Origin of the sequence: Amycolatopsis sp. NPDC051371 (genome assembly GCF_040682155.1) — a bacterium.
GTDB lineage: Bacteria > Actinomycetota > Actinomycetes > Mycobacteriales > Pseudonocardiaceae > Amycolatopsis.
On sequence record NZ_JBFBAG010000009.1, the window covers coordinates 56720 to 169630 of the forward strand.

At 70.6% G+C, this 112911-nt stretch carries 112 protein-coding genes (2 of these 112 only partly in view); 49 read left to right on the forward strand and 63 right to left on the reverse strand.

Annotated features, from left to right (window positions below; translation table 11 throughout):
* Both AB0M59_RS13755 and AB0M59_RS13760 read left to right on the forward strand, forming a co-directional pair.
* Positions 1-1188, forward strand: the 3' portion of a protein-coding gene (locus AB0M59_RS13755) for an ankyrin repeat domain-containing protein (RefSeq protein WP_364613711.1). 141 nt of this gene lie to the left of the window's left edge; the window shows 1188 of its 1329 coding nt (coding positions 142-1329); the start codon falls outside the window, past its left edge; it ends in the stop codon at positions 1186-1188.
* Positions 1189-1258: 70 nt separating this feature from the next.
* On the forward strand, positions 1259-2122 hold the full coding sequence (locus tag AB0M59_RS13760) for a nuclear transport factor 2 family protein (RefSeq protein WP_364613714.1): 864 nt from the start codon (positions 1259-1261) through the stop codon (positions 2120-2122).
* Here AB0M59_RS13760 and AB0M59_RS13765 read toward each other — a convergent pair.
* The 4 genes from AB0M59_RS13765 to AB0M59_RS13780 form a co-directional block, all read right to left on the reverse strand.
* Positions 2119-2385, reverse strand: a complete 267-nt coding sequence (locus AB0M59_RS13765) for a DUF397 domain-containing protein (protein ID WP_364613717.1) — start codon at positions 2383-2385, stop codon at positions 2119-2121. The genes AB0M59_RS13760 and AB0M59_RS13765 overlap by 4 nt on opposite strands.
* A gap of 81 nt (positions 2386-2466) precedes the next feature.
* Complete coding sequence (gene ilvC, locus AB0M59_RS13770; protein ID WP_364613720.1) at positions 2467-3480, reverse strand: ketol-acid reductoisomerase; 1014 nt, start codon at positions 3478-3480, stop codon at positions 2467-2469.
* A gap of 36 nt (positions 3481-3516) precedes the next feature.
* The gene (ilvN, locus tag AB0M59_RS13775) at positions 3517-4023 is read right to left on the reverse strand and encodes an acetolactate synthase small subunit (RefSeq protein WP_364613723.1); all 507 of its coding nucleotides are present in this window, start codon (positions 4021-4023) and stop codon (positions 3517-3519) included.
* A gap of 1 nt (position 4024) precedes the next feature.
* Entirely contained in the window at positions 4025-5908 is a 1884-nt protein-coding gene (locus AB0M59_RS13780; protein ID WP_364613726.1) for an acetolactate synthase large subunit, read from the reverse strand.
* A gap of 335 nt (positions 5909-6243) precedes the next feature.
* Between AB0M59_RS13780 and AB0M59_RS13785 the strand changes: the two genes are divergently transcribed.
* The gene (locus tag AB0M59_RS13785) at positions 6244-6693 is read left to right on the forward strand and encodes a PH domain-containing protein (RefSeq protein WP_364613729.1); all 450 of its coding nucleotides are present in this window, start codon (positions 6244-6246) and stop codon (positions 6691-6693) included.
* Positions 6694-6740: 47 nt separating this feature from the next.
* Complete coding sequence (ilvD, locus tag AB0M59_RS13790) at positions 6741-8585, forward strand: dihydroxy-acid dehydratase (protein ID WP_364613732.1); 1845 nt, start codon at positions 6741-6743, stop codon at positions 8583-8585.
* A 210-nt stretch (positions 8586-8795) separates the two neighbouring features.
* Here the strand turns inward: ilvD and AB0M59_RS13795 are convergent, their stop codons facing one another.
* Together AB0M59_RS13795 and AB0M59_RS13800 are read right to left on the reverse strand one after the other, a co-directional pair.
* Complete coding sequence (locus AB0M59_RS13795; RefSeq protein WP_364613734.1) at positions 8796-9371, reverse strand: DoxX family membrane protein; 576 nt, start codon at positions 9369-9371, stop codon at positions 8796-8798.
* Positions 9372-9408: 37 nt separating this feature from the next.
* The gene (locus AB0M59_RS13800; RefSeq protein WP_364613737.1) at positions 9409-10317 is read right to left on the reverse strand and encodes a 2-hydroxyacid dehydrogenase; all 909 of its coding nucleotides are present in this window, start codon (positions 10315-10317) and stop codon (positions 9409-9411) included.
* A gap of 65 nt (positions 10318-10382) precedes the next feature.
* Here AB0M59_RS13800 and AB0M59_RS13805 point away from each other — a divergent pair, with 65 nt between their 5' ends.
* From AB0M59_RS13805 to AB0M59_RS13815, 3 genes are all read left to right on the forward strand, one after another.
* Positions 10383-11591 carry a PQQ-dependent sugar dehydrogenase gene (locus AB0M59_RS13805; RefSeq protein ID WP_364613740.1) on the forward strand — a complete coding sequence of 403 codons (1209 nt, stop codon included), beginning with the start codon at positions 10383-10385 and terminating at the stop codon, positions 11589-11591.
* Between the two features lie 306 nt (positions 11592-11897).
* Complete coding sequence (locus tag AB0M59_RS13810; protein ID WP_364613743.1) at positions 11898-15881, forward strand: hypothetical protein; 3984 nt, start codon at positions 11898-11900, stop codon at positions 15879-15881.
* A 100-nt stretch (positions 15882-15981) separates the two neighbouring features.
* Complete coding sequence (locus AB0M59_RS13815; protein ID WP_364613746.1) at positions 15982-16431, forward strand: hypothetical protein; 450 nt, start codon at positions 15982-15984, stop codon at positions 16429-16431.
* A gap of 1 nt (position 16432) precedes the next feature.
* On the opposite strand, the gene AB0M59_RS13820 is transcribed toward AB0M59_RS13815, so the two are convergent.
* The 8 genes from AB0M59_RS13820 to gatC form a co-directional block, all read right to left on the reverse strand.
* Complete coding sequence (locus AB0M59_RS13820; RefSeq protein WP_364613749.1) at positions 16433-17575, reverse strand: Gfo/Idh/MocA family oxidoreductase; 1143 nt, start codon at positions 17573-17575, stop codon at positions 16433-16435.
* Positions 17572-18321, reverse strand: a complete 750-nt coding sequence (locus AB0M59_RS13825) for a cupin (protein ID WP_364613751.1) — start codon at positions 18319-18321, stop codon at positions 17572-17574. The genes AB0M59_RS13820 and AB0M59_RS13825 overlap by 4 nt, the downstream gene beginning before the upstream one ends.
* On the reverse strand, positions 18318-19238 hold the full coding sequence (locus AB0M59_RS13830; protein ID WP_364613754.1) for a PmoA family protein: 921 nt from the start codon (positions 19236-19238) through the stop codon (positions 18318-18320). The genes AB0M59_RS13825 and AB0M59_RS13830 overlap by 4 nt, the downstream gene beginning before the upstream one ends.
* Complete coding sequence (locus AB0M59_RS13835) at positions 19235-20353, reverse strand: Gfo/Idh/MocA family oxidoreductase (protein ID WP_364614211.1); 1119 nt, start codon at positions 20351-20353, stop codon at positions 19235-19237. Before AB0M59_RS13835 ends, AB0M59_RS13830 begins: the two co-directional genes overlap by 4 nt.
* 399 nt (positions 20354-20752) lie before the next feature.
* Positions 20753-21289: a hypothetical protein gene (locus AB0M59_RS13840; RefSeq protein WP_364613757.1), complete on the reverse strand. Its 537-nt coding sequence runs from the start codon at positions 21287-21289 to the stop codon at positions 20753-20755.
* Positions 21290-21296: 7 nt separating this feature from the next.
* Positions 21297-22802 (reverse strand): Asp-tRNA(Asn)/Glu-tRNA(Gln) amidotransferase subunit GatB, encoded by a 1506-nt coding sequence (gatB, locus tag AB0M59_RS13845; protein ID WP_364613760.1) that lies wholly within the window; start codon positions 22800-22802, stop codon positions 21297-21299.
* Positions 22799-24316, reverse strand: coding sequence for an Asp-tRNA(Asn)/Glu-tRNA(Gln) amidotransferase subunit GatA (gatA, locus tag AB0M59_RS13850; RefSeq protein ID WP_364613763.1), 1518 nt, complete (start codon positions 24314-24316; stop codon positions 22799-22801). The genes gatB and gatA overlap by 4 nt, the downstream gene beginning before the upstream one ends.
* Entirely contained in the window at positions 24313-24612 is a 300-nt protein-coding gene (gene gatC, locus AB0M59_RS13855; RefSeq protein WP_360468589.1) for an Asp-tRNA(Asn)/Glu-tRNA(Gln) amidotransferase subunit GatC, read from the reverse strand. The genes gatA and gatC overlap by 4 nt, the downstream gene beginning before the upstream one ends.
* Before the next feature lie 236 nt (positions 24613-24848).
* Between gatC and AB0M59_RS13860 the strand changes: the two genes are divergently transcribed.
* Positions 24849-25502, forward strand: a complete 654-nt coding sequence (locus AB0M59_RS13860; protein WP_364613766.1) for an amino acid-binding protein — start codon at positions 24849-24851, stop codon at positions 25500-25502.
* A gap of 65 nt (positions 25503-25567) precedes the next feature.
* Here the strand turns inward: AB0M59_RS13860 and AB0M59_RS13865 are convergent, their stop codons facing one another.
* From AB0M59_RS13865 to AB0M59_RS13880, 4 genes are all read right to left on the reverse strand, one after another.
* The gene (locus tag AB0M59_RS13865; protein WP_364613769.1) at positions 25568-26062 is read right to left on the reverse strand and encodes a GNAT family N-acetyltransferase; all 495 of its coding nucleotides are present in this window, start codon (positions 26060-26062) and stop codon (positions 25568-25570) included.
* Positions 26055-28235, reverse strand: coding sequence for an NAD-dependent DNA ligase LigA (ligA, locus tag AB0M59_RS13870; RefSeq protein WP_364613772.1), 2181 nt, complete (start codon positions 28233-28235; stop codon positions 26055-26057). The genes AB0M59_RS13865 and ligA overlap by 8 nt, the downstream gene beginning before the upstream one ends.
* A gap of 11 nt (positions 28236-28246) precedes the next feature.
* On the reverse strand, positions 28247-28951 hold the full coding sequence (locus tag AB0M59_RS13875) for a hypothetical protein (RefSeq protein WP_364613775.1): 705 nt from the start codon (positions 28949-28951) through the stop codon (positions 28247-28249).
* A gap of 84 nt (positions 28952-29035) precedes the next feature.
* Complete coding sequence (locus AB0M59_RS13880; protein WP_364613778.1) at positions 29036-30073, reverse strand: methionine synthase; 1038 nt, start codon at positions 30071-30073, stop codon at positions 29036-29038.
* Positions 30074-30207: 134 nt separating this feature from the next.
* On the opposite strand from AB0M59_RS13880, the gene AB0M59_RS13885 reads away from it, so the two are divergent.
* The 5 genes from AB0M59_RS13885 (at position 30208) to AB0M59_RS13905 (ending at position 34635) form a co-directional block, all read left to right on the forward strand.
* Complete coding sequence (locus AB0M59_RS13885; protein WP_364613781.1) at positions 30208-31032, forward strand: phospholipid scramblase-related protein; 825 nt, start codon at positions 30208-30210, stop codon at positions 31030-31032.
* 105 nt (positions 31033-31137) lie between these two features.
* On the forward strand, positions 31138-32181 hold the full coding sequence (locus AB0M59_RS13890) for an MBL fold metallo-hydrolase (protein WP_364613784.1): 1044 nt from the start codon (positions 31138-31140) through the stop codon (positions 32179-32181).
* A 78-nt stretch (positions 32182-32259) separates the two neighbouring features.
* Positions 32260-32661 (forward strand): GNAT family N-acetyltransferase, encoded by a 402-nt coding sequence (locus tag AB0M59_RS13895; protein ID WP_364613787.1) that lies wholly within the window; start codon positions 32260-32262, stop codon positions 32659-32661.
* A 10-nt stretch (positions 32662-32671) separates the two neighbouring features.
* Entirely contained in the window at positions 32672-33124 is a 453-nt protein-coding gene (locus AB0M59_RS13900; RefSeq protein WP_364613790.1) for a GNAT family N-acetyltransferase, read from the forward strand.
* Between the two features lie 305 nt (positions 33125-33429).
* Positions 33430-34635 carry a DUF222 domain-containing protein gene (locus tag AB0M59_RS13905; protein ID WP_364613793.1) on the forward strand — a complete coding sequence of 402 codons (1206 nt, stop codon included), beginning with the start codon at positions 33430-33432 and terminating at the stop codon, positions 34633-34635.
* A gap of 7 nt (positions 34636-34642) precedes the next feature.
* Here AB0M59_RS13905 and mnmA read toward each other — a convergent pair whose 3' ends face one another.
* From mnmA to AB0M59_RS13930, 5 genes are all read right to left on the reverse strand, one after another.
* Positions 34643-35734, reverse strand: coding sequence for a tRNA 2-thiouridine(34) synthase MnmA (gene mnmA / locus AB0M59_RS13910; protein WP_364613796.1), 1092 nt, complete (start codon positions 35732-35734; stop codon positions 34643-34645).
* A gap of 4 nt (positions 35735-35738) precedes the next feature.
* Entirely contained in the window at positions 35739-36935 is a 1197-nt protein-coding gene (locus tag AB0M59_RS13915; protein WP_364613799.1) for a cysteine desulfurase family protein, read from the reverse strand.
* A 63-nt stretch (positions 36936-36998) separates the two neighbouring features.
* Positions 36999-38366, reverse strand: a complete 1368-nt coding sequence (locus AB0M59_RS13920; RefSeq protein WP_364613802.1) for an MFS transporter — start codon at positions 38364-38366, stop codon at positions 36999-37001.
* Positions 38367-38410: 44 nt separating this feature from the next.
* A complete protein-coding gene (locus AB0M59_RS13925; protein WP_364613805.1) occupies positions 38411-38890 on the reverse strand; it encodes a LuxR C-terminal-related transcriptional regulator in 480 nt (159 codons plus the stop codon).
* 270 nt (positions 38891-39160) lie between these two features.
* Complete coding sequence (locus AB0M59_RS13930; protein ID WP_364613808.1) at positions 39161-39697, reverse strand: hypothetical protein; 537 nt, start codon at positions 39695-39697, stop codon at positions 39161-39163.
* A gap of 128 nt (positions 39698-39825) precedes the next feature.
* On the opposite strand from AB0M59_RS13930, the gene AB0M59_RS13935 reads away from it, so the two are divergent.
* On the forward strand, positions 39826-40728 hold the full coding sequence (locus AB0M59_RS13935) for an NADP-dependent oxidoreductase (protein ID WP_364613811.1): 903 nt from the start codon (positions 39826-39828) through the stop codon (positions 40726-40728).
* A 202-nt stretch (positions 40729-40930) separates the two neighbouring features.
* On the opposite strand, the gene AB0M59_RS13940 is transcribed toward AB0M59_RS13935, so the two are convergent.
* From AB0M59_RS13940 to AB0M59_RS13955, 4 genes are all read right to left on the reverse strand, one after another.
* Complete coding sequence (locus AB0M59_RS13940; RefSeq protein ID WP_364613814.1) at positions 40931-41815, reverse strand: lysophospholipid acyltransferase family protein; 885 nt, start codon at positions 41813-41815, stop codon at positions 40931-40933.
* A complete protein-coding gene (locus AB0M59_RS13945) occupies positions 41812-42594 on the reverse strand; it encodes a GNAT family N-acyltransferase (protein ID WP_364613816.1) in 783 nt (260 codons plus the stop codon). The genes AB0M59_RS13940 and AB0M59_RS13945 overlap by 4 nt, the downstream gene beginning before the upstream one ends.
* Positions 42595-42752: 158 nt before the next feature.
* The gene (locus AB0M59_RS13950) at positions 42753-43712 is read right to left on the reverse strand and encodes an electron transfer flavoprotein subunit alpha/FixB family protein (protein WP_364613819.1); all 960 of its coding nucleotides are present in this window, start codon (positions 43710-43712) and stop codon (positions 42753-42755) included.
* Between the two features lie 29 nt (positions 43713-43741).
* A complete protein-coding gene (locus AB0M59_RS13955) occupies positions 43742-44527 on the reverse strand; it encodes an electron transfer flavoprotein subunit beta/FixA family protein (protein ID WP_364613822.1) in 786 nt (261 codons plus the stop codon).
* A 243-nt stretch (positions 44528-44770) separates the two neighbouring features.
* Here AB0M59_RS13955 and AB0M59_RS13960 point away from each other — a divergent pair, with 243 nt between their 5' ends.
* Entirely contained in the window at positions 44771-45616 is an 846-nt protein-coding gene (locus tag AB0M59_RS13960) for a DegV family protein (protein WP_364613825.1), read from the forward strand.
* Here AB0M59_RS13960 and AB0M59_RS13965 read toward each other — a convergent pair.
* The gene (locus tag AB0M59_RS13965; protein WP_364613827.1) at positions 45594-46019 is read right to left on the reverse strand and encodes a hypothetical protein; all 426 of its coding nucleotides are present in this window, start codon (positions 46017-46019) and stop codon (positions 45594-45596) included. The genes AB0M59_RS13960 and AB0M59_RS13965 overlap by 23 nt on opposite strands.
* A gap of 53 nt (positions 46020-46072) precedes the next feature.
* Between AB0M59_RS13965 and AB0M59_RS13970 the strand changes: the two genes are divergently transcribed.
* From AB0M59_RS13970 to AB0M59_RS13980, 3 genes are read left to right on the forward strand one after another with little or no spacing between them, the layout of a single operon-like run.
* Positions 46073-46846 (forward strand): class I SAM-dependent methyltransferase, encoded by a 774-nt coding sequence (locus AB0M59_RS13970; RefSeq protein WP_364613830.1) that lies wholly within the window; start codon positions 46073-46075, stop codon positions 46844-46846.
* Positions 46843-48348 (forward strand): glycoside hydrolase family 57 protein, encoded by a 1506-nt coding sequence (locus AB0M59_RS13975; RefSeq protein ID WP_364613833.1) that lies wholly within the window; start codon positions 46843-46845, stop codon positions 48346-48348. The genes AB0M59_RS13970 and AB0M59_RS13975 overlap by 4 nt, the downstream gene beginning before the upstream one ends.
* Before the next feature lie 9 nt (positions 48349-48357).
* Entirely contained in the window at positions 48358-48846 is a 489-nt protein-coding gene (locus AB0M59_RS13980) for a glutathione peroxidase (protein WP_364613836.1), read from the forward strand.
* Positions 48847-48888: 42 nt separating this feature from the next.
* Here the strand turns inward: AB0M59_RS13980 and AB0M59_RS13985 are convergent, their stop codons facing one another.
* Positions 48889-50118 carry a YbiU family protein gene (locus tag AB0M59_RS13985; protein WP_364613839.1) on the reverse strand — a complete coding sequence of 410 codons (1230 nt, stop codon included), beginning with the start codon at positions 50116-50118 and terminating at the stop codon, positions 48889-48891.
* Positions 50119-50206: 88 nt separating this feature from the next.
* Here AB0M59_RS13985 and AB0M59_RS13990 point away from each other — a divergent pair, with 88 nt between their 5' ends.
* A complete protein-coding gene (locus AB0M59_RS13990; RefSeq protein ID WP_364613842.1) occupies positions 50207-51322 on the forward strand; it encodes an ROK family transcriptional regulator in 1116 nt (371 codons plus the stop codon).
* 52 nt (positions 51323-51374) lie between these two features.
* Here AB0M59_RS13990 and AB0M59_RS13995 read toward each other — a convergent pair whose 3' ends face one another.
* Positions 51375-53138 carry a sugar-binding domain-containing protein gene (locus tag AB0M59_RS13995; RefSeq protein WP_364613845.1) on the reverse strand — a complete coding sequence of 588 codons (1764 nt, stop codon included), beginning with the start codon at positions 53136-53138 and terminating at the stop codon, positions 51375-51377.
* A 125-nt stretch (positions 53139-53263) separates the two neighbouring features.
* On the opposite strand from AB0M59_RS13995, the gene AB0M59_RS14000 reads away from it, so the two are divergent.
* Complete coding sequence (locus AB0M59_RS14000; RefSeq protein ID WP_364613848.1) at positions 53264-54541, forward strand: glycosyltransferase family 4 protein; 1278 nt, start codon at positions 53264-53266, stop codon at positions 54539-54541.
* A gap of 103 nt (positions 54542-54644) precedes the next feature.
* On the opposite strand, the gene AB0M59_RS14005 is transcribed toward AB0M59_RS14000, so the two are convergent.
* From AB0M59_RS14005 to AB0M59_RS14015, 3 genes are all read right to left on the reverse strand, one after another.
* Entirely contained in the window at positions 54645-54773 is a 129-nt protein-coding gene (locus AB0M59_RS14005) for a hypothetical protein (protein WP_364613851.1), read from the reverse strand.
* A gap of 117 nt (positions 54774-54890) precedes the next feature.
* Complete coding sequence (locus AB0M59_RS14010; protein ID WP_364613854.1) at positions 54891-55670, reverse strand: methyltransferase domain-containing protein; 780 nt, start codon at positions 55668-55670, stop codon at positions 54891-54893.
* A gap of 57 nt (positions 55671-55727) precedes the next feature.
* Positions 55728-56186: a nuclear transport factor 2 family protein gene (locus AB0M59_RS14015; protein ID WP_364613857.1), complete on the reverse strand. Its 459-nt coding sequence runs from the start codon at positions 56184-56186 to the stop codon at positions 55728-55730.
* An 89-nt stretch (positions 56187-56275) separates the two neighbouring features.
* Between AB0M59_RS14015 and AB0M59_RS14020 the strand changes: the two genes are divergently transcribed.
* Positions 56276-56809, forward strand: coding sequence for a helix-turn-helix domain-containing protein (locus AB0M59_RS14020; protein WP_364613860.1), 534 nt, complete (start codon positions 56276-56278; stop codon positions 56807-56809).
* Here the strand turns inward: AB0M59_RS14020 and AB0M59_RS14025 are convergent.
* Positions 56800-57657, reverse strand: a complete 858-nt coding sequence (locus AB0M59_RS14025) for a hypothetical protein (RefSeq protein WP_364613863.1) — start codon at positions 57655-57657, stop codon at positions 56800-56802. The two genes, AB0M59_RS14020 and AB0M59_RS14025, sit on opposite strands and share 10 nt — an antisense overlap.
* Positions 57658-57667: 10 nt before the next feature.
* A complete protein-coding gene (locus tag AB0M59_RS14030; RefSeq protein WP_364613866.1) occupies positions 57668-58123 on the reverse strand; it encodes a SigE family RNA polymerase sigma factor in 456 nt (151 codons plus the stop codon).
* 178 nt (positions 58124-58301) lie between these two features.
* Here AB0M59_RS14030 and AB0M59_RS14035 point away from each other — a divergent pair, with 178 nt between their 5' ends.
* The gene (locus AB0M59_RS14035; protein ID WP_364613869.1) at positions 58302-61880 is read left to right on the forward strand and encodes a S8 family serine peptidase; all 3579 of its coding nucleotides are present in this window, start codon (positions 58302-58304) and stop codon (positions 61878-61880) included.
* A gap of 117 nt (positions 61881-61997) precedes the next feature.
* On the opposite strand, the gene aceB is transcribed toward AB0M59_RS14035, so the two are convergent.
* A complete protein-coding gene (aceB, locus tag AB0M59_RS14040) occupies positions 61998-63605 on the reverse strand; it encodes a malate synthase A (protein ID WP_364613872.1) in 1608 nt (535 codons plus the stop codon).
* Positions 63606-63698: 93 nt separating this feature from the next.
* The gene (gene aceA / locus AB0M59_RS14045) at positions 63699-64979 is read right to left on the reverse strand and encodes an isocitrate lyase (protein ID WP_364613874.1); all 1281 of its coding nucleotides are present in this window, start codon (positions 64977-64979) and stop codon (positions 63699-63701) included.
* A gap of 228 nt (positions 64980-65207) precedes the next feature.
* Here aceA and AB0M59_RS14050 point away from each other — a divergent pair, with 228 nt between their 5' ends.
* Positions 65208-66632 (forward strand): short-chain fatty acyl-CoA regulator family protein, encoded by a 1425-nt coding sequence (locus AB0M59_RS14050; RefSeq protein ID WP_364613877.1) that lies wholly within the window; start codon positions 65208-65210, stop codon positions 66630-66632.
* Here the strand turns inward: AB0M59_RS14050 and AB0M59_RS14055 are convergent, their stop codons facing one another.
* The gene (locus AB0M59_RS14055; RefSeq protein ID WP_364613880.1) at positions 66633-67628 is read right to left on the reverse strand and encodes a hypothetical protein; all 996 of its coding nucleotides are present in this window, start codon (positions 67626-67628) and stop codon (positions 66633-66635) included.
* Entirely contained in the window at positions 67625-68119 is a 495-nt protein-coding gene (locus AB0M59_RS14060) for a SigE family RNA polymerase sigma factor (protein ID WP_364613883.1), read from the reverse strand. The genes AB0M59_RS14055 and AB0M59_RS14060 overlap by 4 nt, the downstream gene beginning before the upstream one ends.
* An 86-nt stretch (positions 68120-68205) precedes the next feature.
* Between AB0M59_RS14060 and ilvA the strand changes: the two genes are divergently transcribed.
* Positions 68206-69462 carry a threonine ammonia-lyase IlvA gene (ilvA, locus tag AB0M59_RS14065; RefSeq protein WP_364613886.1) on the forward strand — a complete coding sequence of 419 codons (1257 nt, stop codon included), beginning with the start codon at positions 68206-68208 and terminating at the stop codon, positions 69460-69462.
* A 20-nt stretch (positions 69463-69482) separates the two neighbouring features.
* Complete coding sequence (locus AB0M59_RS14070) at positions 69483-70052, forward strand: NADAR family protein (RefSeq protein ID WP_364613889.1); 570 nt, start codon at positions 69483-69485, stop codon at positions 70050-70052.
* Between the two features lies 1 nt (position 70053).
* Here the strand turns inward: AB0M59_RS14070 and AB0M59_RS14075 are convergent, their stop codons facing one another.
* Both AB0M59_RS14075 and AB0M59_RS14080 read right to left on the reverse strand, forming a co-directional pair.
* Entirely contained in the window at positions 70054-71454 is a 1401-nt protein-coding gene (locus tag AB0M59_RS14075; protein WP_364613892.1) for an alpha/beta fold hydrolase, read from the reverse strand.
* A gap of 549 nt (positions 71455-72003) precedes the next feature.
* A complete protein-coding gene (locus tag AB0M59_RS14080; RefSeq protein ID WP_364613894.1) occupies positions 72004-72735 on the reverse strand; it encodes an FCD domain-containing protein in 732 nt (243 codons plus the stop codon).
* Positions 72736-72810: 75 nt separating this feature from the next.
* On the opposite strand from AB0M59_RS14080, the gene AB0M59_RS14085 reads away from it, so the two are divergent.
* Both AB0M59_RS14085 and AB0M59_RS14090 read left to right on the forward strand, forming a co-directional pair.
* Positions 72811-73686 carry a carbon-nitrogen hydrolase family protein gene (locus AB0M59_RS14085; protein ID WP_364613897.1) on the forward strand — a complete coding sequence of 292 codons (876 nt, stop codon included), beginning with the start codon at positions 72811-72813 and terminating at the stop codon, positions 73684-73686.
* Entirely contained in the window at positions 73683-75008 is a 1326-nt protein-coding gene (locus AB0M59_RS14090; RefSeq protein ID WP_364613900.1) for an APC family permease, read from the forward strand. The genes AB0M59_RS14085 and AB0M59_RS14090 overlap by 4 nt, the downstream gene beginning before the upstream one ends.
* A 1-nt stretch (position 75009) precedes the next feature.
* On the opposite strand, the gene AB0M59_RS14095 is transcribed toward AB0M59_RS14090, so the two are convergent.
* Both AB0M59_RS14095 and AB0M59_RS14100 read right to left on the reverse strand, forming a co-directional pair.
* Entirely contained in the window at positions 75010-75387 is a 378-nt protein-coding gene (locus AB0M59_RS14095; protein WP_364613902.1) for a hypothetical protein, read from the reverse strand.
* Between the two features lie 44 nt (positions 75388-75431).
* Positions 75432-76184, reverse strand: a complete 753-nt coding sequence (locus AB0M59_RS14100) for an acyltransferase (RefSeq protein ID WP_364368553.1) — start codon at positions 76182-76184, stop codon at positions 75432-75434.
* Positions 76185-76236: 52 nt separating this feature from the next.
* Between AB0M59_RS14100 and AB0M59_RS14105 the strand changes: the two genes are divergently transcribed.
* The 6 genes from AB0M59_RS14105 (at position 76237) to AB0M59_RS14130 (ending at position 81063) form a co-directional block, all read left to right on the forward strand.
* Positions 76237-77199: a nucleoside hydrolase gene (locus AB0M59_RS14105; protein ID WP_364613905.1), complete on the forward strand. Its 963-nt coding sequence runs from the start codon at positions 76237-76239 to the stop codon at positions 77197-77199.
* A gap of 23 nt (positions 77200-77222) precedes the next feature.
* Positions 77223-78359 carry a C40 family peptidase gene (locus tag AB0M59_RS14110; RefSeq protein WP_364614214.1) on the forward strand — a complete coding sequence of 379 codons (1137 nt, stop codon included), beginning with the start codon at positions 77223-77225 and terminating at the stop codon, positions 78357-78359.
* 100 nt (positions 78360-78459) lie between these two features.
* Positions 78460-78867: a YciI family protein gene (locus AB0M59_RS14115; RefSeq protein ID WP_364613908.1), complete on the forward strand. Its 408-nt coding sequence runs from the start codon at positions 78460-78462 to the stop codon at positions 78865-78867.
* Between the two features lie 87 nt (positions 78868-78954).
* On the forward strand, positions 78955-79452 hold the full coding sequence (locus AB0M59_RS14120; protein WP_364613911.1) for a pyridoxamine 5'-phosphate oxidase family protein: 498 nt from the start codon (positions 78955-78957) through the stop codon (positions 79450-79452).
* Between the two features lie 13 nt (positions 79453-79465).
* On the forward strand, positions 79466-79915 hold the full coding sequence (locus tag AB0M59_RS14125; RefSeq protein WP_364613914.1) for a VOC family protein: 450 nt from the start codon (positions 79466-79468) through the stop codon (positions 79913-79915).
* A gap of 2 nt (positions 79916-79917) precedes the next feature.
* Entirely contained in the window at positions 79918-81063 is a 1146-nt protein-coding gene (locus AB0M59_RS14130) for a DUF6596 domain-containing protein (protein ID WP_364614217.1), read from the forward strand.
* Positions 81064-81502: 439 nt separating this feature from the next.
* Here AB0M59_RS14130 and AB0M59_RS14135 read toward each other — a convergent pair whose 3' ends face one another.
* Entirely contained in the window at positions 81503-82324 is an 822-nt protein-coding gene (locus AB0M59_RS14135; RefSeq protein WP_364613917.1) for a hydrolase, read from the reverse strand.
* Between the two features lie 69 nt (positions 82325-82393).
* On the opposite strand from AB0M59_RS14135, the gene AB0M59_RS14140 reads away from it, so the two are divergent.
* Positions 82394-82933 carry a hypothetical protein gene (locus AB0M59_RS14140; protein ID WP_364613920.1) on the forward strand — a complete coding sequence of 180 codons (540 nt, stop codon included), beginning with the start codon at positions 82394-82396 and terminating at the stop codon, positions 82931-82933.
* A 7-nt stretch (positions 82934-82940) separates the two neighbouring features.
* Here AB0M59_RS14140 and AB0M59_RS14145 read toward each other — a convergent pair whose 3' ends face one another.
* The gene (locus AB0M59_RS14145) at positions 82941-83309 is read right to left on the reverse strand and encodes a VOC family protein (RefSeq protein ID WP_364613923.1); all 369 of its coding nucleotides are present in this window, start codon (positions 83307-83309) and stop codon (positions 82941-82943) included.
* 60 nt (positions 83310-83369) lie between these two features.
* On the opposite strand from AB0M59_RS14145, the gene AB0M59_RS14150 reads away from it, so the two are divergent.
* Positions 83370-83999 carry a winged helix-turn-helix transcriptional regulator gene (locus AB0M59_RS14150; RefSeq protein WP_364613926.1) on the forward strand — a complete coding sequence of 210 codons (630 nt, stop codon included), beginning with the start codon at positions 83370-83372 and terminating at the stop codon, positions 83997-83999.
* 1 nt (position 84000) lies between these two features.
* Here the strand turns inward: AB0M59_RS14150 and AB0M59_RS14155 are convergent, their stop codons facing one another.
* Entirely contained in the window at positions 84001-84849 is an 849-nt protein-coding gene (locus AB0M59_RS14155) for an NAD(P)H-binding protein (protein ID WP_364613929.1), read from the reverse strand.
* Between the two features lie 78 nt (positions 84850-84927).
* Here AB0M59_RS14155 and AB0M59_RS14160 point away from each other — a divergent pair, with 78 nt between their 5' ends.
* Positions 84928-85722 carry a helix-turn-helix transcriptional regulator gene (locus AB0M59_RS14160; RefSeq protein ID WP_364613932.1) on the forward strand — a complete coding sequence of 265 codons (795 nt, stop codon included), beginning with the start codon at positions 84928-84930 and terminating at the stop codon, positions 85720-85722.
* Here the strand turns inward: AB0M59_RS14160 and AB0M59_RS14165 are convergent.
* Entirely contained in the window at positions 85712-86863 is a 1152-nt protein-coding gene (locus tag AB0M59_RS14165; RefSeq protein WP_364613935.1) for an MFS transporter, read from the reverse strand. The two genes, AB0M59_RS14160 and AB0M59_RS14165, sit on opposite strands and share 11 nt — an antisense overlap.
* Positions 86864-86885: 22 nt before the next feature.
* On the opposite strand from AB0M59_RS14165, the gene AB0M59_RS14170 reads away from it, so the two are divergent.
* The 4 genes from AB0M59_RS14170 (at position 86886) to AB0M59_RS14185 (ending at position 89776) form a co-directional block, all read left to right on the forward strand.
* Positions 86886-87281, forward strand: coding sequence for an MmcQ/YjbR family DNA-binding protein (locus tag AB0M59_RS14170; protein ID WP_364613938.1), 396 nt, complete (start codon positions 86886-86888; stop codon positions 87279-87281).
* A 66-nt stretch (positions 87282-87347) separates the two neighbouring features.
* On the forward strand, positions 87348-87743 hold the full coding sequence (locus AB0M59_RS14175) for a YciI family protein (RefSeq protein ID WP_364613941.1): 396 nt from the start codon (positions 87348-87350) through the stop codon (positions 87741-87743).
* Entirely contained in the window at positions 87743-88963 is a 1221-nt protein-coding gene (locus AB0M59_RS14180) for a sigma-70 family RNA polymerase sigma factor (RefSeq protein WP_364613944.1), read from the forward strand. The genes AB0M59_RS14175 and AB0M59_RS14180 overlap by 1 nt, the downstream gene beginning before the upstream one ends.
* Before the next feature lie 42 nt (positions 88964-89005).
* Complete coding sequence (locus AB0M59_RS14185) at positions 89006-89776, forward strand: maleylpyruvate isomerase family mycothiol-dependent enzyme (RefSeq protein ID WP_364613947.1); 771 nt, start codon at positions 89006-89008, stop codon at positions 89774-89776.
* Between the two features lie 61 nt (positions 89777-89837).
* Here AB0M59_RS14185 and AB0M59_RS14190 read toward each other — a convergent pair whose 3' ends face one another.
* Entirely contained in the window at positions 89838-90107 is a 270-nt protein-coding gene (locus tag AB0M59_RS14190) for an antibiotic biosynthesis monooxygenase (RefSeq protein WP_364613950.1), read from the reverse strand.
* Between the two features lie 55 nt (positions 90108-90162).
* Between AB0M59_RS14190 and AB0M59_RS14195 the strand changes: the two genes are divergently transcribed.
* Genes AB0M59_RS14195 through AB0M59_RS14205 form a run of 3 tightly spaced genes read left to right on the forward strand, consistent with a single transcriptional unit; the run spans position 90163 to position 92664 of the window.
* The gene (locus tag AB0M59_RS14195; RefSeq protein WP_364613953.1) at positions 90163-90591 is read left to right on the forward strand and encodes a MarR family transcriptional regulator; all 429 of its coding nucleotides are present in this window, start codon (positions 90163-90165) and stop codon (positions 90589-90591) included.
* A gap of 41 nt (positions 90592-90632) precedes the next feature.
* Positions 90633-91208, forward strand: coding sequence for a PadR family transcriptional regulator (locus AB0M59_RS14200; protein ID WP_364613955.1), 576 nt, complete (start codon positions 90633-90635; stop codon positions 91206-91208).
* A gap of 10 nt (positions 91209-91218) precedes the next feature.
* Complete coding sequence (locus tag AB0M59_RS14205; protein WP_364613958.1) at positions 91219-92664, forward strand: FAD-dependent monooxygenase; 1446 nt, start codon at positions 91219-91221, stop codon at positions 92662-92664.
* A 565-nt stretch (positions 92665-93229) separates the two neighbouring features.
* Here the strand turns inward: AB0M59_RS14205 and AB0M59_RS14210 are convergent.
* Complete coding sequence (locus tag AB0M59_RS14210) at positions 93230-93748, reverse strand: GNAT family N-acetyltransferase (protein ID WP_364613961.1); 519 nt, start codon at positions 93746-93748, stop codon at positions 93230-93232.
* 146 nt (positions 93749-93894) lie between these two features.
* Between AB0M59_RS14210 and AB0M59_RS14215 the strand changes: the two genes are divergently transcribed.
* Positions 93895-94860 carry a chitinase gene (locus AB0M59_RS14215; RefSeq protein ID WP_364613964.1) on the forward strand — a complete coding sequence of 322 codons (966 nt, stop codon included), beginning with the start codon at positions 93895-93897 and terminating at the stop codon, positions 94858-94860.
* 1 nt (position 94861) lies between these two features.
* Here the strand turns inward: AB0M59_RS14215 and AB0M59_RS14220 are convergent, their stop codons facing one another.
* The 7 genes from AB0M59_RS14220 to AB0M59_RS14250 form a co-directional block, all read right to left on the reverse strand.
* Positions 94862-95707: a LysR family transcriptional regulator gene (locus AB0M59_RS14220; protein ID WP_364614220.1), complete on the reverse strand. Its 846-nt coding sequence runs from the start codon at positions 95705-95707 to the stop codon at positions 94862-94864.
* 1 nt (position 95708) lies between these two features.
* Complete coding sequence (locus AB0M59_RS14225; RefSeq protein ID WP_364613967.1) at positions 95709-96089, reverse strand: DUF427 domain-containing protein; 381 nt, start codon at positions 96087-96089, stop codon at positions 95709-95711.
* Positions 96090-96154: 65 nt separating this feature from the next.
* A complete protein-coding gene (locus AB0M59_RS14230; protein ID WP_364613969.1) occupies positions 96155-96919 on the reverse strand; it encodes an HAD family acid phosphatase in 765 nt (254 codons plus the stop codon).
* Between the two features lie 80 nt (positions 96920-96999).
* Positions 97000-98160, reverse strand: coding sequence for a class I SAM-dependent methyltransferase (locus AB0M59_RS14235; protein WP_364613972.1), 1161 nt, complete (start codon positions 98158-98160; stop codon positions 97000-97002).
* 1 nt (position 98161) lies between these two features.
* On the reverse strand, positions 98162-99127 hold the full coding sequence (locus AB0M59_RS14240; RefSeq protein WP_364613975.1) for a class I SAM-dependent methyltransferase: 966 nt from the start codon (positions 99125-99127) through the stop codon (positions 98162-98164).
* A gap of 4 nt (positions 99128-99131) precedes the next feature.
* Complete coding sequence (locus AB0M59_RS14245; RefSeq protein ID WP_364613978.1) at positions 99132-99911, reverse strand: enoyl-CoA hydratase-related protein; 780 nt, start codon at positions 99909-99911, stop codon at positions 99132-99134.
* Positions 99912-99967: 56 nt separating this feature from the next.
* Complete coding sequence (locus tag AB0M59_RS14250; RefSeq protein WP_364613981.1) at positions 99968-100789, reverse strand: ABC transporter ATP-binding protein; 822 nt, start codon at positions 100787-100789, stop codon at positions 99968-99970.
* Positions 100790-101115: 326 nt separating this feature from the next.
* On the opposite strand from AB0M59_RS14250, the gene AB0M59_RS14255 reads away from it, so the two are divergent.
* A complete protein-coding gene (locus AB0M59_RS14255) occupies positions 101116-101661 on the forward strand; it encodes a cysteine dioxygenase family protein (protein WP_364613984.1) in 546 nt (181 codons plus the stop codon).
* On the forward strand, positions 101658-102053 hold the full coding sequence (locus tag AB0M59_RS14260) for a rhodanese-like domain-containing protein (RefSeq protein WP_364613987.1): 396 nt from the start codon (positions 101658-101660) through the stop codon (positions 102051-102053). The genes AB0M59_RS14255 and AB0M59_RS14260 overlap by 4 nt, the downstream gene beginning before the upstream one ends.
* On the opposite strand, the gene AB0M59_RS14265 is transcribed toward AB0M59_RS14260, so the two are convergent.
* A complete protein-coding gene (locus tag AB0M59_RS14265) occupies positions 102050-103036 on the reverse strand; it encodes an LLM class F420-dependent oxidoreductase (RefSeq protein WP_364613990.1) in 987 nt (328 codons plus the stop codon). The two genes, AB0M59_RS14260 and AB0M59_RS14265, sit on opposite strands and share 4 nt — an antisense overlap.
* Before the next feature lie 73 nt (positions 103037-103109).
* On the reverse strand, positions 103110-105635 hold the full coding sequence (glgP, locus tag AB0M59_RS14270) for an alpha-glucan family phosphorylase (RefSeq protein ID WP_364613993.1): 2526 nt from the start codon (positions 105633-105635) through the stop codon (positions 103110-103112).
* Positions 105636-105768: 133 nt separating this feature from the next.
* Here glgP and AB0M59_RS14275 point away from each other — a divergent pair, with 133 nt between their 5' ends.
* Positions 105769-107196, forward strand: coding sequence for a neutral zinc metallopeptidase (locus AB0M59_RS14275; RefSeq protein ID WP_364614222.1), 1428 nt, complete (start codon positions 105769-105771; stop codon positions 107194-107196).
* Positions 107197-107245: 49 nt separating this feature from the next.
* Here the strand turns inward: AB0M59_RS14275 and AB0M59_RS14280 are convergent, their stop codons facing one another.
* Entirely contained in the window at positions 107246-108226 is a 981-nt protein-coding gene (locus AB0M59_RS14280) for a tetratricopeptide repeat protein (RefSeq protein WP_364613996.1), read from the reverse strand.
* 92 nt (positions 108227-108318) lie between these two features.
* Between AB0M59_RS14280 and AB0M59_RS14285 the strand changes: the two genes are divergently transcribed.
* Positions 108319-108726, forward strand: a complete 408-nt coding sequence (locus tag AB0M59_RS14285) for a hypothetical protein (RefSeq protein ID WP_364613999.1) — start codon at positions 108319-108321, stop codon at positions 108724-108726.
* A gap of 159 nt (positions 108727-108885) precedes the next feature.
* Here the strand turns inward: AB0M59_RS14285 and AB0M59_RS14290 are convergent, their stop codons facing one another.
* Positions 108886-109188: a thiamine-binding protein gene (locus AB0M59_RS14290; RefSeq protein WP_364614002.1), complete on the reverse strand. Its 303-nt coding sequence runs from the start codon at positions 109186-109188 to the stop codon at positions 108886-108888.
* Positions 109189-109265: 77 nt separating this feature from the next.
* Between AB0M59_RS14290 and AB0M59_RS14295 the strand changes: the two genes are divergently transcribed.
* On the forward strand, positions 109266-109766 hold the full coding sequence (locus AB0M59_RS14295; protein ID WP_284743139.1) for a MarR family transcriptional regulator: 501 nt from the start codon (positions 109266-109268) through the stop codon (positions 109764-109766).
* A 58-nt stretch (positions 109767-109824) separates the two neighbouring features.
* Here the strand turns inward: AB0M59_RS14295 and AB0M59_RS14300 are convergent, their stop codons facing one another.
* The 3 genes from AB0M59_RS14300 to AB0M59_RS14310 all read right to left on the reverse strand — a co-directional run.
* Entirely contained in the window at positions 109825-110190 is a 366-nt protein-coding gene (locus tag AB0M59_RS14300) for a DUF3817 domain-containing protein (RefSeq protein ID WP_364614005.1), read from the reverse strand.
* A 213-nt stretch (positions 110191-110403) separates the two neighbouring features.
* The gene (locus tag AB0M59_RS14305) at positions 110404-112791 is read right to left on the reverse strand and encodes a GH92 family glycosyl hydrolase (RefSeq protein ID WP_364614008.1); all 2388 of its coding nucleotides are present in this window, start codon (positions 112789-112791) and stop codon (positions 110404-110406) included.
* Between the two features lie 100 nt (positions 112792-112891).
* Positions 112892-112911 carry the end of a hypothetical protein gene (locus AB0M59_RS14310; RefSeq protein WP_364614011.1) on the reverse strand. Its footprint extends 412 nt past the window's final position, so 20 of the gene's 432 nt are visible here — the last part of the coding sequence; the start codon falls outside the window, past its right edge — the gene reads right to left on this strand; it ends in the stop codon at positions 112892-112894.

The following is a 112911-nucleotide window of genomic DNA, read 5'->3' on the forward strand; positions in this document are numbered from 1 at the left end:
CAGGCGTACGTCCGGCGCGTCACGGAACACGGCGAAACCCTGCAGCACCCGTACCACCAGGACGTCCACTACTACGCCGAACGCGCGCTCGGCCTGCTCGCCTCGGCCGAGGACGAGACGCCCGGCGCACGAGAACCCTTCGAGCGCTGGGATCAGCCGTTAACCCGGGACGGCGCGCTCGTGGTCGTCGCCCGCGAGCACGGTTTCGTTTCCTGGCGCGCACTCCGCGACCACGTCAAGTCCCTTGTGGACAGTGGGGAACCCTTCGCGCGGGCGTACCGCGCGGTCGAAGCGCGAGACATCGAAGCCCTGAAAACGCTCCTCGGCGAGTTCCCCGGCCTGGTCACCGCCCGCGGCACCAACGGCAACGACCTGCTCGGCATGGCCGGCGCCACCCACGACGAGCGGCTGACCCGCGTCCTCCTCGACCACGGCGCCGACCCGGCACGCGGCAACGTCCACGGCTGGACACCGCTGCACCAAGCCGCCTACAGCAATCTCCCGCTTCTGCTCGACATGCTGCTCGACGCGGGCGCCCCGGTCGCCGTCTCCGCTCGCGGTGACGGCGGCACTCCCCTGGTCGTCGCGCTGTTCTGGGGTCACCGCGAGGCCGCGGAGAAGCTGGCGCCGCACAGCCGGGCACCCGGCAACCTGCGCGTCGCGGCCGGACTGGGCGACGCGGACCTCCTCGGCGAACTCCTGCGACCGGGGCACCCCGCGGCTGGCGCACACCGGGACTTCTACCGCCCGCACAGCGGTTTCCCGGCCTGGCACCCCACCGGCGACCCCGCCGAGGCCAAGAACGAAGCCCTCTCCTGGGCGGCGCGCAACGACCGCACGCAGGCTCTGCGCACACTCGTCGAGCGGGGCGCCGACGTGAACGCCGACGTCTACCGCGGCACGGCCTTGACGTGGGCGGCGGCGACCGGGCGGGTCGCCGCGATCCGCACGCTCCTCGACCTCGGCGCCGACGTGAACCACGTCGGCACCTTCGGCGGCCCGAACCACGGCGAAGGCGTCACGGCCCTGCACCTCGCCGGGCAGTCCGGGCACCTGGAAGCGATCCGGGTCCTCGTCGAGAACGGCGCCGACCTCGGCGCACGCGACGGAATCTGGAGCAGCACCCCGGAGAACTGGGCCGACGTGTGCGAACAGCCGGCCGCCCGGGACCTCCTCCGCTCCCTGTAGACAACCGGAGTCTGTAGTCCGTATCTTCATAGACGGACTACAGACTCCGTTTTGCCACTGGGAGGAATTCATGAACTCACCCCGCGACGTCTTCGACGCCCTGTCCGACGGCATCAGCGAAGGACGGTTCGGCGAGCTTTCCGCGCTCTACGCCGAGGACACCGTCGTCGAACACCCCCAAGCCGTGCCGCGGCCGACGCGCTTGACCGGCCGCGACGCGCTCCACGAGCGGTTCACCGGCGTCCTCGCCGGAGCCGTGCGGCTCAAGCGCAAGAACGTGGTCGTCCACGAGACGACGGATCCCGAGGTGATCGTCGCCGAATACGACTACGACGCCGAGTCGGTCGAGACCGGCCGGACGACCACGACGGCCAACATCCAGGTGCTGCGCATCCGCGACGGCCTGATCGTCCATTCCCGCGACTACCACGACTACCTGCGGCTCGCCGCGATCCGCGACGGCGTCGACCAGCTGGCCAAGGCGTGCGAGCAGGCGCCCCCGCGCGATCTGTCCCCGGTAACGCCGGAAAGCTCGGGCACGGTGCTCGAGCGGCTCGTGCACGGCGTGGCGGGCGGACGCTGGGACGAGCTTCCGGACCTGTACGCCGAGGAAACGCACGTCACGCACCCGTTCCTGCCAGGCTCGAGCGTGATCCGCACGCGCGACGAGGTGCGGACACACTTCGCGGCGGGAAAGGCGTTGAATCCCGGCTTCTCGGTGGCGGACCTGGTCACCTACCAGGGCACCGATCCGGAAGTCCTGATCGGCGAGTTCGCCTACCAGGGCGAATACGGCGGCAAGCCGGTGCGGATCGCCAACATCTTCTCGATGCGCGTGCGTGAGGGTCTGGTCATCGAGTCCCGCGACTACGGGGACCACCTCGGCGTCGCGGGCGACACCGGGCAAATCCCCGCGCTGGCCGCGAAGCTTTAGGCCTCGGCGAGGTCGTCGGGCAGGTCGAACTCGCCGTCGCGGACGCCCTTGAGGAACGCGTCCCATTCGGACGGGGTGAAGACGAGGACCACGCCCGCGGGGTCGGTCGACTTCCGCATCGCGGTGTAGGTGACGCCGTCCGTGTGCGGGATATGCGCGTATTCGACGACCTCGTCGAGCGTGACGCCCGCCGGCTCGGCCCGGACCCATTCCGCCTTCGACAGGTCCAGGTGGTGCCGGATGTGCGCCTTGTCATCGCTCATGCGGCCAGCGTAACCAAGCGCCGGAAGCACTGAAGGGGACGCCCACTCCGGGCGTCCCCTTCAGCGTTGTAGCGGGAAAGATCAGGCGGTCTCGGTGATCGGCCGGTCCACCCACGACATCAGGTCGCGCAGCTTCTTGCCGGTCGCCTCGATCGGGTGCTGGTTGCCCTGCTCCTCGAGCTTGGTGAAGTTCGGCCGGCCGGCCTCGTCCTCGGCGACCCACTCACGCGCGAACGTGCCGTCCTGGATCTCGCCGAGGATCTTCTTCATCTCTTCCTTGACCGCCGGCGAGATGACGCGCGGGCCGCGGGTCAGGTCGCCGTACTCGGCGGTGTCGGAGATCGAGTAGCGCTGGCGCGCGATGCCGCCCTCGTACATGAGGTCGACGATCAGCTTCAGCTCGTGCAGCACCTCGAAGTAGGCGATCTCCGGGGCGTAGCCGGCCTCGGTGAGCACCTCGAAACCGGTCTGCACCAGCGCGGACGCGCCGCCGCAGAGCACGGCCTGCTCGCCGAAGAGGTCGGTCTCGGTCTCCTCGGTGAACGTCGTCTTGATGACGCCGGCGCGGGCGCCACCGATGGCGGCCGCGTAGGAGAGGGCGAGCGCCTGGGCGCCGCCGGTGGCGTCCTGCTCGACCGCGATGAGCGCCGGGACGCCCTTGCCGTCGACGAACTGGCGGCGCACGAGGTGACCCGGGCCCTTGGGGGCGACCATGGCGACGTCCACGTTGGACGGCGGCTTGATCAGGTCGTAGCGGATGTTGAAGCCGTGCCCGAAGAAGATCGCGTCGCCGTCCTTGAGGTTCGGCGCGATGTCCTGCTCGTAGATGAAGCGCTGCTTCGTGTCCGGAGCCAGGATCATGATCAGGTCGGCTTCGGCCGACGCCTCGGCCGGGGTGAGCACGCGCAGGCCCTGCTCCTCGGCCTTCGCCCGCGACTTGGACCCCTCGGGCAGGCCGATGCGGACGTCGACGCCGGAGTCGCGCAGGCTCAGCGAGTGGGCGTGGCCCTGGCTGCCGTAGCCGATGACAGCGACCTTGCGCCCCTGGATGATCGAGAGGTCGGCGTCGTCGTCGTAGAAGATTTCCACTGCCATGGGGGTTACTGCTTCCTTTCCTGACTTACAAAGTTTTCAACGCGCGGAGGTGGCGGTGATCGAACGGGCACCGCGTCCGACCGCGACCATGCCGGACTGCACGAGCTCGCGGATGCCATAGGGCTCCAGCATCCGCAGCAGCGCGCCGATCTTGTCCGACGTCCCGGTCGCCTCGACGGTGAGCGCCTCCGGGGACACGTCCACCACCTTGGCACGGAAGAGCTGGACGGTTTCGAGGACCTGGCTGCGCACGGTGTTGTCGGCGCGGACCTTGACCAGCAGCAGTTCGCGCTGCACGGCGGTCGACTGCTCCAGCTCGACGATCTTGATCACGTTGACCAGCTTGTTGAGCTGTTTGGTCACCTGTTCGAGCGGTAGCTCTTCGACGGCGACCACGATCGTCATGCGGGACACCTCGGGGTTCTCCGTGGGCCCGACGGCGAGGGACTCGATGTTGAAACCGCGCCGGGAGAACAGGCCCGAGACGCGCGCGAGCACACCCGGCTTGTTCTCGACCAGGACACTCAGCGTGTGGACGGTCATCTCAGTGCTCGCCACCTTCCGCGGCGGCTTCCGTGGTCTCCACCGAAACCTCGTCGTCGTCGAACAGCGGCCGGATGCCCCGGACCGCCATGATCTCGTCGTTGCCGGTGCCGGCCGCGACCATCGGCCACACCTGCGCATCCTTCCCCACGACGAAGTCGATCACGACGGGGCGGTCGTTGATCTCCATCGCGCGGCGGATGGTGGCGTCGACGTCTTCCTTCGTTTCGCACCGCAGGCCCGCGCAACCCAGGGCCTCGGCCAGCAGCACGAAGTCCGGGATGCGGTGCTTGTGCGTGCCGAGGTCGGTGTTGGAGTAGCGCTCCGAGTAGAAGAGGTTCTGCCACTGCCGGACCATGCCCAGGTTGCCGTTGTTGATGACGGCGACCTTGATCGGCGCGCCCTCGATGGCGCAGGTGGCCAGCTCCTGGTTGGTCATCTGGAAGCAGCCGTCGCCGTCGATCGCCCACACCTGCGTGCCCGGGACGCCGAACTGCGCGCCCATCGCGGCGGGCACCGCGTACCCCATGGTGCCGAGGCCGCCGGAGTTGATCCAGGTGCGCGGGTTCTCGTACTTGACGAACTGCGCGGCCCACATCTGGTGCTGGCCGACGCCGGCGGCGTACACCGCGTCCGGGCCGACGAGCTGCCCGATCCGCTCGATGACGTACTGGGGCGACAGCGAACCGTCGTCGGGCCACTCGTAGCCGGCCGGGTAGCTCTTGCGCCAGTCGTCGAGCAGCGTCCACCAGTCGGCGAGGTCGGGCTTGCCGCCGTGCTCGAACTCCGTCGTCACCGCGGCGATCAGCTCGCCGATGATCTCCTTACAGTCGCCCACGATCGGGACGTCGGCCTTGCGGTTCTTGGAGATCTCGGCCGGGTCGATGTCGGCGTGCACGATCGCGGCGTCCGGCGCGAACGACTCCAGCTGGCCGGTGACCCGGTCGTCGAACCGGGCGCCGAGCGCGATCAGGAGGTCGGACCGCTGCATCGCGGCGACGGCGGCGACCGTGCCGTGCATGCCCGGCATGCCGAGGTGCTGCGGGTGCGAGTCGGGGAACGCGCCGCGCGCCATCAGCGTCGTGACGACCGGGATGCCGGTCTGCTCGGCAAGCTGCTTCAGCTGCTCGTGCGCGTCCGCCTTGATCACGCCACCGCCGACGTACAGCACCGGGCGGCGCGACTTCGCGATGAGCTTCGCGGCTTCGCGGACCTGCTTGCCGTGCGGGCGCAGCGTGGGGCGGTAGCCCGGCAGCCGCAGCTCCGTCGGCCAGGAGAACGAGGTCATCTCCTGCAGCACGTCCTTGGGGATGTCCACCAGGACCGGGCCGGGCCGGCCCGTCGACGCCAGGTGGAACGCCTCGGCGATGGTCCGCGGGATCTCCGCGGGGTCCGTGACGAGGAAGTTGTGCTTGGTGATCGGCATGGTGATGCCGCAGATGTCGGCTTCCTGGAACGCGTCGGTGCCGATCAGCGCCCGGGACTGCTGCCCGGTGATGGCGACGACCGGGACGGAGTCCATGTTCGCGTCGGCGAGCGGGGTGACCAGGTTGGTCGCGCCCGGGCCCGAGGTCGCCATGCAGACACCGACCTTGCCGGTGGCCTGCGCGTAGCCGGTGGCGGCGTGGCCCGCGCCCTGCTCGTGGCGGACCAGGATGTGGCGGACCTTCGTCGAGTCCAGCAGCGGGTCGTAGGCGGGCAGGATGGTGCCGCCCGGAATGCCGAAGACCACCTCGGCGCCGACCGCCTCGAGCGAGCGCACGAGGGACTGCGCGCCGGTGACGCGCACCGGGGTTCCCGCCGGTGGCGCCGGCTTCGGACGTGCTCCGGGCGTTCCGGGCGTCGGCCCGGGTTTCGCGTCGCTGCGCGACGTGGCACTGGTCATCGGTTCTGCCTCGTGGGTCTCGGTGTCACTCGTTCGGGTCGGTTTTGTGCGGTGGGGCGGGGAATCTCTTCCCGTGGGCAACAAAAAACCCTCGCCGACCGTAAGGTCGCACGAGGGTTCGCGCGTCGACGCAGCGGAAAGACTTCCCTAAGCGTCGACGCGCTTGGGAAGTACGAGGCCGGTCAGCGGTGTCACGACGCTGACGCTAGTCCGAAGGTCTCTCGAGTGTCAACTCTGCGGGATGACGTGTCCGCATCGTGGACACCCGCGAGGTGCATGTCACCCGCGTCCGACCCGGGTCCGGGCCGGTCCGCGGGGCGGTGCACCATTTCGGGGTGGCCGATAAAGAGCAGGACGAAGGCCGGAAGGCCATCTTCCGGATCCCCCGCACGTCGTTCATGGCGATCGCCCTCCTGACGATCTGCGTGACGCCGATCGCGCTCGGGGAGATCCCGTACCTGCAGTGGCTCTACATCTTCCCGATCGCGCTCGCGGTGTTCGTGATCCGGACCCGCACGATCGCGACGCGCGAAGGGCTGGCGACGCGCACGATGTTCGGCCACCGCGACGTGCCGTGGTCGGCGCTCAAGGGACTGGCGATCACCAAGAAGTCGCGCGTGCAGGCGGTCCTCAAGGACGACACGAAGCTGCCGCTGCCGACCGTCCGCACCCGGCACTTGCCGGTGCTGTCGCTGGTCAGCGAGGGTCTCGTCGCCGATCCGAGCGGGCAGCTGGCCGCCGAGGACATCAAGCCCGGCAAGCCCGGTGCTCCCGCGAGCGAGTAAATTGGTTCTACCAGTTTCGCCGGCCAGACTTTGACCTGGGAGTTCCCGTGCCGCCTCTCCGTTCCCGGACCACCACCCACGGCCGCAACGCGGCGGGCGCGCGCTCGCTCTGGCGCGCCACCGGCATGACCGACAGCGACTTCGGCAAGCCGATCGTGGCGATCGCCAACTCCTACACCCAGTTCGTGCCCGGCCACGTGCACCTCAAGGACCTCGGCGAGATCGTCGCCGGCGCGATCAAGGAAGCCGGCGGCGTCGCACGCGAGTTCCACACGATCGCCGTCGACGACGGCATCGCCATGGGCCACTCGGGCATGCTCTACTCGCTGCCCTCGCGCGAGATCATCGCCGACTCCGTCGAGTACATGGTCAACGCGCACCAGGCCGACGCGCTCGTGTGCATCTCCAACTGCGACAAGATCACCCCGGGCATGCTCAACGCCGCCATGCGGCTCAACATCCCGGTCGTGTTCGTCTCCGGCGGGCCGATGGAGGCCGGCAAGGCCGTCGTCGTGGGCGGCGTCGCGCAGGCGCCGACCGACCTGATCACCGCGATCGCCGCGTCGGCCAGCCCCGACGTCGACGAGGACGGGCTGGACATCGTCGAGCGCTCGGCCTGCCCGACCTGCGGCTCGTGCTCCGGCATGTTCACCGCGAACTCGATGAACTGCCTCACCGAGGCGCTGGGTCTCTCCCTGCCGGGCAACGGTTCCACGCTGGCGACGCACGCCGCGCGCCGAGCGCTGTTCGAGGAGGCCGGGCGCACGGTCGTCGAGCTGTGCAAGCGCTGGTACGAAAACGACGACGACTCGGCGCTGCCGCGCTCGATCGCGTCGAAGGCGGCGTTCGAGAACGCGATGGCCCTCGACATGGCGATGGGCGGCTCGACGAACACCGTGCTGCACATCCTCGCCGCCGCCCAGGAGGGCGAGGTCGACTTCACGATCGCCGACATCGACGCGATCGGCCGCCGCGTGCCGTGCCTGTCGAAGGTGGCGCCGAACTCGGACTACCACATGGAGGACGTCCACCGCGCCGGCGGAATCCCGGCGATCCTCGGCGAGCTGTACCGCGGCGGGCTGCTGAACACCGACGTCCGGTCGGTGCACTCCCCCGACATCGAGTCGTGGCTGGGCGCGTGGGACATCCGCGCGGCTTCGCCTTCTCCGGTGGCTGTCGAGCTGTTCCACGCGGCGCCGGGCGGAGTCCGCACGACGCAGGCGTTCTCGACGGAGAACCGCTGGTCGTCGCTCGACACCGACGCGGCGGGCGGCTGCATCCGCGACGTCGAGCACGCGTACACGAAGGACGGCGGCCTGGCGATCCTGCGCGGCAACCTCGCCGAGAACGGCGCGGTGATCAAGGCCGCGGGCATCGACGAGGACCTGTGGCACTTCGAGGGCCCGGCGCGGGTGCTGGAGAGCCAGGAGGAGGCCGTGTCGGCGATCCTCAAGAAGGAGATCCAGCCGGGCGAGGTGCTGGTGATCCGCTACGAGGGCCCGGCGGGCGGGCCCGGCATGCAGGAAATGCTGCACCCGACGGCGTTCCTCAAGGGGTCGGGTCTGGGCAAGAAGTGCGCGTTGATCACGGACGGCCGCTTCTCGGGCGGTTCGTCGGGGATTTCGGTGGGCCACATCTCGCCGGAGGCGGCGGCGGGCGGCCTGATCGCCCTGGTGGAGAACGGCGACCGCATTCTCCTGGACATCCACGAGCGCCGGCTGGAGCTGCTGGTGGACCCGGAGGTGCTGGCCGAGCGGCGCTCGAAGATGGAGGCGTCGGAGCGGCCGTGGCAGCCGAAGGACCGCCAGCGCCCGGTGACGGCCGCGCTGCGCGCGTACGCCCGGATGGCGACGTCGGCGGACACCGGCGCGGTCCGCGACGTGAACAAGTAAGCCTGGCTCGACCCGCGAAGGCCGTCCCGTTCCCGGGGCGGCCTTCCGGTTTTTTTGGGGCAGCGCAGACCGCCGCCCGCGAGGGGGACCCCCGGTTTCGACGTTACCGAAGGCCCCCGACACTTCCGGGCCTCGCGCGGGAGTTGTCCACAGGTTCGCCGCGCGACCCCGAGTTGTCCCCAGGCTCAGGCCGGAGTCACCGGCCCAGCCTCACCGCGTCAAGACGATGACCACGACGGCGGCCGCCGCGGCCAGCAACAGCGAGACCAGCCCCAGCGGCAACGGCCGCTTCCGCCACGGAGTGTTCCGCTCCAGCGAAATCGGCCCGGACCCGGTGAACAGCAGGCTCAACGCCGAAGCCCCCAGCAGCAGCTCGAACTCGAAGCCCTGCCCCTGCCCCTCGAAGAACCCGCCGTGGAACTTCGCGTACACGGCGTTCGCCGCCACCCCGAGCAGGGCCGCCGCCGCGAGCGGCGTGAACAGCCCGACGATCACCAGCACTCCGCCGCCGACCTCGGCGATGCCCGTGATCCACGACAGCAGCGTCGTCTGCTTGTGGTAGCCGAACGTCTCCAGCATCCGCGCGAACCCGCCGATGCCCGGCCCGCCGAACAGCCCGAACAGGTGCTGCAGGCCGTGCGCGCCCATGGTCGCGCCGAGCGCCACCCGCAGGATCAGCAGGCCGAGCCCGAGCCCGCCCTGGCGGGGGGTGTCGTCGGGTCCGTCGTCCTCGACGTCGGACAGGAGGCTGGTGGGCTGCTGCGAAAAGTCGTCTCCACTGCTCACGCGCGAAGGCTAGGGGATCGGCGCGGGCCTGGCGAGCTCAGTACTCCCCGTGCACGAGGTTGTCCGGCAGCTCCCCGCCCGAGTACCGCGCGATCTCGGCCGCGGCGACGGCGTACGACCGGCCCCGCACCCCGCGTACGGCCCCACCGACGTGCGGGGTCAGCAGCAGCCCCGGCGCCGTCCACAGCGGGTGCCCGGGCGGCGGCGGCTCGGGATCGGTGACGTCGAGCGCGGCGCGCAACCGGCCCGTGGTCAGTTCGGCGACCAGGGCGTCGGTGGCCACGACGGCGCCGCGGGCGACGTTGACCAGCACCGCGCCGTCCCGCATCTCGGCGAGGAACTCCGCGTCGACCATCCCGCGCGTACGCGAGGTCAGCGGCACCATCAGCACGACGACGTCGTGCAGGCCGAGCAGCGCCGGCAGCTCCCGCACGCCGTGCACGCCGTCGCGCGCGGTCATCCCGACCATCGTGCAGCGCGCATCGAACGGTTCGAGCCGCCGCCGCAGATGCTGCCCCAGGTCACCGGCGCCGATGATGAGCACGCGCTTGCCCTGCAGCGTGTCGGTGCTCTGGCGCTCCCACCGGCCTTCGCGCTGCGCCGCGCCGAAGACGTCCAGCTTCCGGTACATCGACAGCAGCGCCGCGACGACCCACTCGGCGGTGCTCCCGCCGTGCGCGCCCCGGCATGTCGAAAGCAGGACGCCGTCGGGCACCTTGCCGACCCAGTCCTCGGCGCCGGCGGAGAGCAGCTGGATCAGCTTCAGGTTCGGCAGCGTGCGCCACAGCTCCTCGCCCGGCGGGTGCTTGCCGGGGATGAGCACCTCGGCCTTCGCGGCCTCGGGCGGCACCGGCTCGCCCCACTGGTGGCGCACGGGCAGGACCCGCGGCACCTCGGCGAGCACGGTCAGGCCCTCGTCGTCGGGCACCAGGACGGTCAGCGTCATGATCCCCAACGTAATCGAGGAGTACTCACCCATGGTTCACGCACCGGCCCTTAGGCTGGGCGATCATGCGCACCCGGTACCGCTCGACCCTGTTGGCGATCCTGGCCTGCGGCGTCCTGCTGCCCGCCGGGTGCGCGCGATTCGACGACACCGCGGCGGGCCAGACCTTCAGCCCCGCGCCCGTGCCCAGCCCCGAGTCGCCGCCCGAGGTCCAGGGCCCCGGCGCGGACTCCGGGGGCGACGGCAAGCAGGCGCGGCCCGGCCAGTCGCCCACGCCCGTCCCGCCGCCGCAGGGCTGCAAGGACTTCGACCCGGCGGTGATCGCGACCTGCCTGGACACCGTCGCCGCGGTGGCCGGCCTGCCGGGTGACGGCTCGACGCCGAGCGCGCTGGCCGGCGAGCGCAAGAGCGGCCGCGTGATGCTGGCGACGGCGGGCAAGGACGCCACGGACTTCGCGAAGCTCGACGTCCAGGCGGCCGGCGACGGCGGCCTGACGGGCCTCGCGCTTTCGCCGTCGTACGTCGAGGACCAGCTGGTGTTCGCCTACGTGACGACCGCGACGGACAACCGCGTCGTGCGCTTCGCCAAGGGGCAGGCCGCCAAGCCGGTGCTCACCGGGATCCCGAAGGGCGCGACCGGCAACCGCGGCACGATCAGCGCCGACAACCGCGGCGCGCTGCTCGTCGCCACCGGCGACGCCGGCAACCCGAACGCCGCCGCCGACCCGAACTCCCTCGCCGGGAAGGTGCTGCGGATCGACACGTCCGGCAAGGCCGCGGCGGGCAACCCGAACGGCGCGCTGACCGTGGCGGCCGGGCTGCACGCGCCGGGCGGGCTGTGCGCGTCCGCCGACGGCGGCCGCGTCTGGGTCACCGACCGGCTCGCCGACAAGGACGTCCTCTACCGGCTGCAGGCCGGGCAGCCGCTGACGACGCCGGCATGGACGTGGCCGGACAAGCCGGGCGTCGCGGGCTGCGGCGACTTCGTCGACGCGAGCGGTTACGTCGCGGTCGGCACGTCGCTGGCGGGCAACCTGCAGGACGTTCCGGTGTCGAAGGAGGGCGCGGTCACCGGGAAGCCGCTGGTCGTCCTGGACGGCAAGACCGGCAAGCCGCCGGAGACGTTCGGGCGGCTCGCCGGGATGAGCATGATCAACCCGCAGCTCGCGGTGGCGGGCACGGTCAACAAGGACGGCGGCGTCCCGGTCTCGAGCGACGACCGCGTCGTGCTGATCACCCCGGTGACCTCCGGCGGCGGCAACAGCAAGGATTGACCCGGCCGGACCACACCGTTGGTCCGGCAGCGCTTTCTCATGCCCATATGTGACGCCGATCACCCCCTTTTGCCTCATGGTTGGACGATCTTCGCGCTGTTAAAGTCCCTGTCGGGCGGAAACTCACCATGTTCCGCTGAGGGGGATTTCCGGATGTTCGTGCTCTTTTCCCGGCTTTGTGCTGCCCGGACGACGTCGCGCGATTCTTCGCCGGCGGACTGACCCTTTTCCGGTCTTTTCCCTTCACCCCGAGCACCGGCCGGTGTGGCGCCGGTGCGCGTTCGCGAAAAGAGAGCTATGAGACCGGTGAAAAGACTCCAGCGGCTTCGGCGCGGCGGCCTGATCGTCGCGCTGGTCGCCGCACTGACCGCACAGTCCGTGCAGCAGGCGGCCGCGGCCCCGGCCGCGGTCCCCCGCGCCACCGCCACCTCGGCGGCCACCGAGCTTTCGGCGCGCGCCAAGGTGCTCACCATCTGGCGCAGCGCGGGCTCGCAGGTCAAGGCCGAAGCCGAAAAAGCGCTGACCGGTTCCGACGCCGACGTCGCGGCGTTCTTGAACGACAAGCTGGGCCGCCTCGCCGCGCTGGACGACCGCCTCGCGGTGAACCAGATCCTCAACGCCGGCGGCACCACCGTGAAATCCGCGGCGCAGCAGGCCCTCGACGCCGCGGACACCGACCCGGCCGCGCTACGCGCCTTCCTCAACGGCGGCTGGACGTCCGCGTCGGACACCGACCTGCGGGTCCGCGTCAACCAGATCATGGCCGCCGGCGGCGCGGAGGTGAAGAAGGCCGGCCAAGTCGCGCTCGACAACGGGACTTCGGACGCACTGCACCAGTTCCTCGACACGACCTCGGCGCGCGCCGAGGCGGTCGACCTGCGCCTGCGCGTCAACCAGATCCTCGCCATCAGCGGCCCCGAGGCGAAGGCCGCGGCGCAGGCCGCGCTGGACGACGGCACCCCGAACCGGCTGCGGCTGTTCATCGACCGCGACTGGGAGGTCGCGGCCGCACGCGACCAGGAGACGTCGACCATCCAGCAGCTGGTCGACGCGGCGAAGATCGCCGGCGCCCAGGCCGCGCAGGAGACGCAGGAGGCGAAGGACGCCGCCGACCGCGCGAAGAAGGAAGCCGACCTGGCGCGGCAGGCGAGCGAACTCGCCGCCGAAGCCGCGGAGGCGGCGAAGGACAACGCGGCGGGGGCGGCCGACGCGGCCTCCCGGGCCGCGACCGCGGCCAACCGCGCGGCGAGCGCCGCGGTCACGGCGATCGGCGCGGCCAACGCGGCGACGTCGGCGGCACGGGTCGCCGCCAACGCCGCGGCACGGGCAGCGGCCGCGGCTTCGAAGGCCGGACAAGCGTCGAGCGCCGCGTGGAGCGCGGCGGCCGCCGCCCGGGTCGACCGCGGAAAGGCCGGTGCCGCCTCGAAGGCGGCCATCGACGCGGCCGCCGCGTCGACCAGCGCGCAACAGGCGGTCGACGCGATCGACCAGGCGAAGGTCGCGCTGGGCAAGGCCCGCGAAGCGATCGACGCGGCGAACTCGGCCGGCACGAACGCGTCGAACTCGGCCGCGGCGGCGCGGGAAGCCGTCCAGTGGGCGAAGAACGCCGGCGCCGACGCCCGGGAGGCCGAAGCCGCGGCAGCGACCGCACAGCGGCAGGCCGACCGCGCCAACCAGGCGGCGGCCTCGGCCCGCGCGTACGCGGTCGAAGCGGCCGATGCGGCGACCCAGGCACGTGAGCTGGCTTCGAAGGCCGCACTGGACGCCGCCATCGCCGCCGCCGCGGCCCAGGACGCGGCGGACCACGCGGTCAACGCGGACCAGGCGGCCCAGCTCGCCACCGAGCACGCGAACAAGGCGAGCACCGCCGCGCAGATCGCGGTCGACTCGGCGAACCAGGCGAGCCGGATCTACACCGCCGCCCGCAAGGTGGACGAAGACCGGATCGCCCTGCAGGCCGGCCAGGCCACCGAAGCCGCCCAGCAGGCCCTCACCGTCCAGGACCAGCTCGGCCTGACCCGCAAGTGGAGCGCGGCGCAGGAGGTGCAGCGCGACGCCGAAACCAGCCGGCTGCTGGCGGAGGCGAACGCGCCGGGCACCGACCCGGCGCTGGTCGCCCTCGACGGCAGGAAGGTCGCCCTGCGGCTGCTGACCACCGGCGGCCCGTGGACGAAAACGGCCGCCGAAGGCGCGCTGTCCGGAGCCGACCGCGAGGTCCAGGAGTTCGTCCACTCCGGCGTCGCCCGCGCCGCCGCGCAGGACGACCGGGAGACCCTGCAGGAGATCGTCGACGACGCGAACCCGGCCAAGAAGGCCGCCGGGCAGCAGGCGCTCGCGGGCAGCGACGCCGACGTCAAGCGGTTCCTCGCCTCGCCGGACTACCCGACCGAGGGCAGCGTCCTGCGGCTGCAGGTCAACCAGGTCCAGGCCACCGCGCGTGCCGAGAGCAACGCCGTCGTCGTCGCCGAGGCGCAGAAAGCGCTCGACGCCGGCACCGTGGCGGCGTACCGGCAGTTCCTCGACACCGGGCAGAACGTCGCCCGGGAGAAGGACGACCGGCTCGCGCTGAACCAGCTGATCGCGAACGCCGCGACCGGGCCCGAAGCCCGGATGCTGGCCCAGGCGGCGCTGGCCGGTCCGCCCGACATGGTCCGCCTCTACCGGCTCAACGGCCAGTACGTCGCGGCCCGGCACGACCGGGAGTCGGCCGCGCACAACGCGGTCGTCGCCGGCCTGGTCGCGCAAGCGACGTCCGTCGCGGCGACGGCGTCCCAGAACGCCGCGCTGGCCCAGTCCGTCGCGGCTGGCGCCCGGCACGACGCGGCGAAGGCGCACCAGTACGCGGACGAGGCCGAAGCCCACGCCACCGACGCCATCAACTCCGCGAAGGACGCGGCGAAATCGGCCCAGGACGCCCGGGAATCGGCGGAAAAGGCGTACCAGTCGGCCGTCACGGCGCAGGAAGCCGCGACGCGCGCCTCGCAGGCCGCGGTCCGGGCTTCGCAGTCGGCGATGGCGGCGCGGCACTCGGCCAACGTGGCGACCCAGTACGCGCAGAGCGCCATCGACGCCGCTCACCAGGCCTACCAGGACGCGATCGACGCCGGCAAGGACGCCGAAGCCGCCGTCACGGCCGCGAACACCGCCCGGGACAAGGCGATCGCCAAGGCGAACGCCGAGATCGACGCGGCCAAGAAGAAGTTCGCCGACGACGTCAACGGCGCCTGCAACGCGGTCCCGGCGGGTCCGGAGCACGACGACTGCGTCGCCCGCGCGACCCGGCTGATCAACGACCCGAAGGGCGAGTCCGAACGCAACGTCGCGGTCTGCAACCAGCTCAAGCAGTACAGCGAGGACGTCTTCAACGACTGCCTCAAGGGCTCGTACAACCCGGCGCTGACGTACCTCATCAACAAGGCGATCGCCGACGCCAAGCAAAAGGCGGAGGACGAGGCCGACGCGGAGCGCTGGTGGACCATCGGCGGCACGATCGTCGCGGGTGCGGTGATCGTCGGCGCGGGCATCTTCTGTGCGGAGATCTGCACGGCCCCGCTGGTGGGCGCGCTGGTCGGAGCCGAAGCGGGCTTCCTCGCGGAGGCGGCCGGCGCGGGCATCGAGCTGACGATCGGGGCGGAGTTCGTCACCGGCATCGCCAGCGACTCGTTCCTGGCGTCCCGGCTGGCGGCACTGAGCTCGGAAGAGTTCCTCTCCGGCATCGCGGTGCGCAACAGCCTGTCGGAAATCGCGCGGAACCTCGCCGGTCAGCTGTCGGGGTTCTGCACCCACGGCTTTGCCGCGCACGCGGCGGCGGGGCCGGGCCTCTGCCTCAAGGCCATCCAGTACGGCCGCTGGGGTGACGAACTCGGCGACATCGCGTACGTGTACCGCCGCGACATCGTCGGCAGCCTGCGATCCACGGTCAACGTCGCGGTCGCCAAGCTGCCCGGCTGGGTGGACCCGAAGTTCGGGGACGATTTCATCCGCGCGTTCAGCGGGGACGGGCTGCATTCCGAGGTCCGCATTCTCGACAGCATGGACGAGCAGATCGCCAAGTTGAAGGCGGCGCACCCGAACGACCCGGCGATCCAGGGGCTGAGCCTCACCAAGATCACCGAGTTCTTCACGGAACGCGGACCCTGCAACGCGTGTACGTCGCAGATGCTGACCAGGCTCGACCCCGACCTGGTCACGGTCAAGTACGCGGTCCAGTACCTCGGCGACGACGGGAAACAGGAAGCCAAGATGCTCGCGCAATTGTTCAAGCTGCGCGCGACCGGTTTCCTGCAGTGACAACGGAATGAATGCGAGGTGGCGGCGACCCGGTTCGCCGCCACCTCGTGCTATCCTTTCGGCGAAATCGCGACTGATCCTGAAAAGAAGGTTCTCACCGGTGACCGATCCTTTTCGTTTCTACAAAGAACAGCACCTGCACGACGGCCCGGTCTACCACGCTCCCGAAGAGGCGGCGGCGAGCTGGCGCGAACTCGCCGAGCAGGTCCGGGAAGAGCTCACCAGGATGGGCTTCACGGCGTCCGTCGTTCCGGACGGCGACCCGTTCGGCCTCCCGTTCGGCGCGCACATCTGGGTGAACAAGATCGAGCCGTTCGGCGTCACGCTCGACTGGGTCCCGCCGGTCACCGACTCGCCCGAGTACACGGAGAAGGTCCTCAACCAGGACACGAGTGGGCTGTTCGGCTACGTGGTGAACGCGAGCGAGATCATCATCAGGACGTTGAGCAGCGTCCTCCACGAGGCGGGGTTCCGGGTCCTGATCGACCACGCCGGCGGGAACACCTACCACTACCGCGTCCTCGAGGCACCCCGCTTCTCCCGGGACTGACCTAAGCCAGCGGCTTCAGCTCCACGCGCCGTCCCTCCGCCGACGACGTCAACCCGGCCTCCGCGAGCTGCAACCCGCGTGCGGCCGAGAAGAAGTCGTAGCGGTGCGGCCGCCCGGCGACGACGTCCCGGACGAACTCCTCCCACTGCGCCTTGAAGCCGTTGTCGAACCCGGTGTTGTCCGGCACCTCCTGCCACTGGTCGCGGAAGGGCTCGGTGGCCGGAAGGTCCGGGTTCCAGACGGGCTTCGGCGTCGCCGAGCGGTGCTGGACGCGGCAGCGCCGCAGGCCGGCGACGGCGCTGCCCTCGGTGCCGTCGACCTGGAACTCGACCAGCTCGTCCCGGAATACCCGCGTGGACCACGACGAGTTGATCTGCGCGATCGCCCCCGACTCGAGCTCGAAGATGCCGTACGCGGCGTCGTCGGCCGTCGCCGCGTACGCCTCGCCCTGCTCGTCCCAGCGGCGCGGGATGTGTGTGACCGCCTTCGCCGTCACCGCGCGGACCGCGCCGAAGAGGTTTTCCAGCACGTAGTTCCAGTGGCAGAACATGTCGAGCACGATCCCGCCGCCGTCTTCGGCGCGGTAGTTCCAGCTCGGCCGCTGCGCCTCCTGCCAGTCACCCTCGAAGACCCAGTAGCCGAATTCGCCGCGCACCGACAGGATCCGGCCGAAGAATCCGCCGTCGACCAGCCGCCGCAGTTTCCGCAGCCCGGGCAGGAACAGCTTGTCGTGGACGACGCCGTGACAGATCCCGGCGTCCCGCGCGAGCCCGGCCAGCTCCAGCGCGGCCGGCAAGGTGTCGGCCAGGGGCTTCTCGGCGTAGACGTGCTTGCCGGCGGCGATCGCCCCCCGCACCGACGGCTCGCGCGCCGACGTCAGCTGCGCGTCGAAGTAGATCCGCACGTCGTCCAGCGCCGAATCGACGTCCGTCGTCCACGCGGTCAAGCCGTGCCGGTCGGCGAGTTCCTTGAGTTTCGCCGCGTTGCGCCCGGCGAGGATCGGTTCGAGCTGCACGCGGGTACCGTCGGGCAGCTCGACCCCGCCCTGCTCGCGGATGGCCAGCACCGACCGGAGCAGGTGCTGCCGGTAGCCCATCCGGCCGGTGACCCCGTTGAGCAGCACTCCGATGGCGGTCTGGTTCATCGCCGGCCTTCCTGGTCGAGGGCGTCCCCGTCGTACGGCGAGGTGACACCCGGGATGTCGTATTCCGCGCGACGCCCGCACATGCCGTAGCCGTCGGGGTTCGACGGCGTCGCGACCCGGACGCCCGACTGGTCGAGGTGGCTCCCGTCGCCGTCGGCGAGGGCCTTGAGGTGCGCGCCGGTCAGTTCGGCGGCCTTCAGGGCCCCGGCCTGCCAGCGCGCTACCCAGTCTCCGATTTTCGGCGACACCAGCGCGACGGCCGCCCGGTGGAAAGTCTTCAGCGGCTCCGGATCGCCGTCCAGCAGCGCTTCGCGCAGCGGCAGGTAGCCGCGAATCGCCAGGTCACGACGGTGCCGGGCGGCGTCGTCGTTCTTCGGCAACGCGGCGGCCCGGGCATAGGCGGCGGGGTCGGCGAGCACGTCGGGCGGGAAGGTGAACACGGCGTCGCCCGCCTCGGGCAGGCCGCTGTTCTGCATGAGGACGGTGACGCGCAGGCCCGCGCCCTGCACCATCCGGTGCACGGTCCCCGGCGCGAACCACGCGATCACGCCGGGTTCGAGCGGCGTCTCGGCGTACCCGCCGGTGCTCAGCGTCTGGACAGCGCCTCGTCCGGCCGTGACGACGTAAGCCTCGGTGCACGCGAGGTGCAGGTGCGGGCTGCCGCCGCAGACGCCGTCCTCGGCTTCCCAGTCGTAGGCGCGCAGGTGTGAAACGCCGATGCCACCCGGTAGCGGGAATTCGTTCATGACCATCCGTGCCTGTCGAGGTAGCCGGTCACCTGATCGCGGTCCCACGCGCCGTCCGCGACGACGACCCGGTAGCGGTACGTGAAGCTCTCTCCCGGCGGGAGGACGAATTCTTCGAAGAACGCCCACGAGAAGGCCACCATGGGCGTGTCCTTGCTCCGGACGAACCAGTGCGACTCGTGGATCGCGTGGTCGTTTTCCGGCGCGTGCGCGAAGACGAGCGTCGAGTGCGCGTCGACGTCGTCGTGCTCGCCGACGAAGGCCAGCCACGGTGCCCGGGCGCCCATCAGGTCGTCGCCGCCGAGACCACCGGGCCCGAAGACGCGGCCGCCGCTGAAGTCCCGCGGGCCCCGCCAGTGCAGGCCGGTGTACCCGGCTTGCTCGCGACCGGCGGTGGTCGGGCTGCCGAACACGAGCGGCGCGTCGCGGACGTTGGTCAGCTCGATGCCCCAGTCGATCGCCCAAGCGCCCTCGCCGGGCTCGACGGAGTGGACGACGATGTCACGCCGTTCGCGGGCCCATTCGTCGCCGCGGTGGGCGACCCAGGTGAGCCGTTCGGTGAAGGTCAGCCGGTCGCCGCCGACGGTGAAGCCGGCGAACCCGTCGTGGCGCATCGAGCCGATGCGGTCAGGCAGGTCCTGGTACCAGTGGCCGGGGACGTAGGTGTGGCCGCCCCAGAAGTTCTGGCCGGACAGGTGGCTCGACGTCATCTGCAGGCCCTTGTGCCACCGGTGGTCGGCGGGCCGGTACCCGCTGACGCGCCGGCCGCGCAGCGTGCGCAGCGGGTGGGTGTAGGGCTTGCGCGACTCGTAGGCGACGGGGTCGGGCTTGTACACATAGGACATGAGCGGGACCCCGGCGGCCTCGACGGTCACGCGGTCGCCGTGCCGGTGGGTGACGGTGATCGCCGCGCTCATCCCGCGGCCACCCCGGCCATGTCCCGGTAGAAGGGATCGCCGGGCCCGATCTCCCCGCGGCGCACGATCTGCCCGGTGAAGGCGGCCTTGTAGAGAGCGGCGACGAACTCCAGCACCCGTCGCCCGTCCGCGCCACTGCACGGTGTTCGCTTTTCGGCCCGGTAGGCCTCCAGGACGGGCGTCAACGCGGCGGCGTGCGAGCTGCGGACGTCTTCGGCCGGTTCAGTCGGTATTTCGGCGACGTCCGGCGCGAGGGTGTACCGCCAGTTCTCGGCACTGTGGCCGTAGAGGTGCGTGAGCTCGACGGTGGCGCGCTCGCAGTCGATCCGGATCCGGCTCACTTCGTCGGGCGAAAGGACACTGTTGACGACGGTGGCCAGCGCCCCGGACCCGAACCGGACGAGGGCGGTGGAGACGTCCTCGGTCTCGACGTCGTGCACGAGCCGCGCGGTCATCGCCTGGACTTCGGTCCACTCGCCGCCGGCCCCGCTGTCCCCATCGCCATCGCCGGCGCCGGCGCCGGCGAGCAGGTGGAGCAGCAGATCCATCTGGTGAATGCCGTGGCCCATGGCGGGCCCACCGCCTTCGGTCGTCCAACGCCCACGCCACGGGACCGCGTAGTAGGCAGCATCCCGGTACCAGGTGGTCTGACAATGCGCGACAAGCGGACGGCCGAGCTCCCCCTTCGCGAGCAGTTGCCGGAAGTGGCCGACGGCGGAGCCGGACCGCTGCTGGTAAACGAAGGAGACATACGGGCCCCCTTCACGTTCGGCGGAGGTCATCTCGTCGTACTCGGCGAGCGAACGACAAGGCGGCTTCTCGCACCAGACCCAAGCGCCGCGCTCTAGGACCTTCTTGGTCTGCTCGACGTGCAAACCCGGCGGAGTGCAGATCGAGACGAGGTCGGGTTCCTGCTCGTCGAGCAGAGAGTCGAGGTCCGGGTAGGGCTTGGCGTGCTCGGTGGTCGCACAGAAGGCGAGGGCCCGAGCCTCGTCGACATCGGCGGCAGCGACGAGATCGACATCGTCATGGTGGGCTTGATAGGCAGCACGATGGCTGTCAGCGATGGCCCCAGTCCCCACGACGGCGACCCGCAAGCGCTTTCCCCGAGCCAACCCGGCCTCCCTCACCACCTCGACGACGTCTCGGCGGACGCCCACCACAGTTCCTCCGGCCCGGCTCCTTCGCCGACGCATTCCTTCCGCCGCGCAGACCCTCAAGCGACGTCGCCGGCGCCTCCCACCGGCCGTCCGCAGCCTCCTGCGGCTCGCACCTCGACCGTCTCAGAAAGCGCTTTCTCACGCAACGGCCGAGAAGAATGTCAACGTTGTCACCACAAGCCCTCGACCGGAACGGACGACTCAGTCACCCCAGCGACCACGACGCTCGCGCAACGGGCATTCCCAGCGGTGTGCCACCGCTACCTCGACCAGACCTTCGAGACCCTCAGCACGTCACCCGCGTCGGTGCGCTTGTCCTCCCGGCCGGCCACCCTGCAGGTTGCCGGAAACCGGTCAGCGACTCTTGCTTCGGGGCTCGCGTTTCCGCGGCTGCCGGCTCTCGGCCCGCGCCGCTCGCATGTCCGAGAAAGCGGCCACGCCCGACACGAGCGCGGCCAGCAACCCGAGGAACCGGCCGGAGCCGGGGCCGATGGCGATGCCGGCAGCGTCGAAGATGCCGCGCTGGTCGGCGTCGAACTCCCAGTCGAGCGTGAACCAGCCGAGCACCATCAGCAGCAGCGCTGCCACCGCGACCGCGAGCCACAGGTGCGGCAAGCCGCTGACCCGCGCCTTCCGGATTCGTCCGAAGACGACCACGACCAGCCCGGCCAGCAGCAACGGCAGCGGCGGACACCAGGCGAAGAAGCTCGAGTGCCACGCGTCGCGGACGACGTCACCGTGCGGCAACGACGACAGGACGATCTCGATGTCCGGTTTGTTGGTGCTCAGCGTGGTCCACGGCAGGAACATCGAGCCCAGCGCGAGCAGCCCGGCCGCCAAGCCGAGCCACTCGCGCCAGGTGACGCTCTTGACGGAAAACGGCTGCGTCATGAAACGGTCAGGAACCGACACGCTCGATGATCAGCTCGCGGACCCGCTTGGCGTCGGCCTGCCCCTTGGTCGCCTTCATGACCGCACCGACGATCGCGCCCGCCGCGGCGACCTTGCCGCCGCGGATCTTGTCCGCGACGTCCGGCTGCCCCGCCAGGGCCTCGTCGATCGCCGCGAGCAGCGCCGAGTCGTCCGAAACGACCTTCAGCCCACGCTTCTCGACGACCTCGCGCGGCTCGCCCTCACCGGCGAGCACGCCCTGGACGACTTCCTTGGCCAGCTTGTTCGTCAGCTCGCCGGACGAAACCAGCCCGATGACCTCGGCCACCTGCTTCGGCGTGATCGCCAGGTCGGCCAGCTCGACCTCGCGGGTGTTCGCCTCCTGCGCCAGGGTGTTGACCCACCAGCCGCGGGCCTCGTCCGGCGACGCGCCGGCCTCGACCGTGGCCGCGACGAGGTCGACAGCACCGACGTTCAACAGGTCACGCAGGGCTTCGTCGGAAAGCGACCACTCCGTCTGGATCCGCTTCCGCCGCTCGGACGGCATCTCCGGCAGCGTGCCGCGCAGCTCCTCGACCCACTCGCGCGCCGGCGCGATCGGGACCAGGTCGGGCTCCGGGAAGTACCGGTAGTCCTCGGCGGTCTCCTTCGTCCGGCCGGACGACGTGGTGCCGTCGGCCTCCTGGAAGTGCCGCGTCTCCTGCTTGATCGAACCGCCTTCGGCGAGGATCGCCGCCTGCCGCGTCATCTCGTAGCGAACGGCCCGTTCGACGCTGCGCAGCGAGTTGACGTTCTTCGTCTCGGTGCGCGTACCGAACTCGGTCGCGTCCTTCGCCATGAGCGAAATGTTCGCGTCGCACCGCAGCGAGCCCTGGTCCATGCGGACGTCGGACACATCGAGCGCGCGCAACAGATCACGCAGCGCGCTCACGTACGCCCGCGCGACCTCGGGGGCCCGCTCGCCGGTGCCCTCGATCGTCTTGGTGACGATTTCGATCAGCGGAACGCCGGCCCGGTTGTAATCGAGCAGCGAGTGCTCGGCACCGTGGATCCGGCCGGTGGCGCCGCCGACGTGCAGCGACTTGCCGGTGTCCTCCTCCATGTGCGCGCGCTCGATCTCCACGCGCACGACTTCGCCGTCGTCGAGCGTGACGTCGAGGTAGCCGTTGAAGGCGATCGGCTCGTCGTACTGCGACGTCTGGAAGTTCTTCGGCATGTCCGGGTAGAAGTAGTTCTTCCGGGCGAACCGGCACCACTCGGCGATCTCGCAGTTCAGCGCGAGACCGATCCGGATCGCACCCTCGACGGCCTTGCCGTTGAGGGCCGGCAGCGCCCCGGGCAGACCGAGGCAGGTCGGGCAGACCTTCGTGTTCGGCTCGCCGCCGAACTCGTTCTCGCAGCCGCAGAACATCTTCGTCTTGGTGTTCAGCTCCACGTGCACCTCGAGCCCCAGCACGGGGTCGAACCGCTCGATGACGTCGGCGTAGTCCATCAACTCGGCCACGGCAGTCACTTCGTTCCTCCCAGCTCGGGGACCTTGTGGACGAGCGACCCACCGGCGGCGGCGTCGCGGGCGGCCTCGTAGGCGGCGCCGACCCGGTAGAGCCGGTCGTCGGCGAGCGCCGGAGCCATGATCTGCAGCCCGACGGGCAGTCCGTCCTCGTCGGACAGCCCGCTCGGCACGCTCATCGCGGCGTTGCCGGCCAGGTTCGACGGGATCGTGCACAGGTCGGCGAGGTACATCGCCATCGGGTCGTCCACGCGCTCGCCGATCTTGAACGCCGTGGTCGGCGTCGTGGGCGAAACGAGGACGTCGACCTTTTCGAACGCGGCTGCAAAGTCACGCGTGATCAGCGTGCGCACCTTCTGCGCCGAGCCGTAGTAGGCGTCGTAGTAGCCGGACGACAACGCGTAAGTGCCCAGCATGATCCGCCGCTTGACCTCGGCGCCGAAGCCCTTCTCGCGAGTGAGCGACATGACCTCTTCGGCGCTGTGCGTGCCGTCGTCGGCGACGCGAAGGCCGTAGCGCATGGCGTCGAACCGCGCGAGGTTCGACGAGCACTCGCTCGGCGCGATCAGGTAGTACGCGGGCAGCGCGTAGACGAAATGCGGACAAGAGACCTCGACGACCGCGGCCCCGAGCGCCCGCAGCTGGTCGACCGCGGCCTGGAACGACCGCTCGACGCCCGGCTGGTAGCCGTCGCCGCCGAACTCCTTCACGACGCCGACCTTGACGCCCTTGAGGTCACCCGTCATGCCCTGCCGGGCCGCGGCGACCACCGGTGGCACCGGCGCGTCGATGGAGGTCGAGTCCAGCGGGTCGTGCCCGGCGATGACCTCGTGCAGCAGGGCGGCGTCGAGCACCGTCCGCGCGCAGGGCCCGGCCTGGTCGAGCGACGACGAAAAAGCGACGAGGCCGTAGCGCGACACCCCGCCGTAGGTCGGCTTGACCCCGACGGTGCCGGTGACGGACCCGGGCTGCCGGATCGACCCACCGGTGTCGGTGCCGATGGCGATGGCGGCTTCGAAGGCCGCGATCGACGCCGACGAGCCGCCGCCCGACCCGCCCGGGATGCGGGCGTGGTCCCACGGGTTGTGGGTCGGGCCGTACGCCGAGTTCTCCGTCGACGACCCCATGGCGAACTCGTCCATGTTCGTCTTGCCGAGAATCACGACACCGGCCTCGCGCAGCTTGCGCGTCACGGTCGCGTCGTACGGCGGGATCCAGCCTTCGAGCGTTTTCGAACCACAGGTCGTCGGGATGCCCTCGGTCGTGAGGACGTCCTTGAGCGCGAGCGGCACGCCGGCCAGCGCCGACGCGGGCGCGTTGCCACCGGCGATGCCCTCGTCGACCGCCTTGGCCGCGGCCAGCGCGCCCTCGGTGTCGACGTGCAGGAACGCGTGGATGTGGTCGTCGACCTCGCCGATTCGGTCCAGGTGGGCCTGCGTGACCTCGACCGCGGACACCTCGCGCGCGTGGATTTTCTCCGCCAACTCCGCGGCGGTCAGCTTGATGAGCTCGGTCACTGCTCTTCCCCCAGAATCCGCGGCACCCGGAAGCGACCGTCCTCGGCGGCCGGCGCACCGGCCAGCGCCTGCTGCTGCGTGAGCCCGGGACGGACGACGTCCTCCCGGAAGACGTTCGTCAGCGGCACGGCGTGCGACGTCGGCGGCACATCGGCGGCGGCGACCTCGCTCACCTTGGCCACCGAGTCCAGGATCTGGTCGAGCTGGCCGGCGAAGACATCGATCTCGTCGTCGGTCACGGCCAGCCTGGCCAGCTTCGCGAGGTGCGCGACCTCGTCTCGGGAAATGTTGGGCACGCGGGTGACTCCCGGGTTGTGCTGTGCGGGTTGTCTCGGAAGCTGCAAGTCTATGGTGACGGCGTCGGCGGACTCGACTGGGTTACGCCCGGCGCAAGCCGGATGCCGTCCGGCGACACCGACGTCCCGCCCGGCGGACAGTGGGTCCCGCGGGCCGGGTGGGTCTGTCACAATCGGCGACCGGCATCGAGCGTCCCACGGCAAGGCTGGGACGCCAGAGGTGAGAGGGGCGCGTGGTGTCGTTCCTGATCCGGGTCCTCCTTCCGGACAGCCCGGGGACCCTCGGCGCGGTCGCCACGGCGCTCGGCACGGTGGGCGCCGACATCCTCAGCGTGGACGTCGTCGAACGCGGCACCGGAGTGGCGGTGGACGACCTCGTGGTCGAGCTCCCGTCCGGCCGGCTGCCCGACGCGCTCATCACGGCGGCGGAAAGTGTCGAAGGCGTCGAAGTGGACGCGGTCCGCCCATACGCGGGCGTGCTGGACACGCACCGCGAACTCGAACTCGTCGAAGAGATCGCCGCGCAGCCGAAGTCCGGCCTCGACATCCTGGCCGAGGGCGTGCCCCGGATCGTGCGCGCGGGTTGGGCGATGATCGTCCAGCACGCCGAGACCGGCGCTCTCCGGCTGGCGTCGTCGAGCGCCGCCCCGGAAACCCCGATCACGGACCTGCCCTGGCTACCGCTTGAGCGCGCGACGGTGCTCGACGGCGAAGAAGCTTGGATCCCGGAGACGTGGAAGGAACTGGGCACCGAGCTCGCGGCGACGCCGCTGGGCAAACCAGGCAAGGCGCTGCTGGTCGCCCGCCCCGGCGGGCCGGCCTTCCGCGCGGCCGAGGTCGCCCGGCTCGCCCATCTCGCCGGGATCGTCGCGGTCGTCCTCGACGGCTAGCCCCGCACGTTGCCGAGAAGGGGACGAACCCGCGTGGTCTCGTACCCTTTTCGACGAACGCCAGGTCAGACGTCGATCTGGTAGGCGATCAGGCTGATGTGCGGAAACGGCCGCCAGTCCCGTTCGGCCAGGCGCGCGAACCCGAGACGCTCGTAGAGCCGGTGCGCGGCGTGCATCCGATCGAGGCTGCTCAGCACCACCTTGGGGATGCCCAGCGTCCGCGCACGGTCGAGCACGGCCCGCGTCAACGCCTCGCCGACACCGCGACCACGCGCCGACGGCGCCACCGCCAGCATCCGGAACTCCAGCTCCCCCGGACGCGAAATCTCGGCGTACGGCGAACCCGGCCGCACGACGGTCACGGTGCCGAGCACGTCCCCCGCCGCGTCGACGGCGACCAGCACCTCGGCCAGCTCGGCCCGGCTCGCGACGTCACGCAGCTTCGCGTCATAACCGACGTCGTCGGCCAAGTGACCATCGACGTCGTAGGCCTGAACCGTCACCTCGCCCGCCGCGGCGTACTCCTCGGGCCGCGGTGGCCGGATCTCTACATCACCCATCCGTCTCCCCAGACTCGTTTTCGGCGGTCTCGTCGCCGGCCGGCAGCGCCACCTCCTGCGCCGCCTCGGGCCCCTGCTCCAGCAGGACGCGGAAACCGGCCTCGTCGAGCACCGGCACCTTGAGCTGCACCGCCTTGTCGTATTTCGAACCAGGCGAGTCCCCGACGACGACGAAGGACGTCTTCTTCGAGACCGACCCGGCGGCCTTGCCACCGCGGGCCATGATGACCTCCTTGGCCTCGTCGCGGGAGAAGCCGTCGAGCGAGCCCGTCACCACGATCGACAGGCCTTCGAGGTTCCGCGGGACGGACTCGTCGCGCTCCTCCTCCATCCGCACGCCGGCGCGTCGCCACTTTTCGACGATCTCGCGGTGCCAGCCGACCTCGAACCACTCCTGCGTGGCGTGCGCGATGGTCGGGCCGACGCCGTCGACGTCCGCCAGCTCCTCCTCGGTCGCCTGCTCGATGCCCTCGATCGAGCCGAACTCGCGCGCCAGCGCCTGCGCCGCCGTCGGCCCGACGTGCCGGATCGACAAAGCGACCAGCACCTTCCACAGCGGCCGGTCCTTTGCCACGTCGAGGTTGGCGAGCAGCTTCCGCGCGTTCGCCGACAACTCGCCGGCCTTGGTGCGGAACAGCTCGACCTCGGCGAGGCTGTCCTCGTTCAGGTCGAAGACGTCACCCTCGTCGGCGATCACCCGCGCGTCGAGCAGCGCGGCCGCCGCCTCGTACCCGAGCACCTCGATGTCGAAGGCGCCGCGCCCGGCGAGGCTGAACAGGCGCTCCCGCAGCTGCGCGGGGCAGAAGCGGCTGTTCGGGCAGCGGATGTCCTTGTCGCCTTCCTTCTGGTAGGCGAGCTCGGTGCCGCAGGCCGGACAGTGGGTGGGCATGACGAACTCGCGTTCGTCACCGGTGCGCGCGTCCACCACCGGACCGAGGACCTCGGGAATGACGTCGCCGGCCTTGCGGATGACGATCCGGTCGCCGATGAGCACGCCCTTCCGCTTGACCTCCTCCTGGTTGTGGAGGGTGGCCCGCGCGACGGTCGACCCGGCGACCTTGACCGGCTCGGTGACCGCGAACGGAGTCACGCGCCCCGTCCGCCCGACGTTGACCTGGATGTCCAGGAGCGTTGTGATCGCCTCTTCCGGCGGGTACTTGTAGGCGATCGCCCACCGCGGCGCGCGCGATGTCGTGCCCAGCCGACGCTGCAGCGACACCTGGTCGACCTTGATGACGACGCCGTCGATCTCGTGCTCGGCGTCGTGCCGGTGTTCACCCCAGTAGGTGATGTGCTCGGTGAGCTCCTCGGCCGTGGTCAGGACTTTGCTGTGCGGCGACACCGGCAGGCCCCACGCGGCCAGCGCGTCGTATGCCTCCGACTGACGCGCCGGTTCGAAGCCTTCGCGCTTGCCGAGCCCGTGGCAGATCAGCCGCAGCTTGCGCTCCCGGGTGATCTTGGGATCCTTCTGCCGCAGCGAGCCGGCCGCGGTGTTGCGCGGGTTCGCGAACGGCGGCTTGCCCGCTTCGACGATCATCGCGTTCAGCTTGAGGAAGTCCTCGACCCGGAAGAAGACCTCGCCGCGCACCTCGACCAGGGCGGGTACCGGGAACTCGTCGGTGCCGGTCAGCGTCTCGGGCACCTGGTCGAGCGTGCGGACGTTCAGCGTGACGTCCTCGCCGGTGCGGCCGTCACCCCGGGTGAGCGCCCGGGTGAGGTGGCCGTTTTCGTACAAGAGGTTGATGGCCAGGCCGTCGATCTTCAGCTCGGCGAGGAATTCGGTGCGCCCGATCTCCTTCTCGACGCGCTCCACCCAGGCCTGGAACTCGTCCTGGTCGAACACGTTGTCCAGGCTGAGCATGCGCTCGAGGTGGTCGTACGCGGTGAACTCGGTCGAGAACGTGCCGCCGACGCGCTGGGTCGGCGAATCCGGCGTCACCAGCGCCGGATGTGCGTCCTCGATCTGCTGCAGTTCACCGAGCAGCTCGTCGAACTGCCCGTCGGAGACGATCGGCGAGTCCAGGACGTAGTAGCGGAACTGGTGGTTGCGCAGGTCCTCCGCGAGGGCGGCGTGCCGCTCGCGGACGTCGGCCGGGACGTCGGTGACGTCCTCGGCGGCCACCGGGGAGTCGACCGCTGCAACCTGGTCCTGGGGAAGTTCGGTGCTGCTCACGGGTGGTAACCCTAGTCGGAGGTACCGACATTTCCGGTCGGTCCGCCGCCCAGTGCGCGGACCAGTTCACGGAACTCCAGAAGGGTGATCGCGCCGGCCGGTTCGGCCGCCGCGGTCTCCACGCGCCGTAGCCGTTCGGCGGCGAGCCGTTCACCCAATGTGGCATCGAGCGGCAGGAACGTCATGGTCTGCCGGGCGGCTTCGTCGAGGTCGGCGAAGCCCGGGTGGAAGACGGCGACGTCGACCACGTGCTCGTCCTCGTCGACCTGTGCGACGACCCGGACGTCGGCCAGCGCGATCCGGTGCTCGCCGAGGTTGACGGTGACTTCCGTCGGATCGGGCACGGGCGGGACCGAGTCGTGGTACTCCCAGATCGCGTCGTCCGGCGGCGCGGCGGCCCGCCACGCGTCGGTGAACGGTCGGACCTCCGGGTCTTCCTGACCGGTCACGACCAGGGCGTAGATCGCCTGACGACCACGTTCGAGCGAAAAGTGCAGCCGCGGGTGCAGCGCCTCGACCAGCTGGCAGAGCTCATGCTCGACCCGGTGCGGCTCCCCCTCACCGAGCGCCGCGCTGACCATGGGGAGCAGGTCGTACCAACCTCGCCAGAACGCCTCCGCGGCGGCCGCCGGGTCCGCCGGCACGTGTTGCTCGGGCCACGCGGTGCGCGGGTCGGGCGGATCGGCGGCGGTGCTCTTGCGGCGGAACAGGCGCATGGTTACGGGTGGTCCTCGTTCGGTCGGCTACTCCGCCACGCTACTGGCCGGGCGGGGTGGACGTCGGCGAGTTGCCGGATTCCGTCACCAGCCTTCCGGGGGCTCCACGAAGGCCTTGCCGAGATCACGCGTCAGCGCGAGGGCGCGCCGCATCCATTCGGGTGTGGCGCCGGCGAGGCCGCAGGCGGGCGTCGGCACCGCGCGTTCGGCGAGGACGCTGCGGTTGAAGCCGAGCCGGTCGGACAGCCGGAACGCCGGCTCGCCGACGTCTTTCAAAGTCAGTGGGGACGCGGGCGCCGTTGTCGGAACCGCGCCCAGGAACAGCGTCGCCCCGCCGTCCCAGATTTCGCCGATCTCGTCGAGGAACGCGGCGGATGCGCCGTCGAGCACGGCGAGGTCGAAAGCCAGAGCGTCGGCACCGGCTTCGCGCAGCAGGCCGAGCGGTGGCTTCGCGGCGCAGCAATGCAAGATCACCGGCTGGCCGGTGATCGCCTTCGCGCCTTCGATCACCGTTGCAAGCAGGTCCCGGGCCTCCGGCTCCGCCACCGCGGAGACGTTCCCGTAGCCGGACGGCGTCGACAGGCCACCGGCCAGTACGACGGGCAACGACGGCTCGTCGAACTGGACGACCACGGGCGCACCGGTCCTGGCCTGGACCTCCGCGACGTGCCCGGCGAGGCCGTCCAACAGAGAGGACGTGAAGTCCCGCAAGGCGCCGTGGTCGGTGAGCACCCGATGACCTCGGGACAGCTCGATCCCGGCACCGAGCGTCCACGGGCCGGCCAGCTGGACCTTGAAGACCGGCGGGTTGGCTCCGGCCTTCTCCCGGGCCTCCTGCAGGGCGTCGAGATCCCAGCGAAGCAAGTCGACGGCCCGGCGGTGCTCGTGCCCGGGCCGCGACGCGACGCGGTAGCCGCTCGGCACGACCTCGACGGCCAGGTCGACCAGCAGCGCGGCGGTCCGGCCGAGCATGTCGGCACCGACGCCGCGGGCCGGCAGTTCCGGCAGGTGCGGGAAGTCCGGCAGCTCGCCGAACACGATCGCCGCCGCCTCCGCGGGGTCCGTGCCCGGCATCGAACCGATCGCCGTCGCGGCACCGCTGGGCCAAACTCGCTCACTCACGACCACCGATTCTGGTCGACCACCCGCCGGCGACGCCGACCGGGCTGCCGTACCGAGCTGCCCGGAGACAGACATACGCCGCATTTGCCGTTACCGGCACCGTGGCGGGGTCCGCGCGGATAGGCTCACCCGCCATGACGAGTTCGCCACCGCAACCGGGCTGGTACCCCGACGCGCGGGACCCCCGTCTGCACCGTTGGTGGGACGGCCGGGCCTGGACCGCCAACACCCGGCCGGCTCAGCAGGCACCACCACCGAGCGACTCCGAGCTGATCGAGCTGGACATCGAGCGGGCCCACGACCCGGCACGCGTCCAAGACCAGGTCAACCGCGCGACACGCGGGCGAGGCGCTGCGCGCACCGGTGGCGGGACGCTGTTCACCGAGCCGGTCCTGGTGGTCAACCAGCGCGCGAAGCTGATCGAGATGGCCAACGAATTCGGCGTCTTCGACCAGCACGGCAACCGGCTCGGCGGAGTCGTCCAGGTCGGCCAGAGCGCGCTGAAGAAGGCGATCCGTCTGCTGACCAACTACGACCAGTTCCTCACCCACAAGTTCGAGGTCCGGGACGCCAACCACAGCACCGTGCTCAAGGTGACCCGGCCCGCCAAGGTCTTCAAGTCACGGTTCCTCGTCACGAGAGCCGACGAGACCCCGATCGGCGAGATCGTCCAGGAGAACGTCTTCGGGAAGATCCGCTTCGGCTTCGTCGTCGACGGCCACTCGGTGGGCGGGATCTTCGCCGAGAACTGGCGTGCCTGGAACTTCTCGATCCGCGACCACGCCGGTACCGAGGTCGCCCGGGTGACCAAGACGTGGGGCGGGTTCCTCAAGGCCGCCTTCACCACCGCCGACAACTACGTCGTGGAGATCCCCCACCCGCTGCCCGATCCGCTCGCCAGCATGGTGGTCGCCGCGGCCCTCACGATCGACACCGCCCTGAAGCAGGACACCAACTAAAGCGAGTGACCGGCGTCTCAGCTTCTCCAGGTGGACAGCGTGCCCGACACGGCTCAGGGTGAATGGAGGCCGGGACACCGCAGTCTCGCCGGGACGGAGGTCACCGTGGAACCGTTGCCGGAAAGCAGCGACAGGAACTGGACCGAGCCCGGAATCTACGAGGTCTCGGCGGGCGTCTACCGGATCCCGTTGCCCCTGCCCAACGACGCTCTGCGCGCGGTCAACGTCTACGCGGTCACCGATGGCGAGAAGCTGGTCCTGGTCGACTCGGGCTGGGCGTTGGATGTGGCACGGGAACAGCTGGCGAACGCGCTGGGCGGGATCGGCGCGGAGCTCGCCGATGTCAGCGAGTTCCTCGTGACCCACGTGCACCGCGACCACTATTCGCAAGCTGTCGTCCTTCGTCGTGAATTCGGCTCGAAGATCGCCCTCGGCCAGGACGAAGAGCCATCGCTGAAGGCTTCCGGCAACCCTGACCGGCTGCCGATGGAAGCTCAGATCGATCTGCTGTTCCAGGCCGGCGCCCGCGAAGTCGTCGAAGCCCTGGGCCGCGACTTCGGCACGGACCGGCGGCACACCGAGGCCGACCTCTGGGAAGCTCCCGACGAGTGGCTGACTCCAGGACGACGTCCGATCCTGCCCGGCCGCGAGTTCGACGTCGTCGCCACCCCCGGTCACACGGCCGGCCATGTCGTGTTCGTCGACGACACCGCCGATCTGCTGTTCTCCGGCGACCACGTCCTGCCGCACATCACGCCTTCGATCGGATTCCAGCCCGTGCCGGCCGAGTTGCCGCTCAACGACTTCATCGACTCACTGCGCCTAGTGCGCGCGATGCCCGACCGCCGCATGCTTCCCGCGCACGGCCCGGTGTCCGAAAGCGTGCACACGCGGGTCGACGAACTGCTGGAACACCATCGGCAACGCCTCGAGACGATCGGCTCCCAGATCACGGCCGGCGCGAGCACCGCATTCGAGGCCGCGCACCGGATCGGCTGGACCCGTCGCAACCGCAAACTGTCCGAAATGGACTCGTTCAACCAGACGCTCGCAGTCCTTGAGACAGCGGCACATCTCGATCTACTGGTGTCCCAGGGCAAACTGACCACCCAGATCGTCGACGGCGTCCGCCACTACACGACACCCTGAGCGGCACCGCAACCAGCACCGCGGGTAGCCACGTCGTCGCAGTTACGACGCCAGCCGGTGTCCTGCATACTGGGTGAAATGGATGTCATCAGACGTGCCAGAGCGACGGACATCGAGGCGCTCGTGCGCCTGTTCGGGGCACCGGGCGAGCCGCTGGCAGCCGCACTCCGGGAACTCATGAACACCCCGCACGTCACACTGGTCGTCGCCGAGGACGACAACGGCGTCGCCGGTACCGCACAGCTGACGGTGCTGCGAGGGCTCGCGTGGGAAGGCGCGACCCGCGGCTTGCTCGAAGGCATCCGAGCCGCGCGGCGCGGCGTGACCAGCGCACTTCTGACCTGGGGCATCGACGAAGCCCGTCGACGAGGCTGCGGCCGTCTCCACCTCGATTCCGGCCTGCCGCGCGCCGACCTGCGAGACTTCTACGCGCGATTCGGCTTCGAGCAAAGCTATCAAGGGTTCACCCGAGTCCTGTGATACTGGCGCCGTGAGCGACTACACCATCCGCAGGGCGCGGCGCGAAGACATCGGTGCGATCGTCCGCATGTTGGCGGACGACCAGCTCGGTGCGGCCCGTGACGATCCCCGCGACCTCGAGCCCTACCTGGGCGCTTTCGAGCAAATCGACGCAGATCCGAACCAGCTTCTGGTCGTCGTGACCTTCGACAACGAACCGGTCGGGACCTTGCAGCTGACGGTCATCCCCGGCCTCGCCCGGCGCGGCGCCCTCCGCGGTCAGATCGAGGCGGTCCGGATCCACGCCGACCACCGCGGCTCCGGACTCGGCGCCGACCTCATGCGCTGGGCGATCGACGAGTCGCGACGACGCGGATGCGCACTCGTCCAGCTCACGTCGGACGTCTCGAGGACCGACGCACACCGGTTCTACGAGCGGCTCGGTTTCGTTCCGAGCCACACCGGGTTCAAACTCAAGCTCTGAGCGCTCGAAGCGTTGACGCCCAACAACTTTCCCTTCATCCACATAGGACATAAGCTCGATCAGTCCCCCTCCCGGAATCGGTGACGCACACGTCCGCGCACGCGAACCATTCCGAATCAATTCGCGTACGTCAAGCCGCGAAGGGCGCGAACGGACCGTTCGCTCCCTTTTACCACCCATTCTTCTGAATCTCGGTGACATTTCCCGCCAGGCCTCGTACCGTCGGACTCATGGCACCTTCGCAACCGCTCCGCAAACTCGTCCCTCCCGCCGGCTCCCCGAGCATCCACGACAAGCTCCCGTTCGTGCTGAGAACGATCCGCGCTGACCCGGATGTGTTGCAGCGCATGAAAGACGACCAGCTCGTCGACCTGATCCGCGTCACCGAGGCCGAGATCTCCAAGCTGCAGGCTATCCAGCTACGGGCGATCGCAGACCTCAGCGTGCGCCGGAGACGGGCGCCCGGTACGGCTTCCGAAGTGGCGTTGGCCCTGTCCATCACGGAACACCGGGCTGGCGCCATAGTCTCGGCGGCGAACGCGCTGATCGCCCGGCTTCCCCGCATGCTCACCCTCATGGACGACGGCCGGCTCGACCTCTATCGCGCCATGAAGGTCACGGATGCGACGGCGTGGCTGTCCAGAGACCACGTACGCCTCGTCGACGCGACGCTCGTGGACCGCGTTCCGGGACGCAATGCCACTCAGGTCCGCCGGGCCGCGGCCTATGCGGCTGCGAAAGCGGATCCGGAGGGCGCGGCGGAGCGCACCGAACGGAGCCTCGTCGAACGGCGGTTGGCCCTGCACCACCAGGACACCGGCGTGACCAGCATTTCGATCAACAACGCACCTACCGAGAAGGCGACTGCGGCTTACGCGCGTATCGACCAGGCCGCTCGGGCGATGAAGACCTCCGACGAGGCTCGAACACTGGACCAGCTCCGGGCGGACATCGCCATGGATCTGCTGCTCAGCGGAATGGGCGGCCAGAGCGAGCGCACCGAAGTGTTTCTGCACGTCGACCTGGCGACCTATCTCGGCGTGAACGACTCCCCGGCAGTCCTGGCCGGACGCGGACCCGTCGCGGCGGCAGTGGCCCGTCGCATCATCAGCGGCTCCGACACAACGCTCCGAAGAGTCCTCACCGATCCGCGTACCGGCCAGGTGATCGAGCTGTCGCCAACGCGGTACCCGCTGGACCCGACGCACGACGAGTTCATCCGAGTCCGGGACCGCGAGTGCCGGCAGCCCGGCTGCACACGTCCTGCGCAGAACTGCGGCATCGAGGCGACCCGGGCGCAGGGCGAGACCGCAGGGGCCGCGGACCAGCCGGTCACGTACTGCTCACGGCACCGCAGGCTGAAGAGCCAGCCTGGTTGGGATTACGAAGTCACGTCCGATGGCACGGTGAACGTCGCAACACCAGCCGGCCGGATGCACTCGACGACACCGCCGTCAATGCACTCCGGCCGAAGACGGGCGACCCGAGGCCGCAAGAAGACACGGCAATGACCGACGATCAGCGCGTGCCCGAGATCTTCGCGCTGCCCAGGACGATGTCCCCGCCCTCGGCATCCGGCCGGTAGAGCACGACGACCTGGCCAGGGGCCACGCCGCGCAACGGCTCGCGCAGATGCACCGTCATGGTGTCGGAGTCCACGTCGGCGGTCGCGTCGACGATGCCTCCGTGGGCCCTGACCTGCACCACGCATTCGGTCGGTTCGGCTAGCGGCTCACCACTGGGCCAGATCGCGCGGTCGGCCTCGATCGTCTCGATCCCGAGCCCTGCGACGGAACCGACCTTGACGGAGCCGGAAACCGGTTCGAGCGAAAGGACATATCGAGGACGGCCGTCAGGCGCCGGAGCCTCGATCCCGAGCCCCTTGCGCTGTCCGACGGTGAATCCGTGCACCCCGGTGTGCCGACCGAGCACTGCGCCGGTCTCCGCGTCCACGAGCTCGCCGGGACGCTGCCCCAGCCGGTTCTCCAGGAACTTCTTGGTGTCACCGTCCGGGATGAAACAGATGTCGTGGCTGTCCGGCTTGTTGGCGACAGACAGACCGCGCTGCTCCGCCTCGGCACGCACATCGGTCTTCCACGAGTCACCCAGAGGGAACATGGCGTGGCTGAGCTGCTCCGCGGTGAGGGAGGCGAGCACGTAGGACTGGTCCTTGCCACTGTCGGCACTGCGGCGCAGCTCGGGCACGCCGTCCACCACGGAGAGGCGCGCATAGTGGCCCGTCGCGACCGCGTCGAAGCCGAGCGCCATCGCCTTGTCGAGGAGAGCTTCGAACTTGATCTTCTCGTTGCAGGTGACACACGGGTTCGGCGTGCGTCCGGCGGCGTATTCGCCTACGAAGGTCTCAACGACCTCTTCGGTGAAGCGCTCAGCGAAATCCCAGATGTAGAAGGGGATTCCGAGGATGTCGGCGGCCCGCCGGGCATCGTGTGAGTCTTCGATCGTGCAACAACCGCGTGATCCGGTCCGCAGGGTGCCGGGCTTGGCCGACAGCGCCAGGTGCACGCCGACGACGTCGTGCCCGGCATCGACGGCACGCGCGGCGGCGACCGCCGAATCCACTCCTCCGCTCATCGCGGCCAAAACCCGCATTGCCTTACACCTCTTGCTTCTGGTTCTGCTTGCGCATTCCGGCCAGGCCTGCCTGCCGGGCGCGCGTGACGACTCCGCCGATCTCGGCGGCGACCGCCTCGACGTCCGCGGCAGTGGATGTGTGACCGAGGGAGAAACGGAGAGAACCCCGAGCCGCCGCTGGGTCGGCGCCCATGGCGAGCAGTACATGGCTCGGCTGGGCGACGCCCGCGGTGCACGCGGACCCCGTCGAGCATTCGATGCCCTTGGCGTCGAGCAGCATCAGCAGGCTGTCGCCGGCGCAACCGGGGAATGTGAAGTGAGCATGGCTGGGCAGCCGTTCACCATCTTCGCCGTTGAGGATGGCATCGGGTACCTCGCGCTGGATGACTTCGATGAGTCCGTCGCGGAGCTCCTCGACGCGCTTCGCGTAATCGGCCCGGGTCGAGACGCTGGCTCGGACCGCCGCCGCGAAACCGACGATTGCCGGGACGTCGAGGGTGCCGGAGCGAACGCTGCGTTCCTGTCCTCCGCCGTGCAGAAGGGGTACGCACGTTACGTCGCGGCCGAGCAAAAGGGCGCCCACGCCGAAGGGACCACCGAGCTTGTGCCCGGTCAACGTGAGCGCGGCGGCGCCGCTGGCCGCGAAGTCGACCGGGACGGCGCCGACTGCCTGCACCGCGTCGGTGTGGAGAGGAACGTTGAACTCGGCGCAGACCCCGGCGAGCTCGGCGATCGGGTTGATCGTGCCGACCTCGTTGTTGGCCCACATCACGGTCACCAGCGCCACGGTCTCGGGATCCACGGCGATGGCGGCACGGAGGGTGTCGGGCAAGACGCGGCCGTGGTTGTCGACTTCCAGCAACGTGATCTCGGCGCCGCAGTGGGATTCGAGCCATTCGACCGTATCGAGTACGGCGTGGTGCTCCGCGGCTCCGACCAGGATGCGTCGACGCTGCTCCTGCTCATCGTGGCGGGCCCAGAAGATGCCCTTGAGCGCGAGGTTGTCACTCTCGGTGCCGCCGCCGGTGAAGATCACCTCGGAGGGGCGGGCGCCCAGGGCGTCGGCGATGGTTTCCCGAGCTTCCTCGACCATCCGCCGGGCGCGGCGGCCCGAAGAGTGCAACGCGGAGGCGTTGCCCACGTTGGACAGCGCCTCGGTCATCGCCGCTACGGCTTCGGGCAACATCGGAGTGGTCGCCGCGTGGTCGAGATAGGTCATCGCTCCATCAGGGTAGTCCGCTCCACCGCGTGACGAAGTCCACCCTGGCCTCGAAGTGGGCTGTCACACCTTCGACGGCCAGCGTCCGGTCAGCCGGACCCCCACTAGCGCAAGGGTCACCAAGGCCACCGTGAGCAGGGCCATCGCCGGCGACGGATCGAGGACCGAGCCCACCACGCCGAGCAGGACGCCACCCAGGCCGATGAGCAGCGCGGAGCCCACCCAGTCGGCCAGCTGCATCGCCGAGGTGTTGAAGCCGCGCTCACCCTCGGGTGAATAGCGGAGCAGGAGGACGGAGATCGCGGGCATCGCGATGCCCATGCCGGCGCCGCCGACCGCGCAGGCCACGAACGCCGTCCAGGCGGGGAACCAGGGCTGGGAAACGAGGCCGAAGCAGACCAAACCAGCCGCGACCAGCCAGAACCCGGTGCGGAGCGAGGCCTCCCTGGACCAGTTGAGGAACCGGCCTTGCGCCGCCGAGGCCGCTGACCAGCCCAACGCCGTGATGGTCAGCGGCAGGCCGGCAAGGGCGGGGCTGTAGCCATGGACCGCGCTCATCGTCAGGGGCAGGTACGCCTCCATCCCGGCATACGCGCCGGCGATCAGGGCGCGGGACGCGACGACCGTCGGGAGGCCGGGGCGAGATGACAGCGTTCCGGTCGGGAGCAGCGTCCGGAGGGCGTAGCCGAGGGCGACGAGCCCGGCCGTGCCGTAGGCGAGGGCGAGCAGCGATTGGTGCTGAGCCGCCCACGTCAACGCCGCGACGCCGAGGGCCGCGATGATCGCCCGGACCACGCCCGCGCGGCGGCCGTCGGCGGACGGCACGTGCACAGGTAAGCGGCGGATGACCACAACCAGCATCGCCACGCCGATGACCACCAGCGGAACCAAGCCGAGGAAGACCCAGCGCCAACCGATGCTGACCGTCACCACGCCGGCCAAGGACGGCCCGAGTACCGCCGGCAGGACCCAGGCGGCCGCGTTCGCCGCGTAGATCACCGGGCGTTCCTGGTCAGTGAACGTCAACGCGATCAGGAGCGAGACCGAAACCAACAGCAGTCCCGAGCCGAAGCCCTGTAGCGCGCGGCCGAGGAGAAAGATCGGCATCCCGCTCGCCGTCCCCGCGACGACCAGGCCCACCGCGAACAACGCCGGACCCGCCAGCAGCGCCGGCGCCGGACCGCGGCGATCGCCGATCCGGCCAGACAGCACCGTTGCGACCACACTCGAGATGAGGAAGATCGTGAACGGCCACGAGTACAGCGACAACCCGTGCAGGTCCGCGACCAGGGTCGGCATCGCCGTCGCGACGCCCATGTTCTCGAACGCGACCAACGTGACCACGAGCAGCAGCGCGATCGTGGTCAGGCGGTGTTCCGCGGTCCACAGCACACTGCGGCGACGGGGCGCGGAGTCGAGCGTCGAGGCCATGATCAGCAGCGTGCAACCTCCAGCTCGCTGGAGGTCAACCCGATTCAGGCTGTGCGGTGCGTCACCGGCTCCAGACGCAGGTCGCGGGCCAGCGCGGCGGCCTCGCCGCGAGAGCTGACGTTCAGCTTGTTGAGGATGTTGCGGACGTGGAACTTCACCGTGTGCTCGCTGAGCTGCAGCTGTCCGGCGATCTGCCGGTTGCGCAGGCCCTGCGAGATCCCGGTCAGGACCTCGGCCTCGCGCGGGTTGAGCCGGTCGAGCGGACGCAGTTCCGGCGGTTCGGCGATGCCGACCGGGAGGACGGCGGTAACCGTGGTGCCCCAGCCAGGCACCGCGTCGACCTCCCAGTGGCCGCCAAGGGCCGTGAGCCGCTCGGTCAGGCCGCGGGCCGGGATCACGGCGGCGACTTCGGGGCTGTCGTCGCGGACCGTGATCCGCAGAACCGCGCCGTCGAGCCGCCACGACGCCCGCAGGCGCGTGGTCGCCGGACGGTCCAAAGCGGCGAGCACCAGCCCGCGGGTCATCGTCCGCGCCGTGTGGGCTATGTCCTGAGGCAGCGATGCGTCGCTGGCCGGGGTCGACCAGGTCGACGTCGACCTCGGTCTGGCGGACCAGGTCGGCGAGCTGGGTCCGGAGCAGGGCGAAGGCCGCACCCGCCCGTTCTTCGGAAAGGGCTTGGTCGCGGTCGACGACGCCCTTCAACTCGAGCAGCGCGTCGGTGGCCAGGTCGACCGCCGTGCAGCGGGCGACCACATCGGAGAGACGTACCAAGCGCAGCACCGCCAGGAGCGTGGTCAGGGGGTCGCCGCGTGGGTCTGGCCGAGGTCCGTGATCGCCTGAGCCCGCGCGGTGGCCGCCGCGAGGTTGCCGGCCAGGACGTCCAGGCCCGGATCGGCCGCGCGTTGGCCCGCGTCAGTACTGAGGATGTGCCACAGCCGCGCGGCCAGCTCCAGCTCAGCTGTCGGCAGCTCCGTGTCCTCCGGCACGACGGCGAGCACGGCGCCCCTCCCGACCACCGGCATCGACGAAAGAAGGACAAGACGGCGTTCGACGCCGCCCAGCACGCCGTCGACCACCAGGGCCTTGCCCGGCTCGCTGCGGTCGACCAGCCGTTGCAGCTCGACGCTCGTCACCGCATCGGCGATCACCTGGTCACCGACGACTTTGAGCGGGCTGCGCGGACAGTCCCCGGTCTGCATCGCCGCCGCGCGATGCGGGATCAGCTTCCCCAGCTCGGCGGAGAACCGCAGCAGCAGGTGGGACCGCGGCGCCGACAGCAGCCGCTCGACGACGTCGAGCACGTGCCGCGGATCCGACCAGGAAGCGTCCATGCGTCCTAGGTAGGTGCGCCCGGACTCCGGCCACCTGCTCGTCCGAGTGGTTCGGTGGAATAGCCGGGCGAGTTGACTCCTTGGAGAGGACATTCGAAGTCACAAACCCGAGGAGCGCAGAGGACACCATGCGAGCGATCACCTTCTCCGCCTACGGCGGGCCGGACGTCCTGCAGCTGTCCGAGGTCCCGGTGCCGGAGCCCGGCCCGGGACAGGTGCGGCTGGCCGTCCGGGCCGCCGGGATCAACCCGATCGACTGGAAGATCCGCAACGGCTTCATGCAGCAGAATTTCCAGGTTCCGTTCCCGCACACCCCCGGCGTCGAGGTGGCCGGCGTCGTCGACTCAGTCGGCGAGGGCGCGGACTTCGCCGTCGGTGACGAGGTGTTCGGCTGGTCCGAGACCGGCGCGTATGCCGAGTACGCGCTGGCGAAGACGCTCGCGCCGAAGCCCGCCGGCATTTCGTGGGCGGACGCGGCGGCGTTGCCGGTCGCCGGCGAGACGGCGCTGCGCATTCTCGGGCTGTTGGAGGTCCGCGAAGGCGAGACGCTGCTGATCCACGGCGCCAGCGGCACGGTCGGGCGGTTTGCCGCGCAAGTGGCCATCGCTCAGGGATTGACCGTCATCGGCACCGCCGGCAGCCGGAACCTCGACGACCTGCAGTCTTTGGGCGTCGTGCCGGTGCTCTACGGCGACGGCTGGCTGGACCGGGTCCGCGAGGCCGCGTCCGGGCCGGTGGACGCCGTGTTCGACGCCGCCGGACACGGGGTGCTGCCGGGGTCGGTCGAACTGCGGGGCACGAAAGACCGGGTCATCACCATCGCCGATGGTGCCGCTTTCGAGCTCGACATCCCGTTCTCGAGCGGGGGCGAGCAGTCGCGTGAGGTCCTGACCGGGATCGCGGGCTGGGTGACCGACCGCGGGGTTCGCATCGCACAGGGCAAGAGCTACCCGCTCGCCGAAGCTTCCGCTGCGCAGATCGAGAGCGAGAACGGCCACCCCGGCGGGAAGCTCACGCTCGCTGTCAGCTGACGAACCGGCTGCGTCCGGCGCGGGATCGAGTGTGCCGCGGGCCGAGCGGGGTCCATGCAAAGCAGGGCCCGGACACCGCGAACACAGTCCGTCAAACGGCGAACGGGCCTGTCATCGGGTCACGATGACAGGCCCGCGCTGACAAGACCGCGAACGCCTCCCAATCCGGGCCTGTCGCCGGATCGCGGCGACGGGGCCCGGATCACTTCGCGGGAGGCGAAGCCAGTGGGACCGGCTGAGGACGCCGGGTCCGGCGCCGCTGCTGGGCCGGGATCTTCACCGTCCCCAGCGCCGAGTGCACCGCGGCCTCGGCGAGAGCCGCCAGTTCACGACGGTTCTCCGCCCGGCTCGGGGCGATCTCCGGGCAGATGTGGATCTCGAGCACCAGCCCGCGCAGCGCCGCGACCCGCCGCAGGGACGCGATCAGCGACTCCGGGCCGATGAACGCCGGCCGGCTCGTCTCGCGGCCGTCCGCGAGGCGGTACCTCAGCGCGATCGGGCGGACCGGGACGCCGCCGTCGATGGCCGCCTGGAACGTCGCCGTCGTGAAGCGGCCCGATGCCAAGCCGCACCACGTTGTTCCCTCCGGGGTCACGCTCACCAGCGACCCCGTCCGCAGCGCGTCGGCCAGCGACGCCATCGTGGCCGGCAGCGTCGTCAGCCGCTCGCGGTCGAGGAAGATGCTGCCGCCGCGGCGGACCAGGCCGCCCAGCACCGGCCAGCCCGCGATCTCCTTCTTGGCCAGCGCGCGCATCGGGCGCAGCGCGTTGATCGCGACGATGTCCAGCCACGAAATGTGGTTGTTGACCACCAGTGCACCACGGCCGGCGGGCGCGGTCAGGAAGTCGGCGCCGCCGTGGATGTCCAGCCGGACGCCGAACGCCCGCAGCATGCCGCCGAAGATCAGCCGGACCCGGCGCTCGCGGCCCCACGACACCAGCAGCAGGGGCGCCGTCAGCAACGCCGAAAAAACGACGAAGATCGCGGCGGTGACGCGCAAGACGCGCCGCGGGAAGCCGACGACCGGGTCGGCGTCGGTCAAGCAGCCGTCGCCGCACGGCGAGGCCGGCATCCACGCGTGGCTCATACCTGGACCCCGAGGAAGAACTTCAGGTACCTCTCGTCGACGTTGTGCAGGTCCAGCACGACGAAGAAGTCCGCGACGCCGAAGTCGGCGTCGAGCGCGGGCGGCCCGTAGGCCTTGGCGCCGAGCCGGACGTAGCCCTTGATCAGCGGCGGCAGGATCGAGCGAGCGGGACGTTCGATTCCCGACGCGTCCCACGGGATCAGCGGCGAGACGCGCGTGGCCTCGTCCGAGTAGTGCTTGGTGCGCAGGACGTCCCAGACGCCGGCAGCGAACGAGCCGCCGTCCACCAGCGGGACCGACGCGCAGCCGGCCAGGTAGCGGTGGCCGGAAAGCAGCATGTAGCGGGCGATCCCGGCCCAGACCAGGCTGACGACGGCGCCGCTGCGGTGGTCCGGGTGCACGCACGACCGGCCGGTTTCGACCAGGGACGGCCGAAGCCCGTCGAGCGCGCTGAGGTCGAATTCGCTGTCGGCGTAGAGCTTCCCGGCCTGTACGGCGCGGTCCGGCGGCAGCATGCGGTAGGTGCCGACGATTTCGCCCGTGTTGTCGTCGCGGACCACGAGGTGGTCGCAGAACTCGTCGAACTCATCGGCATCGAGACCGGCGATCGGCGAGTGCAGCCGCGCGCCCATCTCCTCGGCGAAAACCCGGTGACGGAGCTTCTGCGCGGCGACCACTTCATCGTTCGCGTGGGCGACGAGGAGGGAGTACCGGGGAGCGTCCGCAGGGAGGTCGGCACCCGCCTGATCAGTGCTGACGAGGAGCTGTGACGTCGTCATGGTCAAGGTTTACCCGCGCGGAGGAAACCGCGGAGAGTGCCATCCGATGACCGATTAGTGCACGTTCAGTTAATTGCGGGTTCTCAGGCTTCTATCAGGTCCCGAGAACGCGCGAAGGGCCTTCCGGGAAGCTCCCGGAAGGCCCTTCGGAAGAGCAATCAGCCCTTGCGCTTCTCGACCGCTTCGGTCAGCTGCGGCGCGACGTTGAACAGGTCGCCGACGATGCCGAAGTCGGCGATCTCGAAGATCGGCGCCTCCGCGTCCTTGTTGACGGCGATGATCGTCTTCGACGTCTGCATGCCGGCGCGGTGCTGGATCGCGCCCGAGATGCCGAGGGCGATGTACAGCTGCGGCGACACGGTCTTGCCGGTCTGGCCCACCTGGAACTGCGCCGGGTAGTAGCCGGAGTCGACAGCGGCACGCGAAGCGCCGACAGCCGCACCGAGCGAGTCGGCCAGCTTTTCGACGACGTCGAACTTCTCCGCCGAGCCGACACCGCGGCCGCCGGAGACCACGATCGAGGCCTCGGTCAGCTCGGGACGGTCACCGCCGGTCACCGGCTCGACGCCCGTGATCTTGGTCGACTTCGCCGCGTCGGTGGCGGGGAGCTCGACGGTCTCCTCGGCCGCCGCACCCTCGGCCGGCTCGGCCTCGACCGCACCCGGGCGGATGGAGACGACCGGCGCGCCCTTCGTTGACTTCGACTTGACGGAGAACGCGCCACCGAAAATGGACTGGTCGATGACGCCGTCGCCGTTGACGCCCACGGCGTCGTAGATCAGGCCGGAGCCCAGACGCACGGCCAGGCGGGCGGCGACCTCCTTGCCCTCACCGCTGGCGGTGACGAGCACGGCGGCAGGGGACGCCTGCTGCGCCAGCGCGGCGAGCACGTCCACCTTCGGCGTGACCAGGTAGTTCGCGGCGTCGTCCCCTTCGGCGACATACACCTTGGCGGCGCCATGGGAAGCCAGCGCCTGCTTCGCCTTGGCGGCGGTCCCGGTCGGGCCGACGACGACGGCCGACGGCTCACCGAGCGCGCGGGCCGCGGTCAGCAGCTCGAGCGTGACCTTCTTGACCTCACCGTCGACGTGGTCGACGAGGACGAGTACTTCAGCCATGTTCTTGGTTCCTCCTCGAAGAGCCGTTGTCAGATGAGCTTCTGGCCGACCAGGTACTCGGCGACCTTGGTGCCGCCGTCGCCCTCGTCCTCGACCTTCTCACCGGCGGTGCGCGGCGGCTTCGGCGAGGATTCGGTCACGGTGGACCACGCGTTGCCGAGGCCGACCTCACTCGCGTCGACACCCAGGTCGGCGATGGTGAACGTCTCGACCGGCTTCTTCTTCGCGGCCATGATGCCCTTGAACGACGGGTAGCGCGGCTCGTTGATCTTCTCGCCGACGCTCACCACCGCGGGCAGGGTCGCCTCGAGGCGGGTCAGGCCGTCCTCGGTCTCGCGGACGGCCTTGATGGTCGTGCCGTCGACCGTGACCTCACGGGCGTAGGTGACCTGCGGCAGGCCGAGCAGCTCGGCGAGGATCGCCGGGATGGCGCCACCACGGCCGTCGGAGGACTCGTTGCCGGCGATGATCAGGTCGAAGCCTTCGACCTTCGCGATCGCGGCGGCGAGCACCTTGGCGGTAGCGATCGCGTCGGAGCCGTGCAGCGCCTCGTCGGAGACGTGGATGGCCTTGTCGGCGCCCATGGACAGCGCCTTGCGGATGGCGTCGGTCGCGCGGTCCGGGCCCACGGAGATCACGGTGACCTCGCCCTCGCCGGCTTCCTTGATCTTCAGCGCCTCTTCGACGGCCTTCTCGTTGATCTCATCGAGCACGGCGTCGGCGGATTCACGGTCAAGGGTGTGGTCGGTCCCGTTGAGCTTCCGCTCCGAGTAGGTGTCCGGTACCTGCTTGACCAGGACAACGATGTTCGTCATGGGTCTGCTTCGACCTCCCGGTTGTGCCCCGCGGGACGACCACGGGTCAGTGCTCTACTGGCCGGTAGATTAGGGCCAATCGGCGCGCAGGACCCGCCGAGGTGACGCCATTCACCTGGATGCGCAATCTAGTGGGACCATCGTCCCGGTAGCCGACCGGTTACCCCACCTGAACCACCGTTCGTCCAATCGGACCAACCACGGCCTACTCGCGGTGGGTGTCAGGCATTAACCTCCCCCACCATGCCCGCGCGCATCGCCGTCATCACCGACTCGAGCTCCTGCCTGCCCGACCTCGTCGCCTCCCGCTGGGCCATCGGAGTCGTCCAGATCCAGCTGAACCTGGGTGGTCACTTCGACGACGAAAACCGCTTCGACCGCGGCGAGGTGATCGACGCCATGAGAGAGGGGCACGTGATCACCACTTCGCCCCCGGATCCGGGGGCGTTCTTCTGGACCTACCAGGAGGCGGCGGCCTCCGGCGCGACCGCGATCGTCAGCATCCACATCTCCGGCCGCATGTCCGACACCGTCCGCGCGGCCCGGGAAGCCGCCCAGCAGGTCCGCATCCCGGTGCATGTCTTGGATAGCCGCACCACCGGGATGAGCTTGGGCTTCGCCGCTGTGTCCGCGGCCCGGGCGGCTGCGGCGGGCGCGGACGCCGGCCGTGTCATCGAAGCCGCCGAACGCCGGTGCTTCACCAGCACCGAGTTCATCTACGTCGACACGCTGGAGTACCTCCGCCGCGGTGGGCGGATCGGCGCCGCGCAGGCGATGCTCGGCACCGCGTTCTCGATCAAGCCGCTGCTCACGGTCAAGGACGGCGAGGTCGCGCCGCTGGCCCGCGTCCCCGGCACGCGGCGCGCCCTGGCCAAGATGGTGGATCTCGCGGTCAAGAAGTCCGGCGGCTTCCGCGCCGACATCGCCGTGACCCGGTTCGGGGCGAGCGATCACGAACTCGAAATCGGCCGGCAGATCGAACGCCGGGTCCCGGCGATGGCCGAGAGCATGGTCGTCGAAGCGAGCACGGTCATCGGCGCGCACCTCGGCCCCGGCGCGCTCGGCATCACGGTGTCACCGGTGTACTGACCCGGCGCCCCGGAATAGCCAGCAGCACGAGCGGCACAAGCACGGTCAGCCCCGTCAGCGCGATGATGAGCACCTGGTCGATCGCCTCGAAGTGCGACACGTGCCCGAGGTGGTACGCGAAGTGCGGAACGCTGAAGAGCAGCGCCGCCACCGAAGCCAGCCGGGCGACGGCTGTGGTGCCGATCACGGCGGCACCGATCAGCGTCGCCGCGAGCGCCAGGTTGAGGCCACCGAAGTCGCGCAAGAGGTGTTCGTTGAAGGGCCCGTCCATCGAGACCCAGCCCGTGCGGATGCCGGGAAAGTCCTGGTAGAAGCCGGTTGGTGTGATCAAAGGCCACAGTCCGGTCGGGACCTCGACGAGGCCGAAGAGAACGAGCAGAACGCGGGTGATTGTCCGTTGCATGACCACGGAACGAGACGGCCGGGCCGGACGTGACACCCGCTAGGGTCGCGGAGGTGACCACCCCAGCCACCCGGGCCGAGGCGCTGCACCTGACCGGCGAACGGACCGTCCCCGGCATCGCCGAGGAAAATTACTGGTTCCGCCGCCACGAGGCCGCCTACCTCGCCCTGCTCCCCCACTGCGCGGACGCGACGGTGCTCGAAGCCGGCTGCGGCGAGGGCTATGGCGCGAGCCTCCTCGCGACCACGGCCCGCCGGGTGCTCGCATTGGACTACGACGTGCCGACCACCGAGCACGTCGCCCGCCGCTACCCCGAGGTCGCCGTCGCGCGGGCGAACCTGGCGTTCCTGCCGGTGCGCGACGCCGCTGTCGACGTCGTCGCCAACTTTCAGGTCATCGAGCACCTGTGGGACCAGGCCGGGTTCCTCGCCGAGTGCCGGCGGGTGTTGTCGCCGGGCGGCAAACTGCTGGTCACGACGCCGAACCGGCTGACCTTCACCCCGGAGAGCGATACGCCGCTGAACCCGTACCACACCCGCGAGCTGGCCCCGGCCGAGCTGGCTGGACTGCTCACCGACGCCGGATTCGACGTCGAAGCGCTCCACGGCCTGCACCACGGCAACGCCGTTCGCGCGCTCGACGAGCGGTACGGCGGGTCGATCATCGACGCCCAGCTCGACGTCGTCATGGGCGAGCTGCCGGGGCAGGCCGTGTGGCCGGCGGCGCTGCTCGCCGACGTCGCCGCGATCGAGGCCACCGGGTTCGACATCCACGGCGACGACCTCGGCGCCAGCCTCGACCTCGTCGCCGTGGCGGTGCGCCGATGAACGAAGGCACCTTCTGCCTCGTCGTGCACAGTCACCTGCCGTGGCTGCCGCACCACGGGAGCTGGCCGGTCGGCGAGGAGTGGCTCTACCAGGCGTGGGCGCACTCGTACCTGCCGATGGTCGATCTGCTCGAGCGTTTCGCCGCGGAAGGCCGCCAAGACGTGCTGACGCTGGGCGTCACGCCGGTGCTCGCCGCGCAGCTCGATGACCCGTACAGCATCCGCGCGTTCCACGACTGGCTAGGCCACTGGCAGCTGCGCGCCCAGCACGCGTCGACGTTGTGGCGGGGCGACCCGGTGCTGCGCGAGCTCGCGGCGGCCGAACACCGGACCGCGGTCCGCGCGGCCGAGGAGCTGGGCACCCGCTGGCGCCACGGCTTCTCCCCCATGCTTCGTTCGCTGGTCGACAACTCGACGATCGAGCTGCTCGGCGGGCCGCTGGCCCACCCGTTCCAGCCGCTGCTGGACCCGCGGGTGCGCGAGTTCGCGCTGAACGCCGGCCTGGCCGACACGGCGCTGCGGATCGGGTCACGGCCCGAGGGGATTTGGGCGCCGGAGTGCGGCTACGCGCCTGGTATGGAAAAGGACTACGCGGCCGCCGGCGTGCGGCGGTTCATGGTCGACGGGCCGTCGCTGCGCGGCGACACCTGGGCCGCGCGGCCGGTCGGCGACAGCGACGTGGTCGCGTTCGGACGAGACCTCGAGGTCACTTACCGCGTCTGGTCGCCGAAGGCCGGCTACCCCGGTCACGCCGCTTACCGCGACTTCCACACCTGGGCGCACGAGGTCGGGCTCAAGGCGTCGCGCGTCACCGGGAAGACGGTCGAGCCGCCGGACAAGGCGCCCTACGACCCGTCGCTGGCCGCGGACGTGCTGGGGCTGCACGTCAAGGACTTCGTCGACACCGTGGTCACGCGGCTGCGTTCACTGAAGAAGCAACACGGTCGTGAGGCGCTCGTGGTCGCCGCTTACGACACGGAGCTGTTCGGGCACTGGTGGCACGAAGGGCCGGCCTGGCTGGAGGGCGTGCTGCGCGCGCTGCCCGAGTCGGGCGTCCGGGTGACGACGTTGAAGGGCGTGCTCGACGCCGGGCTCGTCGGCGAACCGATCGAGCTGCCCGTGTCGTCGTGGGGGTCGGGCAAAGACTGGCGTGTCTGGGACGGCGAGCAGGTCAAGGACATGGTCGAGGCCAACGCGGCGCTGCAGGAACGGCTCCTTTCACTCGTTGCCGGACTGCCGACCACGGCCCGGGACACTGTCGCCGACCAGGCCGTGGCCGAGGCGATGCTGGCGCTGGAGAGCGACTGGGCCTTCATGGTCACCAAGGACTCCGCCGCTGACTACGCGCGCCGACGCGCGGCGGTGCACACCGAGCGCTTCGACGCCTTGGCCGGATTGCTGCAACGCGGCGACCGCGCGCGGGCCGAGGAGCTGGCGGCCGCCTACCGCGCCGACGACGGACCGTTCGGGCACCTCGACGCCCGAGCGTTGAAGCACGACTGAAAGGGACTCATGGGGATTCACGAAATTCCGGTCAAGACCCTCGACGGGCAGGACAGCTCACTGGCCTCGCTCGCGGGCAAAGCTCTGCTCGTGGTCAACGTCGCGTCGAAGTGCGGCCTGACCCCGCAGTACTCCGGCCTCGAGCGGCTACAGGAGCGCTTCGGCGGCCAGGGCTTCTCTGTTGTCGGTTTCCCGTGCAACCAGTTCGCGGGCCAGGAGCCGGGCAGCGCGGAGGAGATTCAGACGTTCTGCTCGACGACCTACGGTGTCACCTTCCCGATGTTCGAGAAGATCGACGTCAACGGCGAGGGCCGGCACCCGCTGTACGCGGAGCTGACCAAGGTGTCCGACGCCGAGGGTGACTCCGGCGACGTCCAGTGGAACTTCGAGAAGTTCCTGGTCAGTGCCGACGGTGAGGTCCTGGCGCGATTCCGGCCGCGGACCGAGCCCGAGGACGAGAAGGTCGTCAAAGCCATCGAGGCCGCTCTCCCGGCATGAGGCGGCCGGTGTCGCGCCGGGCCTCCACCCGGCGCGGCGCCGTCACAGGCCGAGCTGTTCGCGGCCGACCGCGTTGAGGTCGTCGATCGTGGCGCGGCCGGTCCAGTTGACTTCGTAGTCTTCAGGCGCGAAGTCCCCCGGGCTCGCGCCGGTCAGGAAGGCGCGTCCGCACTTCTCGGCATATGTCGCGTTCTTCGGACAGTGCGGGCTCGCCGGGATGTACATGACATTGCCCCAGCGTTCCGGGTTCGTGCCGTCGGCGACCGCGTGGATGACGTCGCCGTGCCACCAGACCGTGTCGCCCGGTTCGATCTCGGGGATCGAGGTCAGCGCGGGCAGCAGGTCGTCGTGGTACTTGTCGCTGACCGGCAGGGCCTGGCCGTTGGCGGCGCCGCAGAGGTCGTCGTCGGGGATGTCGTCCTGCAGCGCGCGGAGCAGCACGTACGCCATCGCCGACGGGATCGGCACTACGTGCAGCACGCCGTCGCCCTGATGCATTTCCGACAACGCCGTCCAGCCCTGGAAGGTGCGGAAAGCCGAGCACATGACCGTCGACGCGTATTCGTCGACTTCGGTACGGTAGGCGCCGTCCCACGGGTCGTACTGTTGCCAGTTTCCGGCGAAGACGTGGCGGGACACTTGCTGGTAGGCGGGTACCAACCAGCGTTCGACCGAGCCGGAGTCGGTGTGCGCGGAGAGGCCGAGCGACGCCGAACCGGGTGGGCGACGGCGGATGCGGTCGGGGTAGGCCGTGTCGTGATCGGGGTCGAACCAGACGCGGCCCTCGGACTCGTGCCGCCAGAAGGAGTTGAGGAACCGCCGGACGGCGACCATGTGTTCGTGCTGGCGGGCCTGGATCTGCGGCTTCGACCAGTAGACCGGGTAGATCTGCGGCTGGCTCGACGCGAGGCCGGCGAAGACGTCGTCCGCCGGGCCTTGGTACGTGCCGGCGAAGTCGTTGTCGGCGAGGTACGCGGCCAGCTCGGCGTCCCAGGCTTCGGCCGTTTCGCGCGCGAAGGTGCCCTTGACGACTGCGCAGCCGCGGCGTCGGACGGCGTCGACCGTGCGCTGCGGCACGGTCCCGTCGGCGATGTCGCGGTAACGGACGACGGGGAAGGCGTCCGGGTCGGCGGCGACGGTGTCGACCTCTCGCCGCGTCCCGTCGCGGACCTCGGCGAACACGCCGGCGACGTCGCCGATCCGGGCGCGCAGGTCGCGCTTGGCCCGCGAGATGGCCTCGGACATGTTCGCGGGCAGCTCTGTGGTCGCCATCGGTGTCCTCACGATCTTTGGTTAGGACTCCTTACTAGAATGTCCCGGCTACGGTAACTCCTGTCCGTCTCCCGCCACAAGAGGTGCGATGTCCGACCCCGACCGGCCGCTTCCGCGCCTGGCGATGCTGCGGGCCATGACCGACCGCGCGGTGCTCGACCACGTCTTCGTCCACGGCCGGACCACGCGCGCGGAGCTCGCCGCGACCACCGGGATCTCGAAGCCGACGATCTCCGAGTCGGTCCGTCGCCTGGAGACGGCGGGCGCGCTGCGGGCGACCGGTACCGACCAGACCGGCCGTCGCGGCCGGATCGCCACCTTCTACGAACTGGCCGCCGACGCCGGCCGCGTGGTCGCCGCGGAGGTCAACCAGCAAGGCGTCCGCACGATCACGACCGACCTGACCGGGACGGTCCTGGCCACCGAGCAGTACCCGCCCGGCGGCCGACCGGTGACGGCCGCGGTCCGGGACGCCGTCGCCGCGGCGGGCGAAGTGGGTTCGGGTGCGGTGCGGGCGATCGCGATCTCGGTGGCCAACCCGGTCGACCCGGTGAGGCACGAAGTCGTCGCGCTGCCCGGGTCGCCCTTTCCCGAGGGGACGCTCCGGGCCGGAGAGATCGGTCGTGACGTTCTGCTCGACAACGACGTCAACTTCTCCGCGCTCGCCGAACGGCGGGAGGGCGCTGCTCGAGAGGCGAAGAGCTTTGCTTACGTCTACGTGGGCGCCGGGCTCGGCGTCAGTCTTTATGTCGGCGATCAGCTCGTTCGGGGCGCGCACGGGCTGGCGGGCGAGATCGGGTACCTGGATAGTTCGGGGTCGACGCTCGCCGCGGCTCTCGCCGACCAGGGCTTCGGCAGGTCCGACGCGCCTTCGCTGGACGTCGACGCGATCTTGACCACGCTCGGCCGGGCCACCGACGACGCCGTGGCCGCCGAACGACTACGGCTGCTCGGCGCGACGCTCGGACGGGCCGTCGCCGCGATCTGCACGATCGTCGACCCGGACCTGGTGCTGTTGGGTGGCCCTGCGGGGAGCCAGGCGGGTCTCGTCGCCGAAATCCGGCGAACGGTCCGCGCGGCGGCGCCGGGGCCGGTCCGGGTGGAGGCTGGCGCGGTGACGGACTCGGCTGCTCTGCGCGGCGCGCTGTTGTCGGCGCTCGACCACGGGCGGGATGGACTGGTCAGAGCCGTCGCCGAAAGCTGACCGGCCCGCGAACCTACCGGCGTGAACGGTCGCCGGAAATCGGCCAGGCCGTTCAGGCCGAGCCGGCGTCGATCACCGCTCGTACGCACTTCGCGACCACCGACGGGTCGACCTTCACCACACGACGGTCGTATGTCAGCAGTCCATTGACCTCGTTCTCGACATCGGTCGTCTGGGTGTAGATGGCGCCGGACAGACCTCGCTCGACGACCACTCGCTCCAGAGCGGCGCTCACCTCCGCGTAGCGCTCGGTGAGCCGCTCCCGGGTCGGCGTCATTTCGTACGCGTTCGGTGGTCCGGGCCAGCGATGGTCGTCCAGAACCAGACCGAGGCCGCCGTACTCGCCGTCGACGATCGCCCGGCCATCAGTGACCGCCGGCACGCCGGGGCCCACGTACGTGTGGTCGTCGTAGACGTCACCGGCGCCCGTATCTGGGCGGGAGAAACAGCAGTTGACGCCGCTGTTCGCGATCACCAGCCGGGTCGGGTCGAGGGCCTTGACCAGTTCCGCGACACGGGCTGTGTCGAACTCGCCCCAGCCTTCGTTGAACGGCACCCAGCCGACGATCGACGGGACCGCCCGCAGCTGTGTGATCATTTCGATCAGTTCTGCTTCGAACCGCTCGCGCGCCCGCGGGACCGGGTCCGGCGCGATGCCGGGCGGGCCGTCGAACGACACCGTCAGCGACGGCATGTCCTGCCAGACGACCAGGCCCAGCGTGTCGGCCCAGAAGTACCAGCGCGCCGGCTCGACCTTGACGTGTTTGCGGACGAAGTTGAAGCCCAGTTCCTTCGTCTTCTCGAGGTCGAAGCGCAAGGCGTCGTCGGTGGGCGCGGTCGAGATGCCGTCCGGCCAGTAGCCCTGGTCGAGCGGGCCGTGCAGGAACGTGGGCCGGCCGTTGAGCGCGATTCGCGGACGCCCTTCGGAGTCCGGGAGCAGGCCGATCGTCCGGAGACCGACGTAGCTGCCGACTTCGTCCAGAACCGCGCCATGCCGGTCGAGCAACCGGACGCGCAGCGTGTAGAGGTGTGGGTCGTCGGGTGTCCAGAGGCGTGGCTCGGGAACGTCCACGCGCACCGACGTCCCCGCCGTGCCCGAGCCGCGGGCGACTTCGCGGTCCGTGTCCGAAACGACGACCACGACCTCGGCGCCGCCGGTGACCTGCGGGAACACCGTCGCACCGGTGAGGTCCGGGGTCAGGTCCAGGCGTTCGACGCGGGTCTCGGGCACCGGCTCGAGCCACACCGTTTGCCAGATTCCGGACGACGCCGTGTAGCAGATCCCACCGGGGGCGTTGCGCTGCTTGCCGACTGGGAAGGGCTCGATGTCGGTGCGGTCCTCGGCCCGCACGGTCAGCTCCTGCGGCTCCGACGCCCGCAGGACGTCGGTGATGTCCGCGCTGAACGCCGTGTAGCCGCCTTCGTGCGTCGCGACGAGCTGGTTGTTGACCCACACCTTCGCCGTCTGGTCGACCGCACCGAAGTGCAGGAGGACCCGCGAGCCGCGCCAGTCGGCGGGGATCTCGAAGAGCCGCCGGTACCAGAGGACCTCGTCGCGTCGTCCGATTCCGGACAACGCCGACTCCGGTGGGAACGGGACCAAGATCCGCTCCGCGTAGCCGGACGGCCGTGGTCCCTCCGCCGACGACGGCCGGCCCGCGTACTCCCAGACGCCGTCGAGGTTCAGCCAGCGCGGGCGGGTCAACTGCGGCCGCGGGTACTCGTTCAGGGCGTTGTCCGGGCCGACGTCGCCGGACCACGGGGTGGAGAGGGGCGGGTCGAGCCGGCGCCAGCCGGTGTCCTCTGGTGAAGTCATCCCGGCCGATGGTGGCAGAGATCGCCGGGCTCGCCAGTGAGTCGGACCACATTCGGCGACGGATGTGGCCGGTCGGCTGGCACGGGCGCCGCCAGGCCGTCCCGACTCGCGAGTAACCTCTGCGCATGCGTGTGCTGATGCTGTCCTGGGAGTACCCGCCAGTGGCCATCGGCGGCCTGGCCCGGCACGTCCACGCGCTCGCCTGCCACCTGGCCCGCCAGGGTCACGAGGTCGTCGTCCTCTGCCGCCACGCCGCGGGCACCGACGCCGGGACGCACCCGCGCACCGACCGCGTCGTCGACGGCGTGCGGATCATCCGGGTCGCCGAGGACCCGATGCACGTGACGTTCGAACGCGACCTCGTCGCCTGGACGCTGGCCATGGGACACGCCATGATCCGCGCCGCGCAGGACCTCCTGCGCAGCTGGCAGCCGGACGTCGTCCACGCGCACGACTGGCTGGTCGCGCATCCGGCCATCGCGATCGCCGAGGCCGCGCGAGTGCCGCTCGTCGGCACCATCCACGCGACCGAGGCCGGCCGGCACTCCGGTTGGCTGTCGCACCCGCTGAACCAGCAGGTTCACTCGGTCGAGTGGTGGCTGGCGAACCGTGCCGACGCGCTCATCACCTGCTCGCAGGCCATGCGCCGCGAGGTCGCGCACCTCTTCGAGGTCGAGGCCGGCGACGTCACGGTGATCCACAACGGCATCGAGGAACGCGGCTGGCAGGTGCCGGCGAAGGAGATCGCCCGCGCCCGCGAGGTCTACAGCCCGGCCGGGGCGCCGCTGTTGCTCTACTTCGGACGACTCGAGTGGGAGAAGGGCGTGCAGGACCTGCTCGCCGCGCTCCCCCGGATCCGGCGCCGCCACCCCGGCACGCGGGTGGTCGTCGCCGGAAAAGGACGACACTTCGACGAACTGGTCGAGCAGTCGCGGAAACTGCGGGTGCGGCGCGCGGTCGACTTCGTCGGGCACCTGTCGGACCGCGACCTGCGCGCGGCGCTGGCCGCGGCCGACGCCGTGGTGCTGCCCAGCCGGTACGAGCCGTTCGGGATCGTCGCGCTCGAGGCCGCGGCGGCGAAGGCCCCGCTGGTCGCGTCGACGGCCGGCGGGCTCGGGGAGGTCGTGGTGCACGGCGAGACCGGGCTGGCGTTCAGCCCCGGCGATGTCGCGGAACTGGCCAACGCGGTGACGGCCGTGCTCGGCGACGCGCCGGCCGCGGCGAAGCGGGCGAAGGCCGCGCAGTCACGGCTGGCCGCGGACTTCGACTGGGGCCGGATCGCCGAGGCGACCGCCGCGGTCTACAAGCGGACCAAGCCGGGCGAGCCGGTCGAGCTGCCGCGGCCGAAGATCGCCACCGGCAACGCGTTCGAGCCGGTCGCGGCCGGGGTGCCGGAACTGTAGGTAGTGGTCGCAATGACGACCAACCCTCGATGACGCGCCGCTGCGGCCGACCGAGCATGTGCAGCCACCGCTGAAGTCGCCCGAACTGTAGGTAGCCGCCCGCTCAGAAGCGGCAGGGCCGGACGCAGTCGGAGTGCGCCGAGGTGGGCGCGGGCACCGTCACCACGGCGCCGAACGAGAACGAAAAAACGACGAAGACGGCGGCGACGACAGCTCTCAACCTGCTGGTCATGGGGACTCCTCGGGAAGACGGCGCAAGACGCGCCTCGCAGCGAGCATCCGCGCCGGTTCCCGGGGAAACAATCAGCGGAACACTACGGGCCGGTACCCATTCGCCTTCCGTGACCGGTCAGCGGGTCCCGGTCAGGAGGCGCACCCGGACCTCCTCCCGCAGTGGTCCGTGCGGAGCCACCGCCTCCCGGACGCGCTCGGTGAACGCCGGCCGCGCTTCAGCCGCCGGCAGCTGCGACGGGCTCATGGCCGAAAACACGCCACCGACGATCTCATCGACACTCAGCGGCGCGTCATACTCGACGACCTGGGAATCGACGGCGTACCCCGCCGCCAAGAGGGCGTCCGCGTAGCGTGACTGGCTCGCCTCGTCCGTGCCGCACGTGCTGTGCAGCGGTGTCCCCAGATACGACGAGACGACCTCGCGCAGCGCCGCGGACCACGCCGTGTCCTGCAGCCACAGCGGCTCGCCGTTGGTCACCACCGCGACACCGCCGCCCGGGCGCAACAACGCCAGCGCCGACGCGAACAGACTCGCGTGGTCCATCCAGTGCAACGCCTGCGCCACCGTCACCGCGGCCAGGCGGCCCGCGCCGAGAGCCGGCGTCAGCGCGCCGACGTCGGAGTCTCCGCCCAGGAGCCAGCTCACGTTCGGCGGCGATCCCGCTTTGCGGGCCTGGTCGAGCATCGCCGGTTCCGGGTCCATGCCCAGCACCGCGCCCACCCGGGGCGCCAGGACCCGGGTGAGCTGGCCGGTGCCGCAGCCGAGGTCGAGCACGACGTCGTCGCGCGTCAGCGTGAACACCGCCGTCAGCGCGTCCCCCACCGCGGGCGGGTAGCCGCGGCGGAACCGCTGGTAGTACTCGCTCACTTCGCCGCCGAACGCCGGTGTCGTCATGCGCCCGAGCATGCCCACGGCGACGCCCGGCCAGGGGTGATTACGCGCGAAGCGGACTCAGAAGATCGGCAGCAGGACGCCGTGTTCGGACTCCGGACGCGGACCGAAGATCCGGCGGTCCGCTTCCCCGATCGGCCGGTCGTTGATGCTCGCCTCCCGCCGGCGCATCAGGCCTTCGTCGCTGAACTCCCACAGCTCGTTGCCGTAGCTGCGGAACCACCGACCGTCGGCGGTGCGGGACTCGTACTGGAACCGGACGCCGATGCGGTTGCCGCGGAAGCCCCACAGCTCCTTGCGCAGCGCGTAGTCCAGCTCGCGCTCCCACTTCGCGGTCAGAAACTTGACGATCTCCGCTCGTCCCACGACGTGCTGGTCGCGATTGCGCCACACGGAATCCTCGGTGTAGGCCAGCGAGACCTTCTCCGGGTCGCGGGTGTTCCACGCGTCTTCGGCGGCCTGGACCTTCTGCCGGGCGGTCTCCTCGTCGAAGGGCGGGAACGGGGGTCGCGGGGTCATGACAGCTCCTTCCGGACGTGGAGAACGTGCGTTCTCCAGCACATCCGCTACCCTAGAGAACGCTTATTCTCCACGCCAGGGCAGGTGACGTGAATTCCACGGAAGCGACCGACCGACTGCTCGAAGCCGCCGAAGACCTCTTCTACGCGCACGGCGTGCAAGCGATCGGGATGGACGCCGTCCGCGAGCGGTCCGGCGTCTCGCTCAAGCGGCTCTACCAGTGCTTCCCGGCGAAGAACGACCTGGTCGAGGCCTACTTGCGACGCCGGGACGAGCGCTGGCGGAAGTCGTTGCGCGAATTCGTCCACGCTCGCGGTGACGATCCCCTCGCCGTCTTCGGCTGGCTCGCGAACTGGTTCGCCGAACCCGGCTTCCGGGGCTGCGCGTTCATCAACTCCTTCGGCGAGTTCGGCGAACCGGCGCCCGGAATCGCCGCCGCGATCCGGCTGCACAAGGACGAAGTGCGCGCGTACCTGCGTGGCCTGATTTCCGGCCAGAGGCTCGCCGACCAGCTGTTTGCACTGGTCGAGGGCGCGACAGTGCTCGCCGCGATCACCGGTGACCCGGGCGAGGCCAACACGGCCCGCGAAGCCGCGAAGGTGCTGCTGACTGCTCAGGGGTAGAGCGTCAGGCCTGGATCGAGCGCGATCTCCGTCAACTGCGCGAGGCTCAGCGGCGGCGACGGCATGTCGGGCGCGCCGCCCCGCTTCGCGTCCCCGGCCACGTTCTCCGCCCCGAGGATGATGCCGGTGCCGTCGGGCTTGGTGACGTCCGATTGGTACATCGTCGGGCCGCCGGGCTGGAGCACCGTGGACTCGACGATCGTTTCGCCGTGCGGCCCGGTCCGGCGCTGGCACGACCCCTCCGTGCGCTCGGGCGGGGGCGTGCACTCGGTGCTGGGCGTCGCGACGCCGCCGATCCGGGTGACGACCGCCATGACGTTGCCCTTGAGCTCCCCCTTCGCCGTCGTGGCCGACGACAAGAAGTAGTCCTCGCCGCCGCTGCACGACCCTTCGAAGGGAACCGGCGCCGAAAACACGTGGAAGAACTCCAGCGGACCGTGCGCGACACCCTTCGGGTAGACGCCGCGTTCGTGGGGACCGAGCGTCGAGCCGGCGGCCAGCCGCTGCTCGACGGCGGCGGTCAGCACCGTCGTGAGCCGGCTCGACGCGGCCGCCGACGTCTCCGGGATCGGTGCGCCGGTCTGCGGCGGACCGGGCCGGACCGCGCAGGGATTGTCCGTCGGCGCTGTGCTCGCCGCCGGCGGCACGAGCACCGGCGCGGGATTCCCGGGCACGAACGCCACCGCCACCCCGACGGCGACCGCCGCCACGCCCGCCCCCGCGGCGGTCCACGGGTTCGCCACGCGGCGCACGCGCGCCCGGCGGCGTGCGCGGTCCAGCACCGCCTCGACGTCCACTGTGGACGGGGGCGCGACGCCGATCGCCGCGTCGAACTGGTCCTTGCTCATGATGCCTCCTTCAGCTCTGGCTCGCGGCGACGAGCGCGCGCAGCGAGTCGAGCCCGCGCGCGGTCTGGCTCTTCACGGTTCCGGGTGAACAGTCGAGGACCTCGGCGGTCTCCTCGACGGAAAGGTCGCAGTAGTACCGCAGCACCACCGCGGCCCGGCGCCGCGGCGGCAGCGCGTCGAGCAACTCCAGGAGACCCATCCGCTCGACGACGTCGTCGGTCGGCAGCACCGTCGGCTCCGGCAGCGTGTCCGCCGGTTCCTCGCGCCGCCACGCCCTGGCCTTCTCGTCCAGCCACGTCCGCACGAGGATGCGGCGCACGTACGCGTCGAGGTGCTCGACGTGCCAGGCCCGCGGCCAGTGCCGGTACAGCTTGCCGATCGTGATCGACACCAGGTCGTCGGCGAGGTGCCAATCCCGGCACAACAGGTAGGCCGTGCGGCGCATGACCTCCATCCGCGCCGTCACGTAGTCGCGGTACCCCGCTTCTTCGGACCGTTTCAGCGATTCCTCCTCGTCGCCCCCACACCCGGTGGAACGGGGTGCGCGGCCTCCCGGGTTGCTCCGGGATCGAAATCCGGGCAACCCGCGGGCGCGCCGGGGCCGTTCCACCAGCCGAGGGACCCCGCCAGTGAGGAACCATCCCATGAGGAAACCGATCACCGCGGTCGTCGCGGTGACCCTGGCCGCGGGCGTGCTGACCGCACCCACCGCGGCGGCCGCCCCGGCGGGCAGCCCACCCGTCACGCCGGCCCGGATCACGCTTATCACCGGCGATCAGGTGCTGGTCGGCGGCGCGGACGTCCGCGTGCTGCCCGCCCGCCGCGACCGGCCGGTGCCGTTCCGCCAGTACGTCCGCCACGGCGACCAGTACGTCCTGCCCGGTGACGCCGCCACGCTCGTCCGCGCCGGACGGCTCGACGAGCAGCTGTTCAACGTCACCGGCCTGCTGCGCCAGGGCTACGACGACGCGCGCACCCCGCACGTGCCGCTGCTGGTCCGCCAGGCCGGCCCGGCGCTCGCCGCGCGGACCGGCGTCGCCGCCCGGGCGTCCGCGCTCGGCTACACCGCGCTCGACGAGCCGAAGTCCGGCGCCGCGGCGTTCTGGAACCGGCTCGCCACCGAACCCGCCACGCTCGCGGCGGGCGGCGCGAAGGTCTGGCTGAACGCGAAGGTGCGCGCGAGCCTCGACCAGAGCGTGCCGCAGATCGGCGCGCCCACGGCGTGGCAGGCGGGCCTGACCGGCCGCGGCGTGCCCGTCGCGGTGCTCGACACCGGGATCGCCACTGCCCACCCGGACCTGGCCGGCCACGTCTCATTGAGCAAGGACTTCACCGGCAAGGGCAGCGTCGAGGACGGCGAAGGGCACGGCACCCACGTCGCTTCGACGATCGCCGGCTCCGGCGCCGCTTCCGACGGCAAGTACAAGGGCGTGGCACCCGACGCGTCGCTGGCCGTCGGCAAGGTCCTCGACGACTTCGGCGACGGCACGCTCGACACGGTCCTGGCCGGCATGCAGTGGGCGGCGGCCGACGCGCACGCCCGCGTCGTGAACATGAGCCTCGGCAGCGGCCCGTCCGACGGGACCGACCCGGTGTCCGAAGCCGTGAACACCCTGACGCGGCAGTACGGCACGCTCTTCGTCGTCGCCGCGGGCAACTTCGGCCAGGACGAATCCGTCTCGAGCCCGGCCGCGGCCGACGCGGCGCTCGCCGTGGCCAGTGTGTCCAAAAAGGATGTGCTCAGCCCGTTCTCCAGCCGGGGCCCGCGGATCGGCGACGGCGCCGCGAAGCCGGACGTCGCGGCACCCGGCGAGTCGATCACCGCGGCCTGGCCCGGCGGCGGCTACCAGGCGCTGAGCGGGACGTCGATGGCGACGCCGCACGTCGCGGGCTCGGCCGCGATCCTCGCCCAGCAGCACCCGGACTGGACCGCGGACCGCCTCAAAGCGGCCCTCACCAGCACCGCGGCGCAGGTCGACGCCGGACCGGCCGCGGTCGGCACCGGCCGCGTCGACGTCGCCCACGCGACGACCTCGGCGGTCACCGCCACCGGCAGCGCGTCGGCGTACCTCCCGTGGCCGAACCACGGGAAGACCGAAAAAGCCACCATCACCTGGTACAACTCCAGCGCCACGCCGGTCACGCTGACGCTCGCCGCGTCCGTCGAAGGCGTCAGCTTTCCGCCGAGCGTCACCGTTCCCGCCGGTGGGAGCACTCCCATCGAGCTGACCTTCACCGCGCAGGACGGCCACCCGGGCACCCGATCCGGCATTCTGACGGCCAGCGGCGACGGCGTCACCACGCGGACCGCGTTGTCGATGCGGCAGGAAGACGAGTTCTACGACCTGACCATCGGCCTCGTCGACCGCGACGGCAAGCCGTGGGCGCCGACGGGCTATCCGCCGCTGTCGATCCTCGACCTGGACACGGGCGCGCTCACCAACGGCGAGCCGGGCACCTTCCGGCTGCCGCGCGGCCACTACGTCGTCAACAGCGTCATCGAGACGCCCCAGCCGGGGCAGGAACCCTCGTACAGCTTCATCAGCCAGCCCGAACTGGTCCTGGACCACGCCGTCACGCAGGCCTTGGACGCGCGTGACGGCAAGCCGGTGTCGCTGGAACCGGACAACCCGGCGGCGCGCGGTGGCATGCAGAGCGTCGAACGGCTGAGCCGGATCACGAGCTGCTCGTGCGTCTTCTCCGATGGTTTCGACCTCGACCCGCGCTTCCAGGAGGCGTTCGCCGCGACGGTCCCGGGTACGTCGTCGGCGACCTTCGCCTTCAGCCAGGAACGCCGCGCCACCGAGCCGGACCTGGAGCTGACCGCGGACGACGGGCAGCCGTTCGCCGTCCGGGGCATGTGGCTGGAGTCGGCCGCTCCGGCCGGAACCAGCACGCTCCCGGTCGTGTTCGGTGGCGGGGGCACGCCCGAGGACCTGGCCGGGATCGACGCGCGCGGCAAGCTCGTGGTCGTCCGGCTGCCGCTCGGCATCCGGACCGACGAGGCGTACCAGCGGCTGGTGAACGTCGAGAACGCCGGCGCGAAGCTCGGCGTGGTCGGTCTTTCCGGCGGCACGGCCGGGACCACGGTCCTCGGCGGCGAGCTGCCGACCCTGCACCTGCCGGTGGTCTGGAGCGGGCTGAGCGTCACCGGGCAGCGGTTCACGGAGCTGGCGAAGACGGGCCGGGCGTCGGCGACCGTCGTCAGCCGGCCGTCGCCGCGCTTCCGCTACGAACTCGCGGACGGCGTCGAAAAGCAGGTGACCGCTCCGCGTGTGCAGCGGCCGAAGACCCGCGACCTCGCCGAGGTGCGCACCGCCTACCACGACAACGCCCCCGGCCAGGTCCGGTACGTCGCCGGGCACGAGTTCTTCGGCCGGATGGTCGGGTACGGCTACACCGAACCCGTTGCCGCGCAACAGGAACGTGTCGAGTACTACGCCCCCGGCAAGTGGGACTCGGTGTGGACGGGCGGGGTCCGCGGCGAACCGACCGAGCAGCTCGACCTCGCCGCGGGCAAGAAGTACCAGCTCAGCTGGAACAAAGCGGTGGCAGGGCCGTCGTTGCGCGGGCTGACCGTGACGCATTCGGGCGAGCAGCCGCGGCCGTGGGCGTGGCGCAAGGACGGCGTCTTCGACCTCTGGCTGCCGCTGTTCGGCGACGCCGCCGGCCGCCCGCGCAAGCCCGAATCCGGCTTCGGGGACACGGGTTCGGTGACCCTCGCGAAGGACGGCGCCGCGATTCCCGTGGAGCCGTCGGGAGAACCGACGCTGGCGACGATCCCGGTGCCGGACGCCGACGGCGCGTACCGGCTCACCGCCGAGGCCCACCGGCACACCGACTGGTGGCCACTGTGGACGGACGTCCTCGCGGAGTGGGGGTTCCGCTCCTCGGCCGCCGCGGACGGCCAGGCGCTGCCCCTGCTGACGGCCCGGTTCGCACCGGCGGTCGACCTGCACAACAGCGCGCCGGCGAACCGCGTCTTCACGTTCCCGGCGTACGTGGAACGGCAAGGCGGTGGCACCGGGACGAAGCTGACCGTCGAGACGTCCACCGATGACGGACGCAGTTGGCAGCCCGCGCCGGTGCTCCGGACCGGGGACCACTGGACGGTCGCCGTGCGGAACCCGGCGGGCGGATTCGTCTCGCTGCGGGCGAGCGCGGCCGACGACCGCGGGAACACCGTGCGGCAGACGGTGATCCGGGCTTACGCGGTGAGCTGAAATCGAACCGGTCCGGCGACGGGGAGCCACCGTCGCCGGACCGGTCCGGACCCACACCATCCCAAACGGTGTGGAATCCGCCCGCCCCTCGTCAGGTAGGGGCGGGCGGGGCCCCTGCTACCGGGCGTCCGTGAGGTACCGCGCGTAGGCACCCGTGGTGAGGAAGCTCGGCAGCTTCTCGCCCAGCGCGGTCTCGGTGAAGATCGCGTACGCGTCGTCGAGGCGGTTGCCGGTGCCCAGCTCCGCGCGCACCGACGCGAGTTCCTCGTCGAGGTACTCGACCGCCAGCTCGCGGGTCAGCGCCGTGCCGTCCTCGAGCTTCGTGCCGTTGCGGATCCACTGCCAGACCTGGCAACGCGCGATCTCCGCGGTGGCCGCGTCCTCCATCAGGTTGTGGATCGCCGCCGCGCCGGTGCCGCGCAGCCACGCGTCGACGTAGCGCAACGCGACGTTGATGTTCGCGCGCACGCCTGCTTCGGTGACCTCGCCGCCGGCGCTGGCCACGTCGAGCAGGTCCTCGGCGGTGACGTGCACGTCGTCGCGCAGCTTGCCGAGCTGGTTGGGCCAGCCGCCGAGCACGCCGTCGAACACCTCGCGGCAGATCGGGACCAGGCCCGGGTGCGCGACCCAGGAGCCGTCGAATCCGTCGCCGGCCTCGCGCTCCTTGTCGGCGCGGACCTTCTCGGCCGCGATCGCGTTGACCTCCGGGTCCTTGCTCGGGATGAACGCGGCCATGCCGCCGATGGCGTGCGCGCCGCGCTTGTGGCAGGTGCTCACCAGCAGCTCGGTGTAGGCGCGCATGAACGGCACGGTCATCGTGACCTGTGCGCGGTCCGGCAGCACGAAGTCGGCGCCGTGCGCGGCGAAGTTCTTGATCATGCTGAAGATGTAGTCCCAGCGGCCGGCGTTCAGCCCCGCGGCGTGCTCGCGCAGCTCGTAGAGGATCTCGTCCATCTCGAAGGCGGCGGTGATCGTCTCGATCAGCACCGTGGCGCGGATCGTGCCGCGCGGGATGCCGAGCTCGCGCTGTGCCATCAGGAAGACGTCGTTCCACAGCCGCGCTTCGAGGTGGTTCTCCAGCTTCGGCAGGTAGAAGTACGGGCCGACGCCGCGCGCGACGAGCTGGCGCGCGTTGTGGAAGAAGAACAGCCCGAAGTCGACCAGGCTCGCCGAGACCGGGCGGCCGTCGATGCGGATGTGCTTCTCCACCAGGTGCCAGCCGCGGGGACGCGCGACGATCGTCGCCGGGTCGTCGCCGATCGTGTAGTGCTTCCCGGCCTCGGTCGTGAAGTCGATGTTGCGGCGGATCGCGTCGTACAGGTTGACCTGACCGTCGATGACGTTGTGCCACGTCGGCGACGTCGCGTCCTCGAAGTCCGCCAGCCACACCTTCGCGCCGGAGTTCAGCGCGTTGACCGTCATCTTGCGGTCGGTTGGGCCGGTGATCTCGACGCGGCGGTCCTCCAGGCCCGGCGCGGTCGGGGCGACCTGCCACGACTGGTCGTCGCGGACCTGGCGCGTCTCGGGCAGGAAGCCGAGCGGCTTCTCACCGGACTGCAGTTCCTCGCGCCGCACGCGGCGGGCGTCGAGCAGCTCGCGACGGCGGCCGGCGAACGTGTTGTCCAGCTTGGCCAGGAAGTCGAGGGCCGCCGGGGTCAGGATCTCCGCGAACCGGCCGTCGACCTCGCCGGTGACCTCGATGCGGTAGTTCAGCCGATCAACCATGGGGTGCCTCCGCGAGCTGTGGGCAGGGAAGGAAAGAAAGGGAGGGACGCGGCCTGACGGCGGAGGGGGGTCGCCGTCAGGCCGCGGCCGGGATCAGTGGAACTGGGCTTCTTCGGTGGAGCCCTTGAGCGCGGTGGTCGAGCTCTCCGGGTTCAGCGCCGTCGCGACGTTGTCGAAGTAGCCGGTGCCGACCTCGCGCTGGTGCTTGGTGGCGGTGTAGCCGCGGCTCTCCGAAGCGAACTCGCGCTCCTGCAGGTCGACGTAGGCGGTCATGCCCTCGCGGGCGTAGCCGTGCGCCAGGTCGAACATCGAGTAGTTCAGCGCGTGGAAGCCGGCCAGGGTGATGAACTGGAACTTGTAGCCCATGTGGCCGAGCTCGCGCTGGAACTTCGCGATCGTCGCGTCGTCCAGGTGCTTCTTCCAGTTGAACGACGGCGAGCAGTTGTAGGCCAGCATCTGGTCCGGGAACTTCGCCTTGATGGCCTCGGCGTACTTGCGCGCCACCTCGAGGTCCGGCTCCGAGGTCTCCATCCAGAGCAGGTCGGCGTACTGGGCGTAGGCCAGGCCGCGCTCGATGCACGGCTGGATGCCGTTGGTGACCTCGTAGAAGCCCTCGGCGGTGCGGCCGCCGGTGAGGAACTGCTGGTCGCGCTCGTCGACGTCGCTGGTCAGCAGCGTCGCGGCCTGCGCGTCGGTGCGGGCGACGATCAGCGACGGCACGTTCAGCACGTCCGCGGCGAGGCGGGCGGCGTTCAGCGTGCGCTCGTGCTGCTTGGTCGGGATGAGGACCTTGCCGCCGAGGTGGCCGCACTTCTTCTCGGACGCGAGCTGGTCTTCCCAGTGCACGCCCGCGGCGCCGGCGGCGATCATGCCCTTCATCAGCTCGAACGCGTTGAGCGGGCCGCCGAAGCCGGCCTCGGCGTCGGCGACGATCGGCGCGAACCAGTCGATGTCGGTGTTGCCTTCGGCCCAGTTGATCTGGTCGGCGCGGCCCAGCGCGTTGTTGATGCGGCGGACCACGGCCGGCACCGAGTTGGCCGGGTAGAGGCTCTGGTCCGGGTAGGTCTGGCCGGACAGGTTGGCGTCGGCCGCGACCTGCCAGCCGGAGAGGTAGATGGCCTGCAGGCCGGCGCGGACCTGCTGGACGGCCTGGTTGCCGGTCAGGGCGCCGAGCGCGTGGATGTAGTCCTCGGTGTGCAGGAGGTTCCACAGCTTCTCCGCGCCGCGGCGGGCCAAGGTGTGCTCTTCGACGACGCTGCCACGCAGCTTGACGACGTCCTCAGCCGAGTAGGAGCGCTGCACGCCCGCCCAGCGGGGGTCGTTCGCCCACTGCGCCGCCAGCTCCGCGGCCGCCTGCTTGGCCTGTTCCGTCATCGGATCTCCCGGTGTTGCGAAGTTTGCGATTGCTCGCCTTGCCTGATCCGACCCTCGCACGGCTGGGAAAATCCGGTCCAGTTGTCCAAGTTGCCAATTTGTGCGAAGGGTCCGTAGGCTCTTTGCAAAAGTTGCGAATCGCCGTTTCGCAACTTCACCGAAAATCCGCGTTCTTGACCGTTCACGTAACCGTTCAGGACCGGAAACCTTCCGGAGAGGTGGGCTCGAATGGAGAAGACTTTCGCCGGAGCGAGGTTGCGGCATCTGCGCGAAAGCCGGTCGATGAGCCAGGCCGACCTCGCTCGTGTGCTGGAGATCTCACCCAGCTACCTCAACCAGATCGAGCACAACTCGCGTCCGCTGACGGTCCCGGTGCTGCTGCGGATCACGCAGGCGTTCGGGGTGGACACCGAGTTCTTCGCGAACAACGACACGTCCCGGCTGGTCGCCGACGTCAAGGAAGCCCTGCTCGACGAGGTCCTCGGCGTCGACGTCACGACCAGCGAGCTCAACGAGCTGGCCACGAACCTGCCCGCCCTGGCGCAGGCGCTGGTCAAGCTGCACCGCAGCTACCGCAACGCCGTCGAGAGCACGGCCGCGCTGACCACCGAAAACGGCCTGGGCCTGCACGGCAGCGCGGCGGCGCCACTGCCGCACGAGGAAGTCAGGGACTTCTTCTACGAGCGCGAGAACTACGTCGCCGAACTGGACGAACGCGCCGAGAAGATGGCGGCCGACATCCCGCTGCAGCGCGGCCAGGTGCTCAGCGCACTGAAGGAACGACTTTGGCAGCGCTACGGCGTCGAAGTGACCAACGACGGGATCGACGAATCCGCCGGTCAGCAGCACCGCTACGAGCCGGTGACGCGGGTGCTGCGGCTGGCGCCCAGCCTGCGGGTCGGGCAGCAGGCGTTTCGCATGGCTTCACAGATCGCGCTGCTCGAATACGACGACCTGATCACCGAGCTGGCCGACTCGTGGGCGTTCTCCGGGCCGGCCGCGCGCTCGCTGGGACGGGTCGGGCTGGCGAACTACTTCGCGGGCGCGCTGATCCTCCCCTATGGACCGTTCCTGGCCACTGCCGAGCGATTCCGCTACGACATCGAGCGGCTGTGCGACCACTACGGCGTCGGGTTCGAGACCGTGTGCCACCGACTGTCCACTTTGCAGCGTCCGAAGCAGCGCGGGGTGCCGTTCTCCTTCGTGCGGGTGGACCGGGCGGGGAACATGTCGAAGCGCCAGTCCGCGGCCGGGTTCCACTTCTCCCGGGTGGGCGGCGCCTGTCCCCTGTGGAACATCTACGAGGCGTTCACCCAGCCGGGGAAGATCCTGACCCAGATCGCCACCCTGCCGGACGGGAAGAGCTACTTCTGGGTCGCGCGCACGGTGTCGCGCAACATCGGCGGGTACGGCAGCCCCGGGAAGACGTTCACGGTCGGCCTGGGTTGCGAACTGCGTCACGCGGGCCGGCTCGTCTATTCGACCGGTCTTGATCTCGACGAGCCGGCCGCGGCGACGCCGATCGGGATGGGCTGCAAAGTCTGCGAACGGCCGGCTTGCTCGCAGCGTGCGTTCCCGACGATCGGCAAGCAGCTCACCGTGGACGAGAACACCAGCACCTTCGTCCCCTACCCGGCGGTGCCGAAGGGCTGATCACCCGACCACGTGCGTGGTCCACTTCGACTCGTCCGGGCCGAGGAGCGTGATGCGGTCGAGCACCCGCTCGCCGTCCAGACCCGCTGCCGCCGGGTTGTCGACGGTGACGCATGCCCGCAGCCCGTTCCTCGTCGCGCAGACCGGATCGCCGATGCCGTCGGCGCGGCCGCCCGGGAGCGAAACCGTGATCGTCGCGAGGGCGCCGTTCACCGAATAGGACAGCACGACCCGCCACGGGACGCCGTCGGTGTCCGGGCGGCGCCACACGTTGGCGTCGGCGAGGTGGAACGTGTCCGGCAGGCCGAGGATGTGCAGCGGCAGCGCCACCGGCCGATTCGCGAACGTCACTTCGCCGGCGACACGCAGCAAGGCCTGCTGCAGGTCGGGAAGGGCGAGGTAATACGCGTGCAGCTCGGCCCAGCGGCCGTCGGCGGTCGGCCAGCGCAGGTAGCTGTCGCCGTGGTTGAGCGGGTCCTTCGCGTCGGTCGTGACCCAGTAGCCGTCGCGGTCGCCGACCCGGACCGGGACGCGCACCGCCTGCCCGCCCATATCGTGCTTGCGGTCCAACGCAGGTTCCTGGTCGTAGACCGCGAGCCAGATCATCGGCGCCCTGTCGCCGCCGCCGAGGGCCAGGGTGTAGTCGCCGTGCCCGCCGACGCCGTGCTCGATCCGGGAGACTCCCTCCGGCAGCCAGCCGAAGTCCGCCTTCGCCACCAGCGGGTTGTCGGTGGGCGCCGGCGCGACGGCCACCGGCCCGGGCTTGGGCTTGGGCTGAACGGCCGCCGGGGCGGGCGCGGGGTCGTGCCGGAACACGGCGACCGCCGTCAAGCCCCCGGCCGCCACGACGGCGGCGCACCCCAGGGCGAGCGCCGTGGTCCGCACGCGACGACGACGTCCGCCGATCCGGCGCGCCCGGTCGACGTCGATCGACGGCGGCGGCGCGGGCACGTCGGCCAGGTCCTTCAGCATCGTGGTCAGCTCGAAGTCGGTCATCCTCGTCCCTCCCAAATCGGCTCGCGCAGCAACTCGCGCAGCGTGTCCACGGCCTTCGCGGTCTGGCTTTTGACGGTCCCTTCGGAGCACCCGAGGGCCCGGGCGGTGTCGGCGACGGGCTGGTCGCAGAAGTAACGAAGGACGACGGTCGCCCGCTGGCGTGCGGGCAGCCGGTCCAGGGCGGCCCGCAGGTCGAGCGCCGAGTCGACGTCCGGGCCGGGCGCCGGTGGCGGGTCGTGGTCGGCGCCGCGCAGGTCCACCCGCCGCCACCACGACGTCCGCTGCTCGGCGAGATACGCGTTGACCAGCGTGCGGCGCGCGTAACCATCGAGGTTGTCCGCCCGGGCGGCCCGCGACCAGTTCGCGTAGAGCCGGGTGATCGCCGTCTGGACCAGGTCGTCGGCCCGGTGCCAGTCGCCGCAGAGCAGGTACGCGACCTTGCGCAGCCAAGCCGACCGCGCCGTCACGTAGTCCGTGAAGCCCGCCTCCATGGAACCCCCATCCTGTTCGTCACCCCTTTGATGCGGCCGGAGGGCCGGGCGGTTGCCCGGGACGCGCGAGTCGTAGATTCATCGGGGTGCACGACATCGACACGGTGACCGCGGCGACCATCGAAAAGGCCGCCGAGCGGCTGGCCGGGGTGGTGACCCGCACGCCGCTGGAGCCGAGCGCGCGGCTGTCGTCCCGGGTGGACGCCCAGGTCTGGGTGAAGCGCGAGGACCTGCAGACCGTCCGGTCGTACAAGATCCGCGGCGCCTACAACTTCATCGTCCAGCTCGACGAGGACGTACGGGCGCGAGGCGTTGTCTGCGCCAGCGCCGGCAACCACGCCCAGGGCGTCGCGTACGCCTGCCGGCGGCTCGGCGCCGCCGGGCGCGTGTACGTCCCGGGAACCACGCCGCGGCAGAAGCGCGAACGCATCGCGACGCTCGGCGGCGCGCACATCGAGGTCATCGTCGTCGGCGAAACGTACGAAGACGCCTTCGCCGCGGCCAACGAGGACGCGCAGCGGACCGGGGCGACGCTCGTGCCGGCGTTCGACGACATCCGCACCGTCGCCGGCCAGGGCACGGTCGCTTTGGAGGTCATCGAGCAGCTCGGCTTCGTGCCGGACGTCGTGATCGTCCCGGTCGGTGGCGGCGGGCTGCTCGCCGGCGTCGGCAGCTGGCTGCGGGAGCGGCACCCCGAGGTCCGCGTCGTCGGCGTCGAACCCGCGGGCGCGGCCTGCATGGCGGCGGCGCTTTCCGCCGGACACCCGGTGCGGCTGCCCGAACTCGACTCGTTCGTCGACGGCGCCGCGGTGCGCGAGGCCGGCCGCGTCACCTACCCGCTGATCCGCGAGAGCGGCGCCGAGCTGACCTCGGTCGCCGAGGGCGCCATCTGCACCGAGATGCTGGCGATGTACCAGTCCGACGGAATCATCGCCGAGCCCGCGGGCGCGCTGGCCGCCGCGTCGCTCGGCTCGGTGGTCCAGGTGGAGCCGGGGCAGACCGTCGTAGTCGTGGTCTCCGGCGGCAACAACGACGTCAGCCGCTACAGCGAGATCCTCGAACGCTCATTGATGCACGAAGGGCTGAAGCACTACTTCCTCGTCGGGTTCCCGCAGGAGCCGGGCGCGCTGCGGCGGTTCCTCGAGCAGGTGCTCGGCCCGGAGGACGACATCACGCGCTTCGAGTACGTCAAACGCACCAACCGCGAGATGGGCCCGGCGCTGGTCGGCGTGGAAATCGCCCGGTCAGCCGACCTCCCGGGCCTGCTGGCGCGGATGGACGCGAGCCCGCTCCAGGTGGAGCGGATCGAGCCGGGCAGCCCCCTGTTCCACTTCCTGCTCTGAGCGCGTGGTCCACTAGGCGGATGGTGAAGGTCGACGGGGTCCGCAGTGTCGAGGCGTTGCGCGAAAAGGTCCACGAGGGTGCGGAGCCCGAATACCTGCTGTTCTACGGGCACACGCCCACGAAGTCCGGGCGGGTGACGTCGAGCTGCCTGAGCCAGTGGTGGGTCGACCCGTTCGAGGCCGACGGCGTCGTCTACCCGACCGCCGAGCACTACATGATGGCCGGCAAGGCCGAGCTGTTCGGTGACCACGAGAAGGCTTCGCTGATCCGGGAGACGCCCGACGCGAAGACGGCGAAGGTGCTCGGCCGCGAGGTCGCCGGGTACGACGCCGCCGTCTGGGAGCGGCACCGGTTCGACATCGTCGTCGACGGCAACCTGGCCAAGTTCCGCGCCCACCGCGACCTGCGCCGGTTCCTGCTCGGGACCGGCGAGGCGGTGCTCGTCGAGGCATCGAAGAAGGACCTCGTGTGGGGCACCGGCCTCGCGCGCGAGGAGAAGAACGCGACCAAGCCGGACTACTGGCGCGGGCTGAACCTGCTCGGGTTCGCCCTGATGGAGGTTCGCGAGCAGCTGCGGGCCCGCGTCTGAGTCACGGCTTGGGGGTCGGCGCGCCCGGGCACGACTTCGACGTCGTCCGACCCGTGTCGAAGAAAGTGACGGCGGCGTCGGCGCAGGGCAGTGAGGACAGTGAGCCGTGGGCATCGTCCTCGACGGTCATGAGCGTGCCGCCGACCTTCTGCTGCATGCTGATCGCCCAGCCGATGGGCGTGACCGGCTCGTAGGCGTGGCCGACGAGTTGCAACGGGCTCTGGCCATTCGTGAACGACCACGGCCGAGCGTCCAGCGGCCAGCCGACGCAGAGCTGTTCGTAGAGGCCGTAGCCGCCGGCGACCGGCAGGCGTTTCATCCGGTCGAGGCGGTGCTGCCAGACGGTGTCGAAGTCGCGGGGGCTCGGCGACTCGTTGCAGAGCAGGGCCGTCTGCTGGAAGTGGTTGAACGCTTGCGGTTCACCGTCCCAGCCGAAGCCCTGGGTTTTCGCGGTCTTCGGCGCGGGCGTCCCTCCGTCGCGAAGGGCCACGAGTTGCTCGGCGAGGCCGGCCCACTCGCGGCGCGGGTTGGCGAGCATGCCGTTCACGGTCGCGCCGAACTTCGCCCGCAGGTCGAGAAGGGCTTTCGCGACCACGGGCTCAGTGGTCCCGAAGTGGTAGACGTCGTCGTAGCGGGCGATCCAGGCCGCGAACTCGTGGAAGGTGTTCTCACCGGCGGTCGCCTGGTCGTCGTCCATTTCGGTGACGTTCAGGTCCGGCGACATGACGGAGTCGAGCAGCATCTTGTCGACATGGTCGTCGAAGAGCGACCGGTACTGCGCGCCGAGCGCGGTGCCCCAGGAGACGCCGTAGTAGCCGATCTTGTCCTCGCCGAGGGCCTGCCGGATCCGGTCCAGGTCGCGGGCGATGGTCGGCGTGGTCAGGTTCCGGACGAAGTCTGGGTGTGCGGCGACGCACTGGCGGTTCGCGGCGGCAGCGCGTTCCACGGCTTCGCGGGTCTTCTCCTTGTCCGGAACGCCGGGGTCGGGCTCCGGGAAGTCGACCGCGCACGGCAGGTCAGCGCTGTAGCCGACGCCCCGCGGGTCGAACCCGATGAGGTCGTGGTGGACGCCGATGCCACCGGCGTGGCTGTCGGCGATGCTGCGCGGCATGGTCATGCCGGACTGTCCGGGGCCACCGGGGTTCAGCAGGACAGCGCCGGTTTTCGCGCCCGTCGCCTTGATCCGGCTGACGGCGATGTCGATTTTCGGACCACCCGGGTCGGCGTAGTCGAGCGGGACCCGGACGAGCGCGCACTGGCTGCGCTGGTCGCCGGCGTCCCAGCCGTTCGCGACGGCGGAGCAGAGCTGCCAGGAGACGCCCTCCGCGGCAGCGACCGCGGGCACAGCTGGGACGAGCGCCGCGGCGGCGAGCAGCGGGACGGCGAACCGGGTGATCGACATGGGCCCAGGCTGCCGGGAGAGCGTACGCGGGAGATCGGCCGATCAGCCGATGATCACCGCCGAACGGCCGGGACCCGGTCGCTCCCGGACCACGCAGCGGGCCCCGGCGGCTGTCATCGAGTCTCGGCCACAGCCGGGCCGAGTCCGGGCGGGGCCGCTGCGGGGTCGCCGAGCCGTGGTCAGCTTCCGACCATCGCCGACTTGGCCCGACAGGTTGGCGAGCCGGATCAGCGGAGCCCTTGCCGTTTCCGGCCGTCACTGGACCGAGCCCCGCCGATCACCGGCCAGGCCGAGTGAGCCGCTGTCGGTTTCCGACCACCGCCACGCCGAGTCCGGGGCAACCGAGCCGCTGTCGGTTACCGACCACCGCCATGCCGTGTCCCGGGCGACCGTGCGGTGGTTGGCTTCCGACCAACCACCGCACGGAATCCAGCCGACCGAGCTTTCGCCGACTTCCGGCAATCTCCGTGCCGAGTCTGGACGACCGAGCCGCAAGCTGCCGCCGACCTCCGACGGCCGCTGTGCCCGGCTCGAGTAGCCGAGCCGTGGTCAGTTTTCGACTGTCGTCGATTCCCCTGCGCCGAGGCCGACGAACATTGTCTGGTGCAGGCCGCGCACGTGCTTCCTCGTCACCCGGGCCGCCGCGTCCGGGTCCCCCGCCGCCAACGCCTTCACCAGCCGCGCGTGGTCGCGGTTCGACTCGCGCAGCTTCGCCATCGGGTACGGCAGGTAGAACCGGTACAGCTCGGCCAGGACCGTCTCGTACTGCGCCACCGCCGCGGCCGGAGCCGGGGCGGCCACTGACCGGTGGAACTCCGCGTCGAGCTCGTGGAACTCGGCCCAGCCCGTCGCCGTGTCCATGCGGGCGACCAACGTCCGCAAGCGTGGTAGGTCCGGCGATCGCTTCGCCACCAATTGGACCAAGCCCGCCTCCAAGATCAGGCGGTGGTCGATCAGGTCGCGGACCTCGGCCGCCGATTCGCGGTAGGCGCCGACCTCGCGGACTCGCTCCGCCGGCGGATCCGCGGCCACGAGCGTTCCGCCGCCTCGGCCGCGCCGACGTTCGATCAGGCCGTCGCCGACCAAGGACTCCAGGGCCCTCCGCACGGTGATCTCCGCGACGCCGAGTGCTCGCGCGATGTCGGCGTTCGCCGGTAGGCGCTCCCCCGGCTTCAGCAGCCCTAGCTCCACGGCGAGCGCGATGCGGGCGCGAACGGTGTCCAGGGCGGACAGCCGCCGGATGCCCGTCAATGCCGGGGCGCTCAGGTCTGCCGTCGCCATGAATCGACCGTACCGCACAAACTGCTCATCTTGAGCACTCTTGTTTAAGTGTTCAAGATGGACTATTTTTCGTCCATGCCGCGACCACTGCCGATCGCCCTGGTGCAAGCGCCGCCCCGGCCCGTCGGAGACGCCGGGTTCGCGGGCGAGGTCGAAGCCGTCCTCGGCCGGTTTCCGGACACGCGCCTGGCCGCCTTCCCCGAACTGCACCTCTGCGGCGTCGACGGCGAGGGCGACGAACGCACCGAGCAACTCCGTGCCGCCGCCCAGCCCCTGCACGGACCCAGGACCAAGGAACTCGCGGAACTGGCCGGCGACCTGGGGATCTGGCTCGCGCCCGGCACTGTTTGCGAAGAAGGCGACCACGGCGAGCTGTTCAACACCGCCCTGGTCTTTTCCCCGCAAGGCGAGCTGGCGGGCTGGTACCGCAAGGTCTTCCCCTGGCGGCCGCACGAGCCCTACGACCCCGGCGACCGGTTCGTCGTCGCCGATCTGGCCGACGCCGGTCGCGTCGGGTTCTCCATCTGCTACGACGCCTGGTTCCCCGAAGTGACCCGGCACCTCGCCTGGATGGGTGCCGAACTCGTGCTCAACCCCGTCCAGACCACGACCCCCGATCGCGCCCAGGAGCTCGTGCTGGCTCGGGCGAACGCCATCGTCAACCAGGTCTTCGTCGCCAGCGTGAACACGGCCGGGCCGTTCGGGATGGGCGACAGCTTGCTCGTCGGGCCCGAAGGCGACGTGCTCGGCGCGCTGCCCGGACCTGACGCCGGCGTCCTCGCCCACACGATCGACCTCGACGAGGTGGCGCGCGTTCGCCGCGTGGGCACCGCGGGCACCAACCGCATGTGGGCGCAGTTCACCCCCACGGACGCGCCCCTCGACCTGCCGCTCTACCAGGGTCGCATCGACCCGGACCGCTGGCGTCCACGAGAAGGAGACGACCGATGACCTCCACGGCCGCGGCCCCGGCCGCCCTGCAACGCCGGCTCGGCCTGCCCGGCGTCGTCCTGTTCGGGCTCGCCTACATGGCTCCGCTGATCGTGCTCGGCACCTTCGGCATCGTCGCGACGACGACCGACGGCACCGTGCCCTCGGCGTACCTGCTCGCCCTGGTCGCCATGCTGTTCACCGCGGCCAGCTACGGGAAGATGGCCGCGACCCACCCCGTCGCCGGCTCGGCCTACACCTACGTCCGGAAAGCGGTCGACGCGCGCGCCGGGTTCCTCGTCGGCTGGGCGGTGCTGCTCGACTACTTCTTCCTGCCGATGGTGATCTGGCTGATCGGCGGTGCCTACCTGTCGGCCGAGTTCCCGTCAGTGCCCAATTGGCTCTGGTTGATCACTTTTATCGCGTTGACGACGATCCTCAACGTGCTCGGCATCAAGATTGCTGAGAAGGCGAACTTCGTCCTCATGGCGTTCCAGCTGCTGGTGATCGGGTTCTTCGTCGTTCTTTCGATCAAGCAGGTGCTGCACGTCGGCGACTCGCTGGCCAGCGCGCAGCCCTTCTTCCACCCGGGCAGCACGCTGGGAACCATCTCCGGCGGCGCCGCGCTCGCGACGTACTCCTTCCTCGGCTTCGACGCCGTCACGACGTTGACCGAGGAGACGACCGAGCCGCGCCGGACGATCCCGCGCGCCATCCTGCTGACCGCGCTGATCGGCGGCGGCATCTTCATCGTGCTCGCCTACTTCACCCAGCTCGCGCACCCGGGCAGCGCGTTCACCGACGAGTCGTCCGCCGCGTTCGAAATCGCGACGACGATCGGCGGCAACCTCTTCGCGTCGTTCTTCCTCGCCGGTCTGGTCGTCGCGCAGTTCGCGTCGGGGATCGCCGCGCAGGCGAGCGCGTCGCGGCTGATGTTCGCCATGGGCCGCGACGGCGTCCTGCCGCGGATTTTCGGCAAGCTCCAGCCGAAGTTCGCGACGCCCGTGTTCGGGATCGTCCTGACCGGGCTCGTCGGGCTGGTCGCGCTGACGCTGGACGTCAGCACGTCGACGTCGTTCATCAACTTCGGGGCGTTCACGGCGTTCATGTTCGTCAACATCAGCGTCCTGGCGACGTGGCTGCGCGACCGGTCCGAAAAACGCGTGCTGACCTGGGTGATCTTCCCGGTGATCGGCGCCGTGGTCGATTTGTGGCTGCTGGTCAACCTGGACGGCATCGCGCTGGTGTTCGGGCTGGTCTGGCTGGCGATCGGCGTCGTCGTCCTGGCGGCGATCACCCGCGGCTTCCGGCGGCCGCCGCCGGAGATGGCGTTCGAGGAGTAGGTCAGCCGCCCGGACACTCGTTGCCGCCGCCGCTGTGCTCGACGCAGTGGCGCGGCCCCGGCGGCTCGGGCGGGGCGTGGCGGACGTGGTCGGCCCAGTTCATCCCGGCGACCGCGACGGCCAGGACCAGGCAGATCCCGAAGAACCAGGTCCAGCCCCGCCGGCGCGTGGTCGCCGCGACGACCACGCCCACCAGCGGCAGCCCGGCACCGAGCCAGGCCGCCCAGGTCAGGGAGGCGTCGCCCTCGTGCGTGCTCGTGCCGAACACCGGCATGCTCTGCAGGAGACCCTGCAGCACGAGCAGCGGCACGACGAGCAGCAGGCCCACGGCGCAGAGCGCCAGCACGAGCGAGGACCACACGGTCCGGACTTCCCCCACGCGGCCATTATGTCCGGGCGGAAGACCACAAGACCTGAGTAGATCTACTGCTCGAGCGTCTTCTGCAGCGCCTTGTTCGCCTTCCGCGCCATGTCGGCGACGGCTTCACGGCGAGCCGCGTCGGCCGCGTAGTCCTCTTCGCGGTTGCGGACCACGCGGGCCGGCGCGCCGACCGCGATCGAGTAGTCCGGGATGTCACCGCGGACGACCGCGTGCGCGCCCAGCACCGAGCCGCGGCCGATGCGGGTGCCCTTCAGCACGCTGACCTTCGTGCCGAGCCACGTGTCCGGCCCGATGCGCACCGGCGACTTCACGATGCCCTGGTCCTTGATCGGCACGTGGATGTCGGCGATGACGTGGTCGAAGTCGCAGATGTACACCCAGTCGGCGACCAGCGTGGCCGCGCCGAGCTCGATGTCGAGGTAGCAGTTGATGACGTTTTGGCGACCGAACACGGACTTGTCGCCGATCCGCAACGAACCCTCGTGGCAGCGGATCGCGTTGCCGTCGCCGATATGGACCCAGCGGCCGATCTCCAGCCGCCCGTAACCCGGCCGGCAGTGGATCTCGACGTCCTTCCCGAGGAAGAGCATGCCGCGCAGGATGATGTGCGGGTTGGCGATCCGGAACTTGAGCAGCCGGTAGTACCGGACCAGGTACCAGGGTGTGTACGCGCGGTTGCGCAGCACCCAGCGCAGCGAGTCGGCGGTCAGGAACTTGGCCTGCCGCGGGTCGCGCCGGGCGCGCCGCCAAGCCCGCACCCGCGACAGCGCGGGCGCACCCCACATCGACGTCATGCCGGTGACCGTAACCTGTGTGCGGGACGGGTTCACGGGCAAGGGGAGCTGGATGGGCACGAAGCTGATCATCGACACCGACCCGGGCGTCGACGACGCGCTGGCGATCGCGCTGGCGGCGCTGTCCCCGGACGTCGAGTTGCTGGGCGTGACGTCGGTGTTCGGCAACGTGCCGCTGGACCGCACGACCTCGAACGCGCGCCGGTTGCTGGAGCTGTTCGGCCGCACCGACGTGCCGGTGGCCGCCGGGGCCGCGCGGCCCCTGGTCTATTCGAAGCCACGCGACGCCAAGGAGGTCCACGGCGGCGACGGCCTGTCGGGTCACTCCTACACGCTGCCCGAGGCGAGCCGTCCCCTCGAAGAGCGCGACGCCGTCCGCCTGATGCTCGACCTGCTCGAGGCCGCCGACGAGCCGGTGACCATCGCGCCGATCGGGCCGCTGACCAACATCGCCGCGCTGCTGGCGGCCCACCCGGGCGCGGCGGCGAAGATCGCGCGGCTCGTGATCATGGGTGGCGGGGTGACGTTCGGCAACAGCACCACCGCCGCCGAGTTCAACATCTGGAGCGACCCCGAATCGGCTCGCCGCGTGCTGGTCGAGGAGGACGTCCCGGTCGTGCTCGTGCCGCTCGACCTCACGCACCGCTGCGCCGTCGACGCCGACTGGCTGGCGAAGCTCGCGGCGTCGGGGCCGGTCGGCGCCATCCTCGAAGGCCTCACCTCCACCTACCGGCAGCACTACACGCGCGTGTTCGGCGAAGACCGGATGGTCATGCACGACGCCGTCGCGGTCGCGGAGGCGATCTCGCCGGGGATCCTGCACAGCGAGACCTACCGCGTCGACGTCGACTGCGGGCTGGGCCCGGCGCGCGGGCAGACGCTCGTCGACCGGCGAAGGCTCGGCGAGGACGATCCGCAGTTCAGTCCCGGCCGCCCGATCGAGGTCGCGATGGACACCGACCTCGACGGCCTGCGCGGTTTCGTCCTCGACCGGCTGACCGGAGCCGCGCGGTGAGCGACGAGCCCGAGGTCGTGCCGATCGAAGAGCCCGAGGTCGCGCCGGAGGAGAAGGCCGAGCCCCGCCGCCGGAAGGCCGCCGTCGTGGTGGCCGCGGTGGTCGTGGTCGCCGCCGCGCTCGTGGTCGGCGTCCAGTTCGCGCCGAAGCAGCAGGAGACGACGAACGCCGCCGCGACGGTCACGCAGTCGACGTCCAAGCCACCGGTGACGACTGCCCCGCAGACGTCGGCGCCGCCCAAGGTGCCCGAAGCGAGTGAGTTCGACGCCTGGGCGTCCAAGACCAGCCAGTGGCTCGACGTCCCGCTGCGCGCGATGGTCGGCTACGCGAAGGCGACGACGAAACTCGGCAAGGACGTCCCGGGCTGCCACCTGTCGTGGGTGACGCTGGCCGCGGTCGGGAAGGTGACCACGGACCACGGCCGTGCGCACGGCGGGCAGTTCGGCCCCACCGGCGTGCTGGACAAGCCGCTCGGCACGATCGACGTGCGCGACTTCTACAACAAGGTCGTTTCGACGGCGAACGCCGCCGGGCCGATGCAGGTCGCTCCGGCGATCTGGGCGAAGTACCAGGCGAGCTACGCGGGCGGGAAGCCCGATGTCCAGAACATCGACGACGCCGCGCTGACCACCGGCCGCGCGCTGTGCGACGGCGGCACCGACCTGTCCCAGGGCCAGCCGTGGTGGGACTCGGTCGCGAAGCTGCAGTCGGCGCCGCTGTTCCTGCACCGGACGCTGGCCACGGTCAACGTCTATGGCACGGTCGGCCAGGGCTCGGCGGCGCCGAACCCGGCGGTGCTGAGCGCGGTGAACTTCGCCATCGACAAGATCGGCCTCCCCTACATCTGGGGCGGCAACGGCACCGGCGGCAACGACCCGGGCTTCGACTGCTCCGGCCTGACGACGGCGGCGTACGGGAGTGCCGGCGTCAAGCTGATGCGCACGGCCGACACGCAGTTCCGGAGCGTCCAGCACGTGACCGATCCGCAGCTGGGCGACCTGATCTTCTACGGCGAGCCGGCGACGAAGATCCACCACGTCGGGCTCTACATCGGCAACCAGCAGATGATCGACGCGCCGCAGACCGGCCAGGCCGTGCAGGTGCACTCCTACCGCAAGGACGGCGACGACTACGCCGGAGCCGGCCGCCCGACCGCCTGACCGAAATTCTTTCGGCGCCGATGTCGAGAACGCGCGATCGGCTGCGTCCCCGGGCCGGACGCGGCCAAAATGGGCCGCACCCGTACCGAGGAGAACCACGATGGCCAAGTACCTGCTGCTCAAGCACTACCGCGGCGCCCCGGCTTCCGGCAACGACGTGCCCATGGACCAGTGGACGCCGGAGGAGATCTCGGCGCACGTGAAGTACATGGAGGACTTCGGGACACGGCTCGAGGAGACCGGCGAGTTCGTCGAGCACCGGGCGCTCGCCTCCGGGGGAACCTGGGTCCGGTTCGACGGCGAGGGGCGCCCGCCGGTCACCGACGGCCCGTTCGCCGAGACCAAGGACCTGATCGCCGGCTGGACGATCATCGACGTCGACAGCTACGAGCGCGCCCTCGAGCTGGCCGCGGAACTGTCGGCCGCTCCGGGAGCGGGCGGGAAGCCGGTCGCGGAATGGCTCGAGCTGCGTCCCTTCTACGGCTCGACTCCCACTATCACGGAGTGACACACGTCACACTTCGGCCGTGTCGAGACGACGCCCGCGGCTCCGTCCCCGGCGCGAAGACACCGCCGATCCGATGAGGAGACCGCCATGCACCAGAGCGCCATCGACGAAGTCCTGAACCGCCCGCTCAGCCAGGAGCTCCTGGCGCGTGATCTGACCAGGCTGGCCTACACCGCCCTCGACGGCACACCCCGCTCGATCCCGATCGGGTTCACCTGGAACGGCTCGCAGCTCGTCCTGTGCACGTCGACGAACGCGCCGAAGCTGCCGGCGCTGCGCCGGAACCCGGCGGTCGCCCTGACGATCGACACCGAGGTGCACCCGCCGAAGATCCTGCTGATCCGCGGCACGGTCGAGCTGGACGTCGTCGACGGCATCCCGGACGAGTACCTGCAGTTCAACGGCACCTACGAGATGACGCCCGAGCAGCGCGTGGAGTGGGAGGCGGGCGTGCGGTCGCTCTACGACGGCATGGTCCGGATCGTGGTCACGCCGACCTGGGTGAAGCTGATCGACTTCGAGACCACCCTGCCCAGTGCCGTCGAAGAGCTCATGCAACGGCAGAAGGAACGTCAGCAGGCTTGAGAAGGAGATCTTCATGGGTGACAGTCGTGTGCTGGCGCGGCTCGAGCACGTCGGCATCGTCGTCGACGACCTCGCGGCCGCCAAGGCGTTCTTCACCGAGCTCGGGCTCGAGTCGGAGGGCGAGATGACGGTCGAGGGCCGCGTCGTGGACCTCATCACCGGGCTCGAGGGTGTCCGCTCGGACATCGCGATGATGCGAACCCCGGACGGCCACGGATGCCTCGAACTGATCCGGTACCGGACGCCCGTGGGTCCGGCGGGCGACCCGGCCGCGCCGGCGAACACGCCCGGCCTCCGGCACATCCTGTTCGAGGTGGCGGACATCGACGACGTCCTCGGCCGGCTGAAGCCGCACGGCGCCGAGCTCGTCGGGGAGGTGGCGCAGTACGAGGACAGCTACCGGCTCTGTTACCTGCGCGGCCCCGCGGGGATCATCGTCGAGCTGGCCGAAAAGATCGGGTGAAAGTGGACGAGGTCCTGCTCCGGAGCCTGACGCCGAACGTCCTCGGGATCATCGTCCGACGTGGTGCCGATTTCGCGTCGGCGGAGGACGCCGTGCAGGAAGCGCTGGTCGAGGCCTTGCGCGTGTGGCCGGCCGAACCGCCGCGCGACCCGAAGGGCTGGCTGGTCACGGTCGCCTGGCGCAAGTTCCTCGACGCGACGAGGTCGGACACCTCCCGCCGGCGGCGTGAGGACCTCGTCGACGTCGAGCCGGCGCCCGGGCCGGCGGCCACCGCGGACGACACGCTCCAGCTCTACTTTCTGTGCGCGCACCCGTCGCTGACGCCGCCGTCGGCGGTCGCGCTCACCTTGCGGGCCGTCGGCGGCTTGACCACCCGGCAGATCGCGCAGGCGTACCTGGTCCCCGAAGCGACCATGGCGCAGCGCATCAGCCGGGCCAAGCGCACGGTCGGGCAGGTGCGGTTCGACCAGCCCGGTGACGTCGCGACCGTGCTGCGCGTCCTCTACCTGGTCTTCAACGAGGGCTACTCCGGCGATGTCGACCTGGCCGCCGAGGCCATCCGGCTCACCCGGCAGCTCGCGGCCGCGATCGACCACCCCGAGGTCGCCGGGCTACTGGCGCTCATGCTGCTCCACCACGCCCGGCGCGCCGGGCGGATCGCGGCCGACGGCAGCCTGGTGCCGCTCGCCGAGCAGGACCGCGGCCGGTGGGACACCTCGGCGATCGCCGAGGGCGTCGGGATCCTGCAGACGGCGCTCGCCCGCGACCGGCTGGGCGAGTTCCAGGCCCAGGCCGCCATCGCGGCCCTGCACGCCGACGCGCCGGCCGCCGAGGAGACCGACTGGGTGCAGATCGTCGAGTGGTACGACGAGCTCGCGCGCCTGACCGACAGCCCGGTCGTCCGGCTCAACCGCGCGGTGGCGGTGGGCGAGGCCGACGGACCGCGTGCCGGGCTGGTGGCCCTCGCGGAAGTGGACGACGCGCTGCCCCGGCACGCGGCGGTGGCGGCGTACCTCCACGAGCGCGACGGCGACCTGGAGACGGCCGCGCGGCTGTACGCCGAAGCGGCCGAAAAGGCGCCCAATCTCGCGGAGCGCACTCACCTGACTCGCCAGGCCGCCCGGCTCAACACCCGCCGGCGTGGGTGAGGGATGCCAGCGTGGTGGGGAGTCGCGGTCGGCTCGACCGCCGCCAGCATGGGTGAGGAGACGCCCCGCATGATGACGAGCCGCGGTCGACTCGACCGCCGCCAGCGTGGTTGGGGAGACAGCCGCGTGGTGCAGAGTCGCGGTCGGTTCGACCGCCGCCAGCGTGAATGAGGGAAACGCCCGCGTCGTGAAGAGTCGCGCTCGGCTCGACCGCCGCCAGCGCGAGTGAGGACGCCCCGCATGGCGAAGAATCGCGGTCGGTTCGACCGCCGCCAGCGTGGGTGAGGAGACGCCCCGCATGGTGAAGAGCCGCGGTCGGCTCGACCGCCGCCGCCAGCGTGAGCGAGAGAGATGCCCGCGTCGTGAAGAGTCGCGCTCGACGACGCCGGCGTCGTCCGCTCTGAGTCGCGTCGCCGAAAGTTCGCCGCCGGCCACCTCCTCAGCCGAGGTGGTCGTTCGCCCCGCTGACCCACCCGATGTAGCGCTCGGCCGACCGGCGGACCGCGCCCTTGGCGTCGCCCAGGACCTTGCCGCCCAGGAGACCGTAGAGGCGGTCGAACTCGTACGGCTCGAGCCGGTCCACGATCCGTCGCACCAGGCCTGCCGACAGCGGGATCTTGTTGGGGTAGCTGCGCATGAACGTCACCCAGCCCGTGGCCGCGACCGGCACCATCGTGTCGCCGACCAGCAGGACGCCCCCGGTCTCGTTCTCGACGTGGGCCACCGCGGCGCCCGGGAAGTGCCCGCCCGCCTCGACGAGCGTCACGCCGGGCAGGACCCGCTCGGTGCCGGACCACTCCCGGATCACCGCGTCCTCGCGCCGCACCCACTGCCTGTCTGCGGCGTGCACCAGCACCGGGACGCGGCCGAGCCGGTGGCTCCAGCTGACCTGGGAGCCGTACATGTGCGGGTGGCTGGCCACGATCACCGCGGCGCCGCCGAGCTCCTCGATCCTGGTGGCGAGCGCCTCGTCCAGGTGGTTCGGCGGGTCCCACAGCAGGTTGCCCTCGGCGGTCCGGACCAGGTGCGTCCACTGGCCGATGCCGAACGGCGGTTCGCGGTTGAACCGGTGCAGCCCCGGTTCCAGCTCCTCGTGCACGACTTCGTGGCCGCCGGCCGAGAGCTTGTCGAGCGTCGTCCACACCTGACCGGTGGCGGGCACCCACTGGCGGTCGTCGGCGCAGATGGCGCAGGTGCCGGCCGGTGGCCGGTCGGTGTCGGGGTGTTCGACCCCGCAGGTTCCGCAGATCCAGATCGTCATGACGCCAGTCTTGAAGCTCCAGCAAGGTCGAGGTCAACCTTGCTCCGCGAGCCCTGGGACAATTCCGCCATGGACTCGGGGACGACCACGCAGCTGATCACCGTGGGCGCGACGCTCGGCGGCGTCGTGCTCACGCTGCTGACCACGACGCTCGTGGAGGGCCGCAAGCTGAAGGCGACCCGGCACGCCGAGGCGCAGAAGCGCGCGGCCGAGCACGCCAACTGGCTGCGTGACGAACGGGTCAAGGCCTACGCGGGCATGTCGAACGCGGGCGAAGAGGCCTTCCAGCTGATCCGGTCGGAGTTCGCCACGCTGCGACCGGAGAACCGCGGCGAAGTCGAGACCCGGTGGCGCGAACGGCGCAACGAGCTGCGCAAGGCGCACAACCAGGTGGCTCTGTTCGGCACCGAAGAACCACGCCGGCGTGGCAAGGAACTGTGGAAAGCCGCCCGCAACGGAGTGAACGACATCCTCGCCGAGCTGGACGCCGGGGAACCGGCGGTGCGGCGGGCCAGTCTCAACCAGGTCCTGACCGCGATCAGCGAAGCCGGCGACCGGTTTCTCGAGGCTTGCCGCGCCGACGTGCAGGGCACTGTGCCGGAGAGCTGAACCCTCGTCACGCGGGGCCGGCGAGCCCGATCAGGTTGCCCTCGGGGTCGGCGAAGTGGGCGACCACCAGGTCCCGCCCCGGCGCGCGGTCCGGGCCCATCCGGCGCGTTCCGCCGAGACGTTCGGCCGCCGCCAGCGCCGCCGCGACGTCCGGGACGCCCACGTAGAACACCACGTGACTCTCGTGTCCCGCGCCGCCGCCGACGCCGCCCGGGATGCCGTCCGTTTCGACGAAGCCGTAGTTGCCCGCTTCCGACACCTGGTCCGACACGGGCCCCGACGTGTCGAACTCCCAGCCGAACAGCTCGCCGTAGTACCCGCGCAGCCCAGCGGGGTCGGTGCCGATGATCTCGAAGTGCACGACCGGATTGCCCATGGCCGCGACGGTACGCTCCTCTAGTTGTTAAAAACAACCTCAGAGTTGTAGATTGGCACCATGCCGACGAGCCGGAGCTACGGAGACGCCTGCGCCACCGCCCGCGCGCTGGACGTCGTCGGCGAACGCTGGGCGCTGCTCGTCGTGCGCGAGCTGCTGCTCGGGCCGCAGCGGTTCTCCGACGTCCGCCGCGCGCTGCCGGGCGCCAGCTCGAACCTGGTCACCGACCGGCTCCGCGAGCTCGAGGGCCACGGCGTGGTGACCCGCCGGAAGCTGCCGCCCCCGGCGGCGTCGACCGTCTACGAACTGACCGAATGGGGGCGCGAGCTGGAGCCGATCGTGCTGGCGCTGGGCACGTGGGCCGCCCGCGTCCCGCTCCCCCGGCCGGCGACGCTCGGCGCGACGTCGATGCTGCTCTTCCTCCGCGGCTCCGCTCGCCCGCGCACGACGGCCTGCTACCGCGTCGAACTGGACAGCCGCGTGTGGACGGTCCGCACCGAGCCGGGCCGGCTGACGGTCGAGCCCGGCGAGCCCGTCACCCCGGACGCGACGATCCGGACCGACCCGCCGACGTTGAACTCCCTGCTCGAGAAGCCGTCGGACCTGGACGCGGCGATCGGAGACGGCCGGGTGACGGTCGAAGGCGACCGGAAGGCCGTCCGTCGGCTCCTGAGGGAACACGAAGGCTGACTCAGGCGAAGTCCCCGGCATGGTCGTCGGCCCACTCCGCGAAGCTTCGCGCCGGACGGCCGGTGACCGCCAGGACCGTCTCCGTCGTCGCTTGCGGCCGGTCCACCAGGGCGGCCAGCCGCCGGATCCGGGCTTCGATCACCTCCGCCGAACCGACGCGGCCGAGCCCGCGCGCCTCGAACGCCGCGGTGAGCTCACGGCGGTAGTCGCCGAGGTCCTGGGTCTCGAGGCGGACCGGACGTCCGGCCACCCGGCCGAGTACCGAGACCTGGTTCCGCACCGTGAGCGATTCGGGCCCGGTCAGTGCGTACGCCGCACCGAGGTGACCGGAGGACGTCAAGGCACACGCGGCGACGGCGGCGATGTCGGCTTCGTGGACCAACGCCGCGTGGGAGTTCGGGAACGGGTCGCGCACGACGCCGTCGCGGACCGAATCCGCCCACATCAGCCGGTTGGCCGCGAAACCGCCAGGGCGCAGGAACGTCCACGGGATCCCCGCGTCGCGCACGGCCTGCTCGGCTTCGCCGTGGGCGCGGGTGATGGCGTCCTCCGACGCGGGATCCGCGCCCAGGGCGGACAGCAGCACGACCTGCGTCAGGCCGCCCGCCCGGGAGAGGAACCCGGCGAGCCCGGTCGTGCCCGCGTAGAGGAACGCCTTCGTGACGCCGTCCAGGGCCGCGTCCCAGCTCTCGGGCCGCGCCAGGTCGGCGGCGACCACCTCGACCCCGGCGGGCAGCCGGGCCCGGCTCGGGTCACGGCTGGCCGCGCGCACCTCGTGTCCGTCTTCGAGCAGTTGTCCCACCAGCGCGCGGGCGACGTTCCCGCGGGCGCCGGTCACCAGAATCGTCATGTCCGAAGGTTCGTCCCGGGTGGACGGAATGGGGTAGGCACTGGCGGTACCACCCCGGCGCGGGGAGATGATGGAAGCGTGGACAGGGTGGAGCTGAGCGGGTTCCTGCGCAGCCGGCGAGCCCGGCTGCAGCCCGCCGACGTCGGCCTCGTGCCCGGCGGCCGGCGGCAGACGCCGGGGCTGCGGCGCACGGAGGTGGCGCTGCTGGCCGGGATCTCCGTCGACTACTACCTGCGGCTCGAACAGGGCCGCGGACCGCGGCCGTCGGACCAGGTCCTCACCGCGCTCGGCCGCGCGCTGCGCCTGACCGGCGACGAACAGGCGTACCTGCGAGGGCTGGCGCGACCGGCCCTGGTGCCCTCGCCACGGCCGGTACCCGGGAACGTCCTGCGGCTGCTCGACCGCCTCGGCGACGTGCCGGCGATGGTGCTCGACGCGCGCTACGACCTGGTGGCCTGGAACCGGATGCTGGTCGCGCTGATCGGCGACCCGGCCGCGTGGCCGCCCCGGCGCCGCAATCGCTTGCGGCGCCTGTTCGACATCGGCGACACGATCACCGGCAACCGCCTGGACCTGGCCCGGATGTGTGTCGCGGACCTGCGGGCGAGCGGGCGGTACCCGGCGGATCCCGCCGTTCGTTCACTCGTCGACGACCTCCTCGAAGAAAGCCCCGAGTTCGCCCGGTTGTGGGCTGAGCAGGAGGTCGTCGTGCAGCGGACGCTGACCAAGCGGACCGTCCACCCGGTCGCGGGCCCGCTGGAACTCGACTGCGAGATCCTCGCCGTCCCCGGCCACGAGCACCGGCTCCTCGTCTACACGGCGGCGCCGGGCACGCCGTCCGCCGAAGGACTGAAGCGGCTCCTCACCGCGTGAGCGCCGCCTCGCGCACCCGCAGCGACGGCGCGAGGAACAAGATCCCGAACGTCACCACGACCGCCGACGACAACGCCCAGTGCAGGCCGATCCGTGTGGCCAGCGCTCCCACCAGCACCGGCTCGACCAAGAACCCCAGGTACCCGCACGCGGCGACGGCGGCCACCGCGCGACCCGGCGCGTCCGCCTGCTTGCGGCTGGCCACGCTCCACGCGATCGGCACGATCCCGGCCACACCCAGGCCGACCACCGCGAAACCGAACACCACCGCGACCGGCCATGGCGCGACAAGGACCACGGCGAAGCCCAGCACCGCGACCGTGGTCGCCACGCGGACGAACCGCACCGCGCCCGTGCGCGCCACCACCCGGTCGGCGACCAGGCGGACCGCGATCATCGTCCCGGAGAACGCGAAGTAGCCCAGTGACGCGAGCGCGGGCGTCGCGCCGGTGACGTCCGCGAGGTACACCGCGCTCCAGCTGTTGACCGCGCCCTCGGCGACGAACCCGCAGAACGCGATCACGCCCAGCGGCACCAGCGCCCGGCTCGGCCACGCGAACGCCGCGTCACCCTGGCCCCGGTCGGCACCGGTCAAGAAAAGCGCCCGGCCCCACAGCGCCAGCGCGAGCAGCACCGCGCCCGCGATCGGGAAGTGCACCGAAACCGGGACATGGAGGGCCTCCATCAGCGCGTCGACGCCGGAACCGGCGAGTCCGCCGATGTTCCAGAACGCGTGGAAGCCGGCGAAGATCGGGCGCCCGTAGCCCTCCTCGACGCGGGCCGCGTGCGCGTTCATCGCGACGTCGAGCAGGCTGTTGCCCACGCCGAGCACGACGAGCGCCACGACGAACACCGGCGCGGACCACGCGAACGCCACCAGCGGCAGTCCCGCGCACAGCACGACCGCGCCGAGGACCACGGCCGCGCGGCTGCCGATCCGGGTGAGCAGCGCCCCCGCCCCCACCAGCGCGACCACCGACCCGAGGGCGAGGCCGAACAGCCCGATCGCCAACTGGCCGGTAGTCAGCCCGAGCTGATCCTGCACCGCCGGCACTCGCGCCAGCCAGGTCGCGAACGCCGCGCCGCACACGGCGAAGACGACGGAAACTCCCAGGCGCGCGCGTTTCAGTTCGCCGGTCACTTCGGCGATTATCCTGATCTCCGTGGCCGGCTGGGACGACGCCGGCCGGATCGCGCGCGGGCTGCCCGAGGTCACCGAGGACAGCTCCCGCGGGCATCTGGCCTGGCAAATCGGTAAGAAGGGCTTCGCCTGGGAGCGCCCGCTGCGCAAGGGCGACGTCGAGGCGCTCGGCGCGCGGGCGCCCGCCGGGCCGGTGCTCTGCGCCTATGTGCCGGACGTCGGGGTCAAGGACGCGCTGATCGCCGACGACCCGGCCGTCTTCTTCACGACCCCGCACTTCCGCGGCTTCCCCGCGATCCTCGTCGAGCTCGACCGGATCGACCTGCCGACGCTGGAAGAAGTGCTGGTCGAGGCCTGGTTGTGCCGGGCGCCGAAGCGGCTGGCGAAAACGTGGCTGGAAAATCGGCGAACCATGTAGAGACCGCGGGCCGGACTCCGTCCTTTCCCGTGAACGCGCCGCCGGGGCGCGGATAAGGAGCCGATCATGGCGAAGTACATGCTGCTGATGAGCTACAGCGGGGGCACCGCGTGCGACCTGCCGATGGGCGAATGGCCGCCGGAGGACCTCCGCGCGCACATCGACTTCCAGCACGCGCTCGACGCCGAGCTGCGCGACAAGGGCGAGCTCGTCGACGCCCAAGGCCTGGCCGGGCCCGACCTGGCGAAGACGGTGGTCTCCGACGGCCGGACCACTCCTGTGGTCACCGATGGGCCGTACCCGGAGGGCAAGGAGCTGCTGGCCGGCTACTGGGTCGTCGACGTCGACAGTGAGGAGCGCGCGCTGGAGATCGCGGCGCAGGCGTCGGCCGCGCCCGGGCCGGGTGGCGTGCCGATCGGGCAGCCGATCGAGGTCCGCCAGGTGATGAGCGCGCCCGCCTGATGGCCGGCGTTGGGGTCGAGGACCTGCTGCGCGCGCTCGCGCCGCAGGTCCTCGGCGTCGTCGCGCGGCGGTTCCGCGACTTCGGCGCCGCGGAGGACGCCGTGCAGGAGGCGCTGCTCGCGGCCGCGCGGCACTGGCCGTCCGGCGGGCTGCCGGACAACCCGCGCGGGTGGCTGCTGCAGGTCGCCGTCAACCGGCTGACCGACCAGCGCCGCAGCGACCAGGCGCGTCGCCGCCGGGAGGACGCGGCGGCGCTCCAACCCCCGCCGCCGGATGTCCCGGACACCGACGACACCCTCGTCCTGCTGTTCCTGTGCTGCCACCCGGCGCTGACACCGGCGTCGGCGATCGCGCTGACGCTGCGGGCGGTCGGCGGCCTGACCACGGCCGAGATCGCCGGGGCGTTCCTGGTCCCGGAAGCGACCATGGCGCAGCGGATCAGCCGGGCGAAGGCGCGGATCAAGGCGTCGGACGTGCCGTTCCGGCTGCCCGCGGCCGAAGAGCGCGAAGCCCGTCTGCGGTCCGTGCTGCACGTGCTCTACCTCGTGTTCAACGAGGGCTACACGAGCAGCGAAGGCGGCCGCCTGCACCGCACCGAGCTCTCCGGCGAGGCGATCCGGCTGACTCGGCTGCTGCACGGGATGCTGCCGGCCGACGGCGAGGTCACCGGCCTCCTGGCGCTGATGCTGCTCACGGACGCGCGGCGCCCGGCCCGGACCGGGCCGTCCGGCGAGCTGGTGCCGCTGGCCGAGCAGGATCGGGCGAAGTGGAACCGCGGGCAGATCCGGGAGGGCGTCGCACTGGTCACCGAGGCGCTCGCCCTCGGCGACGCGGGCGAGTACCGCCTGCAGGCCGCCATCGCCGCCGCGCACGACATCGCGCCGCGCGTCGAAGACACCGACTGGGATCGGATCCTGCGGACCTACCGGCTGCTGGAGCGGCTGACGGACAACCCGGTGGTGACCCTCAACCGCGCGATCGCGACGGCGATGGTGCACGGGCCCGCCGCCGGGCTCGCGCTGCTCGAGACCCTCGAGCTGGGCGGGCACCGGCCCGACGCCGTCCGCGCGCACCTGCTGGAGCTGGCCGGGGACGTCGCCGGCGCAGTCCGGTACTACGACGCCGCGGCCGCGCGGACCACGAACACCCCGGAACAGCGGTATCTCCTGACGCGCGCCGCGCGGCTGCGGGAGTCGGGCCAGGTCCTCCGGGGCGGCTGAAAAGACTCCCCTGGCCGTCGTGATTCCCACTACGGTGGCCGGGTGAAATCCTTGAGCCACGACCGGCTGGCCGAGGCGCTCGTCGCCGAGGCGGAGCTGTTCGGGATGGCGATCGCGGGCGCGAGCCCGGACGTGCGCGTCCCGACGTGTCCCGAATGGACCCTGCGCGACCTGACCTGCCACGTCGGGCTGGCCTACCACAAGTCCGCCGCGATCATCGCGAGCCGGCCCACCGGATACGTGCCGTTCGACGCGGTCACCGTCGACGACCCGCCCGGCTTCGGCGCTCTCGGCGACTGGCTCGTCGAGGGCGCGGAGCAGCTCGTCGAAGCTGTGGCAGACGTCGGCCCCGAGACGCCGACGTCGACCTGGACCCCCGATCGCCGCGCCGGGTTCTGGACGCGCCGGCTGACCCACGAGACCGTCGTCCACCGCGCGGACGCGGCGCTCGCGACCGGCGCGCCGTACGAGGTCGACGGCGACCTGGCCGCGGACGGGATCTCCGAAGGCCTCGACCTGGTGTCCGTCTTCTCGCGGCTGGAGCACCCGGCGATGGACCGGACGGCGTTGCGGGGCAGCGGCGAGACCCTGCTGTTCCGGTCCACCGAACCGGACGTCGGCTGGCTGGCGCGGCGGACGCCGTCGGGCGTGGAGGTGAGTCTCGACGCTGCCGAAGCCGATGTCGTCGTCGAGGGTCGCGCCGTCGACCTGCTGCTGGCCCTGACCGGGCGCATCGCCGCGGACGACCCGCGGTTGACGATTTCGGGCGACGCCGGACTGTTCCGGCATTGGCGGGACAACACGAAGTTCTGAGGTGCTCAGCTGTGGTGCACCGACTCGACGGTGTAGAGCTGCGGGTCGGCCGTCGCGAGCTTCAGCGCGGCCTGCATGTGCTCCTGGCACGCGGGTCGGTGAGCATCGCGCGGAACGCGTCCGCGCTCTCCCACTGGGCGTAGTTGACGACGCGAGTGCCCTCGGCGCCGGCGTGGATGTTGGCCGCGACGAAGCCCGGCCGGTGCCGCATCACCTCTTCGGTCGCCGCGACCAGCAGGTCGACCAGCTCGCGCTGCCGCGCGGGCTCGACGGTGAAGACGTTGATCAGGGTGGCCACGGTCGCGTTCGCGTCGATGGTCGTGGTCGGCATGAGTCCTCCTCGATGTCAGGATCCTTACATCGTCAGTATGTGTAAGGTTCCTGTCATGAGTCAAGCCCCGACCGGCGATCGGCCCGGCTACCTGCTCAAACGCGCCCAGCAGGCGTTGAACCAGGCTTGCACCGACCGTCTGCGACCACTGGAGCTGTCGATGTCGCAGTACGCCGTGCTGCGCGCGCTCGACGACCACCCCGGCGCGTCGTCGGCCGAACTCGCGCGGATCACGTTCGTCACCCGGCAGTCGCTGCGGGACGTCCTGGGCGGGCTGCGGTCGGCGGAACTGGTCACCGTGGCCGAGCAGGCGAGCACCGGCCGCGCGCGCCCGGTGGCCCTGACGACGTCCGGCCGTGCGAAGCTGCGCGCCGCCGAAAGCCTGGTCACGCAGGTCGAGGAAGAGATGCTCGGCGACTTGTCAGCCGACCAGCGCCGCTACCTGGCGGACCTCCTGCACACCTGCGTCGGCAACCTGACTTGACGGAGGTCGTATAGTCGGTTCCGACCAATAGGGAGCGACTAGTGCCACCTCGCAAGATCCGCAACACCCTCGCGCTCGCCCTGCTCGGGCTGCTGCTGGAACGCCCGATGCACCCGTACGAAATGGCGTCAACGCTGCGCGAGCGTTTCAAGGACAGCAGCTTCAAGATCAATCCCGGCTCGCTCTACGACACCGTGGAGTCGCTGGCGAAGCACCGCTGGATCGAGCCCGTCGAGACGGTCCGGGAGGGCAACCGGCCGGAGCGGACCGTCTACGCGCACACCGAACTCGGCCGCCAGGAGTTCATCGCCTGGCTCGACGAACTGGTCCGCGAGCCGGTCGCGGAGTACCCGAAGTTCGTCGCGGCGGTGAGCTACCTCGGCGCGCTCGGCCCGGAACGCGCGGCCGACGCACTGGAGGAACGCGCCCGGCACCTCGCCGACCGCATCGACGGCGCGAACACCGCCCTCGACGAAACCGTCGGCAAGGGGGCGCCGCGGCTGTTCATGATCGAGGTCGAGTTCGTGCGGCACGCGTGGCAGGCCGAGCTCGACTGGGCCCGCGCCACCGCCGCCGAAATCCGCGCCGGCTCGCTGCCCTGGCCCGACCACTTCTGAGGGGAAACTCGTGCTCGAAACCGATGTCCTCGTCGCCGGCGCCGGCCCGGCCGGCTTGCTTCTGGCCGCAGAGCTCGCACTGGCGGGCGTGCGCACCACGATCGTCGAACGCCATCCGTCGCGGCCGCCGTACTGCCGCGGCTTCAACCTCAATTCGCGCTCGCTGGATCTGCTGGCCCGCCGCGGGCTGGCCGAGGGTTTGGTCGCCGAAGGCCACCAGGTGCCGCACGCGCCGGTCACCGGCCTGCTCGCACCCCTGCCGCTCACGGACGCCGCGACCGACCACCCGTTCTCGCTGGGGATTCCGCAGACCCGCGTCGAGGAGGTCCTCGAAGGATGGGCCGCCGACCTCGGCGTCGAAATCCTGCGCGGCCACGAGCTGCGGTCGTTCACGCAGTCCCCGGAAAGCGTTTCCTCACTCGTCCACAATGGACAATTTGGCCGCACGATCTCCGCGCGCTTCCTGGTGGGGTGCGACGGCGGGCGCAGCACGGTGCGCAAGCAGGCCCGGATCGGCTTCCCGGGCGTCGACGCGCGCTGGTACGCGCTGCTCGGCGACGTCGAATGCGAGCTGCCGTACGGGGTTTCGGCCGGGCCGGACGGCCGCACGGTGTTCGTCATCCCGCGGCCGGGGTACGTCCGGATCATCGTGCGCGAGGACGATCCGCCGGCCGACAAGTACGCGCCCGTGACGCTCGAACGGCTGCAGGCACAGGTGGACGCGGTACTCGGCCGGCACGTCGAGCTGCGCGAACCCCGCTGGCTGACCCGGTTCGGCGACGCGGCGCGCTTGGCCACGCACTACCGCGAAGGCCGGGTGCTGCTGGCGGGCGACGCGGCGCACATCCACCCGCCGGCGGGGGCCATCGGGGTGAACGTGGCTCTGGACGACGCGTTCAACCTCGGCTGGAAGCTCGCGGCGACGGTGCACGGAACCGCCCCGGAGGGACTTTTGGATACGTACCACGCCGAGCGGCACGCGGCGGGCTCGCGAATCCTGGCGAACACGCAGGCTCAGGTGGCGCTGGGCGAGGCCCCCGACGAGCCGCTCGCCGACCTGATGCGGCGGGTCGCGGCGCACCCGGCGGGGAACCGGGCGCTGGCGGAGATCATCACGGGGCTGGACGCGTGTTACGAGCCGGGCGGCCACCCGTGGCTGGGGCGGCTCGCGCCGGACGTGCCGCTGGTGGTGTCTTCAGCCGAGACGCACTTGGCCGCATTGCTGCACTCGGGGCGGCCGGTGTTGCTGGATCTGACGGGGTCGTTCGCCACTTGGTCGCGGGCGGTCGAGGTGGTCGCGGCGACGAGTCCGTCCACTTCGGACATCGACGCGGTGCTGCTGCGGCCGGACGGGCACGTGGCTTGGGTCGGCACGCCGGGGTCGGGCGACGAGGGGCTGGCGGAGGCGGTGCACCGCTGGATCGGCGATGTTCCGGTCCCGGTGCGGTGCGCGTGACCCTCCGGACGCAGGCTCGCTGGTGCCGCACGTCCCGTTGAGGACCGGCTTGGCGTCACCCTTGTCCGGCACCGCAACGAGTTCACGATCCGCCGACGAGGGCGGATCGTGAACTCGCCGCCCGGCTCAGCGCTCGCGACGGCGAACTGATGCACAAACGCCGGACGTGTCCTTCCCATGCCTCGGTGAATTCGCAGACCATCCAGCCTGGCGGAGGCGGTGCAGCGCCGGATCGGTGACGCGACAACCCCGCCCTTCCCCTCAGAGGTCCGGCAATCTCGCTCTGACAGAACAGCTCTGCCATGACCGGAGGTCGGCGCAAGTCCACGAGAGTCCAATGCCGATTTTGGTGCGTCGAGCGCACCATAATCGGCTTTGGCGCACCGTCGCCGTTCCGGCCTGCAGCCTGAAGGCCTCGACGGCCAGCCGACCGGCGGAAGCGCGGCCCCCGCCCTTCCCTTGGGGGGCGTCCCCGAGTCCAGTCTATCGGCGAGGTAGGACAAAACCGCCGGATCGCTCAGCAGGCAACCGGGTTGTCCACAGCCGGGGCCAGGCTGTGGAAAGGTCAGCGCGGGCGGTCCAGGACCGCCCGCTGCTCGCCCCTTCCGTCCAGCGTGAAGCGGCTGTGCGGCGTGAATCCCAGCTTCTCCACCACCCGCGCCGACGCCTTGTTCGCCGGCTCGTACACCGCCATCAGACGATCCGCGAAACCGGACGAAAACACAAAATCACGGACCGCAGTCGTCGCCTCGGTCGCGTAGCCACGGCCCCAGCCGGAAGGCGCTATCCACCAGCCCATCTCCACCGCCGGCAACCCCAAGCCGGACTCCATGGGGCCGCGGTGGACCAAGGACACCACGCCGTCGAACGAACCCGGCGCCGCCGATACCGCGAACCAGCCGAAGCCGTGCGTGGCCCAGTGGGCGAGCGTCGCTTGGTGCTTGGCGAGCGTGTACTCGGGGGTCCACGGCTCGCCGGTTCCGACGTACCGGACCGTCTCCGGGATCTGCGCCAGCGCGAACAACCCGTCGAAGTACTCCTCGGCCCACTCGTGCAGCGCGAGCCGTTCCGTGGTGATCAGCACCAGCGGAAGTCTAGGCGGCCCGGCCGCCGACTACCGCGGGTCACCAGGGTAGCCCGATCAGCCTATGGTCCGGACCACATTAATGGTCTATACCAATTAGGTCCGGAAATCCCCGCCGCCGCGCTCGTCGTCGTGGAGGTTCCACCATGCGTCTCCGTTCCCTGCTGGCCGGGCTGGCCGGCCTCGCGCTCGTGAGCACCGGGCTCGGCGCTCCCGCCGAAGCCGCCGCCGGGTCGCCGATCCCCGTCGGGCCCTACGTCGACATGGGTGCTTGGCCCACGCCCAGCCTTTCGGCGATGTCCGCCGCGAGCGGCGTCAAGGGCTTCACGCTCGCCTTCGTCAACTCCTACGGCTGCAAGGCCAGCTGGTTCGGCGCCTACGACCCGCGCACGGCCTGGCAAAAGGACGAGATCACCAAGATCCGCAACGGCGGTGGCGACGTCAAGATCTCCTTCGGCGGCGCGTCCGGCATCGAGCTGGCCCAGGCGTGCAGCACGTCCGCGCAGGTCGCGGCCGAGTACGACGCCGTCGTCAAGGCGTACGGCCTGAAGTACGCCGACTTCGACATCGAGGGCGCGGCCGTCGCGGATCCGGCCTCGATCGCTCGCCGCTCTCAAGCCCTCAAGACCCTCCAGAACAACAACCCGGGCCTGAAGATCTCGCTGACGCTGCCGGTGCTGCCGAACGGCCTCGACGCGAACGGGCTCAACGTCGTCAAGGCGGCCAAGGACGCCGGGGTCAACCTCGACATGGTCAACATCATGGCGATGGACTACTACCAGGGCGCCGGCGACCAGGGCGCGAAAGCGATTTCCGCGGCCAAGGCCACGCAGGCGCAGCTCAAGTCGCTGTACGGGCTGAGCGACGCGGCGGCGTGGAAGAAGATCGGCGTGACCCCGATGATCGGCGTCAACGACTCGCAGAACGAGATCTTCTACCAGAAGGACGCGAAGGCGCTGGTGGCCTTCGCGAAGACCGTCCACCTGGGGATGCTGTCGTTCTGGGAAGCCGGCCGCGACGCCAACGCGTGCACCGGCGCGCTCTACAAGTGCACCAACGTGCCGCAGTCGAAGTACGATTTCGCCAAGATCTTCGCGGGCTACACCGGCTGAGTCACCACCGGGCGGCGTCCGCGAGCAGTGCGTCCCGCACCGCCGCGGGCCCCGCCCGGCAGGGTTCCGCACGAGTGACCGCGAAGAGCGTGTTGATCGGCGGTTCCTCGGGGTCGAGCAGAGCGATCAGCGAGCCGGAAGCCAGCTCGGCGGCACACAGATACCGTGGCAAGACACTGACGCCGAACCCGGCCAGCACGCACGTCAGGACGCCGCGCAGGTCCGGAACGACGACAGAGGGCCCGGACGGCGGCCGCACACCCAGCACCGAACGCCAGTAGCGGCGGATGATCGGCAGGTCCTCGGCGTAAGCCACCAGCGGCGCCGTCCGCGGGTCGCCGTCGAAGCCGCGTGGGCCGACCAAGACGAACTCCTCGTCGGTCAGCGGCGTTGCCGTGAGACCGCGGCCGCGTGGCCGGATCGTGGAGACCACCAGGTCGAACCGGCGCTGCGCGAGGCCCGCCAGCAGGTCGTCGGCCAGGCCGAACGTCACCCTCAGCTTCAGCCCGTCAGCGACCAGGCCCGCCAACGCGGGCAGCACGCGCATGGTGGTCAGCTCAGTGGGGCCGGCCAGGTGCACCGGCTCGGCGAAGGGGTCGATCTCGCCAACGGTCAACGACGAAAGCGCGTCGACGTGCGGGGCGATCCGGGCGGCCAGTTCGTCGGCCGCCGGGGTCGGGGTGACGCCGCGGGCACGCCGGACGAACAGCTGCCGTCCGAGCTGTTCTTCGAGGGCTCTGACCTGCGCGGTCACCGTCGGCTGGGACAAGCCCAGCGACGGTGCCGCACCGGTCAGCGAACCCGCCCGGTGAACGGCCAGGAACGTGCGCAGCAGATCGAGGTCCAGCTCAGTCCTCGATCAGCTCGATGGAGTCCACGACGTTCGGGTAGAACGCGACGTGGTCCTTGATCGACGCGACGGCGTCGTACGGCTTCTCGTACGTCCAGATCGCGTTTTCCGCCTTCACGTCACCGACGTTCAGGCTGTAGTAGCTGCTGTCGCCCTTGTAGGGACAGTACGTCTCGTGGTCAGTCCGCTCCAGCACGCTGAAGTCGACGTCCGCCCGCGGGATGTACTGCGCCGCCGGGTAGTTCGATTCCTGCAGCGTCAGCGCGTTGCGGCTGTCGGCCACCACGCGCCCGCCCGCCTTGACCACCACGCGCGCCTTGGTCGGCTCGACGGTGATCGGGTGGTCCGGGCCCGGGACCAGCACCTTCTTCTCCGGCATGTCAGCTCCTCGAAAAAGTCGTGTACTGGGAGCAGCACCCGGGACCCGGCGGTTATTCCGGAGGATCAGGGCAGGTAGTACATCGGGTTCGGCAACTTGGTCGGGTGCAGCGCGTAGCCGCCCTCGAGGTCGCTGAACTGGTCACCGACGTTGAGGACGATGTGCGCGCCGGTCGCCTCGATGTGCGCCCGCGTGCCCGACTTGTACTGGACGGTGGTGCACGTCAGCCCGCACGGCAGGTAGTCCGGCGCGGTCACCTTCGGCTTGAAGAACGCGCCGGCCGGGGCCGGGTAACCCTCGTTGGCCAGGTTCTTCAGCGACTGCGGGCCCTGCAGCTCGTTGCGGCCGGTCAGGAAGTACAGCTTGACGCCGTGCTGCACGGCCCAGTTGGCCAGCTCCAGCACCGGCTTGTTCGAGACGAACGTGCCGTTGTCGATGGCCTGCTGCTGCTTGACCGGGTCGAAGCCGAAGTCGTTGTCGGCCTCCCAGCCGTAGGTGATCTCGGCGGTGTCGTCGACGTCCAGCACGATCGCCGGGTTCTTCACGCGGCCGAGCTGCTGCTGCAGGTAGCGCTTCGCGTCGGTGACGACACGGTTGGTGTCCTTCACGAACCGGCTGGTGTCGGAGTAGTGGTGCTTGCCGGCGGCGTCGAGGTAGTCGCCGTAGTAGGCCTTGACGTCGAGCTTGACCTGGCCGATGTTGGCCGGCTCCTTCGAGCGGGCGGCGGTCGCGTCGTCCGAGCCGGCCAGCGCGGTGGCCCCCGAGGCGACGGTGGCACCGATGGCCGCGGCGGCGGCGAGCTTGACGAGACCTGACCATTTTCCGGACACGGCGACCCTCCAGTGCAAACTTGACGACCCGGGGAACCTACGTCACGTTCACCCGGAGTTCCACCCTCGAAAGTTTCCGTTCACCTTTCGGCGCGGCACAGGAACGCCACCGGCGACCGCCCGATCCGGGTCAGCACCACCGAAGCTTCCGCGCCACCACGGGGCTTCAGCCGCCGCCGCAACGCATCCGGGTCGACGTCCAGGCCGCGCACGAGGATCTCCAGCCGCCCGACGTCGTGTCGCTTGAGGACGGCTTTCAAGGACTTTTCGCTGTACGGCCCGTGCTCCAGGACGCGGAAGGCGCGCACCCCCGACGGCGGAGTGTCGCCGGTCAGGTACGCGATGCGTTCGTCGAGCTGCCACAAACCGTGGCGGGCCGCGTAGTGCCGGACCAGCCCGGCGCGGACGACGGCGCCGTCCGGGTCGACGATCCACTCCCCCGGCTCACGGGTGGGCAGTTCGTCCGGTTCGGCGTCGGTGACCGTCCACTGTGTCCCGTCCGAGCGCAGCACGGTCGCCCGCCGCGTGACGCCGGTGCCCAGCCCCCGCCAGAGACAGGACTCGCGGACCTGGCCGTCCAGCGACACCAGCTCGACCTCGTCGGCCCACGGCGTGAGCGCGAAGTCGAGGCCGGGCGCGCACTTCACGGACAGCGCTCGTCCTGGGTACGCCTCGACCAGACCGTCCAACGGCGGCGCGAAGTCCGCCGGTTTCCACGCCCGCCGCCCGGCTGAATCACGTCGAGCCGGATCCGCGACGACGACGCCGGCGCGGCTGACCGGGCGCAGCGCGTCGGCGCGGACGAGCCCGAAAGCGACACCCGCGGTGGTTCCGTTGTGCCGGGCCATTTCCAGCCGCACCGGGTCCAGATCGGACCCGAGCGCACGCCGTGCAACCCGCGCGATTTCGACGAGGTCCGCACCCACGGAACACGTGACGTCGTGGACGTCGAGACCGGCCAGCCGCTGAGCCCGGTGCCGGGCGACGGGCGTGGCACTGGCCTGCTGGAGCGCGTCCGCCGTGAACAGCCAGTCCTCGACAGACAGTTTGCCCACGGATTTCCGGCGCAGCAGCACGGTCTCCAAGACGGCCGCCGCGTGTTCCTCGCCGATCAGACGGCGAACAGCGGCCACGGACGCGATGTGATCGGCCAGCGGCAACAAAGAAACCTCGGCGAGCGCCGCCGTCCCCGCGCCGGAGCGCAGGAAGGCGACGTCGCCGAGGCTGAAGGAATATCCCAATTCAGGACGGCCGCTTGGTCCCGGTGATCATCACGTTGTAGAACAGCTCGCGCGGCAGGATCTTCGCGAGGACCTTCTTGTCCACAGCGGACAGCCGCAGCCACAGCTTGTAGGCGAACAGCCGCCAGCGGACGGTCAGCTTCTCCTGCGGCACCGCGGCCTCGAAGGTCCGGATCGGCCAGCCCGCGAGCGCCGCGGCGAACTCCTCGGTGACCGCGTGGACGTCCTGCGCGCCGGCCCCGCGGGCCCACGACTCCAGCTCCGACGGGTCGAAGGTGTGGATGTCGACCACGGCTTCCAGCGCGGCGGCGCGGGACGACTCGTCGAGCTCTTCCTGCGGACGGCGCCAGCCGCTCAGCGCGGGCAGCTTCGTCACGCGCGTCGTCAGGAACCAGGTGAACTGGCCGAGCTTGCGGGCGTAGAAGTCGCCCACCTTGGTCGGCTCGCCGGCGAAGACGAACCGGCCGCCCGGCTTGAGCACGCGCAGCACCTCGCGGAACGCCGCCTGGACGTCCGGGATGTGGTGCAGCACCGCGTGCCCGACCACGAGGTCGAACGTGTTGTCCTCGTACGGGATGCGTTCGGCGTCGGCGACCCGGCCGTCGACGTCGAGGCCCAGCTTCTCGGCGTTGCGCAGCGCGACCTGGACCATGCCGGGCGAGAGGTCGGTGACCGACCCCTTCTTGGCGACGCCGCCCTGCATGAGGTTCAGCAGGAAGAACCCGGTGCCGCTGCCCAGCTCCATCGCGTGCTGGTAGGGCTGGCCGTCGTCGCCCGCGACGGCGTTGAACACGTCGGTGGCGTAGGAGATGCAGCGCTCGTCGTACGAGATCGACCACTTCTCGTCGTAGGTGCCGGCTTCCCAGTCGTGGTACAGCACGTTCGCCAGCTTGGGGTCGGCCCAGGCCGCCTGGACCTCTTCGGCGGTGGCGTGCGGGTTCGGCACCGGGTCGTTCACGTCGGTCAAGACGTCATTTCCCTTCGAAAGTGGCCTTGCCGGGCCCGTTTTCGATGAACGACTTCATGCCGTTCTTCTGGTCTTCGGTCGCCCACAGCGCGGCGAACAGGTGCGACTCGAGCTTGAGCCCGTTCGCGAGGTCGGTGTCGAGGCCGCCGTCGATGGCCGCCTTGGCCGCGCGCAGCGCCACAGCCGGACCGTTCGCGAACTGGGCCGCCCACTTGTGCGCGGCCGCGTAGACGTCGTCGGGCGCGACGACCTCGTCGACGATGCCCAGCGTCAAGGCCTCTTCGGCCTTGACGAACCGTCCGGTGTAGACGATGTCCTTGGTCTTGCTCGGGCCGATGAGCCGGGCGAGGCGCTGGGTGCCGCCCGCGCCAGGGATGACGCCGAGCTGGATCTCGGGCTGGCCGACCTTGACGTTGTCGCCGGCGACCCGGCGGTCCGCGGTCAGCGCGAGCTCGAGGCCGCCGCCGAGGGCGTACCCGGTGATGGCCGCGACGACCGGCTTCGGGATGTTCGCGATGGCGGCCAGCGTGCCGGTGAGGGTCGCGCCGAACTTCGCGATCTCCGGGTAGGTGCGGGTGGCCATCTCCTTGATGTCCGCGCCACCGGCGAAGGTCTTCTCGCCGCCGTAGAGGATCACCGCGCGGACGTCGTCACGCTCGGAGACCTCCTTCGCCAGCTCGGCGAGTTCGGCGGTGACCTGGGCGTTCAAGGCGTTGACCGGGGCCCGGTCGAGCCGGATCGTGCCGACCCCGTCCTTGACCTCCAGCGAAACGAACTCTCCCACGCCGACTCCTCCTCGTTGACGATCTGCCAGCAGGCTACCGGCCGGTAAGCGTCAGCTTAGCGACGGCGGGCGAAGAAGCGATCCCCGGAGCGTTCGAGCACGAGGTCCTGGTCGAACGTCTTCGAGAGGTTCTCGCTGGTGATGACGTCGTCGACGAGGCCGGACACCACCGCGTGGCCGTCGCGCAGGAGCAGCGCGTGGGTGAACCCCGGCGGGATCTCCTCGACGTGGTGGGTGACCAGCACGAGCGCCGGCGCGTCCGGGTCCAGGGCGAGCGACGAGAGCCGCGCGACCAGGTCTTCGCGGCCACCCAGGTCGAGGCCCGCGGCCGGCTCGTCGAGCAACAGCATCTCCGGGTCGGTCATCAGCGAGCGGGCGATCAGCGCGCGCTTGCGCTCGCCTTCGGACAGGGTGCCGAAGGTGCGCTCGGCGAGGTTGCCGATGCCCATCGCGTCCAGCAGTTCGGTCGCGCGGGCGGTGTCGAGGGTGTCGTATTCCTCACGCCAGCGGCCGAGCACCGCGTAGCCGGCGCTGACCACGACGTCCTTGACCAGCTCGTCGCCCGGCACGCGCTGGGCGATGGCCGCCGAGGTGAAGCCGATGCGCGGGCGCAGGTCGAAGATGTTGACCCGGCCGATCCGCTCGCCGAGAAGGTCGACTTCGCCGGTGGTCGGGTGCAGCTCGGCCGCGGCGAGGCGCAGCAGGGTGGTCTTGCCCGCGCCGTTCGGCCCGAGCACCACCCAGCGCTCGTCCAGTTCCACGGACCAGTCGAGGCCGGCGAGGAGGTCGTTGGTCCCCCGGCGGACGCCGACACCGGCCATCCGGACCACGAGGTCGTCAAGTTCGCTGGGCTGGATCGGCTCGCTCACGAAGCCCATTCTGTCTTCCGTCGCGCGCGCGTGCGCACCCGCCCGGGTGAGACGGCGAACCGGCTGGTCGGAGCGTGTCCACGACGTGGAACAGCGCACACCGCAAGTGCCGTGGGCCACTCTCCTGTGGCAGGATCGCGGGCATGTCAGCCGACGTGCACGCCACCCCGGTCACCCGGGGCTCGTTCTGGCGCCGTCGTGCGATCGACCTGCTCCTCGTCGCTTCGGCCGGGTGTACGCGGGCGCGGCTCCGCTGATCCCACGCGTCCTGGTGACGGGTGCGGTGCCGCGCTGGTTCGCGTCCCGATCACCTTCGCGTCCGAGGAGCACCCGCGTTGACCACTTCGATCACCCGTCCCGCCGTCGAGATCCACCCGCGGCTGACCGACCCGCTGCTGCCCGAGCTGCTGCACCCGTCGCGGCTCCTGTGGACCCCGCGTGAGCTGGCGGACCTGACCACCACCGTGACCACCGAGCTGACGGCGAGTGTCCGGGACATCCTGCGGTTCGACGAGGACCGCCGCTGGTGGGCCCGGCTGGCCCTGACCGACGGCGTCGAGCTGTGGCTGCTGTCGTGGCTGCCCGGCCAGCACACCAAGCCGCACGACCACGGCGGCGCGTCCGGCTCCTTCACCGTCCTGCAGGGTGAACTGGGCGAGGAGTACCGCTATCCCGGCGGCCCGATCCGGCGCCGCACGCACGTCGCCGGCGAAGGCATCGGTTTCGGCGCCGGTCGCGCCCACCAGGTCACCGGGATCGGCGACGCGCCCGCGGCGAGCGTCCACGCGTACTCGCCACCGCTGGTGCCGACGCGGGCTTACGCGACGCTCGCCGACGTCCCGGCCGAGATCCCGCCGCTGCCGGTTATCGTCGGAGGATGAGCGCCATCGACACGCTGCTGGCCGACGCGCGGTCCGGGTTGGACCGCGTGGGGCCGCAAAAGGCCCGTGAGCTGCAGGAGGCGGGCGCGCTGCTCGTCGACATCCGTCCTTTCGCGAACCGCGAGGCCGAGGGCGAGATCCCGGGCTCGGTGGTCGTCGAGCGGATCCACCTGGAGTGGCGGCTGGCGCCAGACAGCGAGTGGAAGCTGCCGTCGGTGACCTCGGACACGACAGTCGTCGTGCTGTGCAACGAAGGCTATTCGTCGAGCCTGGCGGCGGCGGACCTGCAGCGGCTGGGTTTGTCGCGGGCGACCGACCTCGAAGGCGGCTTCCGGGCTTGGGCTGCCGCCGGCCTCCCGGTGGAGACCGGCGGCAGCCCCGCGGTGCCCTAAGCGAGCGCCGGAGCGACCTTCTCGGTGAACAGGTCGATGCCGGAGCGGTCGTACGCGGCTTCCGGGAAGTTGAAGATCGCGTAGGACATGCCCAGTTCGCCCATCGCGGCGAGCTTCTCGGTGACCTGCTCGGGCGTGCCCGTGGTCGGGCTGTTCTCGAAGTTGCCGGCCCAGCGCTCGACGGCGTCGGCCTCGATGTACTTCCCGAGGTGGGACCTCAGCCAGGCCAGCTTGTCCTGGACGTCCTTCTCGGTCTCGCCGAGGATGATGTTGTGGTTGGCCGAGCGGACGATCGCGTCGTAGTCGGTGCCGACGTCCTTGCAGTGCTGCGCGAGGATCTCCGACTTGCGGGTGAACGTCTCGGGGTCGGCGGCGAAGTTCGTGTACTTCGCGAACTTCGCGGCGATCCGGAGCGTCTTCTTCTCGCCGCCACCGGCGATCCACAGCGGGATGCCGCCTTCCTGCGGCGGCAACGGGCGCAGGATCGCGCCGTCCGTCTGGTAGTGCTTCCCGTCCAGTGTGGACGTGCCGGTGGTCCAGAGGTCACGCATGATGCGGACGCCCTCGTCGAGCTGGCCGAGCCGCTCGCCGGCGCCGGGGAAGCCGTAGCCGTAGGCCCGCCACTCGTGCTCGTACCAGCCGGCGCCGATGCCCATCTCGACGCGGCCGCCGGCGATGGTGTCGGCGGTGGCCGCGACCTTCGCGAGGTAGGCCGGGTTCCGGTACCCCATGCAGGTGCACATCTGCCCGAGCCGCACGGTCTCCGTCGCGGCGGCGAACGCCGAGATCAGCGACCAGGCCTCGTGCGTGGCCTCCTCGGTCGGGACGGGCACGGTGTGGAAGTGGTCGTAGACCCAGATCGATTCGAAGGGCCCGGCCTCCGCGTACTTCGCGAGGCCGAGCATGGTCTTCCAGTGGTCCGCGGGATCGATGCCGGCCAGGTCCAGCCGCCACCCCTGCGGAACGAACATTCCGAAGCGCATGCCCCCAACCTAACGCGGCTCCCCGCCACCCGCGGCGTGATTTCCGGCCGTCGCGGGGTGGAGTAACTCCAGGTCAGGCCAGCACCACGCGCGCCAGTTCGGCCGGGGCCGCCAGGAGGCCGTGCTTCGGCAGCACCCGGACCGTGTACCCGATCGACCCTGGGCGCGGCAGCTTCAGCCGCGCCGCGAACGCGCCGATGCCGTCCGCCGTCATCGGGACCGTGACCGCGTCGCGCAGCTCGTCGTCGTCGCCGACCTGGCCGACCACCGCCTGGATGTCCACTTCGGACGGTTCCAGCCCGGCCAGGTCGATGCGGGCCCGGATCGTCACCTCCGTGCCGACGACCAGGGGCTCGGTCGCCTCCACCAGCAGCTCCGAGTCGAAGATCCGCAGCCGCGGCCACGACACCTCGAGCTTCGTGCGGTAGTCCGCCAGCGACAGCGCGCCGCGGTAGCCGTCGCCGGTCGCCGCCGCGACCATGCGGGACGCGGGCAGGTAGCCGTTGTCCACGTACTCGCGGACCATCCGGGACGCCTGGACCCGCGGGCCGAGCGTCTCCAATGTGTGCCACACCATCGACAGCCAGCCGGTGGGCACGCCGTCGGTGGCTCCGTAGAACAGCGGCGCGATCTGCTGGCCGAGCAGCTCGTACAGCGCCGCAGCCTCGAGGTCGTCGCGGCGCAGGGGGTCGGTGACGCCGTCGGCGGTCGGGATCGCCCAGCCGTTGCTGCCGTCGTAGCACTCGTCCCACCAGCCGTCGCGGATCGACAGGTTCAGCCCGCCGTTCAGCGCCGACTTCATGCCCGACGTCCCGCAGGCTTCCAGGGGCCGCACCGGGTTGTTCAGCCAGACGTCGCAGCCGCGGTAGAGGTACCGCGCCATCGACATGTCGTAGTCCGGCAGGAAGACGATCCGGTGCCGCACGTCCGCACCGTCGACGAACCGGACGATCTGCTGGATCAGCTGCTTGCCGTTCTCGTCGGCCGGGTGCGACTTCCCGGCGACGACGACCTGGATCGGGCGCTGCTCGTCGAGCAGCAGCGTGCGCAGCCGCTCGGGATCGCGCAGCATCAGCGTCAGCCGCTTGTACGTCGGCACACGACGCGCGAAGCCCACGGTCAGCACGTCCGGGTCGAACACGGAGTCCACCCAGCCCAGCTCCAGCGGGGACGCGCCGCGCTGCAGCCACGCCGCGCGCACCCGGCGCCGCACCTCGTGCACCAGCTTCTCGCGCAGCTCGCGCCGCAGCCCCCACAGCTGGGCGTCCGAGACGCCGTCGCGCAGCGGCGCCTCGCCGACGTCGAGGCCCCATTCGCGCCCGAGCAGCGTGCTCAGCTCGCGCGCCACCCAGGTAGGGCCGTGGACGCCGTTGGTCACCGACGAGATCGGCACTTCGTCGTGGTCGAAGCCGGGCCACAGCCGGGAAAACATCTTGCGCGTGACGCGCCCGTGCAGCTGCGAGACGCCGTTCGCGCGCTGCGCCAGCCGCAGGCCCATGTGCGCCATGTTGAAGAGGCCGGGGTTGTCCTCGGCGCCGAGCGCGAGCACGCGTCTCGGGTCGATGTCGGGCACCAGCCTGCCGTCGTTGAAGTAGCGCTGCACCAGGTCCACCGGGAACCGGTCGATGCCCGCGCTGACCGGGGTGTGCGTGGTGAACAGCGTCCCGGCCCGGACCGCGGGCATCGCCTCGTCGAACGCGAGGCCGTCCGCCTGGACGATCTCGCGGGCACGTTCGAGACCGAGGAAGCCCGCGTGTCCCTCGTTCGTGTGAAACACCATCGGCTGCGGGTGGCCGGTCAGCTCGCAGTACTTCCGGACCGCGCGGAACCCGCCGATGCCGGCCAGGATCTCCTGCCGCAGCCGGTGGTCGGCGTCGCCGCCGTAGAGCCGGTCGGTGACGCCGCGCAGGTCTTCGTCGTTGGCCTCGGTGTCGGTGTCGAGCAGCAGCAGCGGCACGCGCCCGACGCGCGCCTGCCAGATCTGCGCGCACAGCTCGCGCCCGCCCGGCATCGCGACGCCGATCAGCACCGGCCGGCCGCCCGCGGTGAGGAGTTCGAGGGGGAACGCGTTGGGGTCGATCACCGGGTAGTGCTCGACCTGCCAGCCGTCGAGCGACAGCGACTGCCGGAAGTAGCCGTTGCGGTAGAGCAGCCCGACGCCGATCATCGGCACGCCCAGGTCGGACGCGGCCTTGAGGTGGTCGCCGGCCAGCACGCCGAGGCCGCCGGAGTAGTTCGGCAGCGCTTCGGTGACGCCGAACTCCATGGAGAAGTAGGCGACCGCGGGCGGCAGTTCGGCGTCGTCCCGCTGCTGGTACCAGCGCGGCTCCGACAGGTAGTTCTCCAGGTCCGCGGCCGCGTCCCGGGCGCGGGCGAGGAAGTCGTCGGCGACGGCGAGCTCGTCCAGGCGCGACGGCGGCAGCGCGGTGAGCATCCGCAGCGGGTCGCGCACGGCGTTGAACAGCTCGGCGTCCATCGACGCGAACAGGTCGCGCGTCGGCGGGTGCCACGTCCAGCGCAGGTTGGTGGCCAGCGCGCCCAGGCCGGACAGCGACTCGGGAAGGCTGGCGCGGACGGTGAACCGGCGGACTGCACGCATGGGAAGCGACGATATCGGGCCGCGGCCCGACCTGCGCAGGGAGTAGTTCGGGGATAACGCGCACACGCCCCGTAAGCGCTGGGTATGGTCCTGCCCGTCGGGTACGCGCAGGTCGGGAGTGGAGCACGTGAAGATGATCCGAGGGGGACGGGGGCTGGTCGCGTTGCTCGCCGTCGCGGCGGTGGCCGTGAGCGGGTGCGACAGCAAGGGTGGCGCCACGGGCGACCCGAGCAAGGACACCGGTGCCGGGTCCGTCGCCGGGCTGCCGGTGACGCACTTCGAGAGCGGCCTCAAGCCCGACGCGCCAACGCCGACCATCGATGTCAAGAACGCCGACGGCGGCGAGGACGACAAGCTCGCCACCGCCGCGATCGACGACGTCCAGACGTACTGGAACGAGCGGCTGCCCGCCGACTTCGGGGAGCAGTTCGAGCCGGTGAAGTCGCTGCTGTCCTACGACTCGCAGACCGACACCGAGAAGACCGGCTGCGGCAGCGTCAAGAAGCTCGTGAACGCGTTCTACTGCTCGGTCGACGACTCGGTCGCGTGGGACCGCGGTGTCCTGCTGCCGATGCTGCGCCAGCGGTTCGGGCCGATGTCCGTCGTCGTCGTGCTGGCGCACGAGTTCGGCCACGCCGTCCAGTACCGGCTCGGCGAGAAGGCCAACATGACCAAGAGCACCCCGACCGTCGTGAAGGAGCAGCAGGCCGACTGCTTCGCCGGCGGCTACTTCCGCTGGGTCGCCGAGAACAAGAGCAAGTACTACCAGGTGTCGACGTCCGAAGGCCTGAACCAGGTCATGGCGGCGATGTTCCTGATCCGCGACCAGGCGGGCACCAGCGGCGCCGACCGCGGCGCGCACGGCACGGCGTTCGATCGCACCTTCGCGTTCCAGACCGGGTTCGAGAAGGGCCCGAAGGAGTGCGCGGCGATGAACACCGAGAACGTCAAGGCCCGGCTGACCGAGCGCCCGTTCGACAAGGGCGACACCGGCAAGGGCGACGCGAAGTTCAACGACCAGGCCGTCGACCTGCTGAAGAAGAGCCTCGACGAGGCCTTCAAGGGCGCCGGGGTGACCGCGCCGGAGATCGCCGACGGCGGCAGCTGCCAGACCACGCCGCCCGCGTCGTACTGCCCGGGCGACAACACGGTGAGCATCGACCTGGCGAAGCTGTCGCAGCTGGCCCAGCCGATCGACCGCGACGCGGAGATGAAGGGCGAAGACCCGGGCGGCATGGGCGACTTCGCCGCGTTCTCGGAAGTCGCTTCGCGGTACGCGATGGGCATCCAGAAGGGCGTCGGCGCGTCGATCGACAACGCGAACGCGGGGCTGCGCACGGCGTGCCTGGTGGGTGCGTGGGCGGCGTTCACGAACCGCCCGGGCGACCTGCGGCTGTCGGCGGGCGACCTCGACGAGGCGATCGCGGACCTGCTGCAACCGGAGAGCCTGATCTCCGCCGACGTCAACGGGAAGCGCCCGGACAGCGGTTTCGACCGCGTCGAGTCGCTGCGGCGCGGGTACCTCGAGGGGTCTTCGGTCTGCTCGAAGCAGTACGCCTGAGCTCATGGGAAAGGCCCCCACCGCGCGGTGGGGGCCTTTCTCATGAGTCCTAGAAGAGGGCGCTCGCCAGGTCGCGGCGGGCCTTCATGACGCGGTCGTCGGCCGGGTCGAAGAGGTCGAACAGCGCGACCAGGTGCTCGCGGACCTTGTTGCGGTCGTCGCCCGCCGTGCGGCGGACCGTGTCGATCAGGCGCTTGAAGCCCGCCTCCACGTTGTTCTCCGCGATCTCCAGGTCGGCCGCGTCGAGCTGGGCCGCCAGGTCGGACGGGTCGGCGTCGGCCTTCGCGCGCGCCTCCGGGTCGGCGCTCTCCGCGCGGGCGGTGAACTTGACCTGGGCCAGGGCGTTCTTCGCCAGCTCGTTCGCCGGTTCGACGTCGAGGATGCGCTCGTACGCGGCCTGCGCGCCGGCGAAGTCGCCGCGCTCGAAGGCCTCTTCCGCTTCGGTGAAGCGCGGGTCCTCGGGCTCCTCGACCGGGCCGGCGCCGTTGGCCTCGGCCTCGCGGATCGCCGGGAGCTTGTCGCGCAGGGCGTCGAGCAGCGCGTTGATCCACTTGCGGATCTCGGGCTCGGGCAGCGCGCCGGAGAAGGCGTCGACGGGCTGCCCGCCGCCGATGGCGACGATCGTCGGGATGGACTGCGCGCCGAAGAGCTGCGCGATGCGCGGGTTCGCGTCGACGTCAACCTTCGCGACGACCCAGGCGCCACCGGACTCGGCGGCCATCCTCTCCAGCACCGGCGACAGCTGCTTGCACGGGCCGCACCACTCGGCCCACAGGTCGACGATCACCAGCTGGTGCAGGGATCGCTCCACGACCTCGGCCTGGAAGGTGGCCTCGGTGACGTCGATCACGGCGCCGGACGACGGGGCGGGCGGGGGTGCGTCACCCGCCGGGCCGGGGCCGCTCGCGGGCGGGGCCGGCTGCCTGTGCGCCGTTTCGGCGCGGGCCTTGAGCGCGGACAGGTCGACCGCGCCGGAAAGGGCGGCGGACAGGGCCGCTGACTTCGCTGCAGATCCGCGTGGTTGGGTCACGCCTCCATCCTGGCACGCGCGCCGGAGGAGTTTCACGGGGTGCCCGGCCGGTCCGCTTGGCAGGACGGCGCCGCTGGGGCAGGCTCGGCCGGGTGCACATCCGGCGTGACGTGAAGGTGGGCCTGTCGGTCGCGGCCGCCGTCGCCTGGATCGGCGCGGTGACGCTGCTCATCGTGCACGAACCGGACCCGGGTGCCGGCTCGCCCGCCGAGCTGCGCGACCGTCTCTCCGCGGCGCTCTCCGGGCACGACGCCGACGCGTTCGCCGGCCTGCTCGACTACCCGGGTTCCGGCGGCGGCGACTTCGCGAAGGACTACGTCACGGTGCTGGCGGACCACGGCGTCCACGACGTGCACGTGGAGCTGGGCCCGGACGCGGCGGCCCCGGCCCGCGCGACGGTCACGGGCGCGCTCGGCGACGGCAAGCCGTTCAGCTACCCGCTGACGGTGACGAGCGAAGACGGCCGCTGGACGGTCGCCTTCACCCCGCCGCTCCCCTGACCCCCAGCGCCCCAATGTGGCCTTGGTTGCGTTGAATCAGCACTGCGGCGCGGAGCGCCTCCGTTGAGGGTGGTGGTGGGGGCATGGATGGAGCACCCAAGGCGGCCTTCGGTGCGTCTGACGCACCGAAGGCCACATTGGGGCGCTCGAGAACTGGGGTCAGGCGTCGCGGAGGTGGGCTTCGATCCGGTCCACCTTGGCCTCGAGCTGGTCGGCGAAGCCGGGGCGGATGTCGGCCTTCAGGACCAGCCCGACGCGCGCCGAGCCCTCCCCCGCGGCCTCGACCGCCCGCTTCACGACGTCCATCACTTCGTCCCACTCGCCCTCGAGGTTGGTGAACATCGCGTTGGTCGAATTGGGCAACCCCGACTCACGGACCACCTTGACGGCGCGGGCGACGGCCTCGCTCACCCCGCCGTCGGTCTCCCCGCCGGACGGGCTCACGCTGAACGCGACGATCATGTCGGAAGTCCCTTCTTCGGTGTTCTTTCCGCCGGTCGGGCGACACCCGCCGGTACCCGCTGGTAACTTCGCGTGTCATGAACCGTCCGCTGCCGTTCGACCCGATCGCCCGCGCGGCACAGCTCTGGGAGGCCCGGATCGGGCCCTCCGGCACCATGGCCGCGGTCACCGGCGTGATGCGGGTCCAGCAGATCATCCAGTCCGCGGTGGACGGCGCGCTCAAGCCGCACGGCCTGACCTTCGCCCGGTACGAAGCGCTGGTGCTGCTCACCTTCGCCCGCAGCGCCAGCCTGCCGATGCGGGTGATGGGCGAGCGGCTCCAGCTGCACCCCACCAGTGTCACCAACATAGTCGACCGGCTGGAACGCGACGGGCTCGTGAAGCGCGTCCCGCACCCGACCGACCGGCGCACGACGCTCGTCGAGATCACCGACGAAGGCCGCAAGCGCCGCGAGTCCGCGACCGTCGCCGTCAACGACATCGGCTTCGGGCTGACCGGGCTCACCGAGCGGCAGACCGAGCAGCTCACGGACCTGCTGACGAAGGTGCGCCGCGCGGCCGGCGACTTCACCGAATAGCCGCTGAACGAGAAAGGGCCCGCACCTGCAGGTGCGGGCCCTTTCTCACATACCGGGATCAGACGGCGACGGGTTCCCGGACCTGGAACAGGCCGACACCGCCGTGGGTCAGCCGCTGCGGGCCGTCGAGCTTGCCGTTGCGCAGCGCCCACTTCTCGAACAGCCACGTGAACAGCGGCGGGATGCTCGCGAGCAGGGCGAGGACCAGCGTCTTCGGGCGCCAGCCGAGCGGCTTCGCCACGGACAGGGAGACGACCACGTAGAGGACGAAGATCACGCCGTGCACCATGCCGATGACGGGCACGCCGCCCTCACCGGAGGAGTGCACGACGTACTTGAGGAACATCCCGACAAGCAGCGCCGCCCAGGAAAGGGCTTCGGCGACTGCGGCCACGCGGAACACTAGAGCGGCCTTGCTGGACACTTCTTCCTCCTGTGGGGTCTCACCACTGTGGTCTAGGCACAAAAAACGTCCGACGCACCGTCCAAGGCGGACTGCCTGTGGACGTCAACGGCGCTGTCGGACGTGCTGATATCAGTGTGAGGCGTGATGGCCCTCACGGGAACACCGGGGCCCGTGACGATGCTCACGGCCGTGGTCCACTGTGGTCTGGACCACGGCCGTGAGCGCTTCCGTCTACTCCGCGCAGGGTGAGGCAGGTGCGGACGACGGTGACGTCCCCCACGTCGCCGCGGCGGCGTCGGTGGTCAGGCGGAAGTCGAGCGTCGTGCCCCGCTTCAGCTGGTCCACGTTGACGTACACGCGATCACTCGGCTTCGAGCCGACCTGCAGGCCCGAGACGTACTGCAGCTTCGAACCGTCCGCGCCGGGCGCCTTGATCGTGATGTCACGCCCGTTCTCCGGGTGCAGCACGGACTTCGCGAACCGCGGCGAGTTCAGCACGAAGTTCCCACTCCCTGGGACAGCCGGGTAGAGACCGAGCGCGCTGAAGACGTACCACGCCGACATCGTGCCGAGGTCGTCGTTCCCGGTGACGCCGTTGGGCGCGTTGGTGAACAGCGTGTGCGCCGCCCGCACGACCCCGGACGTCTTCGCCGGCTGCCCGGTGAGCGCGTACATCCACGGCGAGTGCAGGTCGGGCTCGTTGTTCGGGTTGTAGCGGAACTGGTCGTAGTAGTCGTACGGGCCGACGACCCAGTTCTCGCGGACAGCCGTCGCGGGATCCTTCACCAGTTCGTCGTAGGCGAAGAAGTCGTCGAGCCGCTTGCCGGTGGCCGCCGGGCCGCCCATGCGGTCGACGAGCCCGGGGACGTCCTGCTGGACCAGCCACTGGTACTGCCAGGCCGTGCCCTCGTGGAAGCCGTCCTGGCTCTGCGGGCTGTACGGCTTGTCCGCGGGCGAGAACCAGTCGCCGCCCGCGACCTTCGGCCGGAAGAAGCCGGTGAAGCCGCGGTCCGTCTGCGATTCGTCCCACAGCGTCCGGTAGGTCCGGCCCTTCGCGGCCAGCGCGGCCGCGTCGTCCTTCTTGCCGAGCGCCGCGGCCATGACCGACAGCGAACAGTCACCGAGCGCGTACTCCAGCGTCGCGGACGCGCCGTGGTTCGGGTCGGTGTCCTGGCCCTTCTTCGGGAAGTCCGGGTCGTACTGGACGAAGCCGTCCTGCTGGTAGCTGGCGTTGCCGGAGCGGCCCTGGAACGGCGACGACGCGGGCGGGATCTGCGTGGAGTTCTGCAGCAACGCCTGGTAGGCGCGCATCTCGTTGCCCGACAACGCCCCGAATCGCCAGAGGTCCACCAGGAACGGCGTGACCGGGTCACCGGTCATCGTGTTCGTCTCCTGGCTCGCGTACGCCCACCGCGGCAGCCAGCCACCCTGGTCGTGGATGGCGAGGATGCTCTTCGCGATGTCCTTCGCGCGATCCGGCCGCAGCAGGGCGAGGAGCTGGTTCTGCGTGCGGTAGGTGTCCCACAGCGAGAAGAAGTCGTAGTACGTCCAGCCGACCGCACGGTGGATCTTCTTGTCGAAGCCGTAGTAGCGGCCGTCGGCGTCGTTCGCGGTCAGCGGCTGCAGCAGCGCGTGGTAGAGCGAGGTGTAGAACACCGTGCGGTCGTCGGTCGAGCCGCCCTTGATGTCCACAGTGGACAACTCGTGTCGCCACGTTCGCTGCACGTCGGCCTTCGCCGCGTCGAACGACCGGATGTGCTCGGCGGCCAGGTTCACCCGCGCGCCCTGCGCGTCCACCTGGGAGATCGCCGTGGTGGCGGTGACCTGGCCGCCGCCTCCGAACGTCAGCCACGCGCCACGCAGGCCCGCCCCGCCGCTCGACTCGCGGGACCCGGGCGTGCCGCCGGTCGGCGACCACGTGCCCGAGGCTTTGAAGGGCTTGTCGAACTTCGTCGTGAAGTACGTCGTGTAGGACTTGCCGCCGCAGAACGCCTGCGACTCCACGGTTCCTTCGACGGTCCGGTCGTCGACGACGCGGATGCTGCTGCCGGTCACCGGTTCCTTGTCGTTGGCCTGCCCGACGTTGACGAAGACGTTGGCGTCACCGGACTTCGCGAACGTGTACCGCTCGACACCCGCGCGAGTGGCCGCAGTCGTCTCGACGTCGACGCCGCCGTAGCCGGTCAGGTGGACCTTGTAGTAGCCGGGCTTGCCGACCTCGCCGTCGTGGGTGAACGGCGCCGCGTACTGCTTCTGGTCGAAAGTGGACGCCTTCGTCGTGTCGAACACCTTGCCCGGGCCCACTTCGCCGGTGGTCGGCAGCGTCGAGACCAGGCCGCCCTGCTCCCAGCAGCCCGCGCCGGACAGGAAGAAGTGCCCGAAGCCGCGGATGGCCGTGTCGGTGTAGCGATAGCCGGCGTAGTGCGAGGTGATGGGGCTGACCTGCGTCATCCCGAAGGGCGCCGAGGCGCCGGGGAAGGTGTTCCCCTCGTCCTGCGTGCCGATGAACGTGTTGACGGCGTCGAGGGCGTCACCCCCGGAAGCCGAAGCGACGGCGGGACTCACCCCCGTCGCCACCACGGCGAGCGTCAACGCGCCCGCCAGGACCTTGCTCTTCACTGAGCTCCTCCTGCCAACGATGTCATCCCCCGACACCTTCGGCAACGCCCGACGAACCGGTCAAGAGGGCGGTGAATACCTGTCTCGTTCCGGACAGCGGTCAACCGGCGAGGGCGAACG

Coding starts and splice junctions, on each gene's coding strand:
- aceA (WP_364613874.1), bottom strand. CDS start 64,979: ATGACGGAACAGGCCAAGCAGGCGGCCGCGGAGCTGGCGGCGCAGTGG.
- AB0M59_RS13760 (WP_364613714.1), top strand. CDS start 1,259: ATGAACTCACCCCGCGACGTCTTCGACGCCCTGTCCGACGGCATCAGC.
- mnmA (WP_364613796.1), bottom strand. CDS start 35,734: ATGCGGGTTTTGGCCGCGATGAGCGGAGGAGTGGATTCGGCGGTCGCC.
- glgP (WP_364613993.1), bottom strand. CDS start 105,635: ATGCGTGCAGTCCGCCGGTTCACCGTCCGCGCCAGCCTTCCCGAGTCG.
- AB0M59_RS13885 (WP_364613781.1), top strand. CDS start 30,208: ATGACGAGTTCGCCACCGCAACCGGGCTGGTACCCCGACGCGCGGGAC.
- AB0M59_RS13985 (WP_364613839.1), bottom strand. CDS start 50,118: ATGGCGACCACAGAGCTGCCCGCGAACATGTCCGAGGCCATCTCGCGG.
- AB0M59_RS13995 (WP_364613845.1), bottom strand. CDS start 53,138: ATGACTTCACCAGAGGACACCGGCTGGCGCCGGCTCGACCCGCCCCTC.
- AB0M59_RS13765 (WP_364613717.1), bottom strand. CDS start 2,385: ATGAGCGATGACAAGGCGCACATCCGGCACCACCTGGACCTGTCGAAG.
- AB0M59_RS14145 (WP_364613923.1), bottom strand. CDS start 83,309: ATGGGCAATCCGGTCGTGCACTTCGAGATCATCGGCACCGACCCCGCT.
- AB0M59_RS13980 (WP_364613836.1), top strand. CDS start 48,358: ATGGGGATTCACGAAATTCCGGTCAAGACCCTCGACGGGCAGGACAGC.
- AB0M59_RS13780 (WP_364613726.1), bottom strand. CDS start 5,908: ATGACCAGTGCCACGTCGCGCAGCGACGCGAAACCCGGGCCGACGCCC.
- AB0M59_RS14105 (WP_364613905.1), top strand. CDS start 76,237: ATGGGCACGAAGCTGATCATCGACACCGACCCGGGCGTCGACGACGCG.
- AB0M59_RS14290 (WP_364614002.1), bottom strand. CDS start 109,188: ATGATCGTCGCGTTCAGCGTGAGCCCGTCCGGCGGGGAGACCGACGGC.
- AB0M59_RS14155 (WP_364613929.1), bottom strand. CDS start 84,849: ATGACGATTCTGGTGACCGGCGCCCGCGGGAACGTCGCCCGCGCGCTG.
- AB0M59_RS14225 (WP_364613967.1), bottom strand. CDS start 96,089: ATGCCGGAGAAGAAGGTGCTGGTCCCGGGCCCGGACCACCCGATCACC.
- AB0M59_RS13990 (WP_364613842.1), top strand. CDS start 50,207: ATGTCCGACCCCGACCGGCCGCTTCCGCGCCTGGCGATGCTGCGGGCC.
- AB0M59_RS14295 (WP_284743139.1), top strand. CDS start 109,266: ATGAACCGTCCGCTGCCGTTCGACCCGATCGCCCGCGCGGCACAGCTC.
- AB0M59_RS14035 (WP_364613869.1), top strand. CDS start 58,302: ATGAGGAAACCGATCACCGCGGTCGTCGCGGTGACCCTGGCCGCGGGC.
- AB0M59_RS14115 (WP_364613908.1), top strand. CDS start 78,460: ATGGCCAAGTACCTGCTGCTCAAGCACTACCGCGGCGCCCCGGCTTCC.
- ilvC (WP_364613720.1), bottom strand. CDS start 3,480: ATGGCAGTGGAAATCTTCTACGACGACGACGCCGACCTCTCGATCATC.
- AB0M59_RS14010 (WP_364613854.1), bottom strand. CDS start 55,670: ATGACGACACCGGCGTTCGGCGGCGAAGTGAGCGAGTACTACCAGCGG.
- AB0M59_RS13830 (WP_364613754.1), bottom strand. CDS start 19,238: ATGAGCGCGGCGATCACCGTCACCCACCGGCACGGCGACCGCGTGACC.
- AB0M59_RS14150 (WP_364613926.1), top strand. CDS start 83,370: ATGCCGACGAGCCGGAGCTACGGAGACGCCTGCGCCACCGCCCGCGCG.
- AB0M59_RS14120 (WP_364613911.1), top strand. CDS start 78,955: ATGCACCAGAGCGCCATCGACGAAGTCCTGAACCGCCCGCTCAGCCAG.
- AB0M59_RS14080 (WP_364613894.1), bottom strand. CDS start 72,735: ATGGCGACGGCAGACCTGAGCGCCCCGGCATTGACGGGCATCCGGCGG.
- AB0M59_RS13930 (WP_364613808.1), bottom strand. CDS start 39,697: ATGGACGCTTCCTGGTCGGATCCGCGGCACGTGCTCGACGTCGTCGAG.
- AB0M59_RS14025 (WP_364613863.1), bottom strand. CDS start 57,657: ATGAGCAAGGACCAGTTCGACGCGGCGATCGGCGTCGCGCCCCCGTCC.
- AB0M59_RS14250 (WP_364613981.1), bottom strand. CDS start 100,789: ATGGGCTTCGTGAGCGAGCCGATCCAGCCCAGCGAACTTGACGACCTC.
- ilvN (WP_364613723.1), bottom strand. CDS start 4,023: ATGACCGTCCACACGCTGAGTGTCCTGGTCGAGAACAAGCCGGGTGTG.
- AB0M59_RS13950 (WP_364613819.1), bottom strand. CDS start 43,712: ATGGCTGAAGTACTCGTCCTCGTCGACCACGTCGACGGTGAGGTCAAG.
- AB0M59_RS14060 (WP_364613883.1), bottom strand. CDS start 68,119: ATGGAGGCGGGCTTCACGGACTACGTGACGGCGCGGTCGGCTTGGCTG.
- AB0M59_RS13875 (WP_364613775.1), bottom strand. CDS start 28,951: ATGCGCCTGTTCCGCCGCAAGAGCACCGCCGCCGATCCGCCCGACCCG.
- AB0M59_RS14090 (WP_364613900.1), top strand. CDS start 73,683: ATGACCTCCACGGCCGCGGCCCCGGCCGCCCTGCAACGCCGGCTCGGC.
- AB0M59_RS14050 (WP_364613877.1), top strand. CDS start 65,208: ATGGAGAAGACTTTCGCCGGAGCGAGGTTGCGGCATCTGCGCGAAAGC.
- AB0M59_RS14140 (WP_364613920.1), top strand. CDS start 82,394: ATGGACTCGGGGACGACCACGCAGCTGATCACCGTGGGCGCGACGCTC.
- AB0M59_RS14100 (WP_364368553.1), bottom strand. CDS start 76,184: ATGACGTCGATGTGGGGTGCGCCCGCGCTGTCGCGGGTGCGGGCTTGG.
- AB0M59_RS14215 (WP_364613964.1), top strand. CDS start 93,895: ATGCGTCTCCGTTCCCTGCTGGCCGGGCTGGCCGGCCTCGCGCTCGTG.
- AB0M59_RS13955 (WP_364613822.1), bottom strand. CDS start 44,527: ATGACGAACATCGTTGTCCTGGTCAAGCAGGTACCGGACACCTACTCG.
- AB0M59_RS14015 (WP_364613857.1), bottom strand. CDS start 56,186: ATGACCCCGCGACCCCCGTTCCCGCCCTTCGACGAGGAGACCGCCCGG.
- AB0M59_RS13940 (WP_364613814.1), bottom strand. CDS start 41,815: ATGAGCCACGCGTGGATGCCGGCCTCGCCGTGCGGCGACGGCTGCTTG.
- AB0M59_RS13825 (WP_364613751.1), bottom strand. CDS start 18,321: ATGAACGAATTCCCGCTACCGGGTGGCATCGGCGTTTCACACCTGCGC.
- aceB (WP_364613872.1), bottom strand. CDS start 63,605: ATGGTTGATCGGCTGAACTACCGCATCGAGGTCACCGGCGAGGTCGAC.
- AB0M59_RS13915 (WP_364613799.1), bottom strand. CDS start 36,935: ATGACCTATCTCGACCACGCGGCGACCACTCCGATGTTGCCCGAAGCC.
- AB0M59_RS13935 (WP_364613811.1), top strand. CDS start 39,826: ATGCGAGCGATCACCTTCTCCGCCTACGGCGGGCCGGACGTCCTGCAG.
- AB0M59_RS13965 (WP_364613827.1), bottom strand. CDS start 46,019: ATGCAACGGACAATCACCCGCGTTCTGCTCGTTCTCTTCGGCCTCGTC.
- AB0M59_RS13895 (WP_364613787.1), top strand. CDS start 32,260: ATGGATGTCATCAGACGTGCCAGAGCGACGGACATCGAGGCGCTCGTG.
- AB0M59_RS14275 (WP_364614222.1), top strand. CDS start 105,769: ATGATCCGAGGGGGACGGGGGCTGGTCGCGTTGCTCGCCGTCGCGGCG.
- AB0M59_RS13820 (WP_364613749.1), bottom strand. CDS start 17,575: ATGAACCAGACCGCCATCGGAGTGCTGCTCAACGGGGTCACCGGCCGG.
- AB0M59_RS14260 (WP_364613987.1), top strand. CDS start 101,658: ATGAGCGCCATCGACACGCTGCTGGCCGACGCGCGGTCCGGGTTGGAC.
- AB0M59_RS13920 (WP_364613802.1), bottom strand. CDS start 38,366: ATGGCCTCGACGCTCGACTCCGCGCCCCGTCGCCGCAGTGTGCTGTGG.
- AB0M59_RS14195 (WP_364613953.1), top strand. CDS start 90,163: ATGAGTCAAGCCCCGACCGGCGATCGGCCCGGCTACCTGCTCAAACGC.
- AB0M59_RS14135 (WP_364613917.1), bottom strand. CDS start 82,324: ATGACGATCTGGATCTGCGGAACCTGCGGGGTCGAACACCCCGACACC.
- AB0M59_RS14075 (WP_364613892.1), bottom strand. CDS start 71,454: ATGTCGATCACCCGGTTCGCCGTCCCGCTGCTCGCCGCCGCGGCGCTC.
- AB0M59_RS14175 (WP_364613941.1), top strand. CDS start 87,348: ATGGCGAAGTACATGCTGCTGATGAGCTACAGCGGGGGCACCGCGTGC.
- AB0M59_RS14005 (WP_364613851.1), bottom strand. CDS start 54,773: ATGACCAGCAGGTTGAGAGCTGTCGTCGCCGCCGTCTTCGTCGTTTTT.
- AB0M59_RS14265 (WP_364613990.1), bottom strand. CDS start 103,036: ATGCGCTTCGGAATGTTCGTTCCGCAGGGGTGGCGGCTGGACCTGGCC.
- AB0M59_RS14190 (WP_364613950.1), bottom strand. CDS start 90,107: ATGCCGACCACGACCATCGACGCGAACGCGACCGTGGCCACCCTGATC.
- AB0M59_RS14055 (WP_364613880.1), bottom strand. CDS start 67,628: ATGACCGACTTCGAGCTGACCACGATGCTGAAGGACCTGGCCGACGTG.
- AB0M59_RS13945 (WP_364613816.1), bottom strand. CDS start 42,594: ATGACGACGTCACAGCTCCTCGTCAGCACTGATCAGGCGGGTGCCGAC.
- AB0M59_RS13925 (WP_364613805.1), bottom strand. CDS start 38,890: ATGACCCGCGGGCTGGTGCTCGCCGCTTTGGACCGTCCGGCGACCACG.
- AB0M59_RS13805 (WP_364613740.1), top strand. CDS start 10,383: ATGCGCACCCGGTACCGCTCGACCCTGTTGGCGATCCTGGCCTGCGGC.
- AB0M59_RS13865 (WP_364613769.1), bottom strand. CDS start 26,062: ATGGGTGATGTAGAGATCCGGCCACCGCGGCCCGAGGAGTACGCCGCG.
- AB0M59_RS14070 (WP_364613889.1), top strand. CDS start 69,483: ATGGTGAAGGTCGACGGGGTCCGCAGTGTCGAGGCGTTGCGCGAAAAG.
- AB0M59_RS13975 (WP_364613833.1), top strand. CDS start 46,843: ATGAACGAAGGCACCTTCTGCCTCGTCGTGCACAGTCACCTGCCGTGG.
- AB0M59_RS13960 (WP_364613825.1), top strand. CDS start 44,771: ATGCCCGCGCGCATCGCCGTCATCACCGACTCGAGCTCCTGCCTGCCC.
- AB0M59_RS14180 (WP_364613944.1), top strand. CDS start 87,743: ATGGCCGGCGTTGGGGTCGAGGACCTGCTGCGCGCGCTCGCGCCGCAG.
- AB0M59_RS14125 (WP_364613914.1), top strand. CDS start 79,466: ATGGGTGACAGTCGTGTGCTGGCGCGGCTCGAGCACGTCGGCATCGTC.
- AB0M59_RS13840 (WP_364613757.1), bottom strand. CDS start 21,289: ATGACGCAGCCGTTTTCCGTCAAGAGCGTCACCTGGCGCGAGTGGCTC.
- AB0M59_RS14085 (WP_364613897.1), top strand. CDS start 72,811: ATGCCGCGACCACTGCCGATCGCCCTGGTGCAAGCGCCGCCCCGGCCC.
- AB0M59_RS14000 (WP_364613848.1), top strand. CDS start 53,264: ATGCGTGTGCTGATGCTGTCCTGGGAGTACCCGCCAGTGGCCATCGGC.
- AB0M59_RS13800 (WP_364613737.1), bottom strand. CDS start 10,317: ATGACGCTGACCGTCCTGGTGCCCGACGACGAGGGCCTGACCGTGCTC.